Here is a 113,757-nt window from a genome sequence, read left to right as displayed (position 1 = left end):
AGATCTCTGATGCCATAGTTGATACCATCAGGGAAAATGGCCTTGAGGAGTGCTATATAAGGCCCGTGGTTTACAGGGGTTACGGTGAGATGGGTGTAAATCCTGTGAACTGTCCTGTGGAGGTTGCCATAGCAGCCTGGGAGTGGGGTGCCTATCTTGGTGCCGAGGCCCTTGAGGTGGGAGTTGATGCGGGTGTCTCCACATGGAGGAGGATGGCCCCCGATACCATGCCTAACCTTGCAAAGGCCGGTGGTAATTATCTTAACTCCCAGCTGGCCAAGATGGAGGCCGTGCGGCATGGCTATGATGAGGCAATAATGCTCGACTATCATGGCTATGTGAGTGAGGGGAGTGGAGAGAACATATTCCTTGTTATGGATGGTGAACTCTACACTCCACCGGTTTCATCATCACTCCTCAGGGGGATAACAAGGGACTCTGTCATAAAAATTGCAGGGACCGAGGGTATAAAGGTCCGTGAAGAACCCCTGACAAGGGAGCTTCTCTACCTTGCTGATGAAATATTCTTCACCGGCACGGCTGCAGAGATAACGCCTGTAAGGTCCGTGGATGGTGTTGAGATCGGGTCCGGCAGGAGAGGGCCGGTCACCAAGACCCTGCAGGATGAGTTCTTCAGGATAATAAGGGCCGAAACCGATGACAGCTTCGGATGGCTCACATACATCTGAATTATAAGTGAAAAGTTATAAGTTATAAGTGATAAGCATGGATGTTATTCAGGCGATTATCATAGGGACAGTTCAGGGACTCACAGAGTTTCTCCCGGTAAGCAGCTCAGCACACCTTGTACTTGTACCTGAAGTCCTGGGTGTTCAGGGCAGCCTTGCCTTTGACACGGTCCTCCATGTGGGGACCCTGGCTGCAGTATTCACCTACTTCTGGAACGATATAGTGCACATGGTCAGGGCGTTCCTATCCAGCATAGGGGACATCCCATCAGGGAACTTCAGGGAGGGTATCAGGGAGGACCGGTTCAAGAGGCTTGCATGGATGGTGATCATAGGTACCGTGCCTGCTGGCCTTGCAGGCGTGTTATTTAAGGACTTCTTTGAGGCCCTATTCAGCAGCACGGTTGCCGTTGGTTTCTTCCTCATTGTAACAGGTCTACTGCTGTGGGGATCCGAGAGGGTCAGCAGGGGCGTCAGTGAAAAACTGTCCATTGAAAAACTGGGTGTCCGTAACTCGCTCATAATCGGGTGCGCGCAGGCCCTGGCCATAGCCCCCGGGATTTCACGTTCAGGGGCAACGATATCAGCAGGTCTTTTCCTTGGCTTTGAAAGGGAGCTGGTTGCCAGGTACAGTTTTCTCCTCTCAATACCCGCAATACTTGGAGCGGCACTTGTACAGGTAAAGGACATAAGTGTTGGGTTTGATCTCCTTGGGGCCAGCATGATCGCCGGTTTTTTGGCGGCTGCGGTATCAGGTTACGCTGCAATCAAGTTCTTCCTTAAGCTCATAAAGGAGAGGGACCTTAACGTATTCGCCTACTACTGCTGGGCCCTCGGTATCATCACCCTTGCAGTGTTCCTCCTCTGATCATTTTAGATCGGCACAAGGAGATTAACCGACTCATCACAACACAGAATTTATTTTCACAGAAGAGAGAAGCGATCCTTCACCATTATCTCCCCAGCATTCACCACCAGACAAACCCTTACCTGGATAACCCGCCAAGAATTATCACTGAGACCGATTCAACAGAACAGAAAAACCCTCCCATTACCCTACATGCACTTCTGGGTGAGATTAACACTTACAATTATTCTATGCCAACAAACCCTTCACCCTACATGCACGGAACAGACATGACCATGGAAGTAGGACCATGATACCTGCTGCTTTGTGAGGGTATAAACCCACCATGTACTCCAGAATACCTCAAGGATGGCTGCCGCTGCAAAAACCAGTAAGATCACCGGTAAGAGGAAGACCAGCCTCTCCCTGAAGGCCCTTTTAAATGGTTCTGCAGAGCCCGCGTAAACTGACTTCATGAGCGAGTAAAAGAAGACAGCTGCAGCTTCAAGGGAAAGGAGGCATCCCACCACTTCAAGGTGAATGTGCAGTGTGCCGGCATACACAAGTATGCCATATAAGCCCATCCTTGATATGAGGGCGTGTAAAAGACCACCTGCAAGGACGAATAAATTCAAAACAGGGGCTGCCGTGGTGAGGGTGAAGATAAAGAGAAGCACCTGTTTGATGTTTGAGATGAATATTCCAAGGGCGACTCCACCAAGATAATCAATAAACTGTGCCCTGAAGCCTGGGTAGTGTGAAAAACAGACGTTCATGTCCCCTGTTAGAAAACCATAGCTCCCGGCTGCTCCAAGGGCATTCGAAACAAAACCATAAATATAAAGGGCTGCTGACAGGACCATAAGCCGAGGATGGGGGATTATGGCCTTCAGATGCTCCTTAAATCCAGACATTCAGATCCACGCCCTTATCATGGGAATGTCTTTAAATCCAGACCGGGAGCCGGGTCCGGATATCATGGGAATATCCTGCTGCAGAGCTCCTCAACCCTCCCGCGGATTGCATCAACTGAGACACCGTGCAGCATGGCAGCCAGCATGGCGCCCCCGGCACCAACACCCTCCTTCACGGATCCGTTGAGGTACTCGTGAAGCCCCTTATGGGATGCCCTTTCAAAGGATGGGTCGACGGCGTATATATCAATCTCATCTATCTGTTCAGCTATCCTGTTTATATCGGAGGTCTCATCCTCTGCAACAAAGATGGTTGTTGCAATTGCAGTCCCTGAAAAATCAAATTCAGGGTCCAGGGCCTTTATAAGGGCGCATACAGCGGTCATCTGCGTCCCGCCGGCAAGGGTTACAGGGACACTGCTACCCATGCATATACCAGCCACCGCAGGTATCATTGGATCCCCAACTGCACCGACAGCCATGAAGGGATCATCCCTACAGTCCCCCGGTCCAATACCTGCCTTCTTAAAGCCCTCCATCACAACATCCCTTTTAAGGTTGTGGGGGTTCACTGGCATGCTTGCACTGACCCTGAAGTCTGCATCGTATCCCAGGGCTGTTAGAACACCCAGGGCTGTTGTTGTACCTGCAGGTGTGCTCTCACCAATAACAAGGTGTTCTGTCATCTCAGAGAGGGTTTTTCCCAGGATCAGGGCCCTTTCATAGATTCCCTGGGGGTCATCGACAGCCCTCCCTGTCCTTATGTCCCTCCCATGGACAGAATTGATGGTTATGTATGGAAGATCCGGCTTCACCGAGGCTCCTGCATCGGCCACTATGAAGGGTATCTCTGCAAGCTCAAGGGAAGCCTTTGTTATAACCGCAGGCGTTGGTGCGGACTCCCCCTCCACGATGGTCTGGGGTATCTCAGGAAGACACCTGGGGGCATCATGTACTATGAGTTCAACGTCTGCTGCTGGTGTGTACTCTGTTAAGTCAGGGCTTGCGCCTGCCCCTGTTATCCCCTCTATCCTTGATGTTTCTGTTGTTGCAATGGTGCAGAGGAAGAGGGTTTCCCTATCATAAACCTCATGGAGAAAATCACCTGACCCATAAATCTTCAGTCCATCAAACATTCAATCACCTCTCCTACTGTATATAACATAGAATACATAAAATTAGACCTAGGAGAAATGTCACAGCCGGTGGTCAGGAAAATGTTATGCCTTGGTATAGAGGGAACAGCCGAAAAGACAGGTGTGGGTATTGTCCGGGACGACGGGGAAATACTCGCAATAAAAGGAAAGCCACTTATACCAGAAAAGGGAGGTATACACCCAAGGGAGGCCGCTGAACACCATGCAAGATGGATACCGGTCCTTGTAAGGGAAGCCTGCCATGACGCTGGAGTGGAGATAGATGAAATTGGACTCATATCATTTTCAAGGGGCCCTGGACTTGGCCCTGCCCTCAGAACCGTTGCAACCGCTGCAAGGACCCTTGCACTTTCCCTCAGGATCCCCATTGTAGGCGTGAACCACTGCATAGGACATATAGAGATAGGAAGGTTAACCACTGGAGCCAGGGACCCGGTCTCCCTCTATGTAAGCGGGGGGAACACCCAGGTGATAGCCTTCAACCAGGGCCGTTACCGTGTGTTCGGTGAAACCCTGGACATTGCCGTCGGCAACATGGTGGACCAGTTCGCACGTGAATCAGGCCTCGGACACCCTGGAGGACCCGTAATTGAAAGACTTGCACGTGAATCATCAGGGTACATTGAACTCCCCTACAGTGTTAAGGGGATGGACCTTTCATTCTCAGGGCTCCTCACCGCAGCCCTCCGGAAACTCGAGGCAGGAGCCGGTCTGGAGGATCTGGCCTACAGTCTGCAGGAAACCGCATTTTCAATGCTTGTGGAGGTCACCGAGAGGGCCCTAGCCTACACAGAAAAGAATGAAGTGCTGTTATGTGGTGGAGTGGCTGTTAACGGTCGGTTGAGGGAGATGATGGAGACCATGTGCAGTGAACACTACGTCGACTTCCACATGCCGCCGCCAGAGTACTGCGGTGATAACGGTGCCATGATAGCCTGGCTTGGCCACCTTGTCTACAGGCACAGCGGACCGGACAGTATCCGGGATACGGGTGTCATACAGCGCTACAGGACAGATGAGGTGGATGTTCCATGGATGTCTGAATCACCGGGTGGTATAGATCTCCCCCATGAACTCATGGCAAAGGGTGCCGAGGCAAACATATACAGGGGCGGGTGGCTTGACAGGAAGTGCGTGGTTAAGGAAAGGATCTCCAAGGGCTACAGGATCCCTGAAATAGACCAGGATCTCAGATCATTAAGGACGAGGAGGGAAGCCAGGCTTATCAACCAGGCTAAGAATGCCGGTGTTCGAACCCCCCTCCTCCTTGACCTTGACCCTGAGAAGGGTTTGATGGTGATGGAGGCCGTTGATGGTTTGGAGTTCAAGGAAGCCCTTGAAGAGGACCTAGGGATCTGTGAGAGGATCGGTGAGGACATATCAAAGCTCCACAGGGCGGGTATAATACACGGCGACCTCACCGGATCCAACATCATCCTCAGGGGGGATGAGGTGGTCTTCATAGACTTTGGACTTGGAAGGTTCTCGGATGAAATCGAAGACATGGGAGTGGACCTACTCGTCCTCAAGAAGTCCCTTGAGAGCACCCACTACCGTGTGGCTGATGAATGCTTCAGGAGGGTCCTTGATGGTTACATGAGGGAAGGGATCGATATCAGAGAAAAGATAGATGAGATCGAGTCAAGGGGAAGATACACATCATAGGATCATAAATAGACGAAGTCAAAAGGAAAATACCCATAAGATACCATGGACATGCTTCATGAGGGGTGTGATATCCTTGAAGATAACATTTATAACAGGTAACAGACACAAATTATCTGAGGCAGAAAGGATATTCCATGGCACAGGCATAGAACTTGAGCATGCTGATATCGGCTACCCTGAACTCCAGGGGACACTGGAGGAGGTGGCGAGGTTCGGTGCAGAGCATGCAGCCAGGGTCATGGACTGTCCGGTGATCGTAGAGGATGCAGGACTCTTTATAAGGGCCCTTAAATGGTTCCCAGGTCCATACTCTGCCTATGTACAGGATACCATTGGAAACAGTGGCATCCTGAAACTAATGGAAAATGTTGAAGATCGCTACGCCGAGTTCAGGTCGGCTGTTGGGTTCTGCACCCCCAACTCCGAACCCGAGGTTTTTTTAGGCGTGGTGAAGGGACGTATAGGTACTGAGGAACGTGGAACAAGGGGCTTCGCATTTGATCCCCTCTTCTATCCTGAAGGAATGGATAAAAGCTTCGGGGAGATCAGTACCAGCGAAAAAAACAGGTTTTCCCATAGAAGCCGGGCCCTCAAGAAATTTGCCCGGTGGTTCATTGAAAATTATGAGGTGATCTGATGTCTCTAAAACCTGAATGGGTTGAATACTCAGACGAAGAAATAGAGGATCTTATAGTGAAACTTTACAGGGAGGGCAACTCCGCAAGTAAAATTGGAATCATACTGAGGGACCAGCACGGTATACCCAGTGTAAAGGCTGTTACAGGACTTAAAATAACAGAAATTCTGGATAAACATGAATTAAAACCAGAATACCCTGAGGACCTTATGAACCTGATAAGAAAGGCCGTTAACATAAGGGACCACCTTAAAGAGCACCCTAAGGACCTCCACACAAGGAGGGGTCTTCAGATCGTTGAATCCAAGATAAGGCGTCTTGTAAGGTACTATGTAAGAGAAGGTGTCCTGCCTGAAGGATGGAGATATGACCCACAGAAAGCAGCCCTCCTCGTCAAATAAACTTCCTGAAACAATTACAGTCCGTGGCGGTGAGGCTTCACGGGTCCTTGAGGAACATGTAAATGAGGGCAACATAATCCGTGTAATCTCACACAACGACGCCGATGGTCTATCGGCTGCTGGAGTTGTGGCCAAGGCCATTTCATCAAAAAATGGCCAGTTCCACATCTCCATCCTTTCACGCCTGAAAAGGGAATTCATAAAGAAACTGGCAGGGGAGAAATACTCCCTCTTCTTTTTCTGTGACATGGGAAGCGCCCACCTTGAGGATATATCCCGCCTCAGGGGAGATGTTATAATTGCAGACCATCACCAGCCCTCCGATTTCAGGACGGACTCAAATATAGTGCACCTCAACCCCCACCTGCATGGCCTTGACGGGAGCAGGGACCTCAGTGCATCAGGGACCGCCTACATCGCCACAAGATCCATCACAAGGGACACGGCCCCCCTTGCCCTTGTAGGGGCCTTCGGTGACATGCAGTACGATGATGGTTTCAGGGGCGCCAACAGTTTCATAATGGAGGAGGCCATTGAATCAGGCACGCTCCAGGCCCACAATGACCTCAGGATCGCATCAAGGTACCATGAACCACTCTACAGGTCCATAGCATACACCTTCAACCCTCCCCTCCCCGGGTTAACCGGCGACATGGAAGCCTCCAGGGGTTTCCTTGAAAGGATAGGTGTCTCATATGGTGTCAGGTACGGTGACCTTTCACCCGAGGAGAGGGATATCCTAAAGGAAGAACTGATACGCATAAACCCGGCTATATTCGGGGAGGTCCTCACTGCAAGGGGATTCCAGCCAGAAATAAGGGACCTTTCTGACTTTGCAAGGGTCCTTGACGCCTGCGGTAAGAACCGTAAATACGGGATCGGGATAGGTTTATGCCTTGGTGAAGGTGAAGGAGCCCTTGAAGTTGGCCTGGAACTTCAGAAGAACTACCGTGAAGAAATAATCAGGGGCCTTTCCTGGATAAGGAGGGAGGGTTCATCTGTAATGTCAAATATACAGTACATCTACAGTGAGCATAAGACCTTCAAAAGCATAATGGGTACAATTGCAAGCATATCACTATCCCTCCAGCTCCTGGACCCTGACATCCCCCTCCTCGGCCTTTCACGCATGGACCGCCATGTCAAGGTCTCTGCAAGGACAACCAGGTCCGCCATTGAAAGGGGCGTTAACCTTGGCCTTGCCCTCAGGGATGCTGCCTCAAGTTTCGGGGGTACCGGGGGAGGCCATGATATAGCAGCAGGCGCCATGATACCCTACAGGGACATGGAAAGCTTTCTGCAGCTTGTTGATGAGATTATCGGGACCCAGACAGGTAAGGTGTGAATAATGTACCTCAGCAGGACTGAAGAGAGAATGTATGATGGGGAGTTCGGTGAAACCATCCAGAAGAGCATGGAGATACTGGTTGCCCTGGGGGACATCTACGGTGCTGAAGGAATGGTTGATATCAGCTCCGCCCAGATTTCAGGTGTGTCATACAAGACCATAGGGGATGCGGGACTGGAATACCTTGAGGATCTCAGCTCACGCGGCGCCAGGGTGAAGGTTACAAGTACGCTTAACCCTGCAGGACTTGATCTTGAAAGATGGAGGGAAATGGGTTTTTCAGAGGAATTTGCAGAGAGGCAGATAAGGATAGTTGATGCCTACTCATCCATGGATGTTATGAACACCTGCACATGCACCCCCTACCTCATAGGGAACGTTCCCCTGAGGGGCTCCCATATCGCATGGTCAGAGTCCTCGGCCGTATCATACGCAAATTCTGTCCTTGGAGCCAGGACAAACAGGGAGGGTGGACCCGGTGCCCTGGCAGCTGCAATATGCGGAAAAACACCCGAATATGGCTATCATCTTGATGAGAACCGTGCCGCCACCCTGGTTGTTGATGTTGAGTGTGAACTCTCGGGTTCTGATTACGGTGCCCTGGGACACATTACCGGTAAAATGGTCGGTGAGGGTGTACCCTACTTCCGATTCATTTCAAAGCCTGAGCCGGACGACCTCAAGACCCTCGGGGCCGCCATGGCATCATCAGGGGCCGTTGCACTCTACCATGTTGAGGGCCTGACACCCGAGTACATGGATGCGGATGCATCAGGGGCTGATGATCATGTGAGCATCGATGCAGGGGATATTGCAGGTGCAAGGGAGTCCCTCTCAACCTCCACGGATGAACCTGACCTTGTATGTCTTGGATGCCCCCACTGTTCCCTGGGGGAGATAAGGAGGATAGCATCATTTTTAAGGAATAATGAACCTGGAGTGGAGTTCTGGGTCTGCACATCTGCGGCCATAAAGAGCGCCGCAGACAGGATGGGGTACACTGAGACCATAGAGGCTGCAGGCGGGATGCTTGTCTCTGACACCTGTATGGTTGTTGCCCCTGTAGAGGAACTTGGCTACGGTGTCCTGGGGGTTGACTCTGCCAAGGCAGCCAACTACATACCGGGTATGTGTGGCCTTGAAGCGGTCTATGATGACTGGATGAACCTCCTGTCAAGGCCATGAGGTCCATCAGTGCGGCCTCAGATTCCTGCCCCTGCAAGGGCGCTTCCGAGCTGAAGACCTATCGATGAGAGGTTCTCAAGGCTTATCCTGTTGTAGGGTTTTACATCGTAACTTGCAAGGTTCAGAATCCCTATTATCTCCCCTGAGAATTTGATGGGAAGCATTAGGAGCGTTCTTATATTATTTTTACGTATGGATTCATGGAGCAGTCTGTATTCCGGTGATTCAGAGGTTATGTATATTATCTTCTCCTTCTCAACCGACCTGCTGAAGAGGTCCCTGAAAACACCTGCCATGCACATTTTACTCAGTGTTTCCGGGAGGTTCTTCTGGGCCCTCATCTCAAGTTCCCTTCCCTCATCCATCAGGTAGATGCAGCCCATCTCAAATCCAAGGGTTTCTATAACAGCTTCGATTGATCCTTCAAGCATCCTATCCTCCTTTTCACCGCTGTTTATAATCTCTGAAACCCTGTTCATTGCTATAAGGGTCCTTATGAACTCTTCCTTCTCCCTTTTCAGTTTCTCCATTGAGAGGTACTCTGAGATTTCATCGGCAACCATCTCGATGATTTCAAGGATCTGTGAGGATACCGAATCATCAGATGTCCCTATGATAAGTGCCCCTGTGGCCCTCTCCTCGACTATCAGGGGGACTGAAAGCATTATTTCACCGGTTTCGGTCTGCCAGGAGACCGTCTCGAGGGTTTCCATGCTCCTGTAAATGAAGTAGTCCACCTCGCCAATATTAATTGTCTCTGGGTGTTGGTGGATGACTTCAAGGCCCGATGCATCCCTTCCTACAAGTGCAAGTTCACTGAGGGATAGGAGTCCTGAAAGTTCTTCCCTGATGGAGAGGAGGAATTCTTCAAGGCTTCCGGCTGAGGATCTTAACCTTGTGATGGTAAGAAGAACCTCGAGTTCGCCCTTTGAGAAGGAGGAACTTGCAGGGTCCCTTGCAATTATCACCCAGAAGTCATTGACAGGGTTTATTGAAAGGCTGTAGCTTCTTCTTATACCATCCCTGCCCCTGAGGTCCGCCTGTACTGTCCCTGCTGATTTCATTTTCTCCTTAAAAATCAGGAGGCTCTCTCTGTCCATGATATCCTCAAGGTTCCCGGTTCCAGGGAACATTCTTCTGAAGGGTTCATTGGCAACGATGATGTCAAGGAATGTGTTGACTGTGAAAACAAGTTTGTCGGGGTCGTCAACTGTTCTCTCAAGTTCAAGAAGTTCCAGGATTGTCCTGTGGAGTTTTGATGCGTTCTTGATGATCTCTGAGTCCCTGGATGTTTCATCAGGAGTTTCTGCGGCCCTTACATCGGCGTCGTCTGAGAGCATCCATAGCTTGCTCCTGCCGACGGACCTGTAATTAACAAGGCCCCTGGCCTGGAGTATGTGGAGGTATTTAAGTACCGTTGCCCGGCTCCTGTTTATACCCCTGGTTATCTTGTCCAGCATGCACTCCTCTGGAGGGTTTGACCTGAGGTATGAGATTATCAGTTTCTCTGTTTCAGAAAGGTTTTCCATGTATTCACCCGATCCCTTAATGATTTACTTTATGGTATAACCATTTATTATAATTTAAGGTTAGGTCTTCGGCTGAATACTGAGGTCATGGGTTCTTCACCTGAGGAATTATGAGGATTTGATGCTGTTAGATTATGTATATCATGATATGAACATTTTTTGGATGATTTCAGCCGGTGCTCAGCCATCCCTCCCCCCACCATACATTAGAAAAATTTAAATAGTAGTTTTTTATACTATACGGTATAGTTATACTGAAATGTAGAGGTGGTTTTGTGGATTATAAAAAAATATCAGAAGACCTTAAAAAACTCCTGGGCCTTGAAGGAAGCCCTGTGGCGGTGAAACTCCTTAAAGAGGAAGATGAACACCGCGCCATGAAACTTGAAAAAAAGAGGCACTGTGAATTCATACAGGATGCAAGGCTTGGTGGTGTAAGTGGCTATGCAACCTGTGAGGAGCACCTGTGCAAGGGGGGAGCTGGAGTAATGGGTATATGCGACCTGCCAGGGCCCGTTGCAGATGGAAGCATGTACCATAAACTCGGGAACTACAGCACCCCCGAGGCAGCGAAGGAAACCGTCGAGGCAATACCCGTGGTGACTGGGAAATACCGTGCATCACTTTACGCTCCCCTTGAAGATACTGACTTTGAGCCTGACTCTGTGGTTTTCATAGTAAAACCAGCTCAGGCCCTCAGGTTAAGCCAGGCCTACCTTCATTCACGTGGTGGTAGAATGGCCGGTGACTACTCAGGGATACAGTCCCTCTGTGCAGATGCTGTTGCAGCAGTAAAGGAGAGGGGCATACCCAACATGACCCTGGGCTGCAACGGTTCAAGGAAGTACGCGGGTGTTAAACCAGAGGAACTCATAATAGGGATACCCGCAGCAGAACTTGAGGGAATCGTGGATGCCCTTAAAAAATTCGCTGAAGAATGGGGTTAAGTATGATCAGTCTTAAGGGGATAAATCCATACGCAGCAGCGGTAATAACAGAGAACATCCTTAAGAACGGACCTGAAAAACTCAACATCCTCCTGGATGCGGATATAAGGGAAATCAGAGATCTGGCAGATAAATACGGTGTGAATATTTCATCAAGGAAGGTTGAGGATGGTTTGGTGCTTACAATGACAGCCGGAGAGATGGAAGAGATAGATGTTACCGGGGAAACATGTCCCGGCCCCGTTATAACTGTGGGTGAGAAACTCTCATCACTCAAAAAAGGTCAGATGATAAAGGTTAAATCAGGAAACCGGGACACCCTGGATGACCTTGAAGTTTCAGCCGCTGAAATGAATGCAGTGGTTGTTGAAAAATCAGATGACTACATAATACTGGAAAAAACAGAGAAAAAGGATCCGGTTGAGATCACCGGAAGAGACAGGGTCCTTGTGGTGCAGAGCAACGGGACAGCAAACGCTGAAAGGGCCTATGCAACATTCATATTCTCAAAGGCCGCCAGGAGTATGGGCAAGGAAGTCATAATCTTCCTCCTTATGGACGGTGTCAGCCTTGCAAGGAAGGGTGGTGCCTCAAATGTCAAGCACCCGGCATTCCCGCGCCTCGATGAACTCATGAGGGAAGTGATTGATATGGGTGTCCAGATATACGTATGCGAGATGAGCGCCCAGTTCAGGGGTATTGATGACAGCGCCCTTGAAGATGGATGCAAGATTGCAGGTGCTGCAACATTCATAACACTACTCAGTGACCCCAGATACGCTGTGGTGAACTTTTAGAGGTGATATAATGATATATCAAGTTATTGTTCTGGCATTTCTCCTTTCTGGAGTTACATCTGGCTTTATAACATTCCGTATCATGGGAATGAAAATGGCACCGCACTTTGGTGTGCTTCTGATCTCCATAATTGCAACGGCCCTGAATATTCTGATGGGTGGTGGAATACTCTACATTGCAGTGGCTCTTCAGGTCCTTGCAGGCATATCAGCCTACATACAGTTCATGCCTGCTCTTAAGGACAATTTCCAGACTGCTCCACTCTATTCAGCCCATCTCAGCATGATGACTGTTGCTGCGATTCTGGGGCTTGCTTCAGTGTTTTAAACCACATATTCTTTAATTTTTATTATCTCTCACTGTGCAGTCCCAGAAGTACAGACATTAGATCTTTAGATAATTCAAAGTAAGTAAACTGGATGTTTCTTCATCACTGGTAAACAATATCCTGGATATACTTGAAAAAAACCCATTTAATATTTCACGTAGATCCCTATGGAACTGCAGGTAAAGCAGAGAGAAAGCCAAGGAAATATTATTTCTTATCCCCATCAATAAAAGCAAGCTTGAATTTCATTCTTGGAAGATATGCTCCGGAAAAAAAAATGAATTCCTGGGACCATTAGCAGAAAACCTAGTTGCATCTTCTTTTTTCAAAATGAAAGAAAGGGGTATATTAAATGGAATATTATATCCGGCAGATCCCGGAAGCGTAGATTTCCTTTTAAGCAGAGCAGACGGAGAAATAATTCCCGTAGAGGTTGGAGTAGGTAGAAAAAGTAAGGGACAGTTAAAAAAAGCCATTAAGAGATATAAATCAAATTATGGAATTTTAGTATCAAAAAGAAGCCAAATAATTGAAAAAGAAGGTAATGTGATTCAAATCCCTCTAACAACATTTTCATTTATCTAAATTTTATCAGCACATATTCAGGGCCCTGAGTTCCCGGCGAGCAAGTTAAATAAATTGATGGTCAAAGAAAAGATCATGGCAAGGTACATAGAACACCCCCTCATAAAACCAGGGGCCATTGAGGCAAGGACCTACCAGCAGGTAATGGCAGCCGGTGTGCTTAAAAAGGGCAATTCAATGATCGTGGCCCCTACAGCCCTGGGTAAAACAATCGTTGCGGTTCTTGTGGCTGCTGAAAGGCTCACGAAATTTAAAGGGTCCAGGGTTCTTGTCCTTGCGCCCAGCAAGCCCCTCGCAATACAGCACGAGGAAAGCTTCAGGGAGTTCCTCCTTGCAAGCTGCACGTCCATCACAGGAAGTATAAAACCAGAGGAAAGGGTTAAGCGCTGGAATGAATCTCAGGTTATAACCGCAACACCCCAGACAGTTGAATCAGACATCCTGAGTGGAAGATACGATCTGAGGGATGTTTCTCTAATTGTTTTTGATGAATGTCACCGGGCGGTTGGGTCCTACTCCTACGTATTCCTTGCATCAAATTACATCCAGAATGCAAATAACCCCCTCATACTTGGACTCACCGCATCTCCAGGTTCAGATGAGGATAAGATAAAACACGTCTGTGAAAACCTCTTCATAAGGGATGTTAGCGTGAAAACAGAGAATGATCCCGACGTAAGGCCCTACATAAAACCCGTAAAGATTGAATGGGTGAAGGTGAAGATGACCCCTGAACTGGAGGAGATAAGAGAACACCTGAAAAGGGCCCTTAAATCCAGGATGAAGATCCTGAAGAACCTTGGAGTTATAGACAGCATAAACGCCGGTAAAAAGGACCTCCTCATGGCAAGGGGGCGTGTCCAGAACAGAATCGCCCGTTCAACAAACCCTCCAAAGTCATGTTACAGGGCAATCTCACTCATAGCAGCCTGTATAAATGTTGAACATGCAGTTGAACTCCTTGAAACCCAGGGCATAAACCCCCTCCAGAGGTACATTGAAAGGCTCAGAAAGAAGAATACGAAGGCTGCGAAGGGCCTTATCATGGACCCGGACTTTACCAGGGCCGCGTACCTTACAAGAAAGGCCTCTGCATCGGGAATAGAGCATCCGAAACTTGATAAACTCATGGAAATCCTTAAAGAAGAACTCAGGAACACAGAATCAAGAATAATAGTCTTCACACAGTTCAGGGACACCCTTGAGGAGATCTACCAGAGGTGCCTCAGGGAAGAAATAAATGCGGTTAAATTCTATGGCCAGAACAGCAGAAGCGGTGAGAAGGGCCTTACACAGAAACAGCAGCGGGAGATAATCAAATCCTTCCGTATGGGTAACCATGATGTTCTTCTCTCAACAAGCGTGGCAGAGGAGGGTATAGACATACCCTCGGTGGACCTCGTCATAATGTATGAACCGGTCCCCTCTGAGATAAGGATGATTCAGAGGCGTGGAAGGACAGGGCGGAAAAGATCAGGGCGGATGATGGTCTTGATAACAGAAAAAACCCGTGATGAGGCATACTACTATTCAAGCATGAGGAAGGAGAATAGGATGAAGAAGAGCCTCAGGGGGGGCTCGGTGGAAATTGATGTTGCCCCTCTTCCTGTGAAGGAGGAACCCCGTGAAAGGCCATTCATATACGTCGACTCCCGGGAGGTGAATTCAAGGGTCATCAGGGAACTGAAGGGGATGGGGGTGGAGTTTGAACTCAGGGCCCTTGCAGCGGGTGACTACCAGGTGAGCGATGATGTGATCATAGAAAGAAAAACCACCCAGGACTTCCTTAACTCAATCATGGATAAAAGGCTCTACAGGCAGGCCAGTGAGATGGTTAAAAGTTTTAAAAAACCAGTTATAATAATCGAAGGTGAAGACCTCTACTCAGGTTTCATAGGCCCCGATGCTGTAAGGGGGGCCCTTGCAGCCGTTGCAGTGGACTTTGGAATACCCATGATACCAACAAGGTCCCCTGAAGACACAGCCGCAATGATAAAAAGAATAGCCATAAGGGAGCAGGAAGAAAAGAAACCAGACATGCGTGTAAGGACTGATAAAAAGCCCCTCACACTGAGGGAAAAGCAGCTTTTCATCGTTGAATCACTCCCCAACATAGGATCCAGGTACGCCCTCAGACTACTTAGAAGGTTCGGATCAGTCATGGGGGTCATGAATGCATCAGAAAAGGAATTAAGAAAGGTCGAAGGTATAGGTAAAAAGAGGGCCTCTGAGATAAGGGAAGTGCTGGAATCAGAATTCAGGGATGATTAAAAGGATAAGGAAAGGTGATTTATTGCATTTACTGATGGATGAAAGGGGTAAAAGATATCTTATAAAGCCGGGCTCCGGTTTTGAGTCTGACGTTGGAATAATCAGCCCAGAGGTTATAGAGGAGAGCCAGCCGGGTCAGGTGATTGAAACACACCTTGGAAGGAAGGTCCTTGTACTCAAACCAAACCTCTCAGATTACTTTGAACTCATGGAAAGGAAGTGTTCAATACTCCTGCCAAAGGACCTTGGACTCATATCCGCTTACACCGGACTCCCAAAGGGTTCAAGGGCCCTGGATGCGGGTACCGGGGCGGGTACAGTTGCAATGTACCTCGCAAATCTTGTGGGGGAATCAGGGCATGTTACAACCTATGAGGTCCGCGAGGACTTTGCGGAGGTCGCGGAGAGGAACATCAGGAACTTTGGCTTCAGGAACATAGAGCTGAAAAACAGGGACATAAAGGATGGTATGGATGAGGAGGACCTTGACCTTGTCTTCCTGGACCTTCCAAAGCCATGGGAGATAATGGAGGATGTCCATGAATCCCTCCTCAGGGGTGGGTGGGCGGTTTTCTACAACCCCTACATTGAACAGGTGAAACTTATCCATAGAATCGGTTCAAAGGCGGGTTTTGGTGATATAAGGACCTTTGAAACAATTGAACGTGAAATTGAAGTTAGGAAACAGGGGACAAGGCCAAGGACAAGGATGGTTGGACATACAGGTTACCTCACCTTTATGAGAAAGATGATCTAGGAGGGGACTGTGAATGTTTGAAAATGTGATTTCAATAAAGGATTTCAGCAGAAAGGACATTGAGGTCATCCTCAGAGAAGCAGAGAAGATGGAACCAATCGCGGCTGGAATGGAATCATCAGATATTCTCTCAGGGAAAATGCTTGGGATGATGTTCTATGAGCCTTCAACAAGGACAAGGCTGTCATTTGAAACTGCCATGAAACGGCTTGGTGGTGATGTTGTTGGTTTTGCAGATACAGGGGCCATATCTGCAGCTAAGGGTGAGAGTCTTGCCGACACCGCCAGGATGCTTGCAGGTTACTCGGACGCCATTGTAATAAGACATAACCTTGAGGGGGCTGCCCGCTATGTTTATGACACCGTTGATGTCCCGGTTATAAATGCAGGGGATGGTTCCGGTCAGCATCCAACCCAGACCCTCCTGGACCTTTACACCATGAACAGGTTCTTCGGAAGCATAAGCGACCTGAGGGTGGCCCTTGTGGGTGACCTCAAGTATGGAAGGACTGTCCACTCCCTTGCCTATGCCCTTGCAGCCTTTGGTGCTGCAATGAGTTTTGTATCACCCCCCGAGTTAAGGATGCCCGATGACATCATACATGACCTTCAGGGGGAGGGCTTGAGGTTAATGAAACTGAAAAACTTGAGGATGTTATAGATGACGTTGATGTCCTGTACGTTACAAGGATACAGAGGGAACGTTTCCCTGACCCTGAGGAGTATTCAAGAATAAGGGGCGCCTACCGTATAGACAAGCCAATGGTTGAGGAGAGGGACCTCATCGTGATGCATCCGCTGCCAAGGGTTGATGAGATATCACCTGATGTTGATTCGCTTCCCCAGGCCATGTACTTCAGGCAGGCTTTTTATAGTGTTCCAGTCAGGATGGCCCTCCTGAAGATGCTGATAAAGAACTGAATGAATGCGTTACCCCTCTCTGCAATCCTTATCTTTCCATCACACACCCCAGAGAGAATCCTCAAGAAGAGACGTGTCGCACTGAAGATTTATTATATTTGTCCTGCCCTTTCCTCTACCCCTTGACACCGTGTTTGTTGATATGAGGCCCAGCATTTCAAGCTCATTTATGAAGTCGAATATTCTCCTGTATGAAACGGAATCCCCCTTCGATATGTCCTTGTAGACCTCGTAGAGTCTTCCTGAAGTTATCTCTTCCTTCCTCTTTGTCAGGTACAGTATTGCTTCAAGGACCCTCTGCTGCTGGCTTGGAAGTGTGAGTACTATGTCCGTGATCTTGTTGTGCTCTATGTAATCCTTGGCCTCCCTTACAAAGTCTCCCTGGACGATTTCGGATTCCCTTTCATCTGCAATTTCTCCAGCTGTTCTGAGAAGGTCAAGGGCGTACCTTGCATCACCCTCCTCCTTCGCAGCCAGGGCAGCGCAGAGTGGAATAACATCATCATCAAGGGCTCCTTCCTTGAAGGATAGTTTGGATCTTTCTTCAAGGATATCGACAAGTTGCTGGGCTCCGTATGGTGGGAATACTATTTCCCTGTCCCTTAGACTGCTCCTGACCCTTGGCTTTATGAATTTCTTGAATTCAACATAGTTACTTATTGACAGTATCGAGACATTATCAGTCCTGGTCAGCGTGTATAGAAGGCCGTCGCCATCGTTTCTGAGGAGTATGTCAATCTCGTCAAGTACAACCATGAGTATCATGTCCTGGCCAAAGGCGTTTTTCTTGAACATGTTCCTGAAGGTGTTAACAATTTCAGCCTTTGTCCAGCCACGGTAGGGGACATCACGACCGAGTTGCTGGCACAGCCTGGCTATAACCTGATACTCTGTTGTGTAATCTGTGCACCTTATGTACTCTGTCCTTATATTAACATCACAGTCCCTTGAGGCCTCCTTGAGCTGTTTCATGGCAAATTTAGCCACCGCAGTTTTCCCTGTCCCGGTCTTACCGTATATTGTTACGTCGGGTGGTGTTACTCCATTGAGGGCCTCGACCCAGTACTTTGCTATGGACCTTATCTGTTCCTCCCTATGAGGTAGTCTATCAGGTAGGAACCTGTGATCCAGAAACTTTTTATCCTTAAAAACAGATTCTTTGTCCCCAATTTCATCAAAAATATTCATAGTATCCCTTCTAATGATATTTATTTGCAAGAAAACTGCTGTAGCCACCTTCAGGTTAACCCCAGCATGAACAGCTGATCATGTTCATCTGGGAAGTCCTATAGGTTGCAGTGCCCTTCCCACCACAGTATTCTCTGGGGTCAGGTGATAGGTTTCAAGTGTAAATTTTCTTATTGAATCTATTAGATAAAAGTTTTTATTATTTATGTGTGTCAGCAGTATGATGGATGGTCTGTGAGACATGTTTTTCAAGTGTAAATGATACGTTCGGGTCCTGCCATCGATGAAAGGGTGGTCCATTTCAAGTGTAAAATTTCATTCTGTCCCTACCTATTGTCGGTGGGGCATCAGTTTCAAGTGTACTGAAATTCCATTAGTGAAGGGGTGGAGGGAGACATCCATTTCAAGTGTAATAGAATTTTGTTCTTTAGGGCTTCGAGAGAGACATCCATTTCAAGTGTAAGTATTAATGTAATAATTTTTGTAAATAAAATACGTTAATTTCAAGTGTATCCAGTGTAAGTTTTGTGAAGTCCTGAAGCATCCATACCTGAGGTGTCAGGGCCCACCCCTGATCCCAACGTGTTTTTATGCATTTAAAATGGGAAATTAATACGGAGTTACACTTGAAATTGACCTCTCTAACTCAAGAAGCTGCCATGAATGAACACTTTTACACTTGAAATTGACCTCTCCCATCCAGGGTGTACCATGAACTCCATGGTTTACACTTGAAATTGACCTCTCCCGGATGGAGGTTCAGGGAGTATATGACTTTACAGTTGAAATCAATGTCCCTGTCAGGTCACCGGTTACGGTAGCAGGGACTTGAAGGTGAAGTATTCTTCAGGAACTCTAAATTGTCAAGTGTTCACAGAATACATCTCATGTTTTTGGCAAATAGAATAAAAATGTGGATTTACAGATGAAATGCATCTCCAAAACCGGAAAATATAGTGGATGAAGGGTTCAGCCTAAACATACATGCTGTCATGTTCCCTTTTCTCATCACCGAACCTTTCCTGTATCATCCACATAACATGTAGCTTTGCCCTGAAAACCTTTTTTATAGTTGAAATCAACCTGTCCTTTGTGAGGCCGTCAAAGAATATCTCATCGGTCACAAGGTAACCGTTAAGGACATTTTCAGGGTGATCAAGCTGAAAATCAACCCCAAAACGGTTAATTGCAAATCGAATATCCCATAGGAACTCAGTCCTTTTAACCATGCTCATGTCCCGTATGCCTGCCTGGTGTTCAGGGCTCACGCTGGTGGCGCAGGCAATCAGAACCATATCCCTTTTTCCTGCAGGCTGAAGCACATCAATGACATGATCCTCCGGATAGTTAACCACATAGTGAAAGTTTGCGTTCTCATCTGGAACTTCCATCCTGAAGATTCCTTCCTCTTCAAGCCATTTTCTGATCATCTTCTGTGACATAAAACCACTCCCATATTAATGTCTGTACCGGAGGAATATATACTAAACCGAAATTATTACAGCTGAGACAGTATCCAACGGGTCCTTGTTGAGCTCCCCCTTCAATGCTTTTATACAGCCTTCCATGACTGGTATCTATATATGGCCCCTGACTGAAACTCTCTACCATGGATCAGATCCCGGTTATACTGATGGCAGTCCTGCTGGACATTCTGATAGGTGAAATCCCTGTAAGGATACACCCTGTGGTCCATATGGGTAATCTGATTGATATATTAAGGGGTGAACTTGGAAATACACGTATCTCAGGATTTTTACTTACCTTCACCGTTGCTTCGGTTTTCACAGCACCCCTCATTCTGACATTCTACCTTGAAGGGATAGTATGGTTTATTGTATCAGGGTTCCTTCTTTCAACCGTCATATCAATCAGGTTTCTCATGGCATCTGCCCTTGAAATAAAAGGCGCCCTTGAAAGCAGCCCCGATGTTGCAAGGGAAAAACTCTCATTCCTTGTCAGCAGGGACACATCATCCCTTACAGAGGAACAGATAGCATCAGCGGCGATTGAAACCCTCACCGAGAACCTGACAGATTCTGTGACAGCCCCCCTCTTCTACTTCATCCTCCTGGGACTGCCAGGCGCATTTCTCTACCGCACAGTCAACACCCTTGATGCCATGGTTGGATACATGGACCATTACTGCAGGTATATAGGCTGGTTCCCTGCGAAACTTGACGACGCCCTGAACTACATACCATCAAGGCTCACAGGCGTGCTCATAATACCCGCAGCCATCATCCTTGGCATGAACTGGCGAAAATCAATCAAAACCATTATGAGGGATGCAAGGAGAACACCAAGCCCAAATTCAGGTTTCACAATGGCTGCTGCTGCAGGAGCACTCTCTGTTCAGCTGGAAAAACCTGATGTTTACGTCCTTGGCGATCCTCTGGATAGTCTCGGGTCCCGGAAGATATATGAAGCTGTTAAGCTCAGTTCAGTTACAGTTGCAATCTTCCTCCTCCTTGTAACCGGGATCATATGGGTGATTCAATGAACGTGACCATAATGACCCTCACGGACAGGGCCCTGAAACTTGCAGAGCGGATAAAGGAGAAGCTCCTGGAGGACCCCACAGTGTTCTCTGTGAGGCTGATACACAGGGACATGGACCTTGAGGATGTTTTCAGGGAGAGCCAGATGATCATAGGAATAATGGCCACCGGTATAATGGTAAGGAAAATAGCACCGCTCATCAGGGGCAAGCTCCATGATCCTGGAGTAATCGTCATTGACGAGGCCGGTAGAAACGTGATAAGCCTTCTATCAGGACATGCAGGCGGAGCAAACGATTTCGCCCTGAAAATTGCAGGGCTAATCGGTGCAAACCCAGTTATAACAACATCAACGGATGTTAACGGCCTCATTGGAATCGACACCCTTGCAGCAAGGTACTTCTACCAGATAAGTGACCCTGGACTTCTCAAGCACTTCAACTCATCAATCATCAGGGGGCACACCGTTGAACTTTTATCATCAAGGGATGTTAAACCCCTCATTGATGGGGACGCAGCAGGGACCTACACCTACAGGAAGGGCGGTGATGAAAACATCAGAGCAACGTGCAATGGTAAGACAATGATACTCAGACCCTTAAAGGTTTCCCTTGGCATAGGGACAAGGAGGGGTGTTATGTCAGACACGATACTTGAGTTCATCCATGGGACAATGAAGAGGACTGGTATCCCGGTCCAGCGTATCGACGCCATTGCAACCGGTGAGATGAAAAGGAATGAAGAGGGGATAATCAGGGCAGCATCCATACTAGGGGTTCCCCTTGAATTCATACCCCTTGATGAACTTAAAGACCAGGAAACCGTGTCATTTTCAGACTTTGTTAACTCAAAGTTTGGTGTTGGAAGCGTGTGTGAATCAGCAGCGCTTAAAAGTGCAGGGCCAGGTTCAAGGCTCATAGTAAGAAAGACAGCGTCCTCTGGAGTCGCCCTTGCCCTTGCGGTATCCCGGATACCAAAAACTTTTTAACCCGGATTATATAAACCATATTGGATATAAACATTATCAGGTTTTTTTTAAGGACCATAACAGGGAGGATTCAAAATGAGTAACGAAACATTCAATCGCGTTTCTGAAATTTTAAAACATATAATGGAAGATAACAGTGTTCCAAGGAACATCAGGAGAGCCGCTGAAGAATCAAAGGAGATTCTAAACAATGAGGATGAGGACAGCACCGTAAGGGCGAGTACTGTCATATCCATACTTGATGAGATAAGCAACGACCCCAACATACCGATACATGCAAGGACACTGGTATGGGAGATACTCAGTGAACTTGAATCCATCAGGGATTGATCCATTAAATCTATTTATTCTGCCTGTGAATCATTAAGTGGACACACCTCAATCTATTTTTCCATTCCAAGCATTGATGCAATGAACTGTGTCCTCGCCGATTCCTCAACGAACTCTGCAAGGAGGAGGGCTTCATCAAGGTCGCTGCCTCCACACACTGTTCCATGGTTTTCCAGGACCACAGCCTTCTCCTTCAGCATCCCCTCAGCACACGCCTCTGCCAGTTCAGTGCTCCCTGGAGGATGGTAGGGGACCATGGGTATATGACCGGTTCCAAGGTCCCTGAAGCCTTCCATCTTCATGATCCTCACACCAGCCATCGAGAAGGCCCTTGCACATGGTGAATGGGTGTGGACTATGCCACCAATATCCGGTCGTCTCCTGTAGATTTCAAGGTGGAGTTCCAGTTCAGAGGAGGGTCCTTTACCCCGCAGCACCCTGCCGTCAAGGTCAACGATAACAAGGTTCCTGAGTGACACATCACCCAGGGGGACCATTGTCGGTGTTATGATTACCTCATCACCCTGCCTTGCGCTTACATTTCCACCTATACCTGATACAAGCCCCGTCCTGTAGATGTATCCTGAAACCTCAACAACCTTCCTCATAACGTTCATACCATCACCTAGAATTCAAATACCTTCAGGGCGCCGCGATGCAGTACCGGGACCTGGCCACAGGTGGGGACTATGTTGTAGATCTTCTGGAACTCTGTCTGGGCCTGGAATGTCCCTGAATTTATCAGGTGAACACCCCTGTACTTCTTGTAGGCGTTGATATGAACATGTCCAGTGTGCAGTATATCCGGTACATCATCAATGACAAGGTGATCCTCTATCTCAGATGCAAGGGGAGTCCTCTCACCGTATATTGGTGCAAGATGCCTCTTCTCCAGGAGTTCCTCCATTATAAGGTGGGACTTGTCGTGGGAGAGGCCGTTTATGCTCATGGCCATGTCATCGAAGCTCCTTCCATGGTATATGAGGGTCTTTAAACCATCAAGGCTTACAAGGGAAGGGTTGCTCAGAAATTCAACGTTCTTTAAGCTGTAGAGGGACTTTGCATACTCCTCTGGGATGGCTGGCTGGGGCTCAGCGATCCTTGAGGCATCGTGGTTACCGGGTATCATGATTATCTTTATATCCCTCTGTATATCCCCAAAGAGCCTTGCAGCCTCCTCGTACTGCTCTGTTATATCCTTTATCAGGAGTTCCCTTTCCTGTCCAGGGTAGATGCCTATACCGTCCACAATGTCCCCTGCAACCACAAGGTACTTGACATCGGCGGCCACCTCCCTCTGTTCCTCACTGCCCTCATCACCGTTCAGCCACCTTACAAAGCGTCTGAATGAGTCCTCCAGGAAGGTCTGGCTTCCTATATGGACATCTGATATGAAGACCGCTGAGAATTTCATCTCCTTCTCCTGTATCCTTGGAACCCCCGGGTGGAATATGTCTGATGCAACAACTAAACGGCCCTTCTTAACACCATGCACTCCTATGACCTCATCCCTGACAAGTTTCTCAGACTTCTCGAATAGTTCATGGTTCTCGTTGTGTACGATGACGGTGATCTCACCGGTGTCATCTTCGAGCTCGATCATTTTATGATTGTTCTTTGTACTGCGCAGATCATTTACAATTCCAATGATACTTACAACGTCCCCTCCACTTCTCAGGTCAGCAATCGGAACGTGTGACCTGAGCTCAGGCCTTTTTGAGAGGAGGTTTTTCAACTTCGTGAATCTGCTGCTGAAGTATGATACCATGTCTTGGATTTCACCGCTGGTGTAGGACTTGTTACTGGTATCCTGGATGACCCTGAAGTCGAATTCCCTCTTAAAATCATCCTTAACAGGCCCGCCTGCCTTTATTTCATGGGGGTTCTCTATTTCAAAGAAATCATCAAGGACTTCTGATGTGAGAATAGTGAATTTACCGCCCTCTTTCCTTATACTGACTATGAGCTCTGATGATGCGGTCATGGGGTCATCCATTTCCTTTAACCGCAGATATGCCTCGTCTTCTATGAGTATTCCTTCCCTTGCAAATTTGGCTATTATTTCATTCATTTCAACCATTCTACTCTTTACAGGATTTTTCCCCTTAAACATTAAATGGATTAGAGTAAAATATTTTACTGGGTTCATATATTTTTTATCAAAGTGACCTTTAATATAGAGAGAAAAAAAGGTGATGCATTGCCAAGGATCATTAAATTCTTCCTGTTCCTGATTATGTTCCTGGCGTTCTTTGAAGCCGGGCTTATAAGTTCATACACCCTGGTAACATCCAAGCCGCCGGACATAGAAAAGCTGATTGAAATGCAGATAGACACGGTGTCCTCTCTGCTGGATTCAGGTAAAAATTTAACCTCCACAATCACGGGAGGCCCTGAGGAGGTTAAGATAATAAACAACGCCGATGTTGCCGACGCCCTGAAGGCGAAGACAAAGCTTGACGGCATAAATATAAGGTCCCTTAATGCCACAACAACCCATGACACGGGCCTTGAGAATATTGAGATAAACATCACGGCAACCGGTTACCGTGAGAACCAGACAGGGGGCACGGGCCAGATAGTCATCAGGGCAACGGAACAGTTCACGGTGACTGCAGCAGCAAGGGCTGAGACAAGGTCCTCCGGTGTATGGGTGGATGTAAACACCATAAGGATACTTTCGGTTACAAGGATATACTAGAGCCTGAAAAGCTTTGTTCGGCGTTATCGGCGAGCTTAGCCGTTTCGGTTACAAGGATATACTGGAGCCTGAAAAGGATTATAAAATGCTTTAGGGACCTGTAAACCCTTAAAGCCCCAGACCCCTCAAAAGGTGAATGCATGATAAGGATAATTGGAATTGGACCCACACGTGACGATATCACGCTCAGGGCCCTCAGAGCTATAGAGGACGCTGACGTTGTGATAGGCTATGTAAAATACATAAGGCAGATAGAGGATCTCCTTGAGGGCAAGGAGGTCATAAAGAGCGGGATGGGGGATGAAGTAGAGAGGGTTGAACTTGCAATAAAAAAGCACCTTCAGGGTCACAGCGTAGCCCTTATAAGCTCAGGGGATCCTGGTGTTTATGGAATGGCCAACGTGTTCTTCCAGATCTTTGACAGGTATTCAGGAATAGAATTTGAGGTCATACCCGGCGTCACTGCCGTTAACTACTCAGCTGCACAGCTCGGAGCACCCCTCCATGACTTTGCCGTTATAAGCCTGAGCGACATCCTCACACCCCTATCTGAGATAAAAAGGAAGCTGGAGGCGGCTGCAGAGGCGGGGATGATAATAGCACTTTACAACCCCACCGGAAAGAAGAGAAAGAAACCATTCAGGGAGGCCCTGGGGATACTGAGGTCAAAGTTGAGGCCTGAAACACCTGTAGGGATAGTCAGAACAGAGGATGGCAGGGCAGAAACCAGTATAGTCACCATCTCTGATCTTGACGAGTCAATGGTTGACATGTCAACCACCATCATAATAGGTAACAGGACGAGCTATGTCCGGGACGGGCAGATGATAACACCGAGGGGCTATGCTGTGAAGGCACCCCTCCACGAACTTGCAGCTGAATTTTACAGGGAAAACCCCAATGGAAAGGCTTCAGGTCCTGACACGGAATGTGAATTCTATCCATGCCACTTTGAGGGTCAGAACTGTGCATTCTGCTACTGTCCATTCTATCCATGCGGTGAGGGCTCCACCGGAGGTTACTGGATAAGGGATAAGAATGTTTGGAGCTGCCAGAACTGTGAATGGATACACACCGATGAGGCCGTTGAATGCATAAAGAGGCGTCTTGAGGTATCTGACCCTGAGGACCTCTTGAAGCGGAAGAAGGAACTGCTTAAACTTCGAAGGGAGTGCCTCATGGGCATGAAGTAAGGTATTTATGGTCCACCAATCAAACACTAGACCACCAACCCAGGAGGATGAAAGTTGTCTAAAAGTGTTAAGGATATTCTCATTGAGATGAAGAACCTTTCCGAGCTGATGGTGGACCTCGCATACTCGGCACTGCTTTTTAACAGCAGGGACGCTGCAGAGGAAGTCATAAAACTTGAAAACAAGGTTGACAGACTCAACTATGAGATCAAGAAGGAATCACTTCTGGCTGCAAGATCTGTTGAGGATGCTGAGAAGCTCACAGCCCTCCTTGAAGTGGGTGAAGCAGCAGAGAACATTGCAAACTCCGCCAAGGACATAGCTGACCTTGTTCTAAGGGGAATAGAGCCACACCCTGTTTTCAAGATGGTGATGGAGGAGTCAGATGAGATAATAGTCAGGGTAACCATCAGGGAGGGCTCTGAACTCGCAGGGAAATCACTTGGAGATCTTTTACTGGCAACGAGAACTGGTATGAGGGTAATAGCCATTAGAAGGGGAGAATCCTGGATATACGGGCCTGACAGGAACACAGTACTTGCGGAGAACGACACTCTGATTGCCAAGGGGAACGAGGCCGGAGCCGAGCTTCTTTTTGCCCTTGCAAAGAATGAGATGACCCTTGAGGACATTGGTTGCACCATATAAACCTTAGAGATGATTGGAATGTTAGCAGGTGATATTCATGAAGATAGCAGGAAAGTTAATGAGGATGACTCGAAGAACACTTCAGGGCCTGCTAACATTCACCGTGACACTTTCGCTACTCCTTTCAAGGGGCTTGATAAAGGCCTTTAATTTATTTAAAAGTCTTGGCGGGTTCTTTGCAGGGTCAAAGAGGATTATTGGCGAGAGTTTCGTGGCACTTTTTATATGCGCCATCGGAGACCTTTTTGCAGGCATATTCCTTGGTAAGATGTCCCCCATGCTTGAGTCATATCCAGGGCTCCTTGTCCTTATACCCGGAGCTATAGGCATGCGTGGTAACATCTTCGGGGCTCTTGGCTCACGCCTCGGGTCAGGGCTTCATATAGGTACACTTTCACCGGAGATGAAAAAGTCAGGTGTTCTCAGCGAAAACATTGAAGCCACAATTATACTGACAATCGTCATGTCCATTTTTCTTGGGTTCATGGCATGGATATTCTGCCAGATTTTCGGCTTTAAAAGTATGGGTGTGGTTGATTTCACGGTTATATCTGTTATTGGCGGAATAATTTCAGGGGCAATGCTTCTGCCTGCCACAGTCCTGATATCTCTCAAGAGTTACGAGAATGGCTGGGACCCTGACAATGTTACAACACCCCTCATTGCAGCATCAGGCGACCTTTTCACACTTCCATCAATATTTGCCGCCATATCGGTACTTGAAATTGTTAGGAATGGCGTGGCTGAATGGATACTCTTCATACTCTTTCTTATCATGGGAGCCACCGGTGTTGTCATCGGGATGAAGGGTGGATATAACCTCAGAAAAATAGTTCAGCAGAGCGTTCCTGTCCTTTTGATCTGTTCAGCCCTTGGAACAACAGCCGGAACAGTTCTGAACAGTCGTCTGGGCGTTATACTTGATAATCCATCTATTCTTGCCCTTGTACCCCTCTTTTCAGGTGAAAGTGGCGATCTTGTAAGCATACTGGGGGCAAGGTTATCATCCGGACTTCATTCCGGTATCATACCGGCCAGCCTTCGCCCACGTGGGGAGGCTCTAAAGAACTTTGGAATCATAGCCGTGCTGTCTGTTATCATATACCCTACCATAGGGCTTCTGGCGCATCTTGTGAGTGCAGCCCTGGGAATACCATCCCTTGGCCTTGAAAGGATGGTGCTTGTCAGCTCACTTGCAGGATACATTTTAACACCCTTCCTTCTCCTGGTCGGCTTCTATCTCAGTTCGGTATCCTACAAGGTACAGCTTGACCCTGATAACATAGTGATACCTATTTCGACCAGCATGACAGATCCGGCTGCAAACACATGCCTTGTATTTGCGATAATGGCTGTCCTTGCACTCTGATCTGGCATTGGTCATGATGATCCTCTCATGGGGACTGCGAAATGATGCCTTTCCTGCCATCAAGTCTTTTTAGGGTTGTTTTTTTGGGATATACTTTCATGTCAGTACATTTGATGCCCTAACCTCAAGGACGCATGGATGCACTTCAAAGTAATCCAGAGGAAGCATACAGTCCCTGCTCCCAGTAGGGACCGCTATTATAATGAATCTCCCGTGACCCTTCACATGCAACCAGACCACGGAACCCTCAGTCAGATTCAGCTTCACAGCCTTGGATACAAGTTTTATTTCACTGCTGCTCATATTATCAGCTGTATCCACTATAAATGAACCATCATCTACCTCTGATATCAGATAATAATCACTGGAGGAGTTCACCCTGAAATTAACACATTTCCAGGTATCATTGTGCTGATGGGGGCAGATGCCGGTCCCTGTCCTGACGGCATAATCCGAGAGAAAGTCACATTTAAGGGTCCTCCTCACAACAACGGTATCCCCTCCACCGGGAGCTGCACCTGCCTCAATTGCCCTGATGCTGCAGTTAAGGGGCTTCAGTGTGAAGCTGACCCTGAGTCCTGGGAGGGCCCTCCCGATGATTTCAGGGTTTGAGCTGAGTTTCATGAACTTCCGGTAGGAGATAACCCCCGGACGTCCTGGAACAGCAAGACCCGGTGACCTGCACATGGCAGCCGGGAGGTTTTCCCATCCCGGGGGATCCCCTGGACTGTTTATAAGGACCTCGACGCCATCAGCCGCCCTTTTTTTGACGTGATCCTCCCTGAAACTCTCTGCAAGGCGCGATTCCTCTGCATCAATGAGCCCAGCAGAGAAACCCAGGATAATGGTGACTATAATGAGAGATAGGAGAAAATCTGTTGAAAATAGCACTATAGACACCCCCTTATCAGGTCAGGATTCAAGGGATAAGGCCGTACTTCAGTTTATGGCCCCCGTCGAGGTAGAGGATGAAACCCGAGCAGTTAACAGGATCCCCCTCATATGGCTCAGTGAAGAGCACATGGTCAGCCGACACCGGTCCACTTGAGGCGCAAACCCCTGGTATTATGAATGTTTCAAGACCAGGGTGTGGACAGGAAGCCCTTCCCTGGAGTCTGCAGAGGTAACAGGCTCCATCATGGCTTTCATGGTAGTATCCGTTGAGTAGGCAGTTTATGAGCACTCCATCGTGTCCATGGCAGTCATAGGGTTCATAGGGGCACCTCTTTATGATGAAGGGTCCTGTTGCGTTTATGTAGAGGTCTCCCCTGACTCCACATGAGTTAAGATGGTTGCTTAGCTTATCACCATAATCTACTGTTGTGCTGTTGTGCTGGAGTTTCCCGAGGACCCTGAAGGGGAGGGGGTCAGGGAGTCCCTCAACCGAGACCCTTTCTGAGACATTTTCCAGGTGTCCTGTGTTTCCCTCATTTATCCTTATGGTGGCGTTGACTTCGACCTGGAAGGGATCATCGGGGGAGGATTCAACCGAATTCACTGTGCAGCTTGCATTGAGGTTCAGGTAGCCAGAGCAGATTCTATCGAGTCTCTCCTGTATGTTTTCCCTGATATCGGGACATTCATCACCATTTATAACCCTGTATGCGCTTTCATTCAGGACTTCCCTCGTGATGATGGGGATATTGTCCTTCAGATCCTCCGCAGCCCTTTTAACAGAGGATGAAGCCGCTGCCTCGGCGGTGCAGCTGGCCATGTGCTCATCAAGACCCAGCATCATCATGGCAATGATGACCAGGGGTATCATCAGGAGGAATGCGGCTCCGCCCATAAGGTATCCAGAATCATCCATGGTATCACCATAGATGAATTTATTATTACAGACATAAAAATATTACTCTAAACTTCATAAATTATTATCAAAATTCTGGGTGTTCAGGGGACCTCCCTGATTTCTTTAAAAACAGAAAGGGGACTTTAAATTACCCTGAACATTTGGGGACCATGTCCTGTTCTTTATTACCTCCTTGGGGATATCACAGTTTAAATACTAGATCACCCTATGATTTAATTATAATGAATCCGGATAGATAATGAAAGGATGATTATACTCATGGAGGTTGCAAGATGACAGAAACCGTTAGGACATGGCGCCACATACCCCAGCGCTACAATCTCACAGGTTCAAAATGTCTCCAGTGCGGGAACGTTTTCTTTCCCAGCAGGATAATATGTCCCGAGTGCAGGCGTAAGGGAAAGTTGCAGGACATGAAGTTCAGCGGGAAGGGCAAAATCCACAGTTACTCTGTGATAAACACCCCCACCGATGAGTTCAAGGACATAGCACCCTACGTGGTGGCGATAGTTGAACTTGAGGAGGGTGCGAAGATAACAACCCAGATAGTTGACTGCGACCCTGACTCAATAGAGATCTGTGACGATGTTGAAATGGTCTTCAGAAGGGTGAGGGAAGAAGGCGAGGATGGAGTGATATCCTATGGATTCAAATTCAAACCCAGAAGGTAAAATCGGCGTCCTCCTTGTGGGACATGGGAGCCGTCTGCCCTACGGGGAGGAGGTCATAAAGGGCATAGCAGACATCTACAGAAAGGAAGCTGATCATCCGGTTGCTGTAGGCTTCATGAACATATCAAAGCCATCGATACCTGAGGCAATAAATGAACTTGCAGCCAGGGGCGTTGAAAAGATCATAGTGACACCGGTCTTCCTTGCCCATGGAGTGCATACAAAGCATGACATACCCCACATCCTTGGAATTGACGATGGCCATGAACATCACCATCACAGCCACGAGCACGAACACGAGGAATTCGAATTCGATGGTGAGATAATCTACACCGAACCCCTCGGCGCCGACCCAAGGATAGCTGAGATAGTTAAGGAAAGGGTTAAATCAGCCCTTTAATCTACTTTTTGATTAAAATGTCCCATGGCAGAATATCATCCCTTGGAGAAAAAAAACTTGTTTCATGGATAATAAAAAGGGCAAGGGCAAGCTTCCCTGATTCGGAACTCCATGGACTTGGAGACGATGCAGCTCTCCTGGATATCGGTGATGAATACCTTGTCTTAACTTCCGATCTTCTTCTTGAGACAAGGCACTTCCCTGATCCCTCAAGGCCATACGAGATGGGATGGAAAACGGTAACAGCAAACATGAGCGACCTTGCGGCCATGGGTTCGAAACCTGAGGCCTTCATGTTATCAATGGCACTCCCTGACCTTGAAGAGGACTTCTTCAGCTCCCTCATCGATGGGGTTATGGATGCCTGCACCCATTACAGGGCACCCCTCATTGGAGGCGACACCAACGAGTCTGATGAAATCATACTCTCAGGGATGGCTGCTGGCAGGGTAAGGAAGGACAGGGTCCTCCTCAAGTCAGGCGCAAGGACAGGAGACCTTGTTGCGGTAACAGGCCCCCTGGGACTTGGAGCTGCAGGAACAGAGCTCATTTTATCGGGTGAAAAACCAGCTAAAAACCATGAAGCTGCAGTTGAAAGTTCACTGAAGCCCCTGGCACCAGTGGAGGATGCGTTGAGGATAGCGGAGTCAGGCCTTGCATCATCGGTCACAGACATAAGCGATGGCCTTGTAAGTGAACTTGGAGAGATCATGGACTCCAGCAGGGTGGGTTTCAGGATATTTAAGGAGAAGATCCCGGTGCCCAGGGAGGTCTTTGAAATAGCCTCCATTATCAACAGGGACCCCATGGAACTGGCCCTCTACTACGGGGAGGACTTTGAACTTGTCATAACTGCAGGGCCAGATGAGATGAAGGAACTTTCGGGAATCACAGGGCTTCATGTCATAGGCGAGGTCACCGACTCTGGAATTGAAATGATTGATAAGGATGGAAGAACATACACTCTAGATGTAAGGGGTTATGAACATTTAAAGGGGGGAGTCCAATGAAAAGGGAAGCCATGCTCTATGAGAGGAGCGGTGAAAGGTTAAGGTGCCTTGTATGCAACCGGAAATGCCTCATTCCTGATGGGGGGAGGGGGTATTGCCTTACAAGGGAAAGTGATGGTGAGAGGATATACACCCTGACCTACGGGGAGGTATCATCGGCTGCCGTGGATCCGGTAGAGAAGAAGCCATTATTCCATTTTTATCCTGGAAGCCCCGTATACTCCCTTGGAACGGTCGGCTGTAACTTCCGCTGCAGGTACTGTCAGAACTGGAGTATATCCCAGGCCGCAATAGACAGCGTGCCAACCAGGTACATGTCACCTGAGGAGGCTGTTGAGGCCGCAGCTGCCAGTAACTGTCTCTCCATTGCCTGGACCTACAATGAACCCACAATGTGGCTGGAGTATACCGTGGATTCAGCTGAACTTGCAAGGCAGCATGGCCTTAAAACAGTCTATGTGACCAACGGCTACATGAGTGAGGAGGCCCTCAGCATCATAGGACCTCTACTTGACGCTGCCAACATCGACCTCAAGGGGATGTCAGAGAGGTTCTACCGTGAGCTCTGCGATGCCCGGCTTGAACCCGTGCTGGAGAATATAAAGGGGATGCATGATATGGGGATCCATATTGAGGTCACCAATCTGCTGATCCCTGGCTACAATGATTCGGATGATGACATAGAGGCCCTTGTAAACTTCATGGTTTCCGAGGTTGCTGCTGATGTCCCCCTGCACTTCACAAGGTTCTTCCCCCATTACAGGATGCAGGACATCCCACCAACCGAGACGTCAACCCTCATGAGGGCACGTGAAATGGCCCTGGAGGCCGGTATGAAGTATGTGTACGTCGGCAACCTCCCGGGCACCGATGCCGAGAATACCTACTGCCCGTCCTGCGGGGAACTCCTCATAAAGAGGGATGGTTACATGGTTGATGCCAGCAGGCTCAGATCAGGGAAGTGTCCTGAGTGCGGCATGAAAATAGACATCATGATGTAAGATATTCCTGAACTCCACCGGGTTTATCTCAAAACCAGCAGAACACGCAGTTCATGTACTGGGGGACGCACCTTCTAATCATAGATTTATAGATCTCTTCTACAGGCTTTCAGAAAAAAGTAAAATTTAAGCAGGCAGTTCATCCTTCAGGGATGGATTATTCTGACCTGCTCACCCTCTGGAACTTCTTGGACCTGTCAAGGGGTATTGTTGCATCAACACCCACTTTGGTGGTTGTCCCGTCAGGGAGGGCTGCAGGGTCAAGGGAAGAGCCCCTGGCACCTGGAACCACGACTATGTCATCATCACCCTTAACCCTGGTTGCAATGGCGTATTCTATCTCTTCAGGATCAAATACGTTGATGTCATCATCAACAACCACCACGTGCTTCAGGGAGGGGTGGGCTGCAAGGGCAGCCATTATAACATTCTTACCATCACCCTGGGTCTGCTTCCTTATGGATACAGCTGCGTGAAGCCAGCAGCAACCCCCCTCTGTCAGCACAACATCCTTTACTGTGGGGACCGTGTTCTGGACTGCCCTGTAGATCCTTGGCTCCTGGGGTAAACCCTGGAGGAGCCGGTGCTCAAAACCAGCAGGCAGGATGGCATGATACATGGCATCTTCCCTGATATGCATCCTTTCAACCCTGATGACTGGTTCCTTCCTCACAACATCGTAGGTGTCCGTCAGGTCAACGAAGGGCCCCTCCCTTTCCCGGACCCCGTTGAGTATGCGGCCCTCAAGGATTATCTCTGCAGGGGGCACCTCCAGTTCAACCCCCTCACATTTTACAAGCTGCAGCCCACCATCATGGAAGGTGTTTGCAACCTCCATCTCATCGGCATCTATGGGTATTGAGGTTGTTGTTGCAAGGAGTGTGGCGGGGTCAAGGCCTATGGCAACCGCTATCTCAAGGTCCCTGCCCATGGCCTCAGCCCGCTGATGGTATGTGTAGAGGTGTCTTGGCACTATACGGACAGCCATACGGTCCTTCCCCATGACCATCATCCTGTGTATTGAGGCGTTGCGGGTTCCTGTTTCAGGGTCCCTTGCGAATATAACCCCGGCAGTGATGTATGGGCCACCATCCTTCCTGTAATGTGTCAGGACAGGGAGCCTTGAAAGGTCAGCCTCCCCTGAGCTGTAACCCTTAAGGCTCCTGGCCCTTCCCAGGGGGGTCGGATTTTCCATTGCATCCACTATCCTCCCGGTTATCTCATTGACCCTGCAGTTGAGGGAGAGGGCTATCTTCTCCCGGGTGTTACAGAGCCCTGATATTACAGGTATATCCGATTCCTTAATGTTTTCAAGTATTACAAGGTCCCGGGGGTGTTCCCTGAGTATCCTGGCTGCCTCGAACCTGGTTGAGACTTCATCCTTTATTATCACGGGCTTCTCAGGGAGTATTTCCATGAAGTTTCTCATTCCATCACCGTCAGAACTTAACTGAACGACTCTTTATCCTCTTTATACGGGATTCGATCTTTTCATCATAGATTCCCAGCATTTCAGCTGCCAGTATGGCGGCGTTGCCACCGTTACCTATACCCACGGTTCCAACAGGAACACCGGGGGGCATGTTGACCATTGAGAGGAGGGAGTCCCACCCGTTCATCTTGAGGGGGCAGGGGACACCTATAACAGGCCTGTCACTGAGTGCCACAACCGCTCCGGTTACATGCGCTGAGAGGCCGCTTATGGCTATGAACAGTCTGACGTCCCTCATCTTCTCAAGGTACCTTTCAAATCTTTCAGGATACCTTATGGGTGATATGACGTTAAGGTCATAGCTTATGCCGAGCCTGTCAAGGAACATGGTGGTCTTCTTGGCGATCTTCATGTCAGAGTAACTGCCGGGGATGACCGATACCATGGGGGCCTCACCCCACTCTTTATCATCGTCATCCTCAATTTCAGGTATCTGAATCTTGAGGGGTGAGTAGTATGAGCCTTCCATGCTGTTCAGGATCTGGCACTCATCCCTTCTAACCTTCTCATAGAATCCCATTCTCAGCTTTGAAACCCTTTCACGCACTTCAGGGTCCCCTATACCTATTATCTGGGCTGCCAGTATCGCCGCATTCTCTCCACGGTCAACCCCCACCGTAGCCACCGGGGCAGGGAAGGGCATCTGTGAACATGCAAAGAGGGCGTCCAGACCCCCAAGTTTAACATCCACAGGGACCCCTATTACCGGTCGGTGGGTGTTTGCAGAGATCATACCCGGAAGGTGGGCTGAGAGTCCCGCTATACCTATGAATACCTCCACACCCTCCCTTATGGATTCCGTCACAATCGCTTTGACCTTTTCATGGGTTCTGTGGGCGGATGCAACCCTCAGGTCGTAGGGTATCTTGAGTTCCTCAAAGATCTCCATTGCCTTCTCGGCAATCCTAAAGTCTGATGCGCTTCCAAGGAGTATCATTACTCTGGGTTTCATTTGAAGATTCACCTTTAGAGTTATGCTTAAAGGTTTATCATGATTCCTATTTAATACCTCGGAAGACTCTTCAATTTATAAATGAAATGGGACCAATAGGAGATATAGAGATTCAGAAGGGTGTAGCGATGTCATGGCTTATTCTTATAATGGTCTTCCTCCTCTGCGCACTGAAAAGAGGGATCACAGATAACCTGTCAGTCTCGGTGGTAATACCCGCATTCAATGAAGAAAAGACTGTTGCAGAGGTTGTTGAGGCAGCCAGAAACTCTGATATGGTCACAGAGGTCATAGTGGTGGATGATGGCTCCACAGACAGCACAGCAGAAGTCGCAGAAAATGCAGGTGCAAAGGTTATAAGGCATACCAGTAACAGGGGTAAGGGAGCTGCCCTCAGAACGGGCTTCAAACATTCAAAGGGGGAAATAGTGGCCTTTGTGGATGCTGACCTTAAGAACATGACAACAGAGAAACTGGAGAAGATGATAAAGCCCATCCTGAGGGGTAAGGCAGACCTTACAAAGACCAGGTTCAGGCGAAAGGCAGGAAGGGTGACGGAATTAACAGCTAAACCACTTTTAAATTTTTTCTTCCCTGAAATAAAATTTGAACAGCCCCTGAGCGGCCAGTTCGCTGCCAGGAGATCCGTGCTTGAGAAAATGAAGTTTGAGGAGGACTATGGTGTTGATGTGGGAATAGTCCTCGACGCAGATGTAATGGGCCTTACAGTGAGGGAGGTTGACATCGGAACCATAAAGCATGATATGGCCAGCCTCTCTGACCTCAACCTTGTCGCCAATGAAGTTGTGAGGACAATAGTTGACAGGGCGCTTGCCTATGGAAGGATAACAATGATGGATTCCATGGGTAAAGCCATAAGGATGTGTATACTGGGGCTTTCACTCACAACACTGGGTGTTTTCAGCATATTCTTTATAAGGGCCATTCCTGCCATGGCGGGGGTGGTCATAGCCGTTGCAGGGCTCATAGTTGCAGTTTATTATCTCTTAAGCCTCATCAGAAGATCGGTGTACGTGTTCAGACGATCAACAGGCAAGGTTCAGGCGGTAAGGTCCTTCATCTACATGCACTTCCCCATACTCGTATCCGGCCTGATCCTTATTGCAATGATATCAACCCTCCTGGGCGCGGTCCATGTTGATGATGGTAAGATATCCATTGAGCCCACATCAGGAAACCTTATAATATGGAAAAAGAGTCAGGATAACAGGACTTTTGATGTGCGGGGCCCCTACACCGTTGACAGCGCCCTTGAAAATGAGAACGGCACCATAAGAATCCCTGAGGAGGCGATAAAGACCCTTGGCCTCAACTACGGTGACCGCCTATTCATAGCCAATGAGACCTACACCCTCAACAGGACAAGGCAGGGGGAGGGCAACATAATGAGGATGCCCCTTGATGCAAGGGAAGCCCTCCAGCTGAATGCAGGTGACGTGATCCAGGATGGTAACCTGAGGAAGGTTTTCAATGGTGTCTATGCCATGAGGAACATTTCAGAATCAAACATCACGGTCCTTAATGGTGTGATTATCCAGACCGATGAGGCTCCTGGAAGACAGGTCAGAGTCCTTGTTGATGGGGTTAAGGTGGCCGAAACCTCGGGGGTAATGAAGAAGGGAGCATACACCATCTATATAAATGGTGTGCCCGTCCGGAGGATCATGTTCTCTGATGAAGCCGCCAACTACACTGTCTACTGGGGCAGGCATGTGGTGAAGGTTGAGGTCCTTGGAACCCTTCCAAGCGACATGCTCTTTGCATCATCATCGGAGGGCAGATTCCTCAACATATGGCTTTAAATTTCTTCTGCTGTTGGGGTTTTAGCTTTCAAAAGTGATACCATGATGGAGCCCCTGTTATGATGGAGTTCCGGGGCACAACCCGGAAAATCCAATCAGTAGTAGACCCTTGCAGCCTCCTGAGGGTCATTGTAGAGGCCAAGGGCTGCTAGGGCTCCTATCTTTCCCTGAGACCCGGTTATCTCAATGAGCTCTATCCCCAGGGCTTCTGCAACACTTTCAGCTTCTTCAACCTCCATGAGGCGTTTCTTGGCATTCATGGAATACTCTCTGAGTTCTCCAGGGACCCTTATGCCCTCCAGAACAGCCATGGCTGTTTTATCTGATAGGGTGCTCTTTTCAAGGAGTCTCGCTGCTTTATCAATAAGATGTTCCTTCCTTCCGGGGTCAACCCCAAAGGCCAGGGCAACTGATACGCAGTTCTGGGTCTTGTGGGGGTTGTGGGGGTAGAGCTGGACCGTCACATGGTCCAGGTATTCAAAGCCCTCCTCCTGGAGCCTGAGCCCCATATTGTTTGCAAGGGTCCAGGTTGCACCTTCAGCGGGGGTGTCGGTGTCATCTATTCCTATGACCACCTTCTCGAGCCGTGGTGTTATAACAGCAGCCCGGCCCTCCCTTGATCCTCCACCCACATCATAGAGCTCAACCCTTTTAACACCCTCTGCCATGCCACGGCACATTGCAGCACCAACACCTGCACCTGCAAGACCCGCATGCACCACACGGACCTCGTCACCCTCAACACGGACCTCCTCGATCCCTGCAGCGTTTAAACTAGCTTTAAGTTCCAGGGGAGCTTTACCGGTCCTTGCAATGTAGGTGTGTCTGTTACTGTCCCTCCTGGCGCTTTCTATTAATTTACTGGAGCGGCTGTACTGGTATATCATCCACTCCGAACCTGAAACGCAGGGGTGATACTCGACTATCTCAACAAGGTCACCGTCCACCATGGTGATGACCTTCCGGTAGGGTGATATCCAGGGGTCCCTGAACCTTTCCCTGAGATCAGAGGGTTTGAGGATTTCCATGGAACTTCTCCAGGGATCAGAATTCATTAAGTCTTCTGTGCATTTTAACAGCAGCTTCAACAGCTCTTTTAGCGTATTCAACACGCTGGTGGGCTTCAAGCCTTGTCATCCCTGGACCTGATATTCCCAGGGCAACTGGTTTATCATATTCAAGGGCCAGGTCGGCTATTTTACGTGAAGCGTGCTGTACAACGATCTGGTCATGGTCGGTGGCGCCCTCTATCACGGCTCCCAGGGTGATGACCGCGTCGATTTCATCATCCATGAGGAGCTTCTTTATTGCAAGGGGCATGTCAAAGACTCCCGGGACAGGGATAACCTTTGTTATCTCAGAGTCCAGGAATTTAGCATGCTCCCTGGCAAGTTCAAGCATCATGTGCGTTATGTCATAGTTAAATTCGGCTACAACAGCCCCTATTCTAACTTCAACCATACTGATTCCTCCTTAGAGTATAAATGCAGCTGCAACGGTACTTAGGACCATTATTATTACTATAAATATTGCTATTACCTGAGCCTTGTTCATGGTCAAACCCCCAGTAATGATATTTCATTAAGGGTTTCTGCGAGTAATTCTATCTCCTCTTCTGTGTTATAGTAGTGTATGGATGCCCTCACCGTGCCTCCCATTTCATGGAGCCCCAGGTGCTTTATTGCAGGTATTGCGCAGTGGTGTCCGCTTCTAACACAGATGCCGGCGGTTTCATCGAGGAGCTTTGCAACGTCGTGGGGATCCATGTTATCTATGTTGAATGAAAGGATACCATAAATGTTTTGGGGGTCACCGTAGCACTCGAGCCTGTCAATGGATGATAGTTCACTGTAGAGTTTCTCTGTAAGTTTAATGGTGTGTTTCTCTATTCTGCCAATCCCTATACGGTTCATGTAGTCTATGGATGCCCCGAGGCCAATGAAACCTGCAATGTTAAGGGTTCCGGCCTCAAATCTTGCCGGAAATTCTTCAAGGACGTATTCATCCTCTGATACATCCAGGACGGTGCCGCCTCCAAGGCTGAAGGGTTCAAGTTCATCGATACATTCCCTGTTACAGTACAGGAAGCCGGTTCCAACGGGCCCCATGGTCCCCTTGTGCCCGGGGAATGCTGCGAAATCAGCACCTATCCCTTTAACATCAACTTCCATGTGCCCTATGGACTGGGCAGCGTCCACAAGGTAGAGGGCGCCGTGCTCATGGGCTATACTGCCTATCTCCTCCACCTCCTGCACCGAACCAAGCGCATTGGATATGTGGGTTACCGTAACAAGTCTCGTTGTATCATCAACCGCGTCCTCAATAACGGATGGGTCCACAACTCCAGTCTCATCAGCCCTGACAACCCTCACATCCACTCCCATCTTCCTGAGCCTCAACCAGGGAAGGAAGTTTGAGTGGTGCTCGATGTTGGGGACAACCACCGAGTCACCCCTCCTGAACCGCAGGCCACCGGCTACAATGTTTATTGCCTCCGAGGTGTTCTTTGTGAATATGATTTCATCTGCTGAGGCATTTATGAAGCCTGCGACCTTTGAACGGGCTTCATTCAACCTTTCAGTGGCCCTTACAAGAAGGGAGTAGGCACCCCTACCTGTGTTTGCATTGTAGGAGAGGAAGTACTCCTCCATTGCCCTCACAACAGGAAGCGGTGTGGGAGTTGTGCTTGCGGCGTCAAGGTAAACATGGTCCTCAAGGAGGGGTATATCAGACCTGACATCCTCCACCAGCATAAGATCACCCTTCAATTCTCCTGGCTATTTCCCTGGCCATTTCATCTGTTCCAAGATCACCACCAAGGTCCGGGGTTACAAGTCCATTCCGGAGTGTTTCTTCAAGTGCTTCCTGTATTTTCTGGGCTTCTTGTGGTTTTTTGAGGTGTTTTAGCATGAGTGCTGTTGATAGTATCATTGCTGTGGGGTTGGCTATGTTTTTTCCGGCTATTTGTGGTGCTGATCCGTGTACTGGTTCGAATATGGCGTTTTTTTCGCCTATGTTTGCTGATGGTGCTACTCCGAGGCCTCCGACCAGGGCTGCGGCTTCGTCTGAGAGTATGTCTCCGAACATGTTGGTTGTGACGATGACATCGAATTCATGGGGCTGTGTGATGAGGTACATGGCTGTGGCATCCACATAGTAGTCATTGGCCTCCACCTGGGGGTAACTGGAGGCGACCTCGTAGAAGACTTCCCTGAATATGCCGTCTGTCTTCTTGAGGACGTTGGCCTTATGGACGGCCGTAACACCGCCGCGGCCATCACCCACCGCGTAATCAAAGGCAAACCTCACAATCCTCTCGGAGGCAGCCCTGGTTATAACACGCCTTGCAACAGCACCATCAGACGTGTACTCCTCATCACCAACATAGAGATCCTCGGTGTTCTCACGGACAATCACAAAATCCAGGTCCGGATAAAGGCACTGAACCCCTGGAAGAGACCTTACAGGCCTTAAATTCGCAAAAAGGCCGAATTCACGTCGAAGTTTAACTATTACATCAGCGGCGCTTTCACCTGCAGCTCCGAACAGTGTTGCATCAGCCTCACCCACCGCCTCAAGGGTTTCATCAGGCAGGGGGGTCCCTGTTCTCTCGAGGCAGTCGTCTCCTGCATCTGCCATGATGAGTTCAGGGTTAAGGTCAAGGGCATCCAGCACGGTGAGGGCAGCATCCATAACCTCACCGCCAATGCCATCACCGGGTATAACCGCTATCTTCATCTCCATCACCTACAGTTCTCCACCCCTTTTGAGGTAGGGTATGAGCCCCCCGCTTTCAAGTATCTCCAGCATGAAATCAGGCAGCTTCTTGAATGGGAATTCTTCCCCATCCCTGATTATGACGCCCCTTTCAAGATCGACCTCGATTTCATCACCCTCTTCAAGCTCATCCGTTATCCCCGGGGCTTCAAGGAGGGGTATGCCGACGTTTATGGCGTTCCTGTAGAATATCCTTGCAAAGGATTCTGCAATAACGGCCGCCACACCAGCACCCTTGAGTGCCAGGGGTGCGTGTTCCCTTGATGATCCGCATCCAAAGTTTTTACCTGCAACTATGAAGTCACCGGGCCTGACCTTTGATGGGAATTCAGGGTCAAGACCCTCCATGACATGTTCTGCAAGTTTTTCAGGGTCCCTTATAACAAGGTACCGCCCGGGGATTATTATGTCTGTATCAACGTCATCAGGGAATTTCCAGACCTTTCCTTTCATCTTTAAACCTCCTATTTGATGTTTGCTGGGTGGGTGATTTTTCCTTTAACTGCGGATGCTGCTGCAACAGCCGCCGATGAAAGGTATACTTCGGCTTCGGGGCTGCCCTGCCTCCCCCTGAAGTTTCTGTTTGATGTGGAGAGGCTCACCTCACCAGGCCCCACCAGGCCCACATGTCCTCCAAGGCATGGACCGCAGCAGGGGTTGCATACAAGTGCCCCTGCATCCACGAAGATCTCCATGAGTCCCTCCTCAAGGGCGCGGCGGTAAACCTCCCTTGATGCGGGTATGACAAGCATCCTCACATCATCAGAGACCTTCCTGTTTTTCAGTATCCCTGCAGCATCCCTGAGGTCGCTGAGCCTTCCATTTGTACATGAGCCAAGGAATACCTGGTCTATCTCTGTCCCCTCAACTTCACTGACGGGTTTCACGTTGTCAACGTTGTGGGGACATGAAACCTGCGGTTCAAGTTCACTGACATCAATATCCATCACCCTGAGTGATGCCGCATCCTTATCGGTTTTAAAGACCCTGTATGGTTTACCCGACCTTTTTTCAACGTATCTGATGGTTTTTTCGTCGGGTTCCACTATCCCTGTCTTTCCACCCATTTCTATTGCCATGTTGGAGAGCACCATCCTGTCGGATACGCTCATCTCTGCAACGGTTTCACCTGCAAACTCGCATGCCATGTAGGTGGCCCCGTCTGCACCCACACGGCCTATGATGTTCAGGACAACGTCCTTTGCATAGACGTGCTCTGGCAGTGACCCTGTTATTTCAAATCTGAGGGTTTCAGGGACCCTGAACCAGAGTTTACCTGTTGCAAATACCATCGCCATGTCGGTTGACCCTATACCTGTTGCAAAGGCCCCCAGGGCTCCGTGGGTGCAGGTGTGGGAATCTGTGCCCACCACAACCTCGCCCGGCACCACGTGACCCTTTTCAGGGAGCACCTGGTGACACACCCCTTCACGGACGTCGTAGAAGTTTCCTATCCCCTGTTTCCTTACAAAGTCCCTCATTATCATATGGTTCCTGGCGGCTTCAATTGAGTCTGCAGGCACCTGATGGTCGAATATTACAACGATCCTTTCAGGGTCCCAGACCCTATCTGCCCTTATCCTTTCAAAGGATTCAACCGAAAGGGGCCCTGTGAGGTCATGGGTCATGGCAACATCTATATCTGCCATTACTATTTCACCGGCTTCCACTTCCTTTTCACCGGAAGCATTTGCAAGTATCTTCTCAGAAACAGTCATAGACATCTATTATCCTCCTTTAAAGGTGGTGAAGGTGATCATAAAATTTCCAGCAAATCATCTGGAAGGAGACCTGGCAGAATTAGAGATCCAATGGGATCTGAATGTACCCATCTGTTCACTGGAATGGTGTATTCTGGCATCATACTAAAAACTCGGACGAATTTTAATCTAATATTTTTAGCCGAGCAATATAAATACTTTGATAATAATATTTAAATATAAATTAATACTTATTCCAGTAGCTCACCAAGCCTATATTAATGGATGCAGCATTATATTATTAATCAAGTGAGGGACCCAAATGAAGGAAGAAATAAAAAGGGAATACCAGAAGATTAAGGACAGAATGTCCCTTGAAGAATTTCAGGAACGCATAGAGAAGAGGAAACAGGAACTTGATGATGTTGGGTTCATGGATGAACTCTCAATCGCCACAATGATAACAGATGAGATCCTCAGGGATGAAAATGAACTCATCTCAGAGAAACCCGAACACAGGCTGGATAAAATATCCAAACTCGAGGAGGGTGCCAGCACACCATTGACCGGGAGGGTCATGAGGATATCAAGTCCAAGGACCTTCACCACAAGGAAGGGAAAGGATGGTAAACTCACAAACGTAATCCTTGCAGATGACACAGGGGAAATCAGGACGGTTTTCTGGACAGAGAACATCAAGTTCCTGAAGAAATTCAGTGAGGGCGACGTGATAAGGATAAGGGATGTGAACGTAAAGGGCGGCTTCGGAGGCAGGAAGGAGGCCCATCTGATGCCAAGATCCACGGTTGAAGTCCTGGACCCCTCAGATTTCCCTGAATTCCCTGAATACACCGAGGAGATCACACCTTTAGGGGAACTTGTTGAGGACGAGGAGGTTAATGTCATTGCAAGGATCAGGGGAATATCCCGTGTAAGGACCTTTGAGAGGGATGGAAGGGATGGTAAATTTGTTACACTTGAACTGCTTGACTCCACAGGTTCAACAACCTACACCCTCTGGAACAATGATGTTAACCTCATAGAGGAACTGGGACTTGAAGAGGGAGACGCCGTAAAGATACTGGGGGCCCAGACAAGGAGACGTGATGACAGCGTGACACTCACCCACACAAGCACCACAAGGATAATCAGGGGCGACTACGATGTCCCTGAAGTCAGGGAGGAGATAATGAAGATAGGGGACCTCCATGAGAAGGACGGCGTCACCGTGATTGGACTGGTAACAAGGGTCTATGAGCCGATAGAATTTGAGAGGAACGATGGCACAACAGGCTCCCTGAGGTCAGTTGAGGTCACAGACGACACAGGATCTGCAAGGGTAACCCTCTGGAATGATGACGCCTTCCTGAAGATAAACAAGGGGGACATCGTTAAAATATCAGGGGCAAGGGTGGAGTTTGATGAATACAGCAACTCCTACCGCATAAACACCAACTTCAATACAAGGATAACCATCAACCCCAAATCCGACGAGTCACTCCTGAGGCTCCTTGAGGAGTACAGGGAGCACCTGAGGCCATTGAAGATATCACAGGTACTTGAAATTGAGGATGAAGGAGAGGAGGTTGATGTTGTAGGCCGCATATTCAGCCTCACAGATCCAAGGGAATTTGAGAGGGAAGACGGCACAGGAATCGTAAGGTCAATGGAACTTGCCGATGAAACAGGCAAAATAAGGGTCAGCCTCTGGAACGAGAAGGCTCAAAAGCCCCTGAACATCGGGGACGCCATAAGAATTGAGAACGCAAGAATCAGGTTTGGTCTATACAGCGTTGAACTCAGCGCTGGAAGAACAACAAGGATTACTGAGCCACTCCCGGAGGACATTCAGGATTTACCATCCTTTGAGGAGCTTGAAGAAATGCTCTACACAACAAAGAAGATAGATGAACTTGAAGAGGACAACACCGACATAAGGATAGTTGCAAGGGTCATTGACCTCTTCGATCCAAAGGAATTCCAGAGGGGTGATGGAACTCCAGGAATGGTGAGGACGGTTGAATTTGCAGATGACACCGGCTCAATAAGGGCAAGCCTATGGGATGAGAAGGCTGAGATGCCCCTCAGCATAGGAGACCCTGTCAAGATAGAGAATCCGAGGGTAATCTACAGGGATGATATGGGTGGAGGCAGACTTGAACTCAGCATAGGAAGAAGTTCAAGAATCGAGGCAGCCACTGAAAGGGATATGAAGCTCCTGCCATCCTTTGAGGAGCTCCAGGAGATACTCTACCCTCTGAAAAACATTGAGGACCTTGATGATGAGTCAAGGAACGTCATGATCAGGGGGGAGCTCAATGAAATGTACGGGGGACGCATACTCTCTGTGAAATGCCCTTCGTGTAATGAGAGGCTTGATATGAATGAGGAGAACATATGTAACTTCTGCGGAGAACTTGTTGATGAACCAAGGTACCTCCTGATGATCCCCGGATGGATCAGCGATGATACCGGAGAGATAAGGACGATCTTCTTTGGAAGGGAGGCTGAAAAGGTCCTGGGGATGACTACAAGGGAGGTTGTTGATACTATAAACAGGTCCGCAGATGAATCAGCACTTCAGGAGCGTGTCGAGGATCTTAACGGCGCCACCGTAACGGTTATAGGGAACGCGGAGTTCGATGAATACAATGAGGAGCTTAGATTCATCCCGAGGAAGGTTGTGAATATTGAACTCTGATGATTATCTGACTGAATGTTAAAGGGAGATTGAAATGGTTGAACTTGAAGATCTACCAAATGTAGGGGCTAAAACAGCCCAGAAGTTAAGGGACGCGGGTTTCGGCGATATGATGCGTCTTGCAACAGCCACCGCCAAGGAATTATCTGTAAAGGCAGAGATCGGTGAGGGGGTAGCTGAGAAGGTAATAGAGGCGGCGCGAAGGGCTGAGAAGATAGACTTCGAAACCGCCTTTGATGTGATGGAGCGCCGGAAGGACGTTGGAAGGATAACAACAGGGAGCAAGGCATTTGATGAACTCATAGGCGGCGGGATAGAGACCCAGGCCATCACCGAAGTTTTCGGCGAATTCGGGTCAGGTAAAAGCCAGCTTTCACATGAACTGGCAGTCACGGTCCAGCTACCTGAGGATAAGGGAGGGCTTGATGCCGAGGCGGTCTTCATAGACACAGAGAACACCTTCAGGCCCGAGAGAATAGAACAGATAGCAAACGCCTTTGAACTGGACCTTGAGGAGGTTCTTAACAAGATACACATTGCAAGGGCCTTCAACTCCAGCCATCAGATCCTCATGGCAGAGAAGGTCAACGAGCTCATACAGGAGGGTAAAAACATACGCCTGGTTATTGTGGACTCCCTAACAGCCCACTTCAGGGCAGAGTATGTGGGAAGGGAGGCCCTTGCCACACGCCAGCAGAAACTTAACCAGCACCTCCACACCCTCCAGAACATTGCAAACACCTACAACGCCGCAGTATTTGTAACCAACCAGGTTCAGGCAAGGCCTGACGCGTTCTTCGGCAGCCCCACCAAGGCCATAGGCGGTCACGTCCTTGGCCACGCAGCAACATACCGTATATGGCTCAAGAAGGGACTTGCAGGTAAGAGGATAGCAAGACTCGTTGACAGCCCCCACCTCCCTGAGGGTGAATGCGTATTCAAGATAACCACAGCAGGTATAGTTGATTAAACCCACAATTTAATTTTTTTGTGGTAAAATGGGATCCATTGAAACTGTTTTTTCCATAATAATCCTTGTTATGACAGGTTATGTCCTGAAGTCCCTGGGTGTTCTCAGGGAGGAGGATGCCACCCCACTCAACAGGGTGGTCATAAACGTGGCCATACCCTCCCTTATATTCACATCCCTCTACAGGGCAGATCTTGCAGGAATCTCGCATCTCCTGCTCATACCAGCAGTCTGCATATTAACCGGGTTCATATCAGGGGCCATGGCCTTCACATGGACCCGCTACAGGGGCATGGATTCCAGAACCGCATGGTCCCTCGTGATACCCGCAGCCATGATGAATTCAGGCTTCCTTGGTTACCCGGTCACCATTGGAATATTCGGTTCCGAGGGACTTGTGCGGGCCATCTTCTATGATACAGGCACCACGATCCTTTTCACCCTCCTGGGACTTTCCCTGGCCATTTCCTCGGGAGCCCCCAGGAAAACGGTTCTTCGAAGGACCATCCTCTTCCCTCCCCTATGGGCATTCCTCCTTGGCATAACCTTTAACCTTCTGGGAATCCACCTGGGCCTGGGAGGTACGGTGCTCGGATACCTTTCAGGCGCAGCGGTTCCCCTTATAATGATATCCCTGGGTTTAACCATCAACTTCAGGTTCTTCAGGGATTCCATAACCGACGCCGCCGCCGTAAGTTCTATACGACTTGTTTTATCACCCCTGATAGCTGCCCTGCTGGCATGTGCCCTGGCATTTAGGGGTATTGAAATGTCGGTAATCATACTTGAGGCGTCCATGCCATCGGCCATGCTGGCGGCCGTCCTTGCAATTGAGAATGAACTTGACGTGGGCCTCACATCTGCCTGCATATTCATGAGCACCTCCCTGGCCCTTGTCTCGATACCCCTCTGGACCATGGTGCTCTGAATGTTCCATGAAATCAGCTAATAAAATAAAACATGTTCATCAGAAAACCGAATAAATAGAATAAAATGTAATACTATATAAAGCTTACTTAAAATTCTTGATAGAAATCTTTATTTATGATAGTGCTATACCTTACATCACCTAATTATCATTGTTAGATACCCCTATGCAAGGTGATCTAATGGCAGAAGAAAAGAAAGAAACAATGGAAGAACCAAAAATCGGTGTTTATGTCTGCCACTGTGGTGTAAACATCGGCGGTGTGGTTGATATAGAAGCTGTCAGGGACTACGCTGCAAAACTACCAAATGTTGTGGTTTCAAAGGACTACAAATACTACTGTTCCGACCCGGGTCAGCTTGAAATACAGAAGGACATAAAGGAACTCGGACTCAACAGGGTTGTTGTTGCTGCATGTTCCCCAAGGCTTCACGAACCAACCTTCAGGAGATGCGTTGAGGAGGCAGGTTTAAACCAGTTCCTCTTTGAATTCGCAAACCTCAGGGAACAGGACTCATGGGTACACATGGATGACCCTGAAGGAGCAACAGAAAAGGCCAAGGACCTTGTTAGGATGGCTGTTGCCAAGGCAAGGCTCCTCGAACCCCTGGAAGCATCCAAGGTCAGCGTGGATGACAAGGCACTGGTCATAGGTGGGGGTGTCGCCGGTATACAGACAGCCCTTGACCTTGCTGACATGGGATTCAAGACCTACATGGTCGAGAAGAGGCCAAGTATCTCAGGAAGAATGGGTCAGCTGGACAAAACCTTCCCGACCCTTGACTGTTCAATGTGTATCCTGGCACCAAAGATGGTGGACGTGGGTAAACACGACAACATTGAACTCATAACCTACGCCGAGGTTAAGGAGGTTGACGGTTACATAGGTAACTTCAAGGTCAAAATCGAGAAGAAACCAAGATACATAGATGAAGACCTATGTACCGGTTGCGGTTCCTGTGTCGAGGTCTGTCCAATTGAAATGCCAAACTACTTCGACGAAGGAATAGGTATGACCAAGGCAGTGTACATACCATTCCCACAGGCCGTCCCCCTCTGCGCAACAATAGACAAGGACTACTGTATCGAGTGCATGCTCTGTGATGAGATCTGTGAGAGGGGAGCCGTAAAACACGACCAGGAACCAGAAGAGATAGAAATCGAGGTCGGTACAATAATCGTTGCAACAGGATACGATGCATACGACCCAACAGAGAAACTTGAATACGGCTACGGAAGGCACACCAACGTCATAACAGGTCTTGAGCTTGAAAGGATGATCAACGCCTCAGGACCAACAGACGGTAAGGTCATCAAACCATCAGACGGTGAGAAACCTAAGAGGGTGGCCTTCATACACTGTGTCGGTTCAAGGGACGAGCAGATAGGAAAACCATACTGTTCCCGTGTCTGCTGCATGTACATCATGAAGAACGCACAGCTCATCAAGGACAAGATGCCTGACACCGAAGTCACACTCTACTACATGGACATAAGGGCCTTCGGTAAAGGATTCGAAGAGTTCTACAAACGTTCACAGGAGAAATACGGAATCAAATTCATCAGGGGACGACCTGCCGAGATCATTGAAAACCCTGACCTGACCCTGACAGTGAGATCCGAGGACACACTCCTCGGTAAGGTCACAGAGTACGACTATGACATGGTCGTCCTTGGTGTGGGACTTGTACCACCAGAGGGCTCAGAAAAACTAAGACAGACCATAGGTCTATCCAAATCTGCAGACGGTTTCCTCATGGAAGCCCACCCAAAACTAAGGCCTGTTGACACCCTGACAGACGGTGTATACCTTGCAGGTGTAGCTCAGGGTCCAAAGGACATCCCTGACGCTGTGGCACAGGCTTCAGGTGCAGCTGCACGTGCAGCGATACCAATGGTCAAGGGTGAAGTGGAGATCGAGCCAATAGTCGCCGTGACAGACTCCGATGTCTGCGGTGCATGTGAGGTCTGCATTGAACTCTGCCCATTCGGTGCCATAAGCATCGAGGAAGGCCATGCAAATGTTAACGTGGCCCTCTGTAAGGGCTGCGGTACCTGTGTGGCAGCATGCCCATCAGGTGCAATGGACCAGCAGCACTTCAGAACAAAGCAGATAATGGCTCAGATCGAAGCTGCACTAAACGAACAGGCAAAATAGATGGGATCATCCCATCAAATCCTTTTATTTCTTTCTTAACAGTTCATTTTTTGAGTTTCTCTTTCTGAATCCTCAGAGCTTGGGGACCTGACACCAATTTTTATATTGTGATTGCAACTATTTACCTATGGAGATGATTTTCATGGTCAGCAATCAGGATTACACCGAGAATATCAGACAGCTTATGAAGGAACATAACAGCTGGATGGAGTCAAGCATCAACCTCATAGCAAGTGAAAACATAACGAGCTCACGGGTGAAGGAGGCTCTCCTTTCGGACCTATCCCACCGTTATGCAGAGGGCCTCCCAGGTGAAAGGCTCTATGAGGGCTGCAGGTACATCGATGAGATTGAGGAGCTCACAATTGAACTATCAAAGAAGCTCTTCAGGGCGGAGCATGCAAATGTCCAGCCAACCTCCGGTGTGGTGGCGAACCTAGCCTGCTTCTTTGCAACTGCAGATGTAGGAGACCCTATAATGGCCATGGAGGTCCCCTACGGCGGCCACATATCCCATGCCACCGTCAGCGCAGCAGGTGTCAGGGGCTTCAAAGTATACACACACCCTTTTGACTTTGAGAACATGAACATAGACGCAGATGCAATGAAAAAGAAGATACTTGAGGTTAAACCAAAAATAGTCCTCTTCGGCGGCAGCCTCTTCCTCTTCCCCCACCCTGTGGAGGAGGCTGTTGAGGTTGCAGAGGAGGTCGGCGCAAGGATAATGTATGACGGCGCCCATGTCCTTGGCCTCATTGCAGGCGGCTACTTCCAGGACCCCCTCCGTGAAGGAGCAGACATGCTTGTTGGAAGCACCCATAAGACATTCCCGGGCCCCCAGGGAGGCATAATACTCTGCAGGGATGAACTTGCAGGTGACATAGACGAGGCGGTGTTCCCTGGCCTTGTGAGCAACCACCACCTCCACCATGTGGCTGGTCTTGGAATAGCAACAGCAGAGATGCTTGAATTTGGAAGGGAATATGCGGGTCAGATAATCAAAAATGCAAAGAAACTCGCAGAGTCCCTCAATGAACTTGGATTCAACGTGCTGTGCGAGCACCTTGACTTCACAGAGTCCCACCAGGTCGTCATGGACGTCTCTAACATCGGGAGGGCAGCCGAGATATCAAAGAGACTCGAGGCCAACAACATAATACTCAACAAGAACCTCCTGCCATGGGATGATGTTAACAGGTCAGACGACCCATCAGGTATAAGGATAGGTACCCAGGAGATAACAAGGAGGGGAATGAAGGAGCCTGAGATGGAAGCGGTCGCAGAGTACATCAAGAGGGTTGTTATTGACGGTGAAGATGTTAAGGATGAGGTTTCAGAGTTCATGTCCTCCTACACCAGGGTCCACTACGCCTTCGAGGAGTCAGAGGCCTACAAGTACATGGAGATTCAGTAGATGAGGATTGCCTGGGCATTCACAGGGGCAGGTCACCTGCTCCTTGAGAGTGTGGAGGTCCTTGAGGCTATAGTTGAAGAGGGCCATGAGGTGACCATACTGCTTTCAGGGGCAGCCGAGGAAGTACTGAAGATGTACGGCCTCTTTGGGAGAGTAAGGAGCCTTTCAGGGGGTTATTACAGGGAACTTATCCATGAAAGCCAGGAGGGCTACAGTTTCCCGGTAACCGGGAGGCTGTCCATGGGGAGATACGACCTTCTTGTGGTCTCCCCGGCAACCTCCAACACCGTGGCAAAGGTGGTTCACGGGATAGCGGACACCCTCGTGACCAATGCAGTGGCTCAGGCAGGTAAGGGGGGCGTCCCGGTATATGTGGTGCCGGTGGACCTTGAGGAGGGTGATGTTGAGACGGTGCTACCCTCCAAACTTGAACTGGAACTCTGCAGGAGCTGTGAACCATGCAGGGCAGCCGCAGCATGCCCATCCGATGCCATAATCCCTGGAGTTGAAATAAGGCTCCTCAGGTGCACCGGATGCGGGGCATGCAGGACAGCCTGTCCCCATGGTGCGGTCTCAGGTGGAAGGATAATAACCATCCACATGAGGGAGGTTGATATACTTAACACAAGGAAACTCTCCACCATGGAGGGTGTGGATGTCCTTGAAGAACCCTCAATGGTCCTCAGGGCCATCCAGGAGACAGTCCAATGATGCCGTCCATGAAAAGAATTATTTTTTGACATATAAACATTAAACCCAATGGGATGTCTGGGTTCAGTTCAAAGCCACAGATTCGATCATTTTGACATATAAACCTTAAAACCTATGCATCTGACCTGAAAAGGCAGGCTTATTCTGATTTCCTGACCCAGCACCTGAAAATTATTAAGGACAATGAAGTACAGAGAATATAATATAGGGGGTGCCATTATTGGATGGTAAGAGGATTGATTTTCTCATAGAGGAACTTAAAAACCCTGACTGGGTGGTGCGTGAAGATGCTGTTGAGCTCCTGGCCGAGGTCGCTGACCCTGCAGCAGTCGAACCCCTCATAGGGGCCCTTGATGATGAGGATTACCATGTAAGGGAGGCCGCGGCCCTGGCCCTCGCAACCTTTGATGATGAAAGAGCGGTCAAACCACTGCTGGAGCACCTGAACGACGAAAAACCCGGTGTAAGATACGCATGCGCCCTTGCCCTTGGAATACTCGGTGATGAGGATTCAATAGAGGCCCTGGAGGCCCTCCTCGACGATGAGAGCCCAATGGTAAGGAAGGTGGCAGAGGTTGCAGTGTCGGAGATAATGAAACGAAGGGGTTAGACTGGATGGTCTCTGAGCCATCCATCACTCTATCTCTCTTTAGATTTGTCCAGTTTATCAGATAGTGGAAATTTTATTAAGGTTTTTCAATCCACTATTTCAGTAAATGTGCAGGTTATGGAGTGTGTCTTCCAGGGATATTAACTTACTTCAGCATCTGCACGGAGTCTACATCAGAACATCAGGCACCTGGAATTAGGGTTTATTCTGTTGGATGGTGTTGTTTATGGGATCTTCTTGACATCAGGATCATCTGAATTCGATCTCATCACCCTTTTCTGTCATGGATTCAGCTATCCTCCCCTTCCTGAGTTCAATAACATACCTTGCTGGCTTATCTGGATTGTAGATCTGCCAGGGCTTGAGGGTTGCGGTGTCAACCACCCTCATATCCTCATCAACAAACACGACATCAAGCGGTATCCTCATGAAGAACATGTGGATACCCGACCCATAACGGCCCCTCCCGGTGGGTATTTCAAGTACGAGGCCGGCATCAAGTTCCCCCTTAAGCATCAGTCCCCTGAAGCGGGACAGGAATGTGTCTGCAAATCTAACCTCTCCCAGGCTCGTGCCCCTGGTCTTATTAATAACCTCTCTTCTCATCATAATTACTCCTGGAAACTGGATGTCTATATTTATTTATATAATCAGCTCAAAACCATAAACCATTACTGTGCATATTCATCAGGAGGTTATCACTGTGAGAAATATTATCGTTGAACCCCTTAACCAGACACCCATTGAGGATCAGAAGGTTGAGATAGTTGAAAGGAAGGGTATAGGGCACCCTGACAGTATAAGTGATGGTATAGCAGAATCAGTGAGCAGGGCCCTCTGCAACGCTTACCTTGACCGTTTCGGGGCAATAATGCACCACAACACCGATGAGGTCCAGATAACTGCAGGTGAATCAGCCCCTGAATTCGGCGGCGGGGAGGTTATAAAGCCAATCGAAATACTCCTGACAGGCAGGGGTGTTGCAGAGGTTGATGGGGAGAAGATAGGCATCGACCGAATAGCCATTGCAGCTGCAAAGGATTACCTCAAGGAGAACATAATAAACCTCGATGTTGAGACATGCACGGTTGTTGAGTGCAAGATAGGGCATGGCTCAGGGGATCTCAGGGACGTATTTGCAAGGAAGGGAGACTCACCACTCTCAAACGACACATCCTTCGGCGTAGGGTTCGCACCATTCTCAGAAACCGAAAGGATAGTCATGGAGGCAGAGAACCTCCTTAACTCACCCGAGTTCAAGAAGAAACACCCTGCAGTCGGTGAGGACATAAAGGTCATGGGCCTCAGGGAGAACGATAACATAACCCTGACCGTTGCCTGCGCCATGGTTGACAGGTACGTCCAGGACCTTGACGAATACCTTGAGATCAAGGCCATGGTGAAGGATGAGGTCTTCAGGCTGGCATCAGGAATCACGGACAGGAACCTGGAGGTCTTTGTCAACACCGCAGACCGGTGCGAGGATGATGAACCATCAGTCTACCTCACCGTGACAGGTACCTCTGCAGAGATGGGAGACGATGGATCCGTTGGAAGGGGTAACCGTGCCAATGGCCTCATAACACCCAACAGGCCAATGTCAATGGAGGCCACATCAGGAAAGAACCCCATAAACCATGTAGGTAAAATATACAACCTGCTCTCAAACCAGATGGCTGCAGATATAGTCGAGGCTGTTGAGGGTGTTAAACAGGTCCATATAATGATACTGAGCCAGATAGGTAAACCAATAGACCAGCCAAAGGCAGCCACCTCCCAGATAATCCTCGAAGAGGGATACACCATGGAGGAGGTCACACCTAAGGTTTCAAGTATAATGGACGCATGGCTGGAGGACATATCAGATATAACAGAGATGCTTGTTAAGGGCCAGCTGAGGACATTTTAAATTAACCTGAGGGAGAATATAATGCCAATCCAGGAAGCCGAGAAATCCTACAGACCCCACATAATCGAAGAGAAGGTTCAGAGATTCTGGGAAGAAAGGGACATCTACGAACGTGTTAAGGAGCTAAGGGAGGATAAAGCCAGGTACTCATTCCTGGACGGACCACCATACTGCAGTGGCAGGATCCACCTGGGCACAGCATGGAACAAGATAATGAAGGACACATTCCTTCGCTTCAAATCAATGAGGGGCTTCGATGTAAGGAGGCAGCCTGGATGGGACACCCATGGCCTTCCAATTGAACACAAGGTTGAAGGATTACTGGGTGTGAAGAGCAAGAAGGACATTGAGGACAAAATAGGCATCGAGAAATTCGTTAAGAAGTGCCGTGAATTTGCAGTGGAAAACAAGGCCGTCATGACATCCCAGTTCCAGAGACTAGGGGTCTGGATGGACTGGGATGACCCCTACGTGACCTTTGACCCGGCCTACATGGAATCATGCTGGTGGACCCTCAAAAGGGCCCATGAAAAGGACCTCCTTGTAAGGGACCTGAGGGTCATCACATGGTGCCCCCGCTGTGAAACAGCCCTTGCCCTTGCAGAGATAGACTACCATGAAAAGGAGGACCCCTCGGTATACGTTAAGTTCCCGGTCACAGGGGACACCTACATCCTTGTATGGACAACCACCCCATGGACGCTCCCCGCCAACATGGCGGTCTCTGTACACCCTGAATTTGACTATGCATATGCACGCCTGGGAGACGAGACCTACATAATGGCAGAGGCCCTGGTGGAGAAGGTCCTTGGAGAGGATGCAGAGATCATCAAGACTGTCAGGGGAAGTGAACTTGAAGGCCTGGTTTACAGGCACCCCCTCCAGGACGAGGTCCCCTACCATGCCTCCATTGAACACAGGGTGATCCTCGGCGAACACGTCACCCTCACCGAGGGTACCGGATGCGTCCACACAGCCCCCGGACACGGACCAGAGGACTTTGAAGTCGGTAAGAAGTACGGGCTTGAGGTATTCTGTCCCGTGGATGAGGCAGGGACATTCAGGCCAGAGGCAGGTAAATATGAGGGCCTTTTTGTTAAAGATGCGGACCTCCTGATAATAGAGGACCTTGAATCAAAGGGACTTCTCCTGAGGGCTGAGACAATAAGCCACAGGTACGGTTTCTGCTGGAGGTGCAAGACACCCATAATCTACCTTGCAACAGAGCAGTGGTTCCTGAAGATAACCGAAATAAGGGACCGGATGCTGGAGGAACTTGACAGGGTCCAGTGGATCCCATCCTGGGCAGGGGAGAGCCGATTCAGGAACTGGATAGAGAACGCAAGGGACTGGACAATTTCAAGGCAGAGGTACTGGGGGATACCCATCCCCATCTGGGTCTGTGAGGAATGTGACAGCATACACGTGGTGGGATCAATAGATGAACTCCGCGAAAGGGCGGTTGAGGGAGAACTTGAGGGGGACTTCATACACAGGCCCCACGTGGATGCCATAATACTTGAGTGCGACCGGTGCGGCGGTAGAATGAAGAGGACACCCGATGTGCTTGACGTATGGATAGATTCGGGGGTCGCAGGCTGGGCCTCACTCCACTACCCCCGGGAGGATGAGCTCTTCAGGGAATGGTTCCCCTACGACTTCATAACAGAGGGACATGACCAGACCCGAGGCTGGTTCTACTCCCAGCTTGGCTGTGGCGTCATAGCCCTGGATGAAACACCCTACCGCCGGGTGCTGATGCACGGTTTCACCCTTGATGAGGAAGGAAGGAAGATGAGCAAATCCCTGGGAAACGTTGTTGAACCAGAGGATGTCATAGAAAAGTACGGGGCAGACGTCCTCAGATTCTACCTCCTCTGGGCCAACAAGCCCTGGGAGGACCTTAAATTTGTATGGGACGAACTCAAAAACATCAACAAGATGTTCAACATACTCTGGAACGTTTACGTCTTCTCAACAACCTACATGTCCCTCGACAGGTTCCAGCCAACGGACCATAACCCCGATGACCTTGAATTCAGGGTTGAGGATCACTGGATACTCTCAAGGATAAACTCAACAGTGGAGGCGGTGACAGAGGCCCTTGATAACCTCCACTTCCACAGGGCAACCCGCGAACTCCATGACTTCATCGTGGAGGACCTCAGCAGGTGGTATGTCAGGCTCATAAGGAGCCGCACATGGGTGGAGAGGGATGACCCTGATAAACTTGCAGCCTACCACACCCTCTACAGGGTGCTGAAAACCCTCACCTTAACCCTTGCCCCGGTGGCACCCCACATATCAGAGGACATATACCAGAACCTTGTGAGGGGCGCCGAACCCGATTCCCCCGAGAGCATACACATGCTTGACTGGGCAAGTCCTGGAGTCGTGGACAGGGAACTTGAAGCCAGCATGGACACTGTCTGTGAGATCATAGAGGCATGTGCAAGGGCAAGGGACTCTGCACGGTACAAGTTAAGGTGGCCTGTAAGGGAAATAGTCGTGGTATCAGAGGATGAGGAGGTTCTGAAGGCGGCCGAGTCACTTAAAAGTGTTATAGCTGAACAGGCAAATGCCAAATCCATCAGGACAGCCACAGAATTCCCTGAGATGAAGGTAATCGCCAAGCCCAACCCTGCAACCCTTGGCCCGAGGCTGAGGGGTGACATGCCCCTTGTGATGAGGGAGCTTGAATCAGCAGATGGCGCTGCTGTCAGGGACTCCCTTGAATCAGAGGGAGAATTCACCCTCAGGGTGGATGACAGGGAGATCAAACTGGGTCCTGAGGATGTAATATTTGAAACTGAACTTCCCGAGGACATTGTAAGCGCACAGTTCGATGGTGGGAGCGTATTCGTTGATACAAAACTCACACCGGAGATAATGAGCGAGGCAATGGCACGTGAACTTGTAAGGAGAATACAGGATATGAGGAAGGACCTTGACCTTGATGTCGAGGCTAGGATAGAGGTTGCAGTTAAATCTAGCGGTGACTTCAGGGAACTTACAGAACCCATGGCTGACTTCATAGAACATGAGGTCAGGGCCAGCAAACTTTCCTTTGATTACACCGAGATGGAGTACACCAAGGAATGGAAGATATCCGATGAAAACATCATAATATCAATAAAACCCCTGTAGGGTGTGAAAATGGTTTTAACTGATTCAGAGATGGAATTCATAAGGAAGGAACTTGGCAGGGAACCCAACCCCCTGGAGTATGGAATGCTGGACGTAATGTTCTCAGAGCACTGCTCCTACAAGAGCAGCAGACCGGTCCTCGGACTCTTCCCCACTGAGGGTGAGAACGTTATAATAGGACCCGGGGATGATGCGGGTGTCGTTGGAGTCACGGATGAACTGGCACTTGTAATCGGTATTGAAAGCCACAACCACCCATCTGCAATAGAACCCTATGGAGGGGCGGGTACCGGTATAGGCGGAATACTCAGGGACATAATATCAATGGGTGCCATGCCAGTGGCCCTACTTGACTCCCTCCGCTTCGGGTACCCTGAGGACCAGAAATCAAGGTACCTCCTTGAACACGTTGTTAAGGGGATATCAGATTACGGTAACCGTGTAGGTGTCCCGACAGTGGCGGGTGAGGTTGAATTCGATGATAACTTCAAGTTCAACCCCCTCGTGAATGTCATGTGCGCGGGCCTGGTGCCAAGGGACAGGATAAAGAGGGGCATGGCCCCGAACCCCGGGGAAGTTTTCCTCCTTATGGGCGGCAGGACAGGAAGGGACGGTATACATGGAGTTACCTTCGCATCAGAGGAACTTACAAGCTCATCAGAACTCGAGGACAGACCCGCGGTCCAGGTGGGGGACCCCTTCACAAAGAAGATGGTTATGGAGGCAAGCTTCGAGATAATGGACCGGATAGATGTCTCAGGGGTCAAGGACCTTGGAGGGGGCGGATTAACCTGCTGCATCTCAGAACTGGTTGCAAAATGCAACAACGGTGCCAGGGTGGAACTCGAGACCATACCCCTCCGGGAGGAGGGAATGACACCCTACGAGATAATGCTCTCAGAGTCACAGGAGCGAATGATATTCGTAATGAAACAGGAGGACGTTGAAGCGGCCATGGAGATCTGCAGGAAATATGAGCTCCCTGCAGCAGTCATAGGCGAGGTCACGGACACTGGCCGGATGGTGGTTGAGGAGAAGGGAAGAATAATAGCTGACCTCCCGGCGGAACTCCTCGCTGACCCGCCAGTGGTTGAAAGAGAGGCCAGAAAGCCGCATGAACCACCTAAGGACGTGGATGTCCAGCACCCTCCCCTGAAGGAGGCTCTGCTTCGGCTGATGTCCTCACCAAACATTGCAAGCAAGAGATGGGTTTACCGCCAGTACGACCATGAGGTCCAGATAAGGACCGTTGTAAAACCCGGAGATGACGCCGCGGTCCTGAGGGTTGATGATGAGAACGGAGTTGCCCTTACAGTTGACTGCAACAGCATACACACAAGGATGGACCCCTACAGTGGAGGGGTAGGTTCGGTTGCAGAGGCCGTGAGGAATGTTGTTTCAATGGGCGCATGGCCCCTCTGCATAGTCGACTGCCTCAACTTCGGAAACCCTGAGAAACCAGAGGTTTTCTGGCAGTTCAGGGAGTGTGTAGGGGGGATGGCGGACATGGCCAGGGCCTTCAGCACGCCTGTTATAAGCGGTAATGTCAGCTTCTACAATGAAACAGAGGGCGTTACTGTCAACCCCTCACCGGTGGTTGGAGTTGCAGGAAAGCTCAGACTCGAAAACATAAAGACCCTTGAATTCAAGGCCCCTGGAGAGTACATTGTGATTATAGGGGAGACTAAACCTGAGATGGGAGCATCAGAGTACCTGAGATCTGTGCACGGTATAGTCGACGGGTTACCCCCGGCAGCGGACTTAAATGGAGAGGTGAAGGCAGCAGAAACGGTAAGATCCCTCATTGAGGAACACGGTGATTCAGTAACCGCAGTCCATGACTGCTCAGCAGGGGGGATAGCCGTGGCGGTTGCGGAGATGGCGCTGAAATCTGGTATGGGTGCCGTGATTTATACAGAGAAGATACCGGGCGAATTCAGAAATCCCCATGAGGCCCTCTTCTCAGAGTCCCATGGAAGGTATATACTGACGTTATCAGAGGATCCAGGGGAAATATTATCGGATTCAGGTGTTCCATGGGCTGTAATAGGAAGAACAGGTGGAGATGTCCTGAGGATGGATGATGTGGAGATCCCTGTAGGGGAGATCCATGGGGCCTATCATGGAGTGATTGAATCATACATGTCCACCTGAAGGTGTTTTCTTGAAATACAGAAGGGAGTTCTTCAGGCAGCTCATCCATGCATCGGGCATAATCTTCATAATCATTTCAACCTACCTAAACTCCCTTCAGATGTTAATTTTATCGGTCCTTGCCGCAGCAGCAGGGGAGGTAATATTCAGGATAGACAGGATCCACTACATACCCCTCCTTTCAGGCATCCTCAGGGGATGCAGGAGGAACACCTCTGAGAGGGGCTTCATATACTACTTCCTGGGAATGGCGGTAACCTATGCGATCTTTGGGTTCAGCATGGACATTGCAAACGGCGCCATACTCATACTCACCCTGGGCGACTCATTCTCCACCATCATAGGCAGGGAATACGGGAAGCACAGGCTCCCCTTCAACAGGGATAAGAGCATTGAGGGGTCCCTGGCATTTGCTTTTTCAGGATTCATTGGAGCCCTGTTCATCATTGGACCGCTCCCTGCACTCACCGGGGCGGTCACAGGGGCTCTTGTGGAGGCATACACACCGGTTGAGGATAACCTCACCATACCGGTATTCGCAGGAGCCGCCATTCTCCTTTCAGGCCACCTTATGGGCGCCCCTTAACTGTTATACCCTTCACTGTTATAGATTATTTTTAACCAGAGCCTCTAATTAGGTGATGGATGATTTTTAGAGCCTTATAACACCCTCCCTTCTGAAGGATACTATGGACGCTGCAAATATAAGGATTGAAGCTACCCCTGAAGGGACCATGCTGATTAATGCTTCAGGGCCGCAGTGGGGACATGATGATAACCTGACAAGCACATAGCTTGGTATCATGGGGACAAGATCAGTGAGGGGCCCCATGTCCATGAATAGGGGCACGAAGAGAATGAAGGTTGCAAAGAACAGGGCAACAGTTATTGCAGAGTTGGCCTCCTTGGTGCTATCAGCAAGGGTTGAAATGAACATACCAACCCCTGTAAAGGCCAGTCCGGTGAAGAGGAGCAGAACCAAGATCAGGGGGATGTTGTAGATGGGCACCTTGAGGGCGGATAGTATGATTATCCAGAGCATCCCCTGGAGGAAGGAGAACATGAGTGGGGGTATTATCTTGCCAAGGATTATAAGCGTATCAGGGAGGGGTGTCATCAGCAGCACCTCAAAGGTTTTCCTCTCCTTTTCCCCGACAATGCTGTCTGTGACCATGTTACTCCCGAGGAAGAAGGGTAGGAAGAGTATGAATGGAACTATGAAGCCGTACATTATCTCAACAAAGTATGAGCTCTCAAGGACCAGCGGCCTGTAACCTTCCCTGTTCCTTGGCACCACCTTTAGGTTCACGGGATTTTCAAGCGCCGAGATCATGGAGGCCGGGAGACCCGCCTCCCTGAACTGTTTACGCCGGGCATAATCAGAGGTCGCCCTCCTCAGCTTCTCACTCATAACGGTGTAGAAGACGCTTGATGTGTCGGCTTCAACCGCAATATCACCACCCTTCAGGTATACGAATGCCAGTATCTTCGATCCAAGGGCCCTGCGGCCATCCTCCACACTGTAATAACTCACGTTGAGGCCCTCCCTTCTGAGGCTCTCATCAAGAAGGCTTCCCTTCTCATCCACATCCAGCCCAATCCTGAGGAACCTGCCACCACCCCAGGTGTCGATGAGCTGCGGGTCCGCGGCGACGGAACTTGCAGCTGCAAGGCCATAGGCCCCCAGGAGTATTATGACCTGGACGAGGACAAGGAGTATGTAAAGCCTGTTTGAGAGCATATCAAGGGCTTCCTTTTTTGAGAGTGCCAGGAACTTCATTTTTTCACCAGCAGTTCAATTATTCCGGGTCTCGGGCCGAAGACAATATCATCCCTCCTGAAGAGCCTTACCGAAAGGCCGTAGAAGAGGAGGCTAAGGGCGAGGGTTGAGGCCAGGGGCGGTAAAATGTCACCGGGACCCACCGGGGAACCCGCTATTAACTTGACGGTGAGGGTCATGGGGGACAGGGTACCCTGGGACCCTGCAATGTATGCCAGTGTGGGGACCATGAGGTAAGCTGCAACCACTATGTAGGCGAGGGTTATACCTATTCCTGCCTCACGATAATTCTTTGAATACACAGAGATAAGGCTTGTGAGTCCAACAACAGGGACAGCGGACAGCACCACCGTAATGTAGGCTGCAGGTATGTTGGATATCCTGAAACCGGCAGCTGTAAGGATAAGGGTCCACACCCCTATCTGGAGGGACATTATGATTATGACCGAGAGGCACTTGCCGAGTATGATATCAGAATGCCTCACGGGCATTGCAATGAGAACCTCACCGGTTTTCCTCTCCTTCTCACCAACAATACCATCAATGACAAGGTTCCCGAAGAGGAATATGGGGAGGAAGAGGAGAACAGCAACCATAACCCTGTTTACAAGCTGCATGGACACTGATTCACCCACTGCCTCCTCCATGACCTCGGGTCTTGGTGTTTCCCCCATAAGGTCCTCCACTATTCTACTGGAAGCCCTTTCAACAGCAAGTTTAACCTCATCGGATATGACGCTCCTCCTGGGGTCAGAGTAGTCAAGGTAGAGGGTTGCATTCAGGGGCACCCCCCTGAATCTGTCAACAAGGAGCACGGAACCAGAGGCAGGAAAGCCCTTAAATTCACGGATTTCAAGGATATCAGGGTTCAGCTGGCCCTTGATGATACCTGAAGGGTCATGGACGTTTATCTCTGCAAATCCCCTCAGGGAGGGTGTGAATGCAGCTCCTCCCTCATCCATCATATCCATGAATCCGCTGAACATGAAGATTGTGAGCATGAGCACGGCTATCTGGAAGATGAATATGAATACAAACTTTCTGCTCTGGAGGGTGTTCCTGAGCTCCCACTTGGTAACCGTGAGGATCTTCATGCAGACACCTTCAGGGGCTCCTGACCCTCTCTATGAATACATCATTGAGGGTGGTCTCCCTTGTATTCACGCTCCTTATGTTATCACCGATTCCATGGAGGACCCGTCCCGTCACATCTCCACATTCAAGGGACACCCTGAGGGTGTTACCATCGAGCTCAACGGATTTAACACCATCAATTCCCTCTATCATGCTGATATCTGCAGCCGATGGATCGGCAAGGACCACTTCAAGGACAGTGTTCCCCTTTATCTTTGATTTGAGTTCTGAGGGGGTTCCAATGTCAAGTATACGTCCCTGGTTGATTATGGCAACCCGGTCACAGAGGTACTCCGCCTCCTCCATGTAGTGGGTGCAGAGCAGAATGGTCTTTGAACCCTTGAGCTTCCTTACAAACTCCCTTATTGAATATGCCGTGGCAGGGTCCAGCCCCATGGTTGGTTCATCAAGGATGATGACAGGGGGGTCATGGATCAGGGCCCTTGCTATGCCTATCCTCTGACGCATACCCTTTGAGAAGGTGTTTATAGGGTCATATGCCCTTTCAGACATCCCTACAAGGTCAAGAAGTTCCCATATCCTTTCCTCAAGGACATCTCCCCGAACACCGTAGAGTTCACCGAAGTACCTTAAAAGGTCCCTGGCCCTGAAGCGCTCATAGAGGTTTGGCTCCTCTGGAAGGTAGCCTATCATGGATTTTACCCTAACAGGGTCCTCTGTAACATCATAACCCCCCACGAAGACCCTTCCAGAGTCAGGGTGGAGTATACCTGCTATTATACGTATTACCGTGGTCTTACCGGCACCGTTATGGCCTATGATGCCCAGGAGCTCCCCATCCCCCACATCAAAGCTTAAATTGTCCAGGGCCTTCACCCTTCCAAAACTTTTACTTAGAGATTCAACTTCTATCATTTTTCATCCCTGAGCTTTGAGGTAAACCCTATCATTGTAGATATGCAATCATCGATACTATAATATTCCTGGCTAACCCTTATTAATATGTGAATGATGGAGATGGTTACATGTTCCTATCAGAGCTCTTACCGGTTAAGGAGGCATTCAGGGTCATTGATGAGAATCAGGTCAGGATGGGAGTGGAGGAGATTGATCTTGATGACGCATATCACAGGGTCCTTGCAGAGGACATCATATCCCGCTTTGACTCACCCCCATTTGACAGGTCGGCCATGGACGGGTATGCTGTCAGGGCAGAGGACACCTTCGGTTCATCACCTGAAAACCCCATCACACTCAGGGTGGTTGACTCCATAGGTGCAGGCGATGTTTCAGGGGCTGAAACTGCCAGGGGTGAGGCTGTGAGGATAGCTACTGGTGCACCGATCCCTGAGGGTGCGGATGCGGTTGTGATGGAGGAGTACACGATTCTATCAGGCGATGAGATAAGGGTGATAAGGCCGGTTTCACCAGGAGAAAACATAGCACCCTGCGGCGAGGACATAGGTGCGGGAGAAAGGATACTTAAAGCTGGGACCCTGCTCAGACCCCCCGAGATCGCCCTGGCAGCATCCGCAGGGCACGGCAGGGTTAAGGTGTACAGGAAGCCATCGGTCAGGATCATAGTGACCGGAAATGAACTTGTGGATCCATCAGGGGACCTTGAACCTGGAAAAATACCTAACTCCAACAGGTACACGCTCAAGGCCCTGGTTGAAAGTGCAGGAGGCGTCCCGGACGTCTTACACTGCGGGGATGACCTTGAGGGGGTGAAGGATGAGATCAGGAGGGCTGCTGATGAGTATGATGCGGTGATAACAACCGGGGGCACGGCCATAAGTAAGGGTGACGTGGTTGTTGATGCGGTGAAGGACCTGGGGGAGGTGCTCTTTCATGGAGTTGCGGTGCGCCCTGGAAAACCCGTGGCATTCGGGATGGTGAATCATAAACCGGTGTTCATGCTTTCAGGGTACCCTGTGGCTGCAATGGTACAGTTCGATGTATTTGCAAGGTACTATCTTATGAGGATGCAGTACCCTGAGTACAGGTACAGGACCGTCAGGAGGACCTGCACAGGGAAGGTTGCATCGGCACCTGGAAGGACAGAGTACCTGAGGGCAAGGGCCACCGATGAAATGGTTGAACCCGTCAGGAGCAGAGGTTCAGGGATAATAAGGTCAATGGTGGAATCAAACGCATACATATTCCTAGATGAGAATAAGGAGGGGATTTCAGAGGGTGAAGAATGCGATGTGATCCTCTTCGATTCCATGATAATATAGTCGCACATCTTCATGGCCAGTCGGGAGCGTCGCTTCAGGGAATCTTTTTATATACCCGAATAAATAATCAAATATAAAAGGTGTTATTTAATGAACGCACTATGGTTCTATCTTATAGGATTCATTCTTATATGGACACTGGCAATTCTCTTCAGGGATAAACTGAAGATTGAAGTACAGGGACCCCTCTTAATGAGGAGAACAGGGAGGATGAGGGGATTCATTGATGACCTGGCATCAGGACACCCTAGATTCTGGCGCTGGACCATGAATGTAGGGATACCGGTGGCCTTCTTCTTCATGTTCTACATGCTCTACATGATCGTGATGTCACTCCAGAACATATTCGTCAGGCCCCAGGCGTCTCTCATCGTACCGGGGGTTGATATTCCAGGATCCCCAGTCTACGTGCCCCTGGGGTACGGTATCCTTGGACTTGCAACCGTCATAGTTGTCCATGAGTTTGCCCACGGCATACTCGCAAGGGTTGAGGGTGTCAGGATAAAATCGATAGGCCTCCTCTTACTTGCGGTACTACCCGGTGCATTCGTGGAACCAGATGAGGATGACATCAAGAAGGTCAGCCCGATATCAAAGCTGAGGATATATGCGGCTGGATCGGTGGCCAACCTGATACTTGCAGGTTTATGTTTCATGGTGTTCCTGGCCATTTCATCCTATGCGGTCCCGGCGGCCCTTGAAGCCGATGGTGTTCAGATAGACAGCGTTGTACCTGGAAGCCCTGCAAGTGAGGTCCTTAAACCGGGCCTTGTAATAAGGGAAATCAATGGTCTTCCTGCCAATAACCTCACAACCTACAGTGAGGCCCTTAAGACACTGAAGGTGGGGGAGGTTATTAATATAAGCACTGATCAGGGCGTAATTCAGCTTAAGACTGGCAGGCACCCCGATAACTCTACAAGGGCTTATATGGGTATTAGGACAAGCAACCATCTGAAGGTCAGGGAGAACGTGGCTTCTGTCCTTGGCAGCCTCCCCCTGGCACTCACCTACCTTGAGGAGCTGTTCTTCTGGGTGTTCTTCCTTAACTTTGCGGTGGGCACGGTGAACCTTCTTCCTGCAAAACCCCTTGACGGCGGCCTGATGTTTGAGGAACTCCTGAGGTTCCGTTTACCTGAAAGGGTGGTTAGGCCTGCTGTGAGCTACATATCCATATTTGTGATCCTTATAATCGCTGTCAGCATAATATGGGGGACGGGTAGGGGTTTGCTCATGATGTTCTGATCAGGCCTTACTGCAGCTGAAACACACATCATCGGTCCGGTCTGTCCTGTAAACTTTGCCGCAGACCGGGCACATGACTATTCTCATTTTCTCTTTATCCTTCTTTACGGGAGGTTCCAGGCACCGACACCTGATACCCACCATCTTTTTCTTTTCTTTCATCCTTCATTATTATGTGAACCCGGCTATTCATTTTTTTCCTGATCAGCAGCGTGAGATGAATCCTCTGGTTAACTTGATATATGGATGACACACCAGGGTACTGTATTAGAGGTGATCACTTGTATCCAGAAAGAATGATGAAATCTTGATATTATGGTGTATGCTGTGAACAGATTCAGGGAAAACCTTATTCTTATAAGAGACGGCACAGATCCACGGGAGATAAGGGATGAGTTTGTTAAGGTGGAGGGTATCCTCAGTGACGTATATGGTGCCATGATGAATGAAGAACCTTACCATGGACTTGAACACATCCATTTAAAGGTACTTGAAGCATCAGGGCTTTATCTTGAGAGCGTCAGGGAGTTAATGAAATTCTATGAGGACAATGACGATGATCACTTTATATACGCTGGCCTGAAAGCAAATTAGGCAGGCGAGATAGTTAATGAGGTGGTGGCCATGTTTCATCAAGCTGGATTACTCTAGTACATTCCATTTTTATCAAACACTATCCCTGACGTCTGAATGGTACTTGTCACCCTGCAGGTACCAGGGGGCCTGAGAATCCATACAGATGGGTTTAATCATTGATATCCGTAGTTCGTGAACTTAATTTATTTTTAGCTGCTATCAGGTAGGATATTTGATCAGATCGGGTCTAAAACAGGGATTTCCTGTCACCCCTATTGACCAATTCAAGCATATAAAATGAACTTTATTTTTAATAAAGCAATCTTTATATATTCATTCAATAAAACTTGAACTGTAATAAAATTTAATGGAGGTGAAAGGTATGAGAAAATCAGTGATTCCACTAATATTTCTGATGATACTCGTACTTGCAGGAGGTGTTTCAGCAGCCGACGGCTCCAACAGCACGGTAAATGACACCATTGCAGAGAATTCTTCAAACTACAACCTTCTGATACTCACCGGATCCACATCGAGTACAAGGGCAATAGTTGAGGGTTACAAACTTGCAAGGAATGATGGCTACAGATTCAACGTCTCACTCTTCACCAACGACGAACTTCTAAGGAACGATCCCCAGATCGATGCAGCAGCCATAGAGGCGGGTAGAAGGGCTGATGTAATCCTTATACAGATGATAAGTTCACCGAACACGGTTCAGAAGGTCAATGCAATCCTGAATGTTACGAATGCCACCAGAATAATAGCCATAGGAACAGGTAACACCTTCAAGGACTATCCAGGGATAGGGCCTGATAATGCAACCGTAAAGTACATGTGGGACCAGGGAGGACCCGAGAACTTCAAAAGGATGATGCTCCTACTTTTAAGGGATGCAGGGATGCAGTTAAGGACTGGAGAGAATACAACAGCCATCCCGGCAATAAAGTCCTTCGTCTACCACCCAGCATCAACAAGGCAGTTCACAACCTGGGATGATTATTATTCATGGTACGTCCAGAGCGGGCACTACAAGCCAGGGAAGCCATGGATAGGGATCCTCACCTTTGACACCTACTACCGTGGAAGCGACATGAGGATGCACATGGCGATAGTTGAAAGCCTTGAGAACAGGGGATACAATGTTATACTTGGATTCGCAGCTGACACCCCAACAAAGAGGAACATACTAGAGAATTTCTTTCTGGACGGTAACAGAACACCACGTATAAGCGGCCTCATAACCTGCATGGGCTTCAACCTCTACAATGGTGACCCTGTTAACTCAACAGCCATACTCAGGGAACTTGACGTGCCGGCCATCGCAGCAGTCTATGCATCAAACCTTAACGCATGGAATGAAAGCATAGCAGGTCTTTCATCAGAGGTCTACTGGCAGATTGCAATGCCTGAAATCGATGGGAGGATAGAGCCCATCCTCATAGGAGGAGGAGTTGAGGGTACTGACCCTGAAACCGGACTTAGATACACCTACTATGTTCCGTTACCCGACAGGATCGAAAGGCTCACAGAGAGGATTATAAACTGGATAAAACTCAGGGAACTTCCAAACTCAGAGAAGAAGATAGCCCTCCTTTACTATAACATTGGAGGAGGAAAGGACGGTATAAGTGCCAGCTACCTCAACGTGGTTGACAGTATAAGGGTGATCCTCAGGGCCATGAAGAACGCCGGGTACACGGTGGATGAAAAAACAAATGCAGAGATAATCAGCATAATGCTCGGACCAGGCCTCAATACGGGTTCATGGGCCCCTGGAGAACTTGCAAAGGTTGTAAGGGAGGGTGCGGTAACAGTACCGGTATCAGATTACCTTGAATGGTTCAGCACACTTCCCGAGTCACTCAGGAACCAGATAACATCCACCTGGGGTGAAGCACCGGGTAGTGTCATGGTATACAATGGCAGCATCGTCATTCCAGGGGTCATGATAGGGAACATATTCCTGGGACCCCAGCCGATGCGCGGCTTTGGTGAGGATGCAGCAGACCTGATACACTCAACGACCCTGCCACCGCATCACCAGTACCTTGCATTCTACATGTGGCTTCAGAGGAACTTCAATGCAGTCATACACCTCGGTACCCATGGGACCATGGAATGGCTCCCTGGCAAGTCTGTTGGACTTTCAGCCCTGGACTGGCCTGACGTCATGATAGGGAACCTTCCTAACATATACCCCTACATAGTAAATAACCCTGGTGAGGGTACCCAGGCAAAGAGAAGGGGCTACGCTGTCCTTATCAACCATAACATTCCACCCATGGTTGTGGGCGGACTCTACGGTGACCTATCAGAACTTCAGTACAGGATCAACCTTTACCATTCAGCCACCGATCCCCAGAGAAAACTGATACTCGCAGATGAGATAAGGAACCTCACGGTGAAGCTGGACCTGCACAGGGAGCTTAACCTGGATCTTAACACATCCTTTGAGGAGGCCCTGGACATAATCGAACACAGGCTCGATGAACTATCAGCAACCCTTATACCCTACGGTCTGCACGTCTTCGGGGAACCCCTGAGCGGTGAACTCCTTGATGCCATGGTTGAGGCAATAGTGAGCTTCGACCCCGAGTCAAGGAACAGCACAGAGTTCAGGGATGCGGTAAGGGCAAAGCTATCACAGGACTATGAGATCACGAACCTTCTCAGGGCACTTGAGGGGAGATTCGTTGAACCGGGAAGGGGCGCTGACCCAATAAGGATACCGGACCTTCTACCAACAGGTAAAAACTCATACTCCTTTGATCCAAGGCTTGCACCTGACAGTGCAGCATGGGCGATAGGTAAGAAGATGGCAGATGACCTCATTGCAGACTACCTTGCAAAGAACGGTCGTTACCCTGAATCCGTGGGGGTTGTTCTCTGGTCAATAGAGACCATGAGGACCAACGGTCAGACAATAGCCATGATACTCCGCCTTATCGGCGTTGAACCGGTATGGGATAAGTCAGGAAGGTTTACCGGGGTTAAGGTCACACCGCTGGAGGAGCTTGGAAGGCCAAGGATTGATGTCCTTGTAACCATCAGCGGACTCTTCAGGGACACCTTTGCCTACAGTATCGACAGGATGGATGAGGCTATAAGGCTTGTCATGAAACTGGATGAATCCCCTTCAATGAATTACCTCAGAAAACACTATCTCAGTGACCTTGCGAATTACACGCAGGGAGGCATGGGTTCACTTGCTGAGATACTGGCAGGTGCAAGGATCTTCGGTTCGGCCCCTGGAAGCTACGGTACAGGGATACCTGCAGTTGTTGAATCAACCTCAAAATGGAATGACCAGTCACAGCTTGTTGAAACCTACCTGAACCACATGGGCTTCATCTATGGTAAGGACATATACGCCATAGATGCAAAGGATGCCTTCAAGAGGCAGCTTGCAAAGGTCGATGCAACGGTACAGGTGAGGGACAGTGTCTACGGGGTCCTTGACAACGACGATGTCTACCAGTACCTGGGGGGACTTACAATGGCTGCAAGGGCAATGTCAGGGAAGAACGTTGCATCCTACATTGCAAACACGAGGTTCACACCAAGGATAGAGACCCTATCATCCTTCATTGCAGCCGAGCTCAGGACAAGGACCTACAATCCAAAATGGATCGAGGGCATGCTTAGCCAGGGATTCTCGGGGGCTCATCAGATATCCAAGGAGATAGGACACCTCTTCGGGTGGAGTGCAGTTGCGCCTGAACTTGTTGAAGACTGGATGTGGCAGAAGGTTGCAGAGACCTACATCTTTGATCCGGCGGTGAGGAGCAGGTTCATGAGTCTTCAGCCCTACTCCTATGCGTCTACCATTGCATGGCTCCTTGAGGCTAACCGTAGGGGGCTCTGGAGCACGGATTCGGCCACCATCCAGAGGCTTGCAGATGAGTACATCTCTGTCATCAACGAGTACGGTGTTGTGTGCTGCCACCATACCTGTGCAAACATGGTCTTCAACCAGTGGCTTGTGAAGTTATCCTCCCTTGATAGCGCGTCACTGAAGAAGTTCGCAGCAGCCATGGCAGCTGCCACAGGCAGATCCATTGATGTGCCGGGGTCTGGTGATTCCAGCCAGCCAGGGACTTCTGGTGAGGGTCAGGGTGCCGGTGAGACAGGAAGACCATCCCATGGATCTTCAGGTGGAGGTAGGAGTTCATCCAGCCCATCATCCAGTGCTTCATCTTCAGCCAGCACTGAAACGGCGGCTGATTCACAGCAGAATTCTGCAGGCGAATCCGGTAAGGCCTATGAGGTTGCTGCTTCAACCCAGAGTGCTTCATCAACCAGTCAGACACCCTTCTATGCCATACTTGGGGTGGTGGCCCTTGTATGTCTCCTTGGGGCCGGATACTTCTATCAGGGAAGAATTTAACCCCACCATTTCTTTTTTTATTTCCATGAAAAACACAGAATTTTAGGAATACCTAAATATTTATATGGGATGGGGACTCCAGTATAATTATGGTAATTTAGGATCACCTAAATGGGTGGTATAACTAAATCATGGTGGTTTAATGGAAACAACACTTGACAGAATCAATGAATCAGAAAGGGTTAGGGTAAGCTCCGTGGAACTCAGGGGACACATGAAACAGAGAATAATCCTTATGGGGATCACCGAGGGAGCTGACATCCTGGTTGAGAGGATAGCCCCTCTGGGTGACCCCATGAAGGTCAGGGTCAGGGGCCACCCATTCTCCCTCAGGAGGGCGGAGGCATCACAGATAAGGGTCAGGAGGATGAAGGATGCCCCTTAAGGTGGCACTTGCAGGAAACCCCAATGTCGGGAAGAGCACACTCTTCAACGGACTCACAGGCCTCAACCAGCACGTTGGAAACTGGCCAGGAAAAACCGTTGAGAAAAAGGAGGGCCTGTTCAGCTTCAGAGGCACTGAAATTGAACTCTTGGATCTTCCAGGAACCTACAGCCTCACGGCAGGGTCTCCTGAGGAGGAGGTGGTAGTGGATTACTTCCTTGAAGAGGAGCCGGACCTGGTGGTTAACGTTGTAGATGCATCCAACCTTGACAGGAACCTCTACCTGGCCCTTCAGGTCATGGAGTTCGGCCTGAACACCATCATCGCGGTTAACCTCAACAGGGAGGCAGAAAAGGAGGGATACAGGGTAAACCATGAAGGGCTTTCGGAGCTCCTGGGAGTGCCGGTGGTGCAAATTGAGGCAGTGGATCCTGAACAGGACCAGCTCCTTGAAACAGTTCTCAGACAGGCAGGAAAAAGACCAGAACCCGTCACCTATGAATTCATGAAGAGGGATGATGTCAGGGCCCTCATGGAACTTATAGGAGAAAAAATCAGGGGACCATCACCGGGATGGATCCTTATAAAGCTTCTTGAGGGCGATGAAAGGGTCGAGTCAATGCTTGACAGGGAAATACTTGATAAGTTTAAAAAAATCAGAAAGACCCTTGAGGATGAATATGGGGACACCGAGACGCTGGTGGCTGATGCAAGGTACGGGCTCATAGAGGCCCTTATTGAGGGCTCCGTTAAAAGACCGGCCCTTGACAGGGTTACAAGGTCAGAGATAATAGACAGGGTGGTGCTAAACAGGTACCTGGGGCTTCCGATCCTCCTTGGTGTGATGTGGCTCGTGTTTCAGCTGACCTTCACTGCCGGGGCCCCAATAGCCGAACTCATTGAAGGAGGATTCTCAGTCCTTGCAGAATCTGTATCGTCCTGGTCAGGGTCATCACTCCTTGCGGATGGCATAATCGGTGGTGTGGGTGCTGTGATGGTCTTCATACCCAACATATTCATCCTATTCTTCCTCCTTTCGTTCCTGGAGGATTCAGGGTACCTTGCAAGGGCGGCCTTTGTGATGGACAGGATAATGAATACGCTTGGCGGCCTGAGCGGACGTTCATTCATACCCATGATGCTGGGTTTCGGGTGCTGTGTCCCTGCAATCATGTCAACAAGGACCATAGACTCTGAGAGGGACAGGATACTAACCAGCCTTATAGTACCCTTCATGTCCTGCAGCGCCAGACTACCTGTCTATGTCCTGTTCACCGCAGCACTGTTCCCATTCATCTACAGAGGATGGGTGATCTTCTCCCTCTACATCCTGGGGATAGCTGTTGCGATAATATCAGCCAGGCTCCTTGGAGACAGGCTGCTTGGCGGTGAGAGGTCCCTGTTCCTCATGGAACTGCCACCCTACAGGATGCCCCGCCTCAGAACCCTCCTGATCCACACATGGATGAGGGGTGTTCAGTTCGTAAAGAAGGCAGGAACCGTGATTCTTGCAGGTTCACTAGTCATATGGTTCCTTTCAAACTATCCGGGATCAGGGGTGTCTGATTCATTCCTGGGGATGCTGGGGGCCTTCATCGCCCCCCTCTTCCAGCCCCTGGGCTTCGGGGAATGGCAGTCGGCGGTCGCCCTAATATTCGGCTTCGTTGCCAAGGAACTTGTAATAAGCACCTTCGGAACGGTTTATGGTGCAGGGAATATCCAGGCAGCCATCCAGGGAATTTTCACACCCCTTGAGGCGCTCTCATTCATGGTGTTCGTGCTTCTTTACACACCATGCATCGCAACCCTGGGGGTTATAAAGCAGGAGGCCGGGTCAAGGTGGGCCCTGTTCTCTTTAGCCTACTCCCTGGCCACAGCATGGGTGGTTTCATTCCTTGTCTACACGGCAGGCACACTGGTGGGCTTCTAGTAAAGAAAATAAAGCGGTCCCCCTGCAGTCCCAATGGATGAACCTGATCGTGCTAAAGTCCCTATGGAATCTACAGGAGGTGATAATATGCTCTCACGTGGAGGTATAAGGGGAGCAAGGAAACCCGGAAGATAGTTAGATTGTGAAGACCATTTCAAGGTTTTCCATCACATCAACCACAATCCGGTCGAATCCTTCAATGACTCCCACACCATCAATCAGCATATCCTGGACTATACCCCTTGCCATTAGATCTTCCTTCCTTGCAAATACACTGCCTGTCCCGGATATTTTCCTTATGGTGTGGGAGTAACTGTTTTTCTTCATGGCAGCATAGGCCCCGTTGGATATGAGGTATACATGGAGGTCTTCCTTTTCCCATATCCTTACCAGGTCAATGAAGGTCCTGAAGCCCAGTTCATAGGGGCTCTTTGTAACTATGAAGCCGACGGATCCCATCAGTAACCGCTCCAGCCAAGGGTCTCCATTAACTGCTGACCAAGGATTTTTTCCAGGCACTGGACCTTCTCCTGCATCCAGGGCTCCTTAAGCGGCTGGCAGCTGTCAAGTTCCTGTTCACCGTTAAGGAGTTTCATTGTAAAGGCCATGCAGGTCGACTCTCCGCATTCACCACAGTTGGTTCCTGGAAGACATTGGTGTAAGTCCATGGGCCCGATTTTATCAACGTCCCTTGCCCTTGCACCATCCTGATAGGCAAGGTAGGCCCTGTTTATCTTCTCCATGACCCTTTTTATTATTTCAAAGGCCTCCTCAACGTCATGGTTCTTGTTCATGCTGACCTTCCCTGAAGGGTAGAGGCTGATTAATCTATCATAGATTGTCAGGGTCAGGATGTTCTTCTTCTTCACATAGTTCACGGCCCCCGGCGGGTACATGTTTGCAAGGAGGGGTATGACCTTCCCGATTTCAGAGTCAAGCTCCATAAGGACCCTTATCTTCCCCTCACTTGCAATGCAGGGCTTCACCTGTTTCAGTGTAACCTCCCTGACAAGAGCACCATCAGGGATGATTTCCTTTTTGATCTCCTCCATCTCCAAGCTAACACCTCATATCTTCAGGATGGCGGTATCATCCTTTGCCATGAGTATTTCATATAGTTCTTCATCATCTATGATCTCCGCAGCCTCAACAAGATCCTCCTCCACCAGACCCCTCTCTTTAAGGGATTCCTCATGTACGAATATGCTTCCTTCAGGGAAGATGAGGTATGTGAGTTCCTCAACATTGGGGTATCCTATGCCCCCTGGCATCTGATGGGTCACTGCAGCGTAGACCCCGTCCTCTATGAGAAGTACGTCTGAGTCAAGGGAGTTGTTGAGACAGGCTATGGCGACGTAAAGACCGCTGAATGCATCTTCACATCCATAGGGTGCTCTGTCAATTATTATCAGCGCTGAATTCATGTTAACAGCCCAGTGTTATGACTTTATGGCTTTTCTTTATCCATTCTGCCAGTTCATACACGCTTTTTATCTGAACCCCCCTTATGTAGGGGTCTTCGGAACAGGTGTGGCCCCTTGCGGTTGAGCACCTTATACATGAAATGATCTCGGCTCCATCCTTTAGAAGGGTTCTGAAGCGTTCTGCGGTGTTGGGAAATGACTGCGGGGCCTGGTTACGCTTCGGGATGTGGGTGCCGTCCATGTAAAGGAATATCTTAACACCGTACCCCTTTCTGAGGGCGCTTTCAGCCATCTCATATGCTATGTCCGCATACTGGTGACGGTAGGGCCCCTCTGTTATGACAAGTGTGAGGATCTTTTTATCCATGGATCTATCTATGTCGCTCTAAAATAAATAATTTATTATGAATAATAATGACAATTTATCCCTTTCTGAGGGCCCTTTCAAAGGCTTCACTGTGCATGGTTGCGGCCATCTCCTTCTTGCACTCATCATCCGAGAAAAGCCTCATCTTGGGGGCCCTGCAGGGGTAGTGCTGAACCCGGAGACCAGCCTTCACAGGCAGATCCTCAACACCTTCACCCTTCAGGGCCTCTGCAACGAACCTGGTTGCTCCGCAGGGGGAGCACCTCAGGACCCTCACATCCCCCACCTTTCCATCCTCAACATCAACTTCAACGACAGGCCTTCCAAATTTGCGTGCAAATTCATCAAAGGATGGGGTGCCGTTCTCCTCAAGGTCGCACATGTTATCAGGGGCCGTGACGTTTCCAAAACCAGTTAACTGTTTTCTGAATCCCTCACCCCTCCAGGCACCCACTATTATCCAGTCAACATCTCTATGGATCCTTTCAACCAGTTCAAGGGTGAGGTCAGGGTGGAGCGTGTAGGTTATGACGATGTCTGCAGAGCGAATCTCCCCGAGCTTATCCTGGGAGATTTCAATTTCATCTGCGAATATGCCTTGCGGTGCTTCAAGCTCAATGAAGCATGTTTCGAATTCTTCCTTTATGTTTTCATAGGCCCTTTCACCGTAGGGCCCATCTGTTACTATAGCAACACGTACCATCTTCTACCCTCATGGTTTGAATTCCTTTTTTATCCACTCCAAGATCTTATCTCGCACCTTCCGGAAACTTTCAATACCTGAACCTGCAGGGTCAGGGAACTCAGCGTGGACGTACCTTTTACCCCCGATGAAGACAGGGCAGGTGTCCTGGCAGAGTGTAACCACAACGTCAAATTCCTCTCCCCTGAATTTCATTATACTCTTTGATTCATGCCCGCTCATATCAACACCCATCTCCTCCATAACCCTAACGGTCAGGGGGTTGATCTCCTTAGGATCGCTCCCGGCACTGAAGGCTTCGTAGCGGTCACCGTAAAGGTGTCTCAGAAGTCCTTCAGCCATCTGGGACCTTCCTGAATTGTTTTTACATATGAAGAGAACCCTCTTTTTCATGATAAATAATCCCCATACAATTCTATATACACAGTATCTATCAATAAATTCAAATCTATAAATATATTTTTCTCTCAGAATATTTATAAAAAGAAAAACAGAACCTAAAGTGATAGCTCTGAGGAGAAATTGGTAAATGAGAGTTGTTATAATAGGCGGCGGAGCCGGAGGACTTTCAACGGCTTCAAATATAAGGAAATATGATAAAGACGCGGACATAACCGTTATAACAAGGGATAAGCACGTTGCATACTCCCCATGCGCCATACCCTACGTGATGTGCGGTGAGGTCGAATCCTTTGAGGATATAATCATGCACACCCCCGAGGACTACAGGGACCGCAACATCAAGATCCTCACAGAAACCGAGGTTGAAGGGGTATTCCCTGAAAAGAAGACCGTAACCTACAGGAGGGGTGAAGAGACTGGTGAGATACCCTACGATGTCCTTGTAATCGCAACAGGAGGGTCCCCCTTCATACCCCCTGTTGAAGGGGTTGACCTTGAAGGCGTCTTCACCATAAGAAGCCTAACAGATGGAAAAAGAATAACGGAATGGGCATCAAAGAGTAAAAAAGCAGTCATAGTAGGCGCCGGGTTAATAGGTCTGGAGATAGCCTATGGATTACTTAAAATGGGTCTGGAGGTCACTGTAATAGAGATGCTGCCCCAGATAGTGCCAAGATCCCTTGACCCGGATATGGCTGCAATAGTCCAGGAGTACCTTGAGGAGAAGGGAATAAGGGTTGTACTTGGAAAGGCCATTGAAAGGATAGTGGGCGATGAAAGAGTTGAAAAGGTTCTTTTAGGTGATGAGTGCATCGATGCAGACATGGTCATCCTTGCAACGGGTGTAAGGCCAGAGAAGAAACTTGCAGAGATGGCCGGCTGTGAGACAGGACAGTGGGCCGTCAGGGTAAACGAAAGAATGCAGACAAGCGTCCCTGACATCTATGCTGTGGGGGACTGTGTAGAGGTCCACGATGCAATAACCGGCTTCAGAACCCAGTCACCCCTGGGTTCGGCGGCCGTGAGACAGGCCAAGGTGGCTGCAAAGAACATAGCAGGTATGGATGCCGTGTTCAGACCGGTGCTGAATGCAATGGTCTCAAAGATAGGTGAACTTGAATTCGGTTCAGTTGGACTTACAGAGGTGACAGCACTCCAGAACGGAATAAAGGTGGTTTCAGGTAAAAAAAGGGCCCTTACGAAGGCCAGGTACTACCCCGGTGCAGAGAGGATAGACGTGAAGATGATATGCGACCTCAACGGCAGGATCATAGGCTGCCAGATAGTTGCCAAGGAGAGGGTTGCTGAGAGGATAGATACAATGTCCCTTGCCATCTCACAGGGAATGACGTGCGCTGAACTCGCCGAGACAGAGTTCTCCTACGCACCACCGGTTTCAATGGTGATAGACCCCATAATCCTCGCAGCCGAGGATGCATGCGAAAAACTCAAAAGGGTCAACAATAAAAAGGCTGAGTGAAAAATGAAACAGTTCCTCATCACACCCGCAGCCGGTAAGAGGCTCATTGCTGTGGGGATGGCCCATCACCCCGCCATCAGGAGATCCCTTAAGAAGGGAATGCTTGTCATAATAGCCGGCACAACCAATGGCTACATTGCAGAGGAGGTCCTCAGGCAGATCGGAGAGGAGGGATTCAGTCGCGAGGGCTTCCACAGGGGTATAACTGTGCCCCCCTGGATTGAAAGGAACGAAATGGGCCGTACCGGCAGCGAGTTCCCGGGGGATGTGGTGATACGTGACGGTGAATGGCAGAGGGGCCTTACAATATTTGATGTTGCGGATGAACTTGGAAGGGGCGACTTGGTGTTGAAGGGGGCCAACGCCCTCGACTTCAGTTCAGGAAGGGCGGCGGTCTACATAGGTCATCCTGCAGGAGGAACCATACTCTCGGCACTCCAGGCGGTTGTGGGGCGCAGAACCCGCCTCATAATACCGGTGGGCCTTGAGAAGATGGTGCCGGGTGACCTTGATGAAATCGCACTGAAGCTCAATTCACCTGATGCGGAGGGGCCCCGGATGCTGCCCATCCCTGGTGAGGTCTTCACAGAGGTTAATGCCATCAGGCTCCTTACAGGAGCAGAGGCACATCCTGTGGCAGCCGGCGGAGTCTGCGGTGCAGAGGGCTCGGTGTACCTCCTTGTGGAGGGTGAGGGTGCAGAAAAAATAATCGGGGCTGTGGAATCAGAACCACCCTATGCTGAATCATTTTTTAGAGACCGCTGATAGTTCTATGACATGACCGTATTCACCCGGCAGTTTTTTTATCTTGTACCTTGATCCATTCACCTCTTCAAGGACCACGGCGGCGGTGTTTGTATAGGGACAGGTGGATATGAGGACACCGTCATCTTCAAGGCCACTGCAGAGGCCATAGAACATGCAGTTCTTCACCTCAAGGACGTTTTCCCTGGCCTCAACTGAACCCGCCAGGCCGTTGTCAAGGAAGAACCTGGCCACAGACCCCAGGGGGTCCTCCGGGTCAGTTTCAACATTCCTGGCCAGCTCCCTTCCTATATCCCTTGTAACTGCCTGGGAGCCATTCCCCAGGACCTTCCACAGACCGACCGTAAGGGCTCTGATCATGGGGATGAGGATAATCTCTGGCCGGGCAGCATCCTCCCCCGGCGCCTCTGATTCATGGATGAACTCATCCCTCGAAACACCGCAGCGTGGACAGACCCAGTCATCGGATAGCATCCCGAACCTTTCATCAGGCACGGTGTAATGGCATATCTGGCATCTGTACACTGTTATCCCCTGAAGTACCTTTCAAGGAGTCCCTTAAGCATCATTGCATGCCTTGCTTCGTCCCTTGAACTTTCATCAAAGAAGTCATGTGCCTGGTCAATGTCACAGTCCCTGGCCTTCCCTGCGGCTTCCTGTTTTTCCCTGCTGGCTGCTTTCTCACCCTCAAGCATCATCTCAAGGTTTTTCCTCAGATCTTCATCTATTATCCCGTTCATCTCTGCGAAATGGGCTGCATGTTCAGCCTCTTCCATTGCAATGGTTTTAAGTACCTCTGCAACTTCAGGGAGTCCCTCCCGCTGGGCCTGCCTTGCCATTGCAAGGTACATGCCGACCTCTGCGCATTCACCCCTGAAGTTTGCTTCAACCACCTCCTCAATCCCTGTTTTTCTGGATACGCCTATCCTGTGTTCATTCATTCCATCACCCCTTTATCATTTCAGCAAGTCTTCTTCCGGCCTCGAAGCATGCTTCCAGTTCATCACCATAGGGTACATAGTAGATCTCGCATTCGTCCACGACACTGAAGCCGGCCTCTGTCAGGAGTTCTTTCATGGTTTCTGTGGCTCCTCCATTACCACCCATTGATCCGAATACCAGGGCCTTCCTTTCACCGGTCCTGTTGAACTTAAGGCCCCTGAGGTACATCAGGAGGTCCCCCACACTGGGGTATGGTTCATCGTATATTGCCGGGGCTCCAAGGGCCACCGCCCGGCTTTCAAGTATGTCCTTGACTATCTCGCTCCTTTCATCCTCGTGGAGGTAGTAGACCCTCACATCAACCCCGGTGCTCATAACGCCCTCGGCGATGGCATGGGCCATCTTCCCTGTTGAATGGTGCATGGTATCGTAGATTATGGTTACCTTTTCAGGCATTTTCCCTGTGGCCCAGTCTGTGTATGCTCCGATCACCTTCATGGGATCCGTCCAGATCTGTCCATGGGATGGTGCAATCATCCTTATCTTCTCAAGGAGTCCCAGTTCCTTTACTTCATCGAATTTCCTGAGGACAAGCTTTGATAGTGGTGTTATGAGGTTTGCATAGAACTTTCTGGCAGCATCCATCAGGACGTGTTCAGGTATATCTGTGTCAAGTCTCCTGGGGTAGCAGAGGTGCTGTCCGAAGGCATCATTGGGGAAGAGGATGCCGTCCTCTGCAAGGAAGGTGAACATGCTGTCTGGCCAGTGGAGGAGGAAGGCCTCAAGGAATGCCAGTGTTTTACCCCCGAGTTCCAGGGTGTCACCTGTCCTGACCGTCCTGAACTCCGCACCCTCAAGGGTGGGGTAGTGTTTCAGGAGGCCCTTAACAGCGATTTCTGTGCAGTAGATGGGCGCATCCGGGAACCTCCTGTGGAGCTCGGGGAGGGTGCCGCTGTGGTCCCTTTCAACATGGTTCTGAACTATTACGTCTATCTCCACATCCCTGTTTTCTCTCCTGAAGGCGTCCTCTATCCTCGCCATCAGTTCCTGGAAGGTCCCGGGGTATGAGTTGTCTATGAGGGCCACCCTCTCATCCCCGAATATGAGGTAGGCGTTGTAGGTTGTCCCCTGGAGGGTGTAGCCATGGTAGTTTCTGAGGTCCCAGTCAAGGACCCCTACCCAGTATACTCCGTCAGCTATCTTCTCTGAAACTGCCTTCATTTTATCACCAGATATTTAGTTTGTATATCAACGAATATACTATACTCTACGAACAAGTATTTAATTTTTTCTGTTCCACACCCATCAAACAATTATATAGATTGTCCAACATACCATACACCGATGGCAGGAAAGAGGCAGTTCACAATATTCTCGACCAGGGAAGGTATCGATGTAATTGAAAGTCCGGTTAAATCCATCATACTCTCAGAGCTCAGGAAGGGCCAGCGGGACTTCCAGGAGATAGTTAAACTTACAGGAAAATCAAAGTCAACGGTCTCAAAGCACCTCACAGACCTCAGGAGGGCGGGGCTCATCCTTGAAAGAACCGACCCCAGGGACAGGAGAAAAAAGGTATTCAAACTCAACTCAAGGTACCTGGGCAAACTAACAAGAAAACCCCCGGGAGACCTGGATGAGGAGAAAACAGAGTTCCTTGCAGAACACCTCACATCAAGGGGGGACCCCTTCGAATTCTTCAGGCTGATGTTCCATGTCCTGCGGGTTGAACTCATAAAGGAGGGTATAAACCTGGACCCCATCCTCCATGAAACAGGCCTGAGGATCGGTGAGGTCATATACCCCATGATAGAAGCGGATGAACCTGGAGAACTCCTTGATAACCTTAAAAGGTTCTGGGAGATCAACCACCTCGGAAGACTGGAGGTTGAAGGAACAGACCCCCCCGTACTGAGGGCGTACGACTGCTTTGAATGCGGCCTCCTCCCGGATATCGGTGAATCCGCATGCTCCCTTGACTCTGGCATAATAGAAGCCGTATTCAGGAGGTACTTCAATTCAGATGTAATTGTTGATGAAACAGAGTGCTATGCACGTGGAGATGAGAGATGCTCATTCAGGATAGTGAGGAAGGACTAACTCCAGCCTCCCCCTTAAGTTATCACTGGCCCCTGAACCTCACAAGGGTGGTTGCAAGGTACCGGCCTCCAGAGATGAAGCCCCTCTCAATCACCTCATCATCCATGCCGCAGTTAGCCACCGATACAACATCCTTGCTCCTGGGGTCAGAATCCATGACCTCCCTTACCTTAACGCCGTGACGGGAGGTCTTCATGATAACACATGCATCCACGTCTTCAACTATCCTCTCAAACCTTTCATCTATCCTGGGGACCACCACAAGGATCTCATCGCCCTCAACGAGGGCTGTCCCTGCACTCGCAGCGCATGCAGTGAAGGATGTAACCCCTGGGACCATAAGGGTTTCGAATCCCCTCTCAGTTATTCTCCTCTGCAGATAACTGAAGGTACTGTAAATTGATGGGTCGCCAAGGGTTATGAATGCAACATCCCTCCCTGCGCCAAGCTCCGCGGATACAAGGTCAGCGGCCTCGTCCCAGTGCCTTTCAAGCTCATCCCGATCATCGGTCATGGGGAAAACAGGGTCAATAACCCTGTACTCATCCTTCCTCTCATCAAGGACTTCCCTCACAATGGAGAGTGCTATGCTCTCCCTCTCGGATGATGAACGGGGCGCGCAGACCACGGGCACAGATTTAAGGATCCTGACGGCCTTAAGGGTTAAAAGTTCACTGTCCCCTGGACCAACACCCACACCTATAAGCCTTCCACTCATCAGAACACCTGTAAACGATTATAAGCCTGTACATCTCCTATCACTTTTCACAGACACACTCTCTAAACTTATATAGTCCATCACCCTTAAATAGACCCATGGAGAATCCACTTTTCTGCCCGGACTGCGGGATGATGAGGGACAGCTGCACATGCAGGGGCAGGGGACGCCTCTCAATATTCAGGAAATTAATGGGAGGCAGTGAAGAAGAAATGGAAACCCGGAAGGGAATCGGGGAGACCCTCAGGGATGACATCAGGAAGAGACACCCCCACATACCCTCAGAGATCATTGAGAACTTTCCATTCCCACAGCCAAGGCCAGGGCAGCTTGATATCATAAATGACATCTACCAGGCCCTTGAGGACGGCTACAGATACGTGGTCCTTGAGGCCGGGACAGGGACAGGGAAATCAGCCATAGCATGCACCCTTGCAGGGATATACCAGCCAGCCTACATCCTGACAATGACGAAACAGCTCCAGGACCAGTACGCAAGGGAGTTCGGCTTCCCTGTTGTTAAGGGCCGCGGAAACTTCCTCTGCAAGAACGAGGACCTTGAATCATCCTGTGATATGGGGACATGCCAGACTGTAAGCTCATCAGACAGCTTCCACTGTCCCTACGGTGTTGTGAGGGGAGAAACACTCCTTGGTGAGGAGGCATTCCAGGATTCCTATGGGAACAGGGTCTACTTCAAGGGACCGGAACACTGCAACTACTGGGAACAGAAGGCTGAAGCCATAAACAGCCCCATAACACTGATGAACTATGACTACGCCTTCCTTGAGCTCAACTACGTAGGCCACTTTGACAGGAGAAACCTCATGATACTGGACGAGGCCCATAACATTGAGGACAAACTCATGAAGAGGCTGGAGGTAACACTGTCAAACAGGAGGCTCAGCAAGGACATCAAAAAGAAGATCCCCCCATCAATGCTGAAGGAGGATGACCCTTCAGAGTGGGTGCTCCAAGTTGAAGCCATAATGGACCACTACAGCGACCTTGAACTGGACTCCATGCCAAGGAGGAAGAGGGACAGGATAAAGAGGACCATAAAGAGGCTCTCAGAACTCAAGATGAGCCTTGAAGATGAACCTAAAAACTGGGTTGTTGATTCAGATGATGATTCAGTTTCATTCAAACCCCTGAGGGTCCACAAGTACGCCCCTGAAAGGCTCTTCTCCTACTCTGAATCATGCCTCTTCATGAGCGCCACAATACTCAACGAGAGGCTCTTCTGCCAGTGGCTCGGGATAGACCCAAGGGAAGCATACTTTGTGAAGGTTGACAGCCCATTCCCCGCCTCAAGGAGGCCCATAGAGCTCAAGATCGCCGGGAAGATGTCCCGTAACAGGATAAAACAGACTGCACCGGAGACCATACCCATACTGAACAGGATCCTTGAAAGGCACAGGAATGATAAGGGCCTCATACATACACACAACTACCGCTGCCAGAGGTTCATAATGGAGAACATCCATAACAGGAGGCTGATTGACCACAGGGCATCCAACAGGGAGGCGGTCCTCAGGTACTTTGAGGAGACCCCCGAGCCCCTGGTACTTGTGAGCCCATCCATGAGTGAGGGTGTTGACCTCCCCTATGACAAGTGCCGCTTCCAGGTAATCTACAAGATCCCATTCCCCTACCTTGGGGATAGGCAGGTTAACCTGAGGCAGAGGACGGATCAGAGGTGGTACGCCTACAAGACCATCATGACCCTCATGCAGGCATACGGGCGTGGAATGAGGGCCCATGACGACTCATGCTACACCTACATCCTTGATGGCAATATTGAGATGATATTCAGAAGCCCCCTCTACAGGTCTCTTTTACCCGAGTTCTTCAAGGAAGCAATAGTTAATGAGTAGGAACTCCCAATAATTATAATGATTCAGTGTTCTGAAGGTGATAGTATGGATTATGATGAAATCATCGCATTCCATGGCCATTCATGTCCCGGGACGGCCCTCGGATACATGGTGGGCAAGATCGTGGCTGAAAGGTTCGGAAGGTCAGAGGATGAGGAGATAGTTGCCATAGTCGAGAATGACAGCTGCAGCGTGGACGCTGTCCAGTGCATGACAGGGTGCACCTTTGGTAAGGGTAACCTCATATTCAGGGACCATGGCAAACACGTTTACACATTCTTCAACAGAAAAAGTGGTGATGGGATACGGATAGCACTTAAAAAACCCCTTGATCAGCTCATGAAGGAATCCGGGGTTACTGAGAGATCCGAGATGACAGAAAGGATACTTGAGATGGACCCCTATGAACTCTTTGATGTCAGGGATGTTTCAGAGAAGCTGCCTGATGAGGCAAGGATCTATGGATCGGTCATATGCGCCGAGTGCGGTGAACCGGTTTCAGAGCACCGTGCAAGGGTCAGGAACGGCAGGATAGTCTGCATACCATGCTTCAACAGATAATACAGGAGAGAACAGATTTACCGTCACCGCAGGGAGCGGCATTCATCCGGTCAAAAAAATCGGGGGGAAGGGTCCTGTTTATCAGAAATCTTGATGACTGCAGTATTCCAGGGCCATGGATGGCACCTTAATCTGTGAATTCTTACATCCCCACAGGGAGGACCTTGAAATGGGTTTCAGCGTGGCCCATGCGGCACTCAAACCAGGGGAGTCCTCACTACCCCACAGGTTAAGGAAATCCGTTGAGGTCTACTACATCCTCGAGGGTGGGGGTGAAATGCATATCGGGGATGAGTCCAGGAAGGTTAAGCCCGGGGACATCATATACATACCGGCATCCTCCACCCAGTATATAAGGAACACCGGGGAATCCGATCTGAGCTTCCTCTGCATGGTCTCTCCACCATGGCGCCAGGAAGATGAGGAACTCCAGGTCCAGGATCAATGAAACAGTCCCGGTAACTCAGTATAAGTCCTACGGATCTTCAGGGAATATTTTACAGCCTTAAGTGAGCATACAGTGCTTCTCACGCCACAGGACTGTAAATTTTCATTTCAGATCTGTGGAATTAGCTTTTAAAAATAGTATGGTGATTCATAACGATAACGGACCCGGGGGGATTTGAACCCCCGACCTTGGGATCCGAAGTCCCACGTCATATTCCAGGCTAGACTACGGGCCCCTAAAAAATGGGTAACGGTTTCTATATTTGAACTAATCATTTATATACCTTCACCATCCCCACACCTCAGCTCAGTATAGTATGAACGGTGGCTTCTTGGGGTATCTTTGATTATAAAGGGCAGTAGGAGTGCTTTGAGGTAATTTTTGAGAAGATCTTCTGCAGTTACCGATGGTGGCTCCCCATGGAGGAAGCACCCTCAGGTCCGTATTCATTGGTCCAACTCCAGGCACAACTTACTTTAGATGACAGGCTATAACTGAATATAAGGAGGAAATGATTGAAATGCTTGCAAAGAGAATAATACCATGCCTTGACTGTGACCTCCAGGTGCCCAATGGGAGGGTGGTCAAGGGTGTTGAGTTCAAACAGATAAGGTACGCCGGGGACCCTGTTGAACTTGCAACCCGCTACTATGAGGATGGCGCCGATGAGATAGTCTTCCTTGACATAACAGCCTCCCATGAGAGGAGGGAGACCATGACCCATGTGATAGAGGCCACAACAGAGAACGTCTTCGTACCCATATGTGTCGGTGGAGGTATAAGGAAACCCGAGGACTATGTGAAGATGCTGAAGGCAGGCGCGGATAAGTGTTCAACCAACACAGCAGCCATCAAAAACCCGGACCTCATAAACGAGGCATCAGAACTCGTGGGATCACAGGCATGCGTGGTTGCAATAGACGCCAAGAGGAGGTACATTGACAGTCCACGGGAATCGGATGAAAGATTCATCATCGAGGTTGATGATGGATACTGCTGGTATGAGTGCAGCATATACGGGGGCAGGGAATTCACAGGGATAGACGCCATAAACTGGGCCATGGAGTGCCAGGAGAGGGGTGCCGGTGAGATCCTCCTCACATCCATGGACCGTGACGGTACAAAGGAGGGATACGATATTCCCCTCACAAGGACCATGAGCCAGAACCTTGACATACCTGTAATCGCATCTGGTGGAGTTGGAAGACCCGAACACATCTATGAGGCATTCACGGATGGAATGGCAGACGCCGCCCTTGCAGCCAGCATATTCCACTTCAACGAGTACCCTGTGCCGGTCGTGAAGGAGTACCTCAGGTCAATGGGGGTTCCAGTTCGCATATGAATATTGAAAACGTCATAGAACTCCCTGCAGGGGAATTTGACCTTGAAATGACCCAGAAGAGCGGTCAGACCTCACAGCCGCCATGGCATGAGGTGGGAGGGGAGTTCAGGGAGCTGTTAATGGTCAGGGGAAGGCCATGCCCGGTTGCGGTTAGACAGAGGGGGCGTGTCCTGGAGGTAAGACCGTACCTCAGGGTCAACAGGAATGACCTTAAAAAGAGGATAGAGTACATATTCGACCTTAAATTTGACCTTGAAGACTTTTACAGTTTTTTGGATGATATGGGTCTCTCAGAATCCATAGAATCTTCAAGGGGTCTGAGGCTCTTCCTTGCAAAGGACCCCTTTGAGTGCATCATATCATCCATAGCATCCCAGAACTGCTCAGTGCTCCGGTGGACACGATCCATAATGGACATAAGGCGGATGTGGGGCCCTGCTTTCAGGGTATCATCAGAGACCTTCCATGGTTTCCCATCCCCAGAAGTCCTTGCAGCCGTTGAGGAGGACTCCCTTGAGGAACTTCAGAGGGCCGAGGATGATCTCCCAGAGGACTTCGCCTTCAACAACCTCAGGGCCTGTGGCGTTGGCTACCGGGCACCCTACATCAGGGAAACATCAAGGATCCTTGCCGAGGAGATTGATGTGAATGAGGTGTGGGGTATGGATTACCATGAGGCCCTTGAACTCCTCCTGGAGCTGCCAGGAGTCGGCCCCAAGGTCGCTGACTGCATACTGCTCTATGGATTCAGGAAGACAGAGGCCTTCCCTGTTGATGTATGGGTGAGGAGGATAATGAATTACATCTACCCTGAGAGGAACTTCAGGGATGGTGAACTGAGGGAATTCGCATGGAGCAGGTTCGGTGAAATGGCAGGGTACGTGCAGCTTTACCTCTTCAACCATGCCAGAAGATCAGGCCTACTTGAAAAGCTTAAGGGGGGCTGAGGGTTAATCTCCTCTTCTTTGATGATGCGAGGGGTGTATTATGGGGGTCAGGGATATAACCGATGAATTCAGAAGAAGCGCAAGGAAATCATTCAGGGACCTTCAGAGGGCATTGAATGATAGATACTGCTGGAAGTGTCCCCAAAGGACTGTAAGGTCCATTACAGGGTGCAGGGAACTGGATGCATGGGTCCGGCTCAGGGATGCCCTTGAGGATGAGGTTTCATCATTCATCAGTGAAAGTCTTGGAGAGGAGGCCCTTGACAGGGTGAAGACAAGGATGAGGGAGAGGAAATTAAGGAGGGAGCTCCGCATACTTAAGATCAATGATGAGTATCTCATTGTAGGGAGACCGGTCGGACTTGTTTCAGGCGACCTTATTATTATTGGATCGGATATACATATCCTGAGGGGGCTTGATGGCGTCTATGCCATCACCGATGATGGAAGACACCCCCTCCATGCTGTTGAGGGGAAGGTACTTGACAGGATTGGAAGCAACCACCCCCTCCATGATTACATCAGGGGCATTGGAAGGATCTAGAGTTATTGAAGGAATATAAGACCTTAATCACTGGAAATGGGCTGGAGGGATATGTGGGTTATTGAACCCAACGAACGGTTCAGCATATTTATCCACACCATCCAAATGGGCTGGAGCGATATGGGGTTATTGAACAGGAGGAATTAGATGGAGGATGTTAAAAGGAAAATAGAATCTGCTTCATCTGTCTATGAGGCTGCCGAGATTGTTTTTGATGAAATAAGGAGGATAACCGGGAGTGAATACTGCTACGTGGCCTACGTGGATCCTGAAAACGGGGACAGTGTAGGGATAAAGTTCTCCCACCTCACACCCTACTGCGACCACTATGAGAGTATCGGCGAGGCAAGGTTTAAGCTCCCTAAAAGCGGAATCTACGGGGGCCTCCTGGGATACTCCCTTGATACCGGGGAATCCTTCTTCACAAACAACCCTGCAGGTCACCCGGCAGCCCACGGCATACCAGAGGGGCATGAAATGGTATCCCAGTTCCTATCTGTGGCTGTTAAGGACTCTGATGGGATACTTGGCCAGATAGTCCTTGGAAACCCTGAGGAGAACTATACCGAGAAGCACCTCAGACTTGCAGAGGAAATCGGCAAGGCCTATGCCACCGTTTTAAGAAGATTCTATGGGGGTGAGATACCCCTAAGGTAGGATCCATGTGGCCATTTCCTATCCGGACTCTGATTCAGGGATACGGGGCTTATCCATCATGATGGCATCCAGAGGGGGGCGGAGCCCCTGCAGGACCTATTCATCATAAACCCTGACCCTCAGCATCCTGTCCCCCACTTCTATTGATTCAACAACATCCATACCCTCAACAACCTTACCGAAGACCGTGTGGACCCCGTCGAGGTGTGGCTGGGGTGATAGTGTTATGAAGAACTGGCTGCCCCCGGTATCCCTCCCTGCATGGGCCATTGAGAGGGCACCCTTAACATGCCTGTTGGGGTTTATCTCGCACTTTATCGTATAACCGGGGCCGCCGGTCCCATCTCCGAAGGGGCATCCCCCCTGGATCACAAAGTCAGGTATGACCCTGTGGAAGGTCAGACCATCATAGAATCCCGTGTTGGCCAGTTTCTCAAAGTTACTGACGGTATTTGGGGCGTCCTCATCAAAGAGTACCAGTTCAATTTCACCCTTCACAGTTTCTATAACTGCCCTTTTCATGCTTTCACCAGAAAAATCTTTATTATCTATTTAGGCTCAACATTAATAGGGGAGTATTATTTATAAATTTGGTGATATCATGGATCCCAATGAAATAATTGAACTTGAAAAGAAATTTATCATGCAGACATACACAAGGCAGCCACTGGTCCTTTCCCATGGCAAGGGGGCAACCGTATGGGACGTTGAGGGTAAATCATACATTGACTGCTTCGCCGGTGTTGCGGTCAACAATGTGGGACATGCGCACCCCAAGGTGGCCCTTGCAATCTGCCACCAGGCACAGAGGCTCATCCACTCATCCAACATCTACTACACAGGGGAGCAGGTTGAACTTGCAAGGCTCCTCACAGCAATTTCACCACACGACAGGGTTTTCTTTGCAAACAGCGGGGCCGAGGCAAATGAGGGAGCCATAAAACTTGCAAGGAAGTTCACAGGAAAATCTGAGATCATAACAGCAGAGAATTCATTCCATGGAAGGACACTTGCCACTGTAACAGCAACAGGACAGAAAAAATACAGTGAACCATTCAAACCACTCCCTGAAGGCTTCAAGCATGTCCCCTACGGGGACATAGCCGCAATGGCAGATGCCATAGGAGATGACACAGCAGCCATAATGCTTGAACCGGTACAGGGTGAAGGAGGGGTCATAGTACCACCCCCAGGCTACCTGAGGGACGTCCAGGAACTTGCAAGGCAGAATGATGTGCTGTTCATCCTTGATGAGGTTCAGACAGGCTTTGGAAGGACCGGGGCAATGTTCGCCTCAGAACTCTTCAACCTGCAGCCTGACATCACAACCGTGGCCAAGGGGATGGGTGGAGGTTACCCTATAGGCGCGGTACTTGCAAATGAGGATGTGGCATCAGCCTTCAAACCAGGGGACCATGGTTCAACCTTCGGAGGAAACCCACTCGGCTGCGCAGCCGCAACCGCCACCATAGAGGTCCTGATGGATGAGAAACTCCCTGAAAGGGCTGCTGAACTGGGAGCGTACTTCATGGAGAAACTCAGACAGACCCTCGGGGGCATGATGCTGTCAGGGAGATCCGGGGCCTCGGCCTCATGATAGGAATTGAACTCAACACCGGCTGCGCAGGGGTTGTAGATGGGGCAAGGGAGATGGGGCTCCTGGTTAACTGCACAGCAGAGAGGGTCGTACGCCTTGTACCGCCACTGGTCATAAAGAAGGAAGAGATAGACGCCGCAGTTGACATACTTGCAAACGTTATATCCGGGCTCTAGGGCTTGAAGAGCTCCGGCCTCATTTTTTTGAATTCCTCAAGCCAGGGTGAAAACCTGAGGGGACCCGAGGTGTACCAGCACCAGTCCTCGTGTTCACTGCTTATTCTAACCCCACCCCCAAGGACATCAACGGTGAATATGATGTTCACAGATACCTTATGGGGGAAGACCTGTTCAACAGCACCCACCACATGCCCGGGCCTGATCCTGAGGCCCGTCTCCTCATGGACCTCCCTTACAAGGGCTTCATCAAGGGTCTCATTTGCCCTCACCTTACCACCCGGGAGTTCCCAGAGGGAAGGGTTTGTGTGCGAATCATCTGACCTTTTAACCACCAGAACACCATCTTCCCCTACTATGAGGGCCCTTGTAACTGCAATGAATGGCTTCATATTCCAGCACCCCAACAACTTATATTATCATGTCGATAAAAGATTTAGTGTAAACTTCTTGGAGGATCATTATAATGTTTCCTGATATTGATGTTAATGATAAGGGACATCTTACAATTGGCGGTGCGGACGCCGTCGACCTTGCGGATAGGTATGGCACACCCCTCTATGTGATTGATGAGATGAGGATAAGGGATAACTACAGGAGACTCTACAGGGCCTTCTCAGAGAGATATTCAAGGTTCCAGATATTCTATGCATGCAAGGCCAACACAGGCCTGGCCGTCATGAGGATACTTGAGGAGGAGGGAAGCGGAATTGACGCCGTATCTCCCGGTGAGATCTACACATCACTGATGGCAGGCTTTGAACCTGAAAGAATCCTCTACACAGGTAACAATGTAACTGACAGCGAACTAAGGTTTGCAGTTGATGCTGGTGTGATGATCAACGTTGATTCAAGGTCACAGCTCAGGAGGCTGGCAGAGATAGCACCTGAGGGCCTCAGGATATCCTTCAGGGTCAACCCCCTTGTTGGGGCAGGTCACCATGAGCACTGCATCACAGGGGGAGAGATGAGCAAGTTCGGTATCATGGAGAGTGAAGCGGCTGAGGTCTACAGCCTTGCAGTGGACATGGGCTTTGAACCTGTGGGTATACACGCCCATATAGGTTCGGGTATCCTTGACCCCGAACCCTTCATGCTGGCGGTCGAATCCCTCATGGACATAGCCGGCAGGGTTTCCGAGGAGTCAGGGGTTGAATTTGATTTCATAGACTTTGGAGGAGGCCTGGGAATACCCTACAGGCCTGAAGAAGAACCCCTTGATATTGAGGAATTCGCCTCAAGGATAACAGGCCTCTTCAGGAAGAAACTCTCTGAGTACGGCCTTGGAAAGCCTGTTATGTGCCTGGAGCCTGGAAGATACATTGTTGGTGACGCATCATACCTCCTTACAAGGGTGAACACCGTGAAGGAGAGCTACAGGAGATTCGCGGGTGTTGATGCAGGGTTCAACACGCTCCTGAGGCCAGCCATGTATGGCTCCTACCACCACATACTCGTGGCTGACAGACCCCTCGATGAAGCAGTGGAGGAGATTGACATAGCAGGAAATGTATGCGAGTCAGGCGACCTCTTTGTAAGGGACAGGAAGCTCCCTGAAATCCATGAGGGTGATGTGCTTGTCGTTATGAACGCGGGTGCATATGCATTCTCAATGGCATCCCAGTACAATTCCCGTCCAAGACCAGCAGAGGTCCTTGTGAGGGACGGTGAGTCAGAGGTTGTAAGGGAGAGGGAGACCTTCGCGGACCTGCTTTCAAAGCAGACTGTTCCTCCAAGGCTCCTTAAGAGGTGATTGGCTTGTCAAGGATGATACTCTTCTCAAAGATGCACGGCCTCGGGAACGACTACGTGGTTATAGATGAGAGCACCCAGGAATGCATACCTGAAGATAAGAAACCAGAATTCGTTGCAGAGGTATGCAGGAGGGGATTCTCTGTTGGTGCCGATGGGGTTATCTTTGTCCAGCCACCCATCCATGATGGGGATATAAGGTTCAGGATATTCAACTCCGATGGAAGCGAGGCAGAGATGTGCGGTAACGGTATAAGGTGCTTCTCAAAGTTCGTATATGAAAATGCGGTGGTCCGCAAGGACCGGCTCAACGTTGAGACACTTGCAGGGATGAAAACGGTTGAACTTGAAGTTGAAGATGAAAGGGTGGTCTCTGCAAGGGTTGACATGGGGAAAGCAACCTTCAAGACCGATGAGATACCCATGGACGTGGGTGAGTGCGAGTTCATAGACAGGTTCCTGCCTGTTGAGGGCGAGGATATAAAGCTGACTGCATTGAGTGTGGGGAACCCCCACGCCGTCATATTTGTTGATGATGCCAGCGCCGTGGACCTCCAGAGGCTGGGACCCGCCATAGAGAACCATCCCCTGTTCCCTGAAAGGATAAACGTGCACTTCGTGGAGATCGTAAGTCCCTCTGAAATCGTCATGGTAACCTGGGAGAGGGGTGCTGGTCCTACCATGGCATGCGGTACAGGTGCAACGGCCTCTGTAATTGCAGGGGTTAAACTTGAAAAACTCGATGACAGCGTCCTTGTACACCTCCCAGGAGGTGAACTGAAGATTGATGTCTACCAGGAGGGCCCTGACCTCGGCGCATACATGGAGGGGGATGCCGTCATGGTCTTTGACGGGATACTCATAAGGGACCCCTAAGGATCAATGTTCTGCAGACGGTTATGGGGACCATCTACTCAAGGGAGTTCCAGGGGGCGCCATCATTTCAGATTTTATCCCTGGCGGTTATGAGGACTATCTCCTCAAAGAAGTACCTTTCAGAGGCGGCGACCCTGGCATCAAATCCAAGGCCCTCCAGTCTTTTAAGGGTCTTTTCGGTGTCTGAGAGGGATGACTGCACCATCTGAACCCTTCCTCCAGGGTTTAAATGTTCCTTAAGGCCGTTGAGGAACCTGTCAATGACCCTCCTCCCGTCGGGACCACCATCCCATGCAGCATCAATGATCTCCCCTCCAGCATCCTCTTCGGATACAGGGAGGTAGGGGGTGTTGAAGAGTATAAGGTCAAATTTTTCACCCTCAACGGGTTCAAAGAGATCACCCTCCAGAAACCTTATTTCTGCACCGTTGAGCTCAGCATTCCTTCGAGCGCATTCAATGGCATGGGGGTTTATATCCGTTGCTGTCACTTGGGAGGAGAGGGAGGCCTTGATGGCAACAAGGCCTGTGCCGGCGCCGATCTCAAGCACACGGTCACCCTCCCTGATTTCAAGGTTATCTGCCAGTAAAAAAGTGTCCTCTGCAGGTTCATAGACGTTTTCACATGTTTCTATCTTGATGCCGGAGTATCTGATCATTCATGGTCCTCCAGGATGAAAACATCCTCGATATGTCTCTCTTTAAGTACTTGATTCTGTGTGCAGTAGAGTGATGGAACGTATCTAATTCGCGTGATTGATCCTAAGCTGCTGGTTCATTGAAGTTTCAGGGTCCTGCCTTATCCTCTTCAAGCCGGCTTATATGTTCTGTTATCTCAAGCACATCCTCGGGTCTCAGCTGGAAAACCCGTTTCTCAAGTATCCCTTGGGGTAGGGAATCCAGGACCTCTGAGATGCTCAGATCAACCCTTATTTCATGGAAGGATTCCTTGAGTGACTTTGAAGTCTTTTTCTTCCTGTGCTGGAAGAGGGCACGGCAAACATCCCCGAAGAGTTCCGGAAGCCTGAATCCTGTGGGCCTGATCTTCACGACGGCGGATTCAACCCTGGGACGTGGAAAGAAGCACCCTGGACTGAGGTAATCAATAATCTCAACCTCTGCAAGGAAATGCAGCATGACAGAAAGGCGGGAGTAATCCCTGGTACCCGGCTTGGCGGTCATTCTAAGGGCGAATTCCTTCTGATACATCAGCACCCCAAGTTTGAAGTCATGCTCAAGCAGCCTGAAGGTTACAGGGGATGATATCTGATAGGGAAGATTGGACACAACCTTGTTGAAGTCTGGAAAATCAACCTTAAGGGCGTCACCGACGATTATGTTAACATTATCTGTTCTGATACGGTCCCTGAGTATCCCGGCGATGAAGGGGTCCCTTTCAATGGCGGTCACCTCACCTGCAAGTTCCGCCATTGGAAGTGTAAGGGTCCCTATACCCGCCCCTATCTCAAGAACATGATCATCCTTACAGAGATCCGCAGAATCAATAATGAACCTTCTCTTATTATCATTAATGAGGTAATTCTGGCCGAGGCTCCTCTGAAGCCTCACACCATACCTTGAAAGAACCTTCCTTGTCTCAGTGTAGAGCCCTGGCATAAAGAAATCAGTCACTTCTCTTTGGGGGTCTTGTGAATATCATGTACTTCCGTTTACCCCTTCTGGCACCCTCAACATCCAGTTCCATGAGGACCCTTTTAACTATGAGCTTAACAGGGTCAGATAGCATGGGGACCCTGTTCTTTATGTCCTCAAAACTCTCAAAGGGTTTCTCCTCCCTGGCCTTAAGGATATCCCACATATGCTTTTTACCGATTCCTGGAAGAAGTTCAAGCTGATGAAGCCTTGTGCTTATAGGACCTGCCTCGTTAAAGAACCTTACAAACCTTTCCTCATTGGACTTCACTATCTCCTCAATGACATAGGGGAGCTCAACCCTTGCTGTGGCTGTTAGATCATTATGCCTCAGCCTCCTGTTGATACGGGCTATCTTATCCCTTTTGCCCTCCCCTATGTAGACCTCCTCATGGATGTCCAGATCCACGTCCGGTTTTGGTGTCAGCTCCAGGAGGGTGAACTCGTCCCTGCCCACTGCCTGGGCAACAGGTCTCTTCTTGAATGTGCCGAAGCCTTCGCTCATGTAACCCAGAGGAAGGTAGTCCAGTATGATAGCATATTCTTCCATGAAATCACATACTCTAATGGTTTATGGGATTGAATATTATTTTTATTCAACCCTGTATTTATCTATTATCTCAAGTATGCCTGGAAGGTCTTCAGCCTTAATGGGAACCCTTTCCTTGGCAAAGATCAGGCGGAGGTCAGAGAGGTCAACGGGCATGAGATCGGCAATCCGAACCGCGTGTCTCTTCTTTATGTTGGGAACCTCCATGAGTTCCTCAACGAGTTCGCGGCTGGTTTCAGGGTCCAGCCTTGAGAAGCGGGTCACATGGTCGAGGACCAGGTTCTGTTCATAGTTCAGCTCATGGTCCTCACCGAATTTTTCAAGGATCTCCTTAACCTCTGCCATAGAAACAGGTTCACTTTCAAGAACTTTTTTCCCTATCATGGGAATCACTTCTGCATCTGAAGGTGCTCCGGCCTTACAACAAGCTGCTTGTCCTTTTTACCATCCTTTATGGCCACAACGAATGCCTTACCCATTTTACCGATAACTCGCCCTGTTTTACCATGGAATCGTGGGTGGGGCTGTCCACGATGAATGCTTGGATCGATGATTATGTGGACAAGGTCATCCTGTTCAAAGTTCTGGATTTTCCTTGTGATGGGATTGGATCTCCCGGGTCTTTTGACCTTCTGAAGCTTGTGCCTTGTTTTACTTCTGAAACCTCTTGATCTTCTCATTTTTTTAACCTCCATAAATAGCCTTTGATGGCGTAACAGTCATTAAAACTTTACAAGAATCAGATATCTAGACTTATAAGTTCTCTATTTAATGCCTACATCAATATATAATTTTTCCTCATGGGGGGTCCCCTACCTCCAGGACATCAAGGGCAGTGCACCTTGCAGCCACCCCGAGGACGCTGCTCACGCTGGGACTGGTGCGTCCATGGTCTCCTGAGATGAGTTCCTTTATATAAAGCCCGCCTTCACCCTTTATTATGAGTTCAAGGCACCCTTCACCCTTCAGATTCCACTTTATATCAAGGACCCTTCTCTTCCGGACCTTATCGGCCCTTCGATGGGAAACCCTGAGGGGGGTCCTCTGGTTTATAACCTTGAGGGTTTCAAGCTTCATGAGGTCCTCCTCTCCAACAGGGCCTTCAAGTTCAACAAGGGCCCTGTAGACCTTGTACCTCTCCCTTGAAGTGTTCTTGATCTCAACCTTCCTGTTCCTTGAGGAGAATTTAAGGCCGCTCACCTCAACCATCCCGGCGGCCCTCCTGTTTATCTCATCCTCCAGGGCTTCAAGGTCCAGATTTCTGGTTCTGGGCTCCAGTATTTCAAGGACGAAGGGTCTTCCCCTTCCAAGCATCCTCACATCAACATCCTCCCTTCCTGAACCATGGAATCTGGTATCCCTACCCCTGCTTGCCTCAAGCACGGGTTCGGATACAAGTTCCTCTACTGATGTGCTGTACATCTTTCCTGTGTGGTTGCATGCTTCACATCCCCTTCCACGGCACCTCCTGCACGGCCATTTAGTCTGGGGTATCCCGCGAACCAGTTTACGGTAGCGGCCCTCAATAAAGATGGGGTTGATCTGAATCCAGATCTTAAGCCCTGTCCGGAAGTCAACCATTACTACAAGGTCAGGGTTTTCGAAATCAGCGCGGCATCCAAGTTCACCTGCAAGCCTCTTACCTATCTCCCGGTTGAGCTCCTTCTTTATGCACTCGGCCTGGATCCCCAGTTTCCTGTTAATCTGCTCGTCCCCTTCGACCAGGTCATCAGGTAGCCTTGTGCCCACGAGTATCGATGAGTACTCAAGGTCCAGGGCACCGATCCTTGATCTTGCGGCTTCAACAGCATCATCAATCCTTTCAAATATGTCCCCGCAGACTGCACATGGACTTTCAGGGGATAGTGAGAATTCCTCCTTAAGCTTCATGCCCCTCAGGAGGTTTCCAGGGCCTTCCATGGAATCTGCGAACCGCCTGCCAAGGCAGTGAAGGCATATATGGGATTCTGTGATCTCCATGAGCTTCTGCAAACGTTCCATCATCTTTTTCTCAGTCTCTGTACTGTTAACGGTGTCCATGGACTTCTTCTCCGGGTGTTTTATCTCATGAACTGTCTCATGAGCTGACCCATCGGTCCGCCCAGCTTTCTTCTTCCAAGGCCCTTCATGGCCTTCTTTGTAACCTTGTAGTACTTTAGGAGGTCTTTAACGTCCTCGTTACGGGTACCTGAACCCCTGGCTATTCTGCGTATCCTTGAATGTTTGATGATATCTGGTTTTTCCAGTTCCTCATCTGTCATGGAGTCCATGATTATAAGGTACCTTTTGATGGTCTCCTCGGTCATCTTACTGGCGTCCTTGGGGAGCTTACCCATCCCAGGGAGCATCTTCATGACCTGCTGAAGGGGGCCCATCTTCCCCATCATCTCAAACTGCACCCTCATGTCCTTGAGGGTGAACCTGCCTGAGAGTATGGCGTCAAGGGACTCCTCAGAGATGTCCTCCTCTGAGACCTCCTCCACCTTTTCAAGGAGGCTCCTGAGGTCACCCATACCCAGCAGCCTTGATATGAACCTTTCAGGGTCAAAGACTTCAAGGTCCTCTATCCTTTCACCGGTACCTATGAATTTAATGGGGGCCCCGATCTCTGCAACAGCTGAGAGCGCACCACCACCCTTGGCGGAACCATCAAGCTTTGTCACTATTATTGAACCGATGTCGGTGGCCTCCCTGAATGCAAGGGCCTGTTCACGGGCCTGCTGGCCTATGGTACCGTCAATTACAAGGATGGCCTCATGGGGCTTGACAACGTCTGAGAGTTCCTCCATCTCATTGAGAAGGTCCTTCTCCTCCTTATGCCTCCCTGCAGTGTCGAATATGATAACATCCTTCTTCTGGAATTCTTCAAGCCCCTTCCTTGCAAGGTCCACGGCGTCCCTGTTCTGGGGGTCACCGTAGACGTCGATATCCTGACCCTCGGTGTACTGCTTGAGCTGCTCGAAGGCGGCGGGCCTCCATGTGTCGGTACAGACAACACCCACCGTGAAGCCCCTCCTGCGCAGGTGCCTTGCAAGCTTACCGATGGTGGTTGTTTTACCGCTCCCCTGAAGTCCAAGGAACAGTATCCTGTAGGGTTTCTCATCTATGCTGAGTTCCTGGGCCTTCTCACCAACCAGCTTCACCATTTCCTCGTACACTATTCTTATGATATGTTCCTTTGGTGTTATCCCCCTGGGTGGCTCCTCATTAAGGGCCCTGTTCTCTATCGACTTTGATAATTTGAATACAAGTTTAACGTTAACATCGGACTGGATCAGGGCTCTCTGGATGTCCTTTATAACTTCCCGGACCACTTCCTCGTCAACTATGGTCATCCCTGCCAGTTTTTTCATTGTTTTACTGAGGCTTCTGCCCAGATTGCCAAGCATGATTTCACCCTCATTCTTCAACAGTCATTAACCATCTGGAGACGGCCACGTCCTTACCATAAACGGCTCTTCAACAATCATTAACTATTGTTGGAGTCAACTTATATATTAAGGAATTGAAAGATTCCCTAGTGAAGGATAAAACAGGGTGCTGTGTGATTGAAATGCTTGATAGACTTAAGGAGAGCCTCAGAAATTCACCTGTAATTAAAAAGGGCGATTACGATTACTTTGTAAATCCAGTAACCGATGGAATACCACTTACAGAGCCCGAGCTACTTGAAGAGGTGGCTAAGGAGATCATAAGAAGGTTCAGGCCTGATGCAGATAAGATCCTCTGCATAGAGGCCATGGGGATACACCATGCAACGGCCCTTTCACTTAAAACAGGGATACCCTTCGTGGTTGTCAGGAAAAGAAGGTACGGACTCCCCGGTGAGGTGGCGGTCCATCAGATGACTAGCTACAGTGAAGGTGAACTCTACATCAACGGTATCAGGGAGGGCGACAGGATACTTGTAATCGATGACGTTGTAAGTACCGGGGGCACGCTCCTGGCGGTCCTGGAGGCACTGAAGGGGATGAATGTTGAAATAGTGGATGTTATAACCGTCATAGACAAGGGCCGCGGATCTGAAGTCGTGAGGGAAAGGACAGGATTCAGTGTCAGAAGCCTTGTAAGGGTCGATGTCGTGGACGGCAAGGTAATCGTGGAGGAAATCCCTCCATAAAATATGAATTGGGGTATCTGAAGGAATGTCGCTTTACAGTTTGGAAACAGAAAGGGTCATCCAGGAGATAAAGAAGCTGGGGGCAGAGGTTGTGGGCCTCCAGTTTCCTGATGGACTCAGGATCAGGGCAACTGAAGTTGCAGAGAGGATAGAGAAGGAGACAGGGTCACTGGTTCTTGTATCTGGGGATCCATGCTTCGGGGCCTGTGATGTTTCAGACAGGAAGATGAGGGGCCTTGTTGATGTCATAGTACACTATGGACACACACCCTTCCCCCTGGACTATGAGGTTCCTGTTATCTTTGCTGAGGCCTACTCTGCCGCAGATGTCTCAGGGGTTCTCAGGAGGGCTGCTGAGATGCTCTCAGGTTACAGGAGGATAGGCCTCGCCACCACCACACAGCACCTCCATCTCCTGGATGATGCCAGGAGGTTCCTGGAGGAAAGGGGCTTCGAGGTTCTCATGAAACCAGGGAGGAACACGGAACCGGGCCAGGTGCTTGGATGCAATTTTTCAGGTATCAGGGGCCTTGATGCCGATGCATACCTCTTCATTGGAAGCGGAGACTTCCACCCCCTGGGCATAAAACTCTTCACAGGAAGGGATGTTCTAGTGGCAGACCCCTACCATGGGGAGGTAAGGAACATCGATGAATTTGCAGACAGGGTTCTCAGGGTGAGGTTTGCAAGGATAACACGGGCCATGGATGCAGAAAGGTGGGGCATAATCCTGTCATCAAAGGAGGGCCAGAAGAGGTTCCAGCTTGCAGAGAACCTCAAGGGGAAACTGGAGGAGGCAGGTAAGAGGGCCATCCTCATTATCATGGACAATATCTCCCCTGACCTCCTCCTCCCCTTCAGGGAACTTGAAGCCTTCGTGGTAACGGCATGCCCCCGTGTGGCCATAGATGACTCCCCAATGTATGATAGACCACTCCTCAACCCATCTGAACTTGAAATAGTCCTTGGTGAGAGGGACTGGGAGGACTACACCCTTGATGAGATCATAATCTGATGGGTGTCTGAATTCAGGTGTTTTTCTTTCCTTGTTTAAACCAATAGTCTGATAAGCATCAGATACCCTGAGTGCCGGGACGGCACAGCACACTGGAATCATCAGAAGCCAGCATATGAAACCACACACCTCTCCACAAAAAACATTATATACTCCATGAGAAATAACCATTATTCAGTATAAGTCAGGTATTGTTTTTATCCTGAAGAGGTGAATGGATGAAAGTTAAATCTGGGGACATGGTTTTTCCCGGAGATTTTTTAGCTGTAAGTGAAGAACTTCTACCATCAGAGGGAACCTATGATGATAACGGGAAGATAAAATCCCTTGTTGTTGGAGAGGTTGAAAGAGACGATAAGAACAAGAGTATAAAGGTGATATCCAGGTTCAGCACCCCCCCGGTCCTCAAGACAGGGACAAGGGTCGTAGGGGAGGTCATTGATGTGAGGGGCCAGCGCGCCCTTGTGAGGATACATGGCATAAAGGGCAGCAGGAGGGCCCTTGCAACCTACTTTGTGGGCGGTGTTCATGTATCACAGGCAAAGAAGGGCTACCTTTCAAAGCTAACAGAGGCCTTCCGCATAGGGGACATTGTGGAGGCGAAGGTCACAAGGGTCATGGGCCTCGATGGCATAGACCTCCAGACATCTGGCCGTGAATTGGGTGTTATAAAGGCCATGTGCACAAGGTGCAGACACTTCATGGAGTTAAACAGCAGGGACGAGGTAAAGTGTCCCAACTGTGAAAATAGAGAGAAAAGAAAGCTTTCAATAAACTATGAAGGTTAAGGAGTAATTATCATGGAAGTTATCCTCAACAAAAGATATGAAATGGAAATCGTATTTGAGGGTGAGACACACACCCTCTGCAATCTACTGAGAAGCATATTGATGGAAGATGATACCGTGAGGGCAGCCGCCTACTCAATCGACCACCCCATAGTGGGCGAACCCGAGCTCTACATAAGGGCAAGAAGCCCTAAGAAGTCACTCCTGGCTGCAGCGGAGACCCTAAGGGAAAGATGTGATGAATTCAGGGCTCTGGCAGAGTCAATTTAATTCTTTTATCATGGAGAACAATAATTTCAGGCAGATAAAATCTGAAATAAGGATTTTAGGTATAGACGACGCACCTTTCACCCCCCGAAGCAGCGAGGATGTTCTTCTGGTTGGAACGGTGTTTCGAGGAGGGCAGTGGCTCGACGGGGTCCTGACAACAAGGATTAAGGTCGATGGACTGGATGCAACAGAGAAGATAATTGAAATGGTTAACCGTTCAAGGCATATGGACCAGTTAAGGGTCATAATGCTTGACGGTCTGACCTTCGGGGGATTCAACGTTGCAGATATAACTGAGATATTCAGGGAAACGGGTCTGCCTGTAATAGTGGTTGTGAGGAGACACCCTGACCTTGAGAGGATAAAAAGGGCCCTTATGCACAGGTTCCCTGACTGGAGGTTGAGGTGGGCGATGATTAAAAGGGCTGGCCGGATCCACCCTGTTGAGGTGAGGGACACCCTTTACATTCAGACGGCAGGGGTGGACCTTGAGGATGCTGCAGAGATTGTCAGGATATCCACGACCAGAAGTTCATTACCTGAACCCCTCCGGGCTGCTCATCTGATTGCATCGGGTGTTGTCTTTGGAGAGTCAAGGGGCGGTGCATAGCTGTGCCCCTCAAAATCCTTCTGGAGGTTCATGATTGAAGACACCACTCCTGACCGTGGACATAATCATAAGGTTTCCTGAAGACAGGGTTGTCCTTATAAGGAGGGCCAACCCACCCTACAGGGGAGCGTGGGCAATTCCTGGAGGGTTCGTTGAGTACGGGGAGACTGTGGAGGAAGCTGCAAGGAGGGAGGCCCTTGAGGAGACCGGACTTGAAGTGGAACTTGAAGGAATCCTCGGAGTCTACTCTGACCCCTCCAGGGATCCCAGGGGACACACCGTCAGCATATGCTTCACTGCACGGCCGATTTCAGGCGAAGCAGCAGCCGACTCTGATGCGGAGGATCTGAAAATATTCAAACTGGATGAGGTCTCTGGCCTTGAACTTGCATTTGACCATGGAAAAATTCTCAGGGACTTCAGGAGGGCCCTGGAGGAGGGGCAGGGGATTTAGGGGGACTCCAATATCCCTGCACAAGGTTTCTCTCAGGGTCCATGAAATCAAAATAAATATAAATGGTCTTGAATAAAAATCTTAGAAATCAGAGAAATTTCAGTTTCTTTAGCCAGGAGGAAGAAAATGGAGTTCTGTCCTAAATGCGGAGCTGTAATGTTTCCATCCAATAGGAGATTCAAGTGCCAGTGCGGCTATGAAATGGAGATAACAGATAAACTTAAAGACAAATACAACGTTTCAGAGGAAGTTGAATCAAAGGATACCGTGATATTCACAGGCGATGATGTAGGGACACTCCCCACAACAAGGGCCGAGTGTCCTAAATGTGGCAACATGGAGGCCTTCTGGTGGCTTCAGCAGACCAGAAGGGCCGATGAATCCGAGACAAGGTTCTTCAGGTGCACCCGCTGCAAATACACCTGGAGGGAGTATGATTAGAGGCAGGGTTCTTCAGGTGCACCCGCTGCAACCCGGCTCATGATTGATATTCTGGGAATGGTGTGCTGATGGTGGATGAAGGCACTGATAATGGTAAAAAAAAGGAAACAAAATTTGATGAATTCAGGCTCCTTTTAAGCAGGTTCAGGGATGAAATAACCGACGCGGAGTCCGAGGAACACTTCCCGGTCAACCTCATAATCAGGTACCGTAAGGATATTATCAGATACTCATCCATGGTTCTGGGCGCCCTCCTCATCATGGCAGGGGTCATTTCAATCATCGGATCCTCTGATAGGGTTGTGGATAACGTTGTCTCAGGGGAGAACACGGTAATAGCAGCCTTTCTTATACTCACTGGTCTTCTACTTCTGGGCCTGTCCCTTGTCCACAGCCTCCTTAATGGGACATTCATCGACAGGTTCTATAGAGAGGTGAGGGATGCTGAAGCAGGGGATAATGATGATGGAAAAGAGGCGAGAAGTGATGATTCTGGAGACGGGACCGTACCCGGAGATGCAGGACAGGCAGGGAATGGTGAAGCAGGGGATAAGGATAAGTAAGAGTATATAAAAGATGTTCTATAATATCTAGCTATACAGAATAAGGAGGACAAAAATGTTCAAGGCAGAGTTGAATGACCCTAACATTTTAAGGACAAGTTTTGATGCCATATCATCCATTGTGGATGAAGTCCAGATACAGACCAGTGCAGAAGGCATGCGTCTTGACGCCCTTGACAGATCACACATCACATACGTTCATCTTGAACTGAAGGCGGACCTCTTTGATGAATACGTATGCGATGAACCCGAAAAGATCAATGTTGACACAGAGGAACTCATGAAGGTCCTTAAAAGGGCCAAGGCGAATGACAGGCTTCTCCTGTCACTTGATGAGGGGAACCTCATAGTTCAGTTCGAGGGTGAAGCCGTGAGGACCTTCAAGATAAGGCTGATAGACATTGAATACGAGACTCCAAGTCCTCCTGAAATTGAATATGAAAATGAATTTGAGGTCCCATTCCAGCTCCTGAAGGACTCAATAGCTGATATAGATATCTTCTCTGATAAGATAACCTTCCGGGTTGACGAGGACAGATTCATAGCATCTGCCGAGGGAGAGTTCGGGGATGCCCAGATAGAGTACCTCCACGGGGAAAAGATAAATAACCCTGCAAGAAGCGTTTACTCCCTGGACAAGATAAAGGAGATGTTAAAGGCGGATAAGTTCAGTGAGACGGCAATCATAAACCTCGGAAATGACATGCCCCTTAAATTAACCCTTAAGATGCCAAGCAATGAGGGAGAACTTAGTTTCCTCCTCGCTCCTCGAATAGAGGCAGAGGAATAACTGACTGGTGAGGAATGGGGTTGGACGAATTCTTTCAGAAGCTGAGGAGGATTCAGAAGAAGGAAAGATCTGAGAGCGGCCTTGCAAGGGTTGGAGACGACTTCTATCAGAGGGTCCACAGCTACATCGAGGACCTTCTTGAATCGGTGGGCAACGACCCCTTTGCAAAGGAACACTACCTTATAAGGGACACCCAGAGGATAGCAACCGAGATATGCGAGAGGCGTGAGCACAAGATAACAGACAGTGCAGTCATGAACGTTCAGAGATCCTACCAGCTTTTCAATGGCAGACCACAGTTTGACCTGCAGGATACCACACCCCTTAACATGACCCCCGAGGAAGAGGAACTCTATTTTTCCCTTATCGACACCCTGAAGGCTTTCAGGGAGAGGATAATCCCATCCATTGACATTGATACAGGTGAGAGTTCCGGGAGGGTGGATGAAAAAGCCATGAATCCGTCCCCGGGGGAGAAGGAACCTGAACCCTTAGATAAAATAGCTCAGTCACGGGAGGATAGGGGATCTGGACCCCTGGATAGGGACTGCAACGCGGGGCTTGATGATATTGAGACAGTCCTGATATTTGACGAGATACCCTCAAGGATCATCGGGGTGGATGAGAAGGTTTACGGTCCATTCAGGCCACAGGATATTGTCACCCTCCCATCTTTAAATGCAGAGGTCTTTATAAATGCAAAGAAGGGGCGTAGAATGAGGTACTCATGACATCATGACACCTTTTATTATACCATACAAAGGTATAAATAGAGATTTAAGAAATAGTAACCCAATATAAAAAAGTTTATCTCAGGCTTACTTTTTCATTAGAAGAGGTGATTAGATATGAAGATTCCTAAAGAAAGAAGAACTTACTGTCCAAACTGCAGGAAACACACGGTTCACGAGGTACTTGAATCAAAGAGAAGAAAGGCAAGTGAGCTTAAGTGGGGACAGAGGCAGTTCAGAAGGGTCACCGCAGGTTACAGGGGTTACCCACGTCCGCTGCCATCAGGCAACAAACCGGTCAAGAAACTGGACCTCAGACTTAAATGCAAGGAATGCGGAAAGTCCCACATTAAAAAGAAATCATTCAGGGCCGGAAGAGTTGAATTTGTAGCCTAGGGGTGATTTTAGTGATGTTTTACAATACAAGAAGCAATTTTCTCCGTGTTAAATGCATGGACTGTGGCAATCAGCAGGTTGTCTTTGACAGGGCAGCGTCACAGGTACAGTGCATAATCTGTGGTAAAACACTGGTTGAACCAACAGGAGGAAAATCAAAGATTAAAGCCCAGATTCTAGAGGTCCTGGATTAAACCTAGGTGTTTTAAAATGGTAAGAAGAAAAAATGAATGGCCTGAGGAGGGCGAACTCGTAGTGGGAACCGTCCACAAGGTCCTTAACTACGGCGCCTTCGCAACCCTGGAGGAATACCCGGGGAAAGAGGCTTTCATTCATATCTCAGAGGTCTCCTCTGGATGGGTTAAAAACATAAGGGACTTTGTAAGGGAAAACCAGAAAATAGTTGCAAGGGTCCTGCGCGTCAATCCAAGGAAGGGACATGTTGATGTCTCAATGAAAAGGATACGTGAGGATCAGAGGACAAAGAAGATCCAGGCCTGGAAAATTGAGCAGAAGGCTGAAAAATTCCTTGAACTGGCAGCAAAGGATCTTGGAGTGGACCTTGACACGGCCTATGAAAAGGTTGGATATGAACTCATGGACATATTCGGCGACCTCTACGGCGCCTTCGAAACCGCTGCAGAGGAGGGTGAACAGGCCCTTATAGATGAGGGAATCCCTGAAGACTGGGCATCAGCGATAACAGAGATCGCCAGACGCAACATAACACCCCCTGAGGTTCAGATAACTGGTTACGTCGATATCAAGTCATACGCACCCAACGGTGTCGAGATCATCAGGAAGGCCCTTAAATCAGCCCAGGATGAGGGCATAATCGTCCAGGCTGTTGGGGCTCCAAGGTACAGGCTAATCGTGAAATCCACGGATTATCTTGATGCAGAGAAACAGCTCAAGGAAGCTGCCCAGAAGTGCATAGAGATAGTGGAGAAGGAGGGTGGAGAGGGAGAATTCCACCGTGAGCTGACATGAAGATGAAGAGATGCAGTTCATGCGGGGAATACACCCTCAGGGATGTCTGCCCTCACTGCGGGGGAGCCACGGGAGTAGTATACCCTCCGAAATTTTTCCCTGAGGACAGGTACGGTAAGTACAGGAGAAAGCTGAAAAGAGAGCTTCTCATGAAGAATAACGGTGAATAAAATGAGGGAAACAACCATAAATGTCCTGGAAGATGTTGAGCTTTCCAGCCCTGTTTTTATCGAGGCCCTCCCTGGAATCGGTCATGTTGGAAAACTCGCAGCCGACCATATAATAGATGAGCTTGATGCTGTGAAGTTCGCGGAGCTTTACTCCCCATCATTCCCGCCACAGGTCTTGGTCGATGAGGATGGAATAATCGAGCCAATCAAAAATGAGTTCTATTACCTCAAGGATGCAGGTGAAGATGGCAGGGATTACATAGTACTTGTCGGGAACACCCAGGGACTTTCACCTGAGGGTCAGTATGAGATATGCGGCCTCATACTTGACTTTGTTGAAGGGTACGGTGTTAAGGAGATATTCACCCTCGGGGGCCTTGCAACAGGACAGCCCGTTGAGAAGGCAAGGGTTTATGGTGCAGCCACCAGCATGGAGCTTGCAGAGAAGCTCAGGGAGCATGATGTTATACTGAGATCCGCAGATGGGGGCATCATAGGTGCTTCAGGCCTGCTTCTGGGCATGGGATCACTTAGGGGCATGAATGGTGTATGTCTCATGGGTGAAACACCCGGCTACTTCATCGATGCAGAGGCTGCAAGGGCACTCCTCAAGGTCCTTCTTGAAATGACCAAACTTGATGTAAGCCTTGAAAAGCTGGAGGAGAGGGCTGAAGAGACCAGAAAGATGATAATGAAGGCCCAGCAGATGGAGCAGGAGATGATTGACAGGATGAACCTTAAACCCGGTGAAGAAGACCTCCGGTACATAGGTTAATTCTTTTTTTTAAGCTTTCATGGATGATCTGATGATTGTCAATGCCGACCTCCATATTCACAGCTGTTTTTCAAGGGCAACGTCCCGTAATATGGTTGTAGAGAACATAGCCCCCCAGGCACGGTTCAAGGGTCTTCAGGTGGTGGGGACGGGTGACGCCCTTCACCCTGGATGGAGGAAGATGATAGCTGAGGGCACCCGTTACCTTGGGGATGGTGTTTACCAGAGGGGGGACTGCAGTTTCATAATAACAGCTGAGGTTGAGGATTCAAGGAGGGTCCATCACATACTTATCCTCCCATCCCTTGAGGCTGCAGAGGAAATCGCTGAGAGGATGATCCAGGGAACCCCCTCGGATGGGAGGCCAAGGGTAAGGCTGGACGGCGCCGGTATAATTGACCTTGTACATGAATATGATGGCCTTGCAGGACCTTCACATGCCTTCACACCATGGACGAGCATGTACAAGTCCTATGATAGCTATATGGACTGTTACGGTGTGAAGCCGGACTTCCTTGAACTTGGACTTTCTGCTGATACAGATATGGCTGATAAGATAGCAGAACTTGAGGATATACCCTTCCTTACAAATTCAGATGCACATTCACCGTGGCCTCACCGCCTTGGAAGGGAGTTCAATCAGCTTGAAATGGATGATGTGTCATTCACTTCACTCAAAAGGTGCATACTGAAGAAGAGGATCACAGCAAATTATGGCCTGGACCCGCGCCTCGGCAAGTATCATATGACTGCCTGCACAAGGTGCCACAGGATCTATGAGCCAGAAGAGGCACTTGGTATGAACATGAAGTGTCCCTGCGGCGGTAAAATCAAGAAGGGTGTTGATTACCGCATCTATGAACTTTCCTCATGGGATGAACCCCGCCATCCTCCCCACAGACCACCCTATGTGCATCTCATGCCCCTTGCTGAGATAATAGCCATGAAACATGGTAAGGGGGTTACAACAAAATTTGTCCAGGGCATATGGCAGGGGCTGGTGGATGAGTTCGGCACGGAGATAGACGTACTCCTTAATGCCCCCTTGATGGCATCGCCTCTATTGATGGGGAGGTTGCTGCTGCAGTGAGGGCCTTCCGTGATGGATCCCTTATTGTGATCCCTGGCGGCGGCGGAAGGTATGGTGAGATAAGGTTCCCTGCTGAAACCCTCGATGCCTACTTCAGCAGGTAGTTAATTCATTTCAGAAGTTCAAGCCATTCCTGAAAGCTTCTGATTATCTGGTTTTTTGTCCTTAAAGATATTTACTGGTGGTTATTAGACCTAACCTTAATATTGGTATCAGGGGATCCGGGGACCCCCATGAAATATGGACCCTACTATAATCTAATAGAATAAGTATGTCAAATTTTATTTATTCTGCTCAGTGATACTTGAATAGTTTATGGTGTGCATCCTTTTCGATCCCTGCTACTTGAATGATTTTTTTCTGATTAAGTGTGCATCATCAGTAGAGATTCTTGAAAGGATCTATAAAAATAGTTGAAGCGGACCCGCCGGGATTTGAACCCGGGACCTTCAGATTAGGAGTCTGATGCCCTATCCTGGCTAGGCTACGGGCCCCTTCTCACTCACCTATTTTTAGCGGACCCGCCGGGATTTGAACCCGGGACCTTCGGATTAGAAGTCCGACGCCCTATCCTGGCTAGGCTACGGGCCCTTACAAAAGAGTAAAAGAATATTGAATTTTTTCATATATAAACTTTTACATGTATATGGGTGTTTCCACCTCTCCCTGGACGGTCTCTGCAAGCTTTTTAAGTCTGGATTCTATTGCCTGGGCCTCCTGAAGGAGTGGTTCAGGGTCAATACTGGTACCGAGCATGCTGTTGAGGACATCAACAACAGCTGCAGCTGCCCTTGGATCAGGGTAGGGGTTGAGTATTTCTGCAAAGAGACAGGATGCATGTATATCCCTGACCGCACACCTTGTAAGGAGCGTGCCTGAGATTCCGTTAAGGTTGCCGAAGGGCACTATTGGAATGCCAAGATCAGCGAGCCTCTGAATGACATCCTGGCTGTTACCTGCACCTGCAACAGGCTGGGACTTTTCCCTGACAACCATGCTGTTGAATGTTATCAGTTCGTGGCTCCTGTTCCTCTCCATCCACTCCACGATGGCATTTGTCATATCATAGACCACTGCAGGGGGGAGTATGAAGTCTGAAAGGAATAGAACTATCCCCTCACCCTCATATATCCTGAAGGGGTGTATTGCAACCCCCCTGTAGAGAACGGCCAGCGGCGGGAAGTACTTTGAATCAATGTAGCCTATTTCCCTCATTTTAAGATCCTCAACAAGGAGCCAGCCCACTATGTTGCCTATAAGGCCGACGCCAGGGGAACCTTCAAGTACAACGGCATCCTCCACATCCTCTGAATAGATTGTACAACACTCTGTTTTTGTTTCAATCATCATGGAGCACCACCAGCCCCTCCAAGGTTCTTACCTGTTATAGGGTCGATGTAGATTTCACCTACAGTTTTACCATTCATTTCGATGGGGACAAGATAAACTGTTTTTCCATTCATCTTAACAAGTCTGGGGGCCCCTGCCACCGCACCCTCCTGTTTGATGTAACTCTGAGCAATTTTCTTTGCTTCAGAGGAGGACACCTTCACATTCATACCTGAATCACCACCTGCATCACCTGAACCTTCTCCGGTCATCTCTGATGAAGTGGAGGGTGATTCGCTGTGAACACTGGACTCTTCTGATGGGTTCGGGTTTGAGCTACCCTGGGGGTTCGTGAATTTCCAGAGCGACTCGGAATTCTGACTCACCTGATAACCTGCAGCAACGGCTCCAATTATCAGGACTATTGCCACTGATGCTAGAATTTTTGAGTTTATCATCAACTCACCTTCTTGGATTATGTGTTCCACAAACCTAGAGGTTTGTGGTTTCAGGTATAAATAAATATCCGGCATCAGTATTACAAACTAAAAAATTCATATTAAACATTAGTGTTTCTACCAATTATAATTACTCTCCACCATTCTATAAATACTTTTCACCTTTTTCATAATTGAAAAACTTATAACATTTAAAAACAGCTATAATATTGAGGGTTTTTCGAACTTTAAAAACAAGAGGTGATACATTTGAGCGAAAGGATTGTTATATCGCCGACATCACGACAAGAAGGACATGCAGAACTTGTCATGGAAGTCGATGATGAGGGAATAGTGACAAAGGGGCGATACTTCAGTATTACTCCTGTCAGGGGCCTGGAGAAGATAGTAACAGGAAAAGCACCTGAAACAGCACCTGTTATTGTCCAGAGGATATGTGGAGTATGCCCGATACCACACACACTTGCTTCAGTTGAGGCAATCGACGACTCCCTTGACATTGAAGTTCCAAAGGCAGGAAGACTTCTGAGGGAACTTACACTGGCAGCACACCATGTAAACAGCCATGCCATACATCAATTCCTTATAGCACCAGACTTCGTACCTGAAAACCTCATGGCAGATGCAATAAATTCAGTTTCAGAAATAAGGAAGAACGCCCAGTACGTAGTTGACATGGTTGCAGGTGAAGGTATACACCCCTCTGATGTCAGGATAGGGGGAATGGCCGATAACATAACCGAACTTGCAAGGAAAAGACTCTACGCAAGGCTCAAGCAGCTCAAACCAAAACTTGACGAGCACGTTGAACTCATGATAGGACTCATAGAGGATAAGGGCCTTCCAAAGGGTCTTGGAGTCCACAACCAGCCAACCCTTGCAAGCCATCAGATATACGGTGACAGGACAAAATTCGACCTGGACAGATTCACAGAGGTAATGCCTGAAAGCTGGTACGATGACCCTGAAATAGCCAAAAGGGCATGCTCAACAATACCACTATATGATGGAAGGAACGTTGAGGTAGGTCCAAGGGCAAGGATGGTGGAATTCCAGGGGTTCAAGGAAAGAGGTGTTGTTGCACAGCACGTTGCAAGGGCACTTGAAATGAAAACAGCACTTGCAAGGGCCATCGAGATACTTGATGAACTTGACACATCAGCCCCGGTCAGGGCAGAGTTTGATGAGAGGGGAACAGGAAAACTTGGTGTGGGTGCAATTGAAGGTCCAAGGGGACTTGACGTCCACATGGCAAAGGTTGAAAACGGTAAGATCCAGTTCTACAGTGCACTTGTCCCAACAACCTGGAACATACCAACCATGGGACCAGCAACAGAGGGCTTCCACCATGAATATGGACCACACGTTATCCGCGCATACGACCCCTGTCTATCATGCGCCACCCACGTGATGGTTGTTGATGATGAGGACAGATCAGTAATCAAGGATGAAATGGTCAGACTCTAAGGGAATAACATGCCATACGACGCTGAGATTCTAGTGGTGGGCTGTGGAAACATCCTTTTCAAGGACGATGGATTCGGCCCGGAAGTTATCAAAGGCCTTGAAGAATACTTCAAGGATAGGGAAAAACCAGATAATGTAATGTTCATTGATGCTGGGACTGGCGGTCCGCACTTCGTCTTCTCACTTCCACATGAGCAGTGGAAGAAGATGATAGTGGTGGATGTTGTTGAATTCAATGCGGAACCAGGGACCCTCAGAAAATTCGATGTAACCGAGATTCCGAAGGGATCCTATGAAAACATGCATACATGGCCAGTGAGCCAGCCCCTCCATGAACTCAGTGAAAGGATTGATGTTGTGGTAATAGGATGTAAACCAGGGGAAGTATCAGCACCCAATGTTGAGATGGGCCTCACACCCCCGGTTAAAGAGGCTGTTCCCAGGGCCATTCAGATGATTTTAAAGGAGATCGGGGTTTCTAAATGAGTTTAATCGCCCGAATCAAAAGATTTTTAGGATTGGAGGCTGAAGCTAAAGGGGAAAAACCTGAAAAGGAAGAATCTGAACCTGTTGGAGCTTCAAAAGAGGAGGTTGAGAAAGTGGCTGAAGAAAATGCAAAACCAAGAATAGGATACATCCACCTGAGCGGATGTACCGGAGATGCTATGTCGTTAACTGAAAACTACGACATTCTCGCGGAATTACTCACCAATATGGTAGATATCGTTTATGGACAGACCCTCGTGGATCTCTGGGAGATGCCAGAGATGGACCTTGCACTGGTTGAGGGTTCTGTCTGTCTGCAGGACGAGCACAGCCTGCACGAACTCAAGGAACTCAGGGAGAAGGCTAAACTTGTCTGTGCCTTCGGGTCATGTGCAGCTACAGGCTGTTTCACAAGGTACTCAAGGGGTGGACAGCAGGCACAGCCATCACACGAGTCCTTTGTGCCAATAGCTGATCTCATAGACGTGGACCTTGCACTGCCAGGCTGCCCGCCATCACCTGAGATCATAGCAAAGACGGTTGTGGCACTGCTTAACAATGATATGGACTACCTGCAGCCAATGCTGGACCTTGCAGGATACACAGAGGCATGCGGATGCGACCTGCAGACAAAGGTTGTTAACCAGGGCCTCTGTATCGGGTGTGGAACATGTGCAATGGCCTGCCAGACAAGGGCCCTTGACATGACCAACGGAAGGCCGGAACTTAACAGTGACCGCTGCATAAAATGTGGAATCTGCTATGTGCAGTGCCCAAGGAGCTGGTGGCCTGAAGAACAGATTAAAAAGGAGTTAGGGCTATAGGAGGCTGTGAAGATGGTTTTAGGTACTTACAAGGAGATAGTTTCCGCCAGGTCAACAGATAGGGAGATTCAGAAACTTGCCCAGGACGGAGGGATAGTTACAGGTCTTCTTGCATACGCTCTGGATGAAAGGATAATTGAAGGAGCAGTCGTTGCAGGGCCAGGTGAAGAGTTCTGGAAACCACAGCCAATGGTTGCAATGACATCAGATGAACTCAAGGCCGCTGCAGGCACCAAGTACACATTCTCACCAAACGTGATGATGCTCAAGAAGGCCGTGAGACAGTACGGTATAGAGAAGCTTGGTACAGTAGCCATACCATGCCAGACAATGGGTATAAGGAAAACCCAGACCTACCCATTCGGTGTAAGGTTCCTTGCAGATAAGATAAAACTCCTGGTTGGTATCTACTGTATGGAGAACTTCCCCTACACATCACTCCAGACCTTTATCTGTGAAAAACTTGGAATCAGCATGGAACTGGTTGAGAAGATGGACATAGGTAAAGGAAAGTTCTGGGTCTACACCCAGGATGATGTCCTGACCCTCCCTCTCAAGGAGACCCATGGATACGAACAGGCCGGGTGTAAGATCTGTAAGGACTACGTCGCTGAACTGGCAGATGTATCAACAGGTTCCGTTGGATCACCGGATGGATGGTCCACAGTGATAACAAGGACCGATGCAGGGGATTCAATATTCAAACAGGCAGTTGAGGCAGGACTCTTTGAAACAAAACCAATAGAGGAAGTTAAACCAGGGCTTGGACTTCTTGAGAAACTCGCTGCCCAGAAGAAGGAGAAAGCAGAAAAGAACATCGCCGCAAGAAAGGAGATGGGATTACCAACACCCTTCTGATCCCATCAATTACTTTTTATTTTTAAAGATTCTTCAGAACTTCTGATCTTCGGGATTTTTAGTTAAGGTTGCTTATTGGTAATTGATGAGCATCCCTGGATTTAGTTTATGCTTATCTTGATTGGTAATTGATGTATGCACATCTTTTGATGGTTTATTCTGTGATCACGGTACAGCCATCCTTTTCAACGATAACGGTGTGCTCCCACTGGGCGACCAGGGCACCGCTTTTCTCCCTCAGGACATGGTAGGGGTAGATTGCCCTTGACTGAATTAACATCCTCATGGATGCATTGAGCCTTTTTGGTTCAAAGTATTCCTCAAGCCACCTCTGGGCAAAGGGAAGGGCATGATACTCCTCCTTGAT

At 49.2% G+C, this 113,757-nt stretch carries 117 protein-coding genes, 3 tRNA genes and 3 pseudogenes (2 of these 123 running past the window's edge); 76 read left to right on the top strand and 47 right to left on the bottom strand.

The window, feature by feature from the left end:
* Both ilvE and FZP57_RS08930 read left to right on the top strand, forming a co-directional pair.
* A protein-coding gene (gene ilvE, locus FZP57_RS08935; protein WP_074359639.1) for a branched-chain-amino-acid transaminase crosses the window boundary here: on the top strand, positions 1-689 show its 3' portion. Its footprint begins 232 nt before the window's first position; the window shows 689 of its 921 coding nt (coding positions 233-921); its start codon lies off the left edge, out of view; the stop codon is at positions 687-689.
* Positions 690-726: 37 nt separating this feature from the next.
* Complete coding sequence (locus FZP57_RS08930; protein WP_074359638.1) at positions 727-1,557, top strand: undecaprenyl-diphosphate phosphatase; 831 nt, start codon at positions 727-729, stop codon at positions 1,555-1,557.
* Between the two features lie 245 nt (positions 1,558-1,802).
* On the opposite strand, the gene FZP57_RS08925 is transcribed toward FZP57_RS08930, so the two are convergent.
* On the bottom strand, positions 1,803-2,450 hold the full coding sequence (locus FZP57_RS08925; protein ID WP_084531301.1) for a hypothetical protein: 648 nt from the start codon (positions 2,448-2,450) through the stop codon (positions 1,803-1,805).
* A gap of 62 nt (positions 2,451-2,512) precedes the next feature.
* Positions 2,513-3,586: a nicotinate mononucleotide-dependent phosphoribosyltransferase CobT gene (gene cobT, locus FZP57_RS08920; RefSeq protein WP_191216282.1), complete on the bottom strand. Its 1,074-nt coding sequence runs from the start codon at positions 3,584-3,586 to the stop codon at positions 2,513-2,515.
* Between the two features lie 81 nt (positions 3,587-3,667).
* Here cobT and FZP57_RS08915 point away from each other — a divergent pair, with 81 nt between their 5' ends.
* From FZP57_RS08915 to FZP57_RS08895, 5 genes are read left to right on the top strand one after another with little or no spacing between them, the layout of a single operon-like run.
* On the top strand, positions 3,668-5,272 hold the full coding sequence (locus FZP57_RS08915; protein WP_191216281.1) for a bifunctional N(6)-L-threonylcarbamoyladenine synthase/serine/threonine protein kinase: 1,605 nt from the start codon (positions 3,668-3,670) through the stop codon (positions 5,270-5,272).
* Positions 5,273-5,330: 58 nt separating this feature from the next.
* Positions 5,331-5,912 carry an XTP/dITP diphosphatase gene (locus FZP57_RS08910; RefSeq protein WP_191216280.1) on the top strand — a complete coding sequence of 194 codons (582 nt, stop codon included), beginning with the start codon at positions 5,331-5,333 and terminating at the stop codon, positions 5,910-5,912.
* Positions 5,912-6,313, top strand: a complete 402-nt coding sequence (locus tag FZP57_RS08905) for a 30S ribosomal protein S15 (RefSeq protein WP_074359636.1) — start codon at positions 5,912-5,914, stop codon at positions 6,311-6,313. Before FZP57_RS08910 ends, FZP57_RS08905 begins: the two co-directional genes overlap by 1 nt.
* Positions 6,279-7,658, top strand: coding sequence for a DHH family phosphoesterase (locus FZP57_RS08900; RefSeq protein WP_084531299.1), 1,380 nt, complete (start codon positions 6,279-6,281; stop codon positions 7,656-7,658). Before FZP57_RS08905 ends, FZP57_RS08900 begins: the two co-directional genes overlap by 35 nt.
* 3 nt (positions 7,659-7,661) lie before the next feature.
* Positions 7,662-8,846 carry an aconitase X catalytic domain-containing protein gene (locus tag FZP57_RS08895; RefSeq protein ID WP_074359635.1) on the top strand — a complete coding sequence of 395 codons (1,185 nt, stop codon included), beginning with the start codon at positions 7,662-7,664 and terminating at the stop codon, positions 8,844-8,846.
* 17 nt (positions 8,847-8,863) lie between these two features.
* Here FZP57_RS08895 and FZP57_RS08890 read toward each other — a convergent pair whose 3' ends face one another.
* Positions 8,864-10,375 (bottom strand): GAF domain-containing protein, encoded by a 1,512-nt coding sequence (locus FZP57_RS08890; RefSeq protein ID WP_074359634.1) that lies wholly within the window; start codon positions 10,373-10,375, stop codon positions 8,864-8,866.
* Between the two features lie 275 nt (positions 10,376-10,650).
* On the opposite strand from FZP57_RS08890, the gene FZP57_RS08885 reads away from it, so the two are divergent.
* The 7 genes and pseudogenes from FZP57_RS08885 to pyrB all read left to right on the top strand — a co-directional run bounded on the left by FZP57_RS08885 (position 10,651) and on the right by pyrB (position 16,982).
* Positions 10,651-11,322 (top strand): DUF169 domain-containing protein, encoded by a 672-nt coding sequence (locus FZP57_RS08885; protein ID WP_074359633.1) that lies wholly within the window; start codon positions 10,651-10,653, stop codon positions 11,320-11,322.
* A 2-nt stretch (positions 11,323-11,324) separates the two neighbouring features.
* Positions 11,325-12,119, top strand: coding sequence for a DsrE family protein (locus tag FZP57_RS08880; protein WP_238337906.1), 795 nt, complete (start codon positions 11,325-11,327; stop codon positions 12,117-12,119).
* 10 nt (positions 12,120-12,129) lie between these two features.
* Positions 12,130-12,447 (top strand): DUF5400 family protein, encoded by a 318-nt coding sequence (locus FZP57_RS08875; protein WP_074359631.1) that lies wholly within the window; start codon positions 12,130-12,132, stop codon positions 12,445-12,447.
* Positions 12,448-12,778: 331 nt separating this feature from the next.
* On the top strand, positions 12,779-13,033 hold the full coding sequence (locus FZP57_RS08870; protein WP_191216279.1) for a hypothetical protein: 255 nt from the start codon (positions 12,779-12,781) through the stop codon (positions 13,031-13,033).
* A 75-nt stretch (positions 13,034-13,108) separates the two neighbouring features.
* A complete protein-coding gene (locus FZP57_RS08865) occupies positions 13,109-15,304 on the top strand; it encodes a DEAD/DEAH box helicase (RefSeq protein ID WP_074359840.1) in 2,196 nt (731 codons plus the stop codon).
* Between the two features lie 22 nt (positions 15,305-15,326).
* A complete protein-coding gene (locus tag FZP57_RS08860) occupies positions 15,327-16,061 on the top strand; it encodes a tRNA (adenine-N1)-methyltransferase (RefSeq protein WP_074359629.1) in 735 nt (244 codons plus the stop codon).
* 13 nt (positions 16,062-16,074) lie between these two features.
* Positions 16,075-16,982 (top strand): annotated as a pseudogene (gene pyrB / locus FZP57_RS08855) (aspartate carbamoyltransferase).
* 39 nt (positions 16,983-17,021) lie between these two features.
* Here the strand turns inward: pyrB and cdc6-1 are convergent.
* Positions 17,022-18,170, bottom strand: a complete 1,149-nt coding sequence (gene cdc6-1 / locus FZP57_RS08850; protein ID WP_074359627.1) for an ORC1-type DNA replication protein Cdc6-1 — start codon at positions 18,168-18,170, stop codon at positions 17,022-17,024.
* Positions 18,171-19,144: 974 nt separating this feature from the next.
* Positions 19,145-19,612 carry a DUF2299 domain-containing protein gene (locus tag FZP57_RS08845; RefSeq protein WP_074359626.1) on the bottom strand — a complete coding sequence of 156 codons (468 nt, stop codon included), beginning with the start codon at positions 19,610-19,612 and terminating at the stop codon, positions 19,145-19,147.
* A gap of 191 nt (positions 19,613-19,803) precedes the next feature.
* On the opposite strand from FZP57_RS08845, the gene FZP57_RS08840 reads away from it, so the two are divergent.
* The 3 genes from FZP57_RS08840 to FZP57_RS08830 all read left to right on the top strand — a co-directional run bounded on the left by FZP57_RS08840 (position 19,804) and on the right by FZP57_RS08830 (position 21,989).
* A complete protein-coding gene (locus tag FZP57_RS08840; protein ID WP_238337905.1) occupies positions 19,804-20,673 on the top strand; it encodes a cobalamin biosynthesis protein in 870 nt (289 codons plus the stop codon).
* Positions 20,670-21,659, top strand: coding sequence for a cobalt-precorrin 5A hydrolase (locus FZP57_RS08835; protein WP_074359624.1), 990 nt, complete (start codon positions 20,670-20,672; stop codon positions 21,657-21,659). The genes FZP57_RS08840 and FZP57_RS08835 overlap by 4 nt, the downstream gene beginning before the upstream one ends.
* A gap of 75 nt (positions 21,660-21,734) precedes the next feature.
* Entirely contained in the window at positions 21,735-21,989 is a 255-nt protein-coding gene (locus FZP57_RS08830) for a UPF0147 family protein (RefSeq protein WP_074359623.1), read from the top strand.
* Between the two features lie 53 nt (positions 21,990-22,042).
* On the opposite strand, the gene FZP57_RS08825 is transcribed toward FZP57_RS08830, so the two are convergent.
* Entirely contained in the window at positions 22,043-22,606 is a 564-nt protein-coding gene (locus tag FZP57_RS08825) for a class II aldolase/adducin family protein (protein WP_084531297.1), read from the bottom strand.
* Between the two features lie 8 nt (positions 22,607-22,614).
* Positions 22,615-24,060 carry a DNA-directed DNA polymerase II small subunit gene (locus FZP57_RS08820; RefSeq protein ID WP_074359838.1) on the bottom strand — a complete coding sequence of 482 codons (1,446 nt, stop codon included), beginning with the start codon at positions 24,058-24,060 and terminating at the stop codon, positions 22,615-22,617.
* Between the two features lie 129 nt (positions 24,061-24,189).
* Between FZP57_RS08820 and FZP57_RS08815 the strand changes: the two genes are divergently transcribed.
* From FZP57_RS08815 to FZP57_RS08800, 4 genes are all read left to right on the top strand, one after another.
* Positions 24,190-24,690 (top strand): hypothetical protein, encoded by a 501-nt coding sequence (locus tag FZP57_RS08815; RefSeq protein WP_074359622.1) that lies wholly within the window; start codon positions 24,190-24,192, stop codon positions 24,688-24,690.
* Positions 24,691-24,830: 140 nt separating this feature from the next.
* Positions 24,831-25,883 (top strand): precorrin-3B C(17)-methyltransferase, encoded by a 1,053-nt coding sequence (cobJ, locus tag FZP57_RS08810; RefSeq protein ID WP_191216278.1) that lies wholly within the window; start codon positions 24,831-24,833, stop codon positions 25,881-25,883.
* A gap of 87 nt (positions 25,884-25,970) precedes the next feature.
* Positions 25,971-26,531, top strand: a complete 561-nt coding sequence (locus FZP57_RS08805) for a potassium channel family protein (protein WP_191216618.1) — start codon at positions 25,971-25,973, stop codon at positions 26,529-26,531.
* A 37-nt stretch (positions 26,532-26,568) separates the two neighbouring features.
* A complete protein-coding gene (locus tag FZP57_RS08800; protein ID WP_191216277.1) occupies positions 26,569-27,900 on the top strand; it encodes a magnesium transporter in 1,332 nt (443 codons plus the stop codon).
* 96 nt (positions 27,901-27,996) lie between these two features.
* Here FZP57_RS08800 and FZP57_RS08795 read toward each other — a convergent pair whose 3' ends face one another.
* Together FZP57_RS08795 and FZP57_RS08790 are read right to left on the bottom strand one after the other, a co-directional pair.
* Positions 27,997-28,791: a hypothetical protein gene (locus FZP57_RS08795; protein ID WP_191216276.1), complete on the bottom strand. Its 795-nt coding sequence runs from the start codon at positions 28,789-28,791 to the stop codon at positions 27,997-27,999.
* 28 nt (positions 28,792-28,819) lie between these two features.
* The gene (locus FZP57_RS08790; protein ID WP_074359617.1) at positions 28,820-29,710 is read right to left on the bottom strand and encodes a hypothetical protein; all 891 of its coding nucleotides are present in this window, start codon (positions 29,708-29,710) and stop codon (positions 28,820-28,822) included.
* Between the two features lie 275 nt (positions 29,711-29,985).
* Between FZP57_RS08790 and FZP57_RS08785 the strand changes: the two genes are divergently transcribed.
* The 4 genes from FZP57_RS08785 to amrS are packed head-to-tail and all read left to right on the top strand — an operon-like array spanning position 29,986 to position 32,795.
* Complete coding sequence (locus FZP57_RS08785; RefSeq protein ID WP_074359616.1) at positions 29,986-30,384, top strand: Zn-ribbon domain-containing OB-fold protein; 399 nt, start codon at positions 29,986-29,988, stop codon at positions 30,382-30,384.
* Complete coding sequence (gene cfbA, locus FZP57_RS08780) at positions 30,356-30,784, top strand: sirohydrochlorin nickelochelatase (RefSeq protein WP_074359615.1); 429 nt, start codon at positions 30,356-30,358, stop codon at positions 30,782-30,784. The genes FZP57_RS08785 and cfbA overlap by 29 nt, the downstream gene beginning before the upstream one ends.
* 17 nt (positions 30,785-30,801) lie before the next feature.
* Positions 30,802-31,794, top strand: coding sequence for a thiamine-phosphate kinase (thiL, locus tag FZP57_RS08775; protein WP_191216275.1), 993 nt, complete (start codon positions 30,802-30,804; stop codon positions 31,792-31,794).
* A complete protein-coding gene (amrS, locus tag FZP57_RS08770; RefSeq protein WP_074359613.1) occupies positions 31,791-32,795 on the top strand; it encodes an AmmeMemoRadiSam system radical SAM enzyme in 1,005 nt (334 codons plus the stop codon). Before thiL ends, amrS begins: the two co-directional genes overlap by 4 nt.
* A 157-nt stretch (positions 32,796-32,952) precedes the next feature.
* Here the strand turns inward: amrS and FZP57_RS08765 are convergent, their stop codons facing one another.
* Together FZP57_RS08765 and purE are read right to left on the bottom strand one after the other, a co-directional pair.
* Entirely contained in the window at positions 32,953-34,212 is a 1,260-nt protein-coding gene (locus FZP57_RS08765; RefSeq protein ID WP_074359837.1) for a UbiD family decarboxylase, read from the bottom strand.
* A 22-nt stretch (positions 34,213-34,234) separates the two neighbouring features.
* A complete protein-coding gene (purE, locus tag FZP57_RS08760) occupies positions 34,235-35,239 on the bottom strand; it encodes a 5-(carboxyamino)imidazole ribonucleotide mutase (RefSeq protein ID WP_074359612.1) in 1,005 nt (334 codons plus the stop codon).
* Positions 35,240-35,367: 128 nt separating this feature from the next.
* On the opposite strand from purE, the gene FZP57_RS08755 reads away from it, so the two are divergent.
* The gene (locus tag FZP57_RS08755) at positions 35,368-37,062 is read left to right on the top strand and encodes a glycosyltransferase (RefSeq protein ID WP_191216274.1); all 1,695 of its coding nucleotides are present in this window, start codon (positions 35,368-35,370) and stop codon (positions 37,060-37,062) included.
* A gap of 95 nt (positions 37,063-37,157) precedes the next feature.
* Here FZP57_RS08755 and mmp11 read toward each other — a convergent pair whose 3' ends face one another.
* The 6 genes from mmp11 to hacA form a co-directional block, all read right to left on the bottom strand.
* Positions 37,158-38,090 carry a methanogenesis marker protein 11 gene (mmp11, locus tag FZP57_RS08750; protein WP_191216273.1) on the bottom strand — a complete coding sequence of 311 codons (933 nt, stop codon included), beginning with the start codon at positions 38,088-38,090 and terminating at the stop codon, positions 37,158-37,160.
* A gap of 16 nt (positions 38,091-38,106) precedes the next feature.
* Positions 38,107-38,523 carry a 6,7-dimethyl-8-ribityllumazine synthase gene (gene ribH, locus FZP57_RS08745; protein ID WP_074359609.1) on the bottom strand — a complete coding sequence of 139 codons (417 nt, stop codon included), beginning with the start codon at positions 38,521-38,523 and terminating at the stop codon, positions 38,107-38,109.
* Between the two features lie 95 nt (positions 38,524-38,618).
* Complete coding sequence (locus tag FZP57_RS08740) at positions 38,619-39,815, bottom strand: cysteine desulfurase (protein WP_191216272.1); 1,197 nt, start codon at positions 39,813-39,815, stop codon at positions 38,619-38,621.
* Between the two features lie 4 nt (positions 39,816-39,819).
* A complete protein-coding gene (locus FZP57_RS08735) occupies positions 39,820-40,800 on the bottom strand; it encodes an isocitrate/isopropylmalate family dehydrogenase (RefSeq protein ID WP_305054991.1) in 981 nt (326 codons plus the stop codon).
* 9 nt (positions 40,801-40,809) lie between these two features.
* Positions 40,810-41,292, bottom strand: coding sequence for a 3-isopropylmalate dehydratase small subunit (locus FZP57_RS08730; protein ID WP_074359608.1), 483 nt, complete (start codon positions 41,290-41,292; stop codon positions 40,810-40,812).
* An 11-nt stretch (positions 41,293-41,303) separates the two neighbouring features.
* Entirely contained in the window at positions 41,304-42,563 is a 1,260-nt protein-coding gene (hacA, locus tag FZP57_RS08725; protein ID WP_191216270.1) for a homoaconitase large subunit, read from the bottom strand.
* A gap of 298 nt (positions 42,564-42,861) precedes the next feature.
* Here hacA and FZP57_RS08720 point away from each other — a divergent pair, with 298 nt between their 5' ends.
* From FZP57_RS08720 to FZP57_RS08690, 7 genes are all read left to right on the top strand, one after another.
* Positions 42,862-45,240, top strand: coding sequence for a replication factor A (locus tag FZP57_RS08720; RefSeq protein WP_191216269.1), 2,379 nt, complete (start codon positions 42,862-42,864; stop codon positions 45,238-45,240).
* A 34-nt stretch (positions 45,241-45,274) separates the two neighbouring features.
* A complete protein-coding gene (radA, locus tag FZP57_RS08715; protein ID WP_191216268.1) occupies positions 45,275-46,210 on the top strand; it encodes a DNA repair and recombination protein RadA in 936 nt (311 codons plus the stop codon).
* 28 nt (positions 46,211-46,238) lie between these two features.
* On the top strand, positions 46,239-47,138 hold the full coding sequence (locus tag FZP57_RS08710) for an AEC family transporter (protein ID WP_191216267.1): 900 nt from the start codon (positions 46,239-46,241) through the stop codon (positions 47,136-47,138).
* A 181-nt stretch (positions 47,139-47,319) separates the two neighbouring features.
* Positions 47,320-49,296 carry a H(2):CoB-CoM heterodisulfide ferredoxin reductase subunit HdrA gene (hdrA, locus tag FZP57_RS08705; protein ID WP_074359603.1) on the top strand — a complete coding sequence of 659 codons (1,977 nt, stop codon included), beginning with the start codon at positions 47,320-47,322 and terminating at the stop codon, positions 49,294-49,296.
* A 142-nt stretch (positions 49,297-49,438) separates the two neighbouring features.
* The gene (gene glyA, locus FZP57_RS08700) at positions 49,439-50,710 is read left to right on the top strand and encodes a serine hydroxymethyltransferase (RefSeq protein WP_074359602.1); all 1,272 of its coding nucleotides are present in this window, start codon (positions 49,439-49,441) and stop codon (positions 50,708-50,710) included.
* Positions 50,711-51,421, top strand: coding sequence for a dihydromethanopterin reductase (acceptor) (locus FZP57_RS08695; protein WP_074359601.1), 711 nt, complete (start codon positions 50,711-50,713; stop codon positions 51,419-51,421).
* A gap of 211 nt (positions 51,422-51,632) precedes the next feature.
* Positions 51,633-52,031: a HEAT repeat domain-containing protein gene (locus FZP57_RS08690; protein ID WP_191216266.1), complete on the top strand. Its 399-nt coding sequence runs from the start codon at positions 51,633-51,635 to the stop codon at positions 52,029-52,031.
* Positions 52,032-52,280: 249 nt separating this feature from the next.
* On the opposite strand, the gene FZP57_RS08685 is transcribed toward FZP57_RS08690, so the two are convergent.
* On the bottom strand, positions 52,281-52,640 hold the full coding sequence (locus tag FZP57_RS08685; RefSeq protein WP_084531295.1) for a DUF192 domain-containing protein: 360 nt from the start codon (positions 52,638-52,640) through the stop codon (positions 52,281-52,283).
* Between the two features lie 94 nt (positions 52,641-52,734).
* Here FZP57_RS08685 and FZP57_RS08680 point away from each other — a divergent pair, with 94 nt between their 5' ends.
* From FZP57_RS08680 to FZP57_RS08665, 4 genes are read left to right on the top strand one after another with little or no spacing between them, the layout of a single operon-like run.
* On the top strand, positions 52,735-53,940 hold the full coding sequence (locus tag FZP57_RS08680) for a methionine adenosyltransferase (RefSeq protein WP_191216265.1): 1,206 nt from the start codon (positions 52,735-52,737) through the stop codon (positions 53,938-53,940).
* Between the two features lie 21 nt (positions 53,941-53,961).
* Positions 53,962-57,087, top strand: a complete 3,126-nt coding sequence (ileS, locus tag FZP57_RS08675) for an isoleucine--tRNA ligase (RefSeq protein WP_074359598.1) — start codon at positions 53,962-53,964, stop codon at positions 57,085-57,087.
* A 9-nt stretch (positions 57,088-57,096) separates the two neighbouring features.
* The gene (purL, locus tag FZP57_RS08670; protein ID WP_191216264.1) at positions 57,097-59,241 is read left to right on the top strand and encodes a phosphoribosylformylglycinamidine synthase subunit PurL; all 2,145 of its coding nucleotides are present in this window, start codon (positions 57,097-57,099) and stop codon (positions 59,239-59,241) included.
* Between the two features lie 10 nt (positions 59,242-59,251).
* The gene (locus FZP57_RS08665) at positions 59,252-59,827 is read left to right on the top strand and encodes a diacylglycerol/polyprenol kinase family protein (protein WP_074359596.1); all 576 of its coding nucleotides are present in this window, start codon (positions 59,252-59,254) and stop codon (positions 59,825-59,827) included.
* A gap of 66 nt (positions 59,828-59,893) precedes the next feature.
* On the opposite strand, the gene FZP57_RS08660 is transcribed toward FZP57_RS08665, so the two are convergent.
* The 3 genes from FZP57_RS08660 to FZP57_RS08650 are packed head-to-tail and all read right to left on the bottom strand — an operon-like array spanning position 59,894 to position 63,031.
* Positions 59,894-61,021 carry an ABC transporter permease gene (locus FZP57_RS08660; protein WP_074359595.1) on the bottom strand — a complete coding sequence of 376 codons (1,128 nt, stop codon included), beginning with the start codon at positions 61,019-61,021 and terminating at the stop codon, positions 59,894-59,896.
* Complete coding sequence (locus FZP57_RS08655; RefSeq protein WP_074359594.1) at positions 61,018-62,115, bottom strand: ABC transporter permease; 1,098 nt, start codon at positions 62,113-62,115, stop codon at positions 61,018-61,020. The genes FZP57_RS08660 and FZP57_RS08655 overlap by 4 nt, the downstream gene beginning before the upstream one ends.
* 10 nt (positions 62,116-62,125) lie before the next feature.
* Positions 62,126-63,031 (bottom strand): ABC transporter ATP-binding protein, encoded by a 906-nt coding sequence (locus FZP57_RS08650; RefSeq protein ID WP_074359593.1) that lies wholly within the window; start codon positions 63,029-63,031, stop codon positions 62,126-62,128.
* A gap of 110 nt (positions 63,032-63,141) precedes the next feature.
* Here FZP57_RS08650 and glp point away from each other — a divergent pair, with 110 nt between their 5' ends.
* Both glp and FZP57_RS08640 read left to right on the top strand, forming a co-directional pair.
* The gene (gene glp / locus FZP57_RS08645) at positions 63,142-64,356 is read left to right on the top strand and encodes a gephyrin-like molybdotransferase Glp (RefSeq protein WP_191216263.1); all 1,215 of its coding nucleotides are present in this window, start codon (positions 63,142-63,144) and stop codon (positions 64,354-64,356) included.
* Between the two features lie 90 nt (positions 64,357-64,446).
* Complete coding sequence (locus FZP57_RS08640) at positions 64,447-65,601, top strand: site-2 protease family protein (protein ID WP_074359591.1); 1,155 nt, start codon at positions 64,447-64,449, stop codon at positions 65,599-65,601.
* On the opposite strand, the gene FZP57_RS08635 is transcribed toward FZP57_RS08640, so the two are convergent.
* Complete coding sequence (locus tag FZP57_RS08635) at positions 65,602-65,763, bottom strand: hypothetical protein (RefSeq protein ID WP_191216262.1); 162 nt, start codon at positions 65,761-65,763, stop codon at positions 65,602-65,604.
* Positions 65,764-65,928: 165 nt separating this feature from the next.
* On the opposite strand from FZP57_RS08635, the gene FZP57_RS08630 reads away from it, so the two are divergent.
* The 4 genes from FZP57_RS08630 to feoB all read left to right on the top strand — a co-directional run bounded on the left by FZP57_RS08630 (position 65,929) and on the right by feoB (position 72,882).
* Positions 65,929-66,195, top strand: a complete 267-nt coding sequence (locus tag FZP57_RS08630) for a hypothetical protein (protein WP_191216261.1) — start codon at positions 65,929-65,931, stop codon at positions 66,193-66,195.
* A 364-nt stretch (positions 66,196-66,559) separates the two neighbouring features.
* On the top strand, positions 66,560-70,567 hold the full coding sequence (locus tag FZP57_RS08625) for a cobaltochelatase subunit CobN (protein ID WP_191216260.1): 4,008 nt from the start codon (positions 66,560-66,562) through the stop codon (positions 70,565-70,567).
* 142 nt (positions 70,568-70,709) lie between these two features.
* A complete protein-coding gene (locus FZP57_RS08620; protein WP_074359588.1) occupies positions 70,710-70,952 on the top strand; it encodes a FeoA domain-containing protein in 243 nt (80 codons plus the stop codon).
* Entirely contained in the window at positions 70,942-72,882 is a 1,941-nt protein-coding gene (feoB, locus tag FZP57_RS08615; protein WP_191216259.1) for a ferrous iron transport protein B, read from the top strand. Before FZP57_RS08620 ends, feoB begins: the two co-directional genes overlap by 11 nt.
* 135 nt (positions 72,883-73,017) lie before the next feature.
* Here the strand turns inward: feoB and tusB are convergent, their stop codons facing one another.
* From tusB to FZP57_RS08585, 6 genes are read right to left on the bottom strand one after another with little or no spacing between them, the layout of a single operon-like run.
* Positions 73,018-73,341, bottom strand: a complete 324-nt coding sequence (gene tusB / locus FZP57_RS08610; RefSeq protein ID WP_191216258.1) for a sulfurtransferase complex subunit TusB — start codon at positions 73,339-73,341, stop codon at positions 73,018-73,020.
* Complete coding sequence (locus tag FZP57_RS08605; protein WP_238338027.1) at positions 73,341-73,934, bottom strand: (Fe-S)-binding protein; 594 nt, start codon at positions 73,932-73,934, stop codon at positions 73,341-73,343. The genes tusB and FZP57_RS08605 overlap by 1 nt, the downstream gene beginning before the upstream one ends.
* A gap of 15 nt (positions 73,935-73,949) precedes the next feature.
* A complete protein-coding gene (locus FZP57_RS08600; protein ID WP_191216256.1) occupies positions 73,950-74,306 on the bottom strand; it encodes a DsrE family protein in 357 nt (118 codons plus the stop codon).
* A 1-nt stretch (position 74,307) separates the two neighbouring features.
* Positions 74,308-74,673: a DsrE/DsrF/TusD sulfur relay family protein gene (locus tag FZP57_RS08595; RefSeq protein ID WP_191216255.1), complete on the bottom strand. Its 366-nt coding sequence runs from the start codon at positions 74,671-74,673 to the stop codon at positions 74,308-74,310.
* A 55-nt stretch (positions 74,674-74,728) separates the two neighbouring features.
* Positions 74,729-75,376, bottom strand: coding sequence for a DUF166 domain-containing protein (locus FZP57_RS08590; protein ID WP_191216254.1), 648 nt, complete (start codon positions 75,374-75,376; stop codon positions 74,729-74,731).
* A 9-nt stretch (positions 75,377-75,385) separates the two neighbouring features.
* Positions 75,386-75,769, bottom strand: coding sequence for an arsenate reductase ArsC (locus FZP57_RS08585; RefSeq protein ID WP_191216253.1), 384 nt, complete (start codon positions 75,767-75,769; stop codon positions 75,386-75,388).
* Positions 75,770-75,905: 136 nt separating this feature from the next.
* On the opposite strand from FZP57_RS08585, the gene FZP57_RS08580 reads away from it, so the two are divergent.
* Positions 75,906-77,258: an FAD-dependent oxidoreductase gene (locus FZP57_RS08580; RefSeq protein ID WP_191216252.1), complete on the top strand. Its 1,353-nt coding sequence runs from the start codon at positions 75,906-75,908 to the stop codon at positions 77,256-77,258.
* A 3-nt stretch (positions 77,259-77,261) separates the two neighbouring features.
* A complete protein-coding gene (locus tag FZP57_RS08575; protein ID WP_191216251.1) occupies positions 77,262-78,023 on the top strand; it encodes a hypothetical protein in 762 nt (253 codons plus the stop codon).
* Here FZP57_RS08575 and FZP57_RS08570 read toward each other — a convergent pair.
* From FZP57_RS08570 to FZP57_RS08560, 3 genes are read right to left on the bottom strand one after another with little or no spacing between them, the layout of a single operon-like run.
* Positions 78,003-78,548, bottom strand: a complete 546-nt coding sequence (locus FZP57_RS08570; protein ID WP_238337904.1) for a rubredoxin — start codon at positions 78,546-78,548, stop codon at positions 78,003-78,005. The genes FZP57_RS08575 and FZP57_RS08570 overlap by 21 nt on opposite strands.
* A 2-nt stretch (positions 78,549-78,550) precedes the next feature.
* Positions 78,551-78,964, bottom strand: a complete 414-nt coding sequence (locus tag FZP57_RS08565; RefSeq protein WP_074359578.1) for a ferritin family protein — start codon at positions 78,962-78,964, stop codon at positions 78,551-78,553.
* A gap of 4 nt (positions 78,965-78,968) precedes the next feature.
* On the bottom strand, positions 78,969-80,186 hold the full coding sequence (locus FZP57_RS08560; protein ID WP_191216250.1) for an FprA family A-type flavoprotein: 1,218 nt from the start codon (positions 80,184-80,186) through the stop codon (positions 78,969-78,971).
* Positions 80,187-80,309: 123 nt separating this feature from the next.
* On the opposite strand from FZP57_RS08560, the gene FZP57_RS08555 reads away from it, so the two are divergent.
* Positions 80,310-81,065, top strand: coding sequence for a V4R domain-containing protein (locus FZP57_RS08555; RefSeq protein ID WP_191216249.1), 756 nt, complete (start codon positions 80,310-80,312; stop codon positions 81,063-81,065).
* Between the two features lie 22 nt (positions 81,066-81,087).
* Here FZP57_RS08555 and cobI read toward each other — a convergent pair whose 3' ends face one another.
* Entirely contained in the window at positions 81,088-81,783 is a 696-nt protein-coding gene (cobI, locus tag FZP57_RS08550) for a precorrin-2 C(20)-methyltransferase (RefSeq protein ID WP_074359575.1), read from the bottom strand.
* Positions 81,784-81,881: 98 nt separating this feature from the next.
* Between cobI and FZP57_RS08545 the strand changes: the two genes are divergently transcribed.
* The 3 genes from FZP57_RS08545 to FZP57_RS08535 all read left to right on the top strand — a co-directional run bounded on the left by FZP57_RS08545 (position 81,882) and on the right by FZP57_RS08535 (position 84,669).
* Entirely contained in the window at positions 81,882-83,660 is a 1,779-nt protein-coding gene (locus tag FZP57_RS08545; RefSeq protein WP_191216248.1) for a helicase C-terminal domain-containing protein, read from the top strand.
* Between the two features lie 45 nt (positions 83,661-83,705).
* Positions 83,706-84,221, top strand: a complete 516-nt coding sequence (locus tag FZP57_RS08540) for an FmdE family protein (protein ID WP_074359573.1) — start codon at positions 83,706-83,708, stop codon at positions 84,219-84,221.
* Positions 84,222-84,336: 115 nt separating this feature from the next.
* Entirely contained in the window at positions 84,337-84,669 is a 333-nt protein-coding gene (locus FZP57_RS08535) for a cupin domain-containing protein (protein ID WP_074359572.1), read from the top strand.
* A 159-nt stretch (positions 84,670-84,828) separates the two neighbouring features.
* Here FZP57_RS08535 and FZP57_RS08530 read toward each other — a convergent pair.
* Positions 84,829-84,904 (bottom strand) — tRNA-Arg (locus FZP57_RS08530).
* Positions 84,905-85,189: 285 nt separating this feature from the next.
* On the opposite strand from FZP57_RS08530, the gene hisF reads away from it, so the two are divergent.
* The 4 genes from hisF (at position 85,190) to FZP57_RS08510 (ending at position 88,162) form a co-directional block, all read left to right on the top strand.
* A complete protein-coding gene (gene hisF / locus FZP57_RS08525) occupies positions 85,190-86,014 on the top strand; it encodes an imidazole glycerol phosphate synthase subunit HisF (protein WP_074359833.1) in 825 nt (274 codons plus the stop codon).
* Positions 86,011-86,961 carry a DNA glycosylase gene (locus FZP57_RS08520; RefSeq protein WP_074359571.1) on the top strand — a complete coding sequence of 317 codons (951 nt, stop codon included), beginning with the start codon at positions 86,011-86,013 and terminating at the stop codon, positions 86,959-86,961. Before hisF ends, FZP57_RS08520 begins: the two co-directional genes overlap by 4 nt.
* 40 nt (positions 86,962-87,001) lie before the next feature.
* Positions 87,002-87,505 (top strand): hypothetical protein, encoded by a 504-nt coding sequence (locus FZP57_RS08515; protein WP_191216247.1) that lies wholly within the window; start codon positions 87,002-87,004, stop codon positions 87,503-87,505.
* A gap of 147 nt (positions 87,506-87,652) precedes the next feature.
* Complete coding sequence (locus FZP57_RS08510; RefSeq protein ID WP_074359569.1) at positions 87,653-88,162, top strand: GAF domain-containing protein; 510 nt, start codon at positions 87,653-87,655, stop codon at positions 88,160-88,162.
* Between the two features lie 96 nt (positions 88,163-88,258).
* On the opposite strand, the gene FZP57_RS08505 is transcribed toward FZP57_RS08510, so the two are convergent.
* The gene (locus FZP57_RS08505) at positions 88,259-88,684 is read right to left on the bottom strand and encodes a peptidylprolyl isomerase (protein WP_191216246.1); all 426 of its coding nucleotides are present in this window, start codon (positions 88,682-88,684) and stop codon (positions 88,259-88,261) included.
* A gap of 79 nt (positions 88,685-88,763) precedes the next feature.
* On the opposite strand from FZP57_RS08505, the pseudogene FZP57_RS08500 reads away from it, so the two are divergent.
* A pseudogene (locus FZP57_RS08500) lies at positions 88,764-89,935 on the top strand (acetylornithine transaminase).
* Here the strand turns inward: FZP57_RS08500 and FZP57_RS08495 are convergent.
* Positions 89,932-90,327 (bottom strand): NUDIX domain-containing protein, encoded by a 396-nt coding sequence (locus FZP57_RS08495; RefSeq protein WP_191216245.1) that lies wholly within the window; start codon positions 90,325-90,327, stop codon positions 89,932-89,934. The pseudogene FZP57_RS08500 and the gene FZP57_RS08495 overlap by 4 nt on opposite strands.
* Positions 90,328-90,401: 74 nt before the next feature.
* Between FZP57_RS08495 and lysA the strand changes: the two genes are divergently transcribed.
* Together lysA and dapF are read left to right on the top strand one after the other, a co-directional pair.
* Positions 90,402-91,688: a diaminopimelate decarboxylase gene (gene lysA, locus FZP57_RS08490; protein ID WP_191216244.1), complete on the top strand. Its 1,287-nt coding sequence runs from the start codon at positions 90,402-90,404 to the stop codon at positions 91,686-91,688.
* A 14-nt stretch (positions 91,689-91,702) separates the two neighbouring features.
* Positions 91,703-92,563, top strand: a complete 861-nt coding sequence (dapF, locus tag FZP57_RS08485; protein WP_370518351.1) for a diaminopimelate epimerase — start codon at positions 91,703-91,705, stop codon at positions 92,561-92,563.
* A gap of 67 nt (positions 92,564-92,630) precedes the next feature.
* On the opposite strand, the gene FZP57_RS08480 is transcribed toward dapF, so the two are convergent.
* The 7 genes from FZP57_RS08480 to FZP57_RS08450 form a co-directional block, all read right to left on the bottom strand.
* On the bottom strand, positions 92,631-93,221 hold the full coding sequence (locus FZP57_RS08480) for a HemK2/MTQ2 family protein methyltransferase (protein WP_191216243.1): 591 nt from the start codon (positions 93,219-93,221) through the stop codon (positions 92,631-92,633).
* A 127-nt stretch (positions 93,222-93,348) separates the two neighbouring features.
* On the bottom strand, positions 93,349-94,194 hold the full coding sequence (rsmA, locus tag FZP57_RS08475) for a 16S rRNA (adenine(1518)-N(6)/adenine(1519)-N(6))-dimethyltransferase RsmA (protein WP_238337903.1): 846 nt from the start codon (positions 94,192-94,194) through the stop codon (positions 93,349-93,351).
* Positions 94,187-94,765, bottom strand: coding sequence for a DUF655 domain-containing protein (locus FZP57_RS08470; RefSeq protein ID WP_191216242.1), 579 nt, complete (start codon positions 94,763-94,765; stop codon positions 94,187-94,189). The genes rsmA and FZP57_RS08470 overlap by 8 nt, the downstream gene beginning before the upstream one ends.
* Positions 94,766-94,807: 42 nt before the next feature.
* Positions 94,808-95,149, bottom strand: a complete 342-nt coding sequence (locus FZP57_RS08465; protein ID WP_074359560.1) for an RNA polymerase Rpb4 family protein — start codon at positions 95,147-95,149, stop codon at positions 94,808-94,810.
* Between the two features lie 5 nt (positions 95,150-95,154).
* Positions 95,155-95,445: a 50S ribosomal protein L21e gene (locus tag FZP57_RS08460; protein WP_074359559.1), complete on the bottom strand. Its 291-nt coding sequence runs from the start codon at positions 95,443-95,445 to the stop codon at positions 95,155-95,157.
* A 118-nt stretch (positions 95,446-95,563) separates the two neighbouring features.
* Complete coding sequence (locus FZP57_RS08455; RefSeq protein WP_238337902.1) at positions 95,564-96,805, bottom strand: tRNA pseudouridine(54/55) synthase Pus10; 1,242 nt, start codon at positions 96,803-96,805, stop codon at positions 95,564-95,566.
* Between the two features lie 20 nt (positions 96,806-96,825).
* The gene (locus tag FZP57_RS08450; RefSeq protein WP_191216241.1) at positions 96,826-98,154 is read right to left on the bottom strand and encodes a signal recognition particle protein Srp54; all 1,329 of its coding nucleotides are present in this window, start codon (positions 98,152-98,154) and stop codon (positions 96,826-96,828) included.
* A 164-nt stretch (positions 98,155-98,318) separates the two neighbouring features.
* Between FZP57_RS08450 and hpt the strand changes: the two genes are divergently transcribed.
* From hpt to FZP57_RS08370, 16 genes and pseudogenes are all read left to right on the top strand, one after another.
* Positions 98,319-98,885 (top strand): hypoxanthine/guanine phosphoribosyltransferase, encoded by a 567-nt coding sequence (gene hpt / locus FZP57_RS08445; protein ID WP_191216240.1) that lies wholly within the window; start codon positions 98,319-98,321, stop codon positions 98,883-98,885.
* 25 nt (positions 98,886-98,910) lie between these two features.
* A complete protein-coding gene (dph2, locus tag FZP57_RS08440) occupies positions 98,911-99,900 on the top strand; it encodes a diphthamide biosynthesis enzyme Dph2 (protein ID WP_191216239.1) in 990 nt (329 codons plus the stop codon).
* A 218-nt stretch (positions 99,901-100,118) separates the two neighbouring features.
* The gene (locus tag FZP57_RS08435; RefSeq protein ID WP_074359557.1) at positions 100,119-100,688 is read left to right on the top strand and encodes an exosome complex RNA-binding protein Csl4; all 570 of its coding nucleotides are present in this window, start codon (positions 100,119-100,121) and stop codon (positions 100,686-100,688) included.
* Positions 100,689-100,700: 12 nt separating this feature from the next.
* Complete coding sequence (locus FZP57_RS08430; protein WP_074359556.1) at positions 100,701-100,958, top strand: DNA-directed RNA polymerase subunit L; 258 nt, start codon at positions 100,701-100,703, stop codon at positions 100,956-100,958.
* Positions 100,959-100,968: 10 nt separating this feature from the next.
* Positions 100,969-101,568, top strand: a complete 600-nt coding sequence (locus tag FZP57_RS08425) for a DUF99 family protein (protein WP_074359555.1) — start codon at positions 100,969-100,971, stop codon at positions 101,566-101,568.
* Between the two features lie 34 nt (positions 101,569-101,602).
* Complete coding sequence (locus FZP57_RS08420) at positions 101,603-102,022, top strand: NUDIX hydrolase (RefSeq protein WP_074359554.1); 420 nt, start codon at positions 101,603-101,605, stop codon at positions 102,020-102,022.
* Positions 102,023-102,148: 126 nt separating this feature from the next.
* Positions 102,149-102,463, top strand: a complete 315-nt coding sequence (locus FZP57_RS08415) for a transcription factor S (RefSeq protein WP_074359553.1) — start codon at positions 102,149-102,151, stop codon at positions 102,461-102,463.
* A 68-nt stretch (positions 102,464-102,531) separates the two neighbouring features.
* Positions 102,532-103,026, top strand: a complete 495-nt coding sequence (locus FZP57_RS08410) for a hypothetical protein (RefSeq protein ID WP_074359552.1) — start codon at positions 102,532-102,534, stop codon at positions 103,024-103,026.
* A 55-nt stretch (positions 103,027-103,081) separates the two neighbouring features.
* Positions 103,082-103,816, top strand: coding sequence for a proliferating cell nuclear antigen (pcna) (pcn, locus tag FZP57_RS08405; RefSeq protein ID WP_074359551.1), 735 nt, complete (start codon positions 103,082-103,084; stop codon positions 103,814-103,816).
* Positions 103,817-103,836: 20 nt separating this feature from the next.
* Positions 103,837-104,547, top strand: a complete 711-nt coding sequence (locus FZP57_RS08400; protein ID WP_074359550.1) for a hypothetical protein — start codon at positions 103,837-103,839, stop codon at positions 104,545-104,547.
* Between the two features lie 117 nt (positions 104,548-104,664).
* Positions 104,665-104,943 carry a 50S ribosomal protein L44e gene (locus FZP57_RS08395; protein ID WP_191216238.1) on the top strand — a complete coding sequence of 93 codons (279 nt, stop codon included), beginning with the start codon at positions 104,665-104,667 and terminating at the stop codon, positions 104,941-104,943.
* A 14-nt stretch (positions 104,944-104,957) separates the two neighbouring features.
* A complete protein-coding gene (locus FZP57_RS08390; RefSeq protein WP_074359548.1) occupies positions 104,958-105,137 on the top strand; it encodes a 30S ribosomal protein S27e in 180 nt (59 codons plus the stop codon).
* Positions 105,138-105,153: 16 nt separating this feature from the next.
* Entirely contained in the window at positions 105,154-105,933 is a 780-nt protein-coding gene (locus tag FZP57_RS08385; protein WP_074359547.1) for a translation initiation factor IF-2 subunit alpha, read from the top strand.
* Entirely contained in the window at positions 105,930-106,103 is a 174-nt protein-coding gene (locus tag FZP57_RS08380) for an RNA-protein complex protein Nop10 (RefSeq protein ID WP_191216237.1), read from the top strand. The genes FZP57_RS08385 and FZP57_RS08380 overlap by 4 nt, the downstream gene beginning before the upstream one ends.
* Before the next feature lies 1 nt (position 106,104).
* Positions 106,105-106,878: a proteasome assembly chaperone family protein gene (locus tag FZP57_RS08375; protein ID WP_074359545.1), complete on the top strand. Its 774-nt coding sequence runs from the start codon at positions 106,105-106,107 to the stop codon at positions 106,876-106,878.
* A gap of 31 nt (positions 106,879-106,909) precedes the next feature.
* Positions 106,910-108,072: pseudogene (locus tag FZP57_RS08370) on the top strand (TIGR00375 family protein).
* A 315-nt stretch (positions 108,073-108,387) separates the two neighbouring features.
* Here FZP57_RS08370 and FZP57_RS08365 read toward each other — a convergent pair.
* The 4 genes from FZP57_RS08365 to FZP57_RS08350 form a co-directional block, all read right to left on the bottom strand.
* Positions 108,388-108,462: transfer RNA gene (locus FZP57_RS08365), tRNA-Arg, on the bottom strand.
* A gap of 22 nt (positions 108,463-108,484) precedes the next feature.
* Positions 108,485-108,559 (bottom strand) — tRNA-Arg (locus tag FZP57_RS08360).
* A 45-nt stretch (positions 108,560-108,604) separates the two neighbouring features.
* The gene (locus FZP57_RS08355; RefSeq protein ID WP_191216236.1) at positions 108,605-109,318 is read right to left on the bottom strand and encodes a proteasome assembly chaperone family protein; all 714 of its coding nucleotides are present in this window, start codon (positions 109,316-109,318) and stop codon (positions 108,605-108,607) included.
* Positions 109,315-109,755, bottom strand: a complete 441-nt coding sequence (locus tag FZP57_RS08350; RefSeq protein ID WP_074359542.1) for a PepSY domain-containing protein — start codon at positions 109,753-109,755, stop codon at positions 109,315-109,317. Before FZP57_RS08350 ends, FZP57_RS08355 begins: the two co-directional genes overlap by 4 nt.
* A 249-nt stretch (positions 109,756-110,004) precedes the next feature.
* Here FZP57_RS08350 and frhA point away from each other — a divergent pair, with 249 nt between their 5' ends.
* The 4 genes from frhA to frhB are packed head-to-tail and all read left to right on the top strand — an operon-like array spanning position 110,005 to position 113,390.
* Positions 110,005-111,222: a coenzyme F420 hydrogenase subunit alpha gene (frhA, locus tag FZP57_RS08345; protein WP_074359541.1), complete on the top strand. Its 1,218-nt coding sequence runs from the start codon at positions 110,005-110,007 to the stop codon at positions 111,220-111,222.
* A 9-nt stretch (positions 111,223-111,231) separates the two neighbouring features.
* The gene (gene frhD, locus FZP57_RS08340; RefSeq protein ID WP_074359540.1) at positions 111,232-111,708 is read left to right on the top strand and encodes a coenzyme F420-reducing hydrogenase, FrhD protein; all 477 of its coding nucleotides are present in this window, start codon (positions 111,232-111,234) and stop codon (positions 111,706-111,708) included.
* The gene (gene frhG / locus FZP57_RS08335; protein WP_074359539.1) at positions 111,705-112,532 is read left to right on the top strand and encodes a coenzyme F420 hydrogenase subunit gamma; all 828 of its coding nucleotides are present in this window, start codon (positions 111,705-111,707) and stop codon (positions 112,530-112,532) included. The genes frhD and frhG overlap by 4 nt, the downstream gene beginning before the upstream one ends.
* A gap of 12 nt (positions 112,533-112,544) precedes the next feature.
* Positions 112,545-113,390 (top strand): coenzyme F420 hydrogenase subunit beta, encoded by an 846-nt coding sequence (gene frhB / locus FZP57_RS08330; RefSeq protein WP_191216235.1) that lies wholly within the window; start codon positions 112,545-112,547, stop codon positions 113,388-113,390.
* Between the two features lie 154 nt (positions 113,391-113,544).
* On the opposite strand, the gene map is transcribed toward frhB, so the two are convergent.
* Positions 113,545-113,757 carry the 3' end of a type II methionyl aminopeptidase gene (gene map, locus FZP57_RS08325; protein ID WP_191216234.1) on the bottom strand. 678 nt of this gene lie beyond the right edge of the window, so only the last 213 of its 891 coding nucleotides appear in the window; its start codon lies off the right edge, out of view — the gene reads right to left on this strand; it ends in the stop codon at positions 113,545-113,547.

This window comes from Methanothermobacter sp. THM-1 (assembly GCF_009914355.1).
Taxonomy (GTDB): Archaea; Methanobacteriota; Methanobacteria; order Methanobacteriales; family Methanothermobacteraceae; genus Methanothermobacter; species Methanothermobacter wolfei.
Note: the sequence above shows the minus strand (reverse complement) of the source record. Positions and strands in the feature narration are given on the sequence as shown.

What these genes read in the sequence shown, in the direction of transcription:
- FZP57_RS08565 (WP_074359578.1), bottom strand. Translation starts at nt 78,964, where the DNA reads ATGAATGAACACAGGATAGGCGTATCCAGAAAAACAGGGATTGAGGAG.
- FZP57_RS08625 (WP_191216260.1), top strand. Translation starts at nt 66,560, where the DNA reads ATGAGAAAATCAGTGATTCCACTAATATTTCTGATGATACTCGTACTT.
- FZP57_RS08740 (WP_191216272.1), bottom strand. Translation starts at nt 39,815, where the DNA reads ATGCTGGTGGAGGATGTCAGGTCTGATATACCCCTCCTTGAGGACCAT.
- pcn (WP_074359551.1), top strand. Translation starts at nt 103,082, where the DNA reads ATGTTCAAGGCAGAGTTGAATGACCCTAACATTTTAAGGACAAGTTTT.
- FZP57_RS08915 (WP_191216281.1), top strand. Translation starts at nt 3,668, where the DNA reads ATGTTATGCCTTGGTATAGAGGGAACAGCCGAAAAGACAGGTGTGGGT.
- FZP57_RS08695 (WP_074359601.1), top strand. Translation starts at nt 50,711, where the DNA reads ATGAGGATTGCCTGGGCATTCACAGGGGCAGGTCACCTGCTCCTTGAG.
- FZP57_RS08710 (WP_191216267.1), top strand. Translation starts at nt 46,239, where the DNA reads ATGGGATCCATTGAAACTGTTTTTTCCATAATAATCCTTGTTATGACA.
- hdrA (WP_074359603.1), top strand. Translation starts at nt 47,320, where the DNA reads ATGGCAGAAGAAAAGAAAGAAACAATGGAAGAACCAAAAATCGGTGTT.
- hisF (WP_074359833.1), top strand. Translation starts at nt 85,190, where the DNA reads ATGCTTGCAAAGAGAATAATACCATGCCTTGACTGTGACCTCCAGGTG.
- FZP57_RS08840 (WP_238337905.1), top strand. Translation starts at nt 19,804, where the DNA reads ATGGCAGTCCTGCTGGACATTCTGATAGGTGAAATCCCTGTAAGGATA.
- FZP57_RS08515 (WP_191216247.1), top strand. Translation starts at nt 87,002, where the DNA reads ATGGGGGTCAGGGATATAACCGATGAATTCAGAAGAAGCGCAAGGAAA.
- amrS (WP_074359613.1), top strand. Translation starts at nt 31,791, where the DNA reads ATGAAAAGGGAAGCCATGCTCTATGAGAGGAGCGGTGAAAGGTTAAGG.
- FZP57_RS08460 (WP_074359559.1), bottom strand. Translation starts at nt 95,445, where the DNA reads ATGAGAAGATCAAGAGGTTTCAGAAGTAAAACAAGGCACAAGCTTCAG.
- FZP57_RS08845 (WP_074359626.1), bottom strand. Translation starts at nt 19,612, where the DNA reads ATGTCACAGAAGATGATCAGAAAATGGCTTGAAGAGGAAGGAATCTTC.
- FZP57_RS08535 (WP_074359572.1), top strand. Translation starts at nt 84,337, where the DNA reads ATGGATGGCACCTTAATCTGTGAATTCTTACATCCCCACAGGGAGGAC.
- FZP57_RS08650 (WP_074359593.1), bottom strand. Translation starts at nt 63,031, where the DNA reads ATGATAGAAGTTGAATCTCTAAGTAAAAGTTTTGGAAGGGTGAAGGCC.
- cfbA (WP_074359615.1), top strand. Translation starts at nt 30,356, where the DNA reads ATGGATTCAAATTCAAACCCAGAAGGTAAAATCGGCGTCCTCCTTGTG.
- FZP57_RS08825 (WP_084531297.1), bottom strand. Translation starts at nt 22,606, where the DNA reads ATGAACGTTATGAGGAAGGTTGTTGAGGTTTCAGGATACATCTACAGG.
- FZP57_RS08925 (WP_084531301.1), bottom strand. Translation starts at nt 2,450, where the DNA reads ATGTCTGGATTTAAGGAGCATCTGAAGGCCATAATCCCCCATCCTCGG.
- FZP57_RS08790 (WP_074359617.1), bottom strand. Translation starts at nt 29,710, where the DNA reads ATGGATGATTCTGGATACCTTATGGGCGGAGCCGCATTCCTCCTGATG.
- FZP57_RS08605 (WP_238338027.1), bottom strand. Translation starts at nt 73,934, where the DNA reads ATGGAGGAGATCAAAAAGGAAATCATCCCTGATGGTGCTCTTGTCAGG.
- FZP57_RS08545 (WP_191216248.1), top strand. Translation starts at nt 81,882, where the DNA reads ATGGAGAATCCACTTTTCTGCCCGGACTGCGGGATGATGAGGGACAGC.
- FZP57_RS08870 (WP_191216279.1), top strand. Translation starts at nt 12,779, where the DNA reads ATGAAAGAAAGGGGTATATTAAATGGAATATTATATCCGGCAGATCCC.
- FZP57_RS08595 (WP_191216255.1), bottom strand. Translation starts at nt 74,673, where the DNA reads ATGGATAAAAAGATCCTCACACTTGTCATAACAGAGGGGCCCTACCGT.
- hpt (WP_191216240.1), top strand. Translation starts at nt 98,319, where the DNA reads ATGCTTGATAGACTTAAGGAGAGCCTCAGAAATTCACCTGTAATTAAA.
- FZP57_RS08495 (WP_191216245.1), bottom strand. Translation starts at nt 90,327, where the DNA reads ATGAAGCCATTCATTGCAGTTACAAGGGCCCTCATAGTAGGGGAAGAT.
- FZP57_RS08385 (WP_074359547.1), top strand. Translation starts at nt 105,154, where the DNA reads ATGGTAAGAAGAAAAAATGAATGGCCTGAGGAGGGCGAACTCGTAGTG.
- FZP57_RS08765 (WP_074359837.1), bottom strand. Translation starts at nt 34,212, where the DNA reads ATGGAAATACTCCCTGAGAAGCCCGTGATAATAAAGGATGAAGTCTCA.
- FZP57_RS08600 (WP_191216256.1), bottom strand. Translation starts at nt 74,306, where the DNA reads ATGAATTCAGCGCTGATAATAATTGACAGAGCACCCTATGGATGTGAA.
- ileS (WP_074359598.1), top strand. Translation starts at nt 53,962, where the DNA reads ATGCCAATCCAGGAAGCCGAGAAATCCTACAGACCCCACATAATCGAA.
- FZP57_RS08575 (WP_191216251.1), top strand. Translation starts at nt 77,262, where the DNA reads ATGAAACAGTTCCTCATCACACCCGCAGCCGGTAAGAGGCTCATTGCT.
- FZP57_RS08410 (WP_074359552.1), top strand. Translation starts at nt 102,532, where the DNA reads ATGGTGGATGAAGGCACTGATAATGGTAAAAAAAAGGAAACAAAATTT.
- FZP57_RS08900 (WP_084531299.1), top strand. Translation starts at nt 6,279, where the DNA reads ATGACCCACAGAAAGCAGCCCTCCTCGTCAAATAAACTTCCTGAAACA.
- FZP57_RS08350 (WP_074359542.1), bottom strand. Translation starts at nt 109,755, where the DNA reads ATGATAAACTCAAAAATTCTAGCATCAGTGGCAATAGTCCTGATAATT.
- FZP57_RS08450 (WP_191216241.1), bottom strand. Translation starts at nt 98,154, where the DNA reads ATGCTTGGCAATCTGGGCAGAAGCCTCAGTAAAACAATGAAAAAACTG.
- FZP57_RS08905 (WP_074359636.1), top strand. Translation starts at nt 5,912, where the DNA reads ATGTCTCTAAAACCTGAATGGGTTGAATACTCAGACGAAGAAATAGAG.
- FZP57_RS08430 (WP_074359556.1), top strand. Translation starts at nt 100,701, where the DNA reads ATGGAAGTTATCCTCAACAAAAGATATGAAATGGAAATCGTATTTGAG.
- FZP57_RS08390 (WP_074359548.1), top strand. Translation starts at nt 104,958, where the DNA reads ATGTTTTACAATACAAGAAGCAATTTTCTCCGTGTTAAATGCATGGAC.
- ribH (WP_074359609.1), bottom strand. Translation starts at nt 38,523, where the DNA reads ATGGTTGAAGTTAGAATAGGGGCTGTTGTAGCCGAATTTAACTATGAC.
- frhG (WP_074359539.1), top strand. Translation starts at nt 111,705, where the DNA reads ATGAGTTTAATCGCCCGAATCAAAAGATTTTTAGGATTGGAGGCTGAA.
- FZP57_RS08820 (WP_074359838.1), bottom strand. Translation starts at nt 24,060, where the DNA reads ATGAATGAAATAATAGCCAAATTTGCAAGGGAAGGAATACTCATAGAA.
- FZP57_RS08865 (WP_074359840.1), top strand. Translation starts at nt 13,109, where the DNA reads ATGGCAAGGTACATAGAACACCCCCTCATAAAACCAGGGGCCATTGAG.
- FZP57_RS08755 (WP_191216274.1), top strand. Translation starts at nt 35,368, where the DNA reads ATGTCATGGCTTATTCTTATAATGGTCTTCCTCCTCTGCGCACTGAAA.
- FZP57_RS08805 (WP_191216618.1), top strand. Translation starts at nt 25,971, where the DNA reads ATGAAGAACCTTTCCGAGCTGATGGTGGACCTCGCATACTCGGCACTG.
- FZP57_RS08415 (WP_074359553.1), top strand. Translation starts at nt 102,149, where the DNA reads ATGGAGTTCTGTCCTAAATGCGGAGCTGTAATGTTTCCATCCAATAGG.
- radA (WP_191216268.1), top strand. Translation starts at nt 45,275, where the DNA reads ATGGTTGAACTTGAAGATCTACCAAATGTAGGGGCTAAAACAGCCCAG.
- FZP57_RS08830 (WP_074359623.1), top strand. Translation starts at nt 21,735, where the DNA reads ATGAGTAACGAAACATTCAATCGCGTTTCTGAAATTTTAAAACATATA.
- FZP57_RS08395 (WP_191216238.1), top strand. Translation starts at nt 104,665, where the DNA reads ATGAAGATTCCTAAAGAAAGAAGAACTTACTGTCCAAACTGCAGGAAA.
- FZP57_RS08580 (WP_191216252.1), top strand. Translation starts at nt 75,906, where the DNA reads ATGAGAGTTGTTATAATAGGCGGCGGAGCCGGAGGACTTTCAACGGCT.
- mmp11 (WP_191216273.1), bottom strand. Translation starts at nt 38,090, where the DNA reads ATGGAAATCCTCAAACCCTCTGATCTCAGGGAAAGGTTCAGGGACCCC.
- FZP57_RS08585 (WP_191216253.1), bottom strand. Translation starts at nt 75,769, where the DNA reads ATGAAAAAGAGGGTTCTCTTCATATGTAAAAACAATTCAGGAAGGTCC.
- FZP57_RS08735 (WP_305054991.1), bottom strand. Translation starts at nt 40,800, where the DNA reads ATGAAGATAGCGGTTATACCCGGTGATGGCATTGGCGGTGAGGTTATG.
- cdc6-1 (WP_074359627.1), bottom strand. Translation starts at nt 18,170, where the DNA reads ATGAATATTTTTGATGAAATTGGGGACAAAGAATCTGTTTTTAAGGAT.
- FZP57_RS08510 (WP_074359569.1), top strand. Translation starts at nt 87,653, where the DNA reads ATGGAGGATGTTAAAAGGAAAATAGAATCTGCTTCATCTGTCTATGAG.
- dapF (WP_370518351.1), top strand. Translation starts at nt 91,703, where the DNA reads ATGATACTCTTCTCAAAGATGCACGGCCTCGGGAACGACTACGTGGTT.
- FZP57_RS08355 (WP_191216236.1), bottom strand. Translation starts at nt 109,318, where the DNA reads ATGATGATTGAAACAAAAACAGAGTGTTGTACAATCTATTCAGAGGAT.
- cobT (WP_191216282.1), bottom strand. Translation starts at nt 3,586, where the DNA reads ATGTTTGATGGACTGAAGATTTATGGGTCAGGTGATTTTCTCCATGAG.
- FZP57_RS08555 (WP_191216249.1), top strand. Translation starts at nt 80,310, where the DNA reads ATGGCAGGAAAGAGGCAGTTCACAATATTCTCGACCAGGGAAGGTATC.
- FZP57_RS08505 (WP_191216246.1), bottom strand. Translation starts at nt 88,684, where the DNA reads ATGAAAAGGGCAGTTATAGAAACTGTGAAGGGTGAAATTGAACTGGTA.
- frhD (WP_074359540.1), top strand. Translation starts at nt 111,232, where the DNA reads ATGCCATACGACGCTGAGATTCTAGTGGTGGGCTGTGGAAACATCCTT.
- cobI (WP_074359575.1), bottom strand. Translation starts at nt 81,783, where the DNA reads ATGAGTGGAAGGCTTATAGGTGTGGGTGTTGGTCCAGGGGACAGTGAA.
- FZP57_RS08470 (WP_191216242.1), bottom strand. Translation starts at nt 94,765, where the DNA reads ATGGAAGAATATGCTATCATACTGGACTACCTTCCTCTGGGTTACATG.
- cobJ (WP_191216278.1), top strand. Translation starts at nt 24,831, where the DNA reads ATGATAAGGATAATTGGAATTGGACCCACACGTGACGATATCACGCTC.
- FZP57_RS08660 (WP_074359595.1), bottom strand. Translation starts at nt 61,021, where the DNA reads ATGAAGTTCCTGGCACTCTCAAAAAAGGAAGCCCTTGATATGCTCTCA.
- FZP57_RS08895 (WP_074359635.1), top strand. Translation starts at nt 7,662, where the DNA reads ATGTACCTCAGCAGGACTGAAGAGAGAATGTATGATGGGGAGTTCGGT.
- FZP57_RS08560 (WP_191216250.1), bottom strand. Translation starts at nt 80,186, where the DNA reads ATGAAGGCAGTTTCAGAGAAGATAGCTGACGGAGTATACTGGGTAGGG.
- FZP57_RS08425 (WP_074359555.1), top strand. Translation starts at nt 100,969, where the DNA reads ATGGAGAACAATAATTTCAGGCAGATAAAATCTGAAATAAGGATTTTA.
- FZP57_RS08875 (WP_074359631.1), top strand. Translation starts at nt 12,130, where the DNA reads ATGATATATCAAGTTATTGTTCTGGCATTTCTCCTTTCTGGAGTTACA.
- FZP57_RS08785 (WP_074359616.1), top strand. Translation starts at nt 29,986, where the DNA reads ATGACAGAAACCGTTAGGACATGGCGCCACATACCCCAGCGCTACAAT.
- hacA (WP_191216270.1), bottom strand. Translation starts at nt 42,563, where the DNA reads ATGTCTATGACTGTTTCTGAGAAGATACTTGCAAATGCTTCCGGTGAA.
- FZP57_RS08720 (WP_191216269.1), top strand. Translation starts at nt 42,862, where the DNA reads ATGAAGGAAGAAATAAAAAGGGAATACCAGAAGATTAAGGACAGAATG.
- glyA (WP_074359602.1), top strand. Translation starts at nt 49,439, where the DNA reads ATGGTCAGCAATCAGGATTACACCGAGAATATCAGACAGCTTATGAAG.
- FZP57_RS08880 (WP_238337906.1), top strand. Translation starts at nt 11,325, where the DNA reads ATGATCAGTCTTAAGGGGATAAATCCATACGCAGCAGCGGTAATAACA.
- FZP57_RS08590 (WP_191216254.1), bottom strand. Translation starts at nt 75,376, where the DNA reads ATGGTACGTGTTGCTATAGTAACAGATGGGCCCTACGGTGAAAGGGCC.
- thiL (WP_191216275.1), top strand. Translation starts at nt 30,802, where the DNA reads ATGTCCCATGGCAGAATATCATCCCTTGGAGAAAAAAAACTTGTTTCA.
- FZP57_RS08455 (WP_238337902.1), bottom strand. Translation starts at nt 96,805, where the DNA reads ATGGACACCGTTAACAGTACAGAGACTGAGAAAAAGATGATGGAACGT.
- frhB (WP_191216235.1), top strand. Translation starts at nt 112,545, where the DNA reads ATGGTTTTAGGTACTTACAAGGAGATAGTTTCCGCCAGGTCAACAGAT.
- FZP57_RS08380 (WP_191216237.1), top strand. Translation starts at nt 105,930, where the DNA reads ATGAAGATGAAGAGATGCAGTTCATGCGGGGAATACACCCTCAGGGAT.
- FZP57_RS08620 (WP_074359588.1), top strand. Translation starts at nt 70,710, where the DNA reads ATGGAAACAACACTTGACAGAATCAATGAATCAGAAAGGGTTAGGGTA.
- feoB (WP_191216259.1), top strand. Translation starts at nt 70,942, where the DNA reads ATGCCCCTTAAGGTGGCACTTGCAGGAAACCCCAATGTCGGGAAGAGC.
- FZP57_RS08375 (WP_074359545.1), top strand. Translation starts at nt 106,105, where the DNA reads ATGAGGGAAACAACCATAAATGTCCTGGAAGATGTTGAGCTTTCCAGC.
- FZP57_RS08890 (WP_074359634.1), bottom strand. Translation starts at nt 10,375, where the DNA reads ATGGAAAACCTTTCTGAAACAGAGAAACTGATAATCTCATACCTCAGG.
- FZP57_RS08730 (WP_074359608.1), bottom strand. Translation starts at nt 41,292, where the DNA reads ATGAAAGGAAAGGTCTGGAAATTCCCTGATGACGTTGATACAGACATA.
- glp (WP_191216263.1), top strand. Translation starts at nt 63,142, where the DNA reads ATGTTCCTATCAGAGCTCTTACCGGTTAAGGAGGCATTCAGGGTCATT.
- FZP57_RS08435 (WP_074359557.1), top strand. Translation starts at nt 100,119, where the DNA reads ATGAAAGTTAAATCTGGGGACATGGTTTTTCCCGGAGATTTTTTAGCT.
- FZP57_RS08655 (WP_074359594.1), bottom strand. Translation starts at nt 62,115, where the DNA reads ATGAAGATCCTCACGGTTACCAAGTGGGAGCTCAGGAACACCCTCCAG.
- lysA (WP_191216244.1), top strand. Translation starts at nt 90,402, where the DNA reads ATGTTTCCTGATATTGATGTTAATGATAAGGGACATCTTACAATTGGC.
- FZP57_RS08480 (WP_191216243.1), bottom strand. Translation starts at nt 93,221, where the DNA reads ATGATCAGATACTCCGGCATCAAGATAGAAACATGTGAAAACGTCTAT.
- FZP57_RS08910 (WP_191216280.1), top strand. Translation starts at nt 5,331, where the DNA reads ATGAGGGGTGTGATATCCTTGAAGATAACATTTATAACAGGTAACAGA.
- FZP57_RS08640 (WP_074359591.1), top strand. Translation starts at nt 64,447, where the DNA reads ATGAACGCACTATGGTTCTATCTTATAGGATTCATTCTTATATGGACA.
- dph2 (WP_191216239.1), top strand. Translation starts at nt 98,911, where the DNA reads ATGTCGCTTTACAGTTTGGAAACAGAAAGGGTCATCCAGGAGATAAAG.
- FZP57_RS08835 (WP_074359624.1), top strand. Translation starts at nt 20,670, where the DNA reads ATGAACGTGACCATAATGACCCTCACGGACAGGGCCCTGAAACTTGCA.
- FZP57_RS08540 (WP_074359573.1), top strand. Translation starts at nt 83,706, where the DNA reads ATGGATTATGATGAAATCATCGCATTCCATGGCCATTCATGTCCCGGG.
- tusB (WP_191216258.1), bottom strand. Translation starts at nt 73,341, where the DNA reads ATGGGATCCGTCGGCTTCATAGTTACAAAGAGCCCCTATGAACTGGGC.
- purL (WP_191216264.1), top strand. Translation starts at nt 57,097, where the DNA reads ATGGTTTTAACTGATTCAGAGATGGAATTCATAAGGAAGGAACTTGGC.
- FZP57_RS08520 (WP_074359571.1), top strand. Translation starts at nt 86,011, where the DNA reads ATGAATATTGAAAACGTCATAGAACTCCCTGCAGGGGAATTTGACCTT.
- FZP57_RS08465 (WP_074359560.1), bottom strand. Translation starts at nt 95,149, where the DNA reads ATGATAGGGAAAAAAGTTCTTGAAAGTGAACCTGTTTCTATGGCAGAG.
- FZP57_RS08930 (WP_074359638.1), top strand. Translation starts at nt 727, where the DNA reads ATGGATGTTATTCAGGCGATTATCATAGGGACAGTTCAGGGACTCACA.
- FZP57_RS08635 (WP_191216262.1), bottom strand. Translation starts at nt 65,763, where the DNA reads ATGAAAGAAAAGAAAAAGATGGTGGGTATCAGGTGTCGGTGCCTGGAA.
- FZP57_RS08800 (WP_191216277.1), top strand. Translation starts at nt 26,569, where the DNA reads ATGAAGATAGCAGGAAAGTTAATGAGGATGACTCGAAGAACACTTCAG.
- FZP57_RS08685 (WP_084531295.1), bottom strand. Translation starts at nt 52,640, where the DNA reads ATGATGAGAAGAGAGGTTATTAATAAGACCAGGGGCACGAGCCTGGGA.
- purE (WP_074359612.1), bottom strand. Translation starts at nt 35,239, where the DNA reads ATGAAACCCAGAGTAATGATACTCCTTGGAAGCGCATCAGACTTTAGG.